This window comes from Pantoea sp. JGM49 (genome assembly GCF_018257655.1).
Taxonomy (GTDB): domain Bacteria; phylum Pseudomonadota; class Gammaproteobacteria; order Enterobacterales; family Enterobacteriaceae; genus Pantoea; species Pantoea communis.
In genome coordinates this window covers 1-111,770 of record NZ_JAERJM010000005.1, presented here as the reverse complement: position 1 = coordinate 111,770, position 111,770 = coordinate 1, and the positions used below count along the sequence as shown (strand labels likewise).

The 111,770-nt window shown below is 54.8% G+C and carries 116 protein-coding genes, 1 tRNA gene, 1 other RNA gene and 1 pseudogene; 52 read left to right on the top strand and 67 right to left on the bottom strand.

Features of this window, described 5'->3' with window-relative positions; genetic code table 11:
• Nucleotides 1-191 precede the first annotated feature (191 nt).
• From JK231_RS10725 to JK231_RS10715, 3 genes are all read left to right on the top strand, one after another.
• Nucleotides 192-497 carry a hypothetical protein gene (locus JK231_RS10725; RefSeq protein WP_176505757.1) on the top strand — a complete coding sequence of 102 codons (306 nt, stop codon included), beginning with the start codon at nucleotides 192-194 and terminating at the stop codon, nucleotides 495-497.
• A gap of 144 nt (nucleotides 498-641) precedes the next feature.
• Nucleotides 642-902: a hypothetical protein gene (locus tag JK231_RS10720; RefSeq protein WP_097118165.1), complete on the top strand. Its 261-nt coding sequence runs from the start codon at nucleotides 642-644 to the stop codon at nucleotides 900-902.
• Between the two features lie 81 nt (nucleotides 903-983).
• A complete protein-coding gene (locus JK231_RS10715) occupies nucleotides 984-1,181 on the top strand; it encodes a hypothetical protein (protein WP_097118166.1) in 198 nt (65 codons plus the stop codon).
• Between the two features lie 218 nt (nucleotides 1,182-1,399).
• On the opposite strand, the gene JK231_RS10710 is transcribed toward JK231_RS10715, so the two are convergent.
• The 6 genes from JK231_RS10710 to JK231_RS10685 all read right to left on the bottom strand — a co-directional run bounded on the left by JK231_RS10710 (nucleotide 1,400) and on the right by JK231_RS10685 (nucleotide 4,493).
• On the bottom strand, nucleotides 1,400-1,666 hold the full coding sequence (locus JK231_RS10710) for a biofilm/acid-resistance regulator YmgB/AriR (RefSeq protein WP_097118167.1): 267 nt from the start codon (nucleotides 1,664-1,666) through the stop codon (nucleotides 1,400-1,402).
• Nucleotides 1,667-1,799: 133 nt separating this feature from the next.
• Complete coding sequence (locus JK231_RS10705) at nucleotides 1,800-2,072, bottom strand: hypothetical protein (RefSeq protein WP_097118168.1); 273 nt, start codon at nucleotides 2,070-2,072, stop codon at nucleotides 1,800-1,802.
• Between the two features lie 103 nt (nucleotides 2,073-2,175).
• Complete coding sequence (gene ycgZ / locus JK231_RS10700) at nucleotides 2,176-2,418, bottom strand: regulatory protein YcgZ (protein WP_039337534.1); 243 nt, start codon at nucleotides 2,416-2,418, stop codon at nucleotides 2,176-2,178.
• Nucleotides 2,419-2,697: 279 nt separating this feature from the next.
• Nucleotides 2,698-2,952: a hypothetical protein gene (locus tag JK231_RS10695; RefSeq protein ID WP_097118169.1), complete on the bottom strand. Its 255-nt coding sequence runs from the start codon at nucleotides 2,950-2,952 to the stop codon at nucleotides 2,698-2,700.
• A gap of 476 nt (nucleotides 2,953-3,428) precedes the next feature.
• On the bottom strand, nucleotides 3,429-3,611 hold the full coding sequence (locus JK231_RS10690) for a general stress protein (protein WP_097118170.1): 183 nt from the start codon (nucleotides 3,609-3,611) through the stop codon (nucleotides 3,429-3,431).
• 264 nt (nucleotides 3,612-3,875) lie between these two features.
• Nucleotides 3,876-4,493, bottom strand: coding sequence for a hypothetical protein (locus tag JK231_RS10685; RefSeq protein WP_097118171.1), 618 nt, complete (start codon nucleotides 4,491-4,493; stop codon nucleotides 3,876-3,878).
• A 191-nt stretch (nucleotides 4,494-4,684) separates the two neighbouring features.
• On the opposite strand from JK231_RS10685, the gene JK231_RS10680 reads away from it, so the two are divergent.
• A complete protein-coding gene (locus JK231_RS10680) occupies nucleotides 4,685-4,924 on the top strand; it encodes a hypothetical protein (RefSeq protein WP_097118172.1) in 240 nt (79 codons plus the stop codon).
• On the opposite strand, the gene JK231_RS10675 is transcribed toward JK231_RS10680, so the two are convergent.
• Nucleotides 4,914-5,228 carry a hypothetical protein gene (locus tag JK231_RS10675; protein ID WP_160833705.1) on the bottom strand — a complete coding sequence of 105 codons (315 nt, stop codon included), beginning with the start codon at nucleotides 5,226-5,228 and terminating at the stop codon, nucleotides 4,914-4,916. The two genes, JK231_RS10680 and JK231_RS10675, sit on opposite strands and share 11 nt — an antisense overlap.
• Before the next feature lie 1,265 nt (nucleotides 5,229-6,493).
• Between JK231_RS10675 and JK231_RS10670 the strand changes: the two genes are divergently transcribed.
• From JK231_RS10670 to JK231_RS10660, 3 genes are all read left to right on the top strand, one after another.
• Entirely contained in the window at nucleotides 6,494-7,000 is a 507-nt protein-coding gene (locus tag JK231_RS10670) for a DinB family protein (RefSeq protein ID WP_211728503.1), read from the top strand.
• Nucleotides 7,001-7,453: 453 nt separating this feature from the next.
• Nucleotides 7,454-7,630, top strand: coding sequence for a DUF3606 domain-containing protein (locus JK231_RS10665; RefSeq protein ID WP_072050593.1), 177 nt, complete (start codon nucleotides 7,454-7,456; stop codon nucleotides 7,628-7,630).
• Between the two features lie 906 nt (nucleotides 7,631-8,536).
• The gene (locus JK231_RS10660; RefSeq protein WP_211728502.1) at nucleotides 8,537-8,794 is read left to right on the top strand and encodes an XRE family transcriptional regulator; all 258 of its coding nucleotides are present in this window, start codon (nucleotides 8,537-8,539) and stop codon (nucleotides 8,792-8,794) included.
• Nucleotides 8,795-9,132: 338 nt separating this feature from the next.
• On the opposite strand, the gene JK231_RS10655 is transcribed toward JK231_RS10660, so the two are convergent.
• On the bottom strand, nucleotides 9,133-9,393 hold the full coding sequence (locus JK231_RS10655; protein WP_160869563.1) for an XRE family transcriptional regulator: 261 nt from the start codon (nucleotides 9,391-9,393) through the stop codon (nucleotides 9,133-9,135).
• Nucleotides 9,394-10,172: 779 nt separating this feature from the next.
• On the opposite strand from JK231_RS10655, the gene JK231_RS10650 reads away from it, so the two are divergent.
• The 9 genes and pseudogenes from JK231_RS10650 (at nucleotide 10,173) to JK231_RS25745 (ending at nucleotide 14,482) form a co-directional block, all read left to right on the top strand.
• Nucleotides 10,173-10,409, top strand: a complete 237-nt coding sequence (locus JK231_RS10650; protein WP_045816885.1) for a DUF2171 domain-containing protein — start codon at nucleotides 10,173-10,175, stop codon at nucleotides 10,407-10,409.
• Between the two features lie 248 nt (nucleotides 10,410-10,657).
• The gene (locus JK231_RS10645) at nucleotides 10,658-10,915 is read left to right on the top strand and encodes a hypothetical protein (protein ID WP_160833709.1); all 258 of its coding nucleotides are present in this window, start codon (nucleotides 10,658-10,660) and stop codon (nucleotides 10,913-10,915) included.
• A 294-nt stretch (nucleotides 10,916-11,209) separates the two neighbouring features.
• On the top strand, nucleotides 11,210-11,461 hold the full coding sequence (gene ycgZ / locus JK231_RS10640; protein WP_160833710.1) for a regulatory protein YcgZ: 252 nt from the start codon (nucleotides 11,210-11,212) through the stop codon (nucleotides 11,459-11,461).
• 143 nt (nucleotides 11,462-11,604) lie between these two features.
• Nucleotides 11,605-11,877: a hypothetical protein gene (locus JK231_RS10635; protein ID WP_097118180.1), complete on the top strand. Its 273-nt coding sequence runs from the start codon at nucleotides 11,605-11,607 to the stop codon at nucleotides 11,875-11,877.
• Nucleotides 11,878-11,975: 98 nt separating this feature from the next.
• On the top strand, nucleotides 11,976-12,230 hold the full coding sequence (locus tag JK231_RS10630) for a biofilm development regulator YmgB/AriR family protein (protein ID WP_160833711.1): 255 nt from the start codon (nucleotides 11,976-11,978) through the stop codon (nucleotides 12,228-12,230).
• Between the two features lie 539 nt (nucleotides 12,231-12,769).
• On the top strand, nucleotides 12,770-13,219 hold the full coding sequence (umuD, locus tag JK231_RS10625) for a translesion error-prone DNA polymerase V autoproteolytic subunit (RefSeq protein WP_211728501.1): 450 nt from the start codon (nucleotides 12,770-12,772) through the stop codon (nucleotides 13,217-13,219).
• 117 nt (nucleotides 13,220-13,336) lie between these two features.
• A complete protein-coding gene (locus JK231_RS25755) occupies nucleotides 13,337-13,615 on the top strand; it encodes a transposase (protein WP_349291517.1) in 279 nt (92 codons plus the stop codon).
• Nucleotides 13,612-14,212 (top strand): annotated as a pseudogene (locus JK231_RS25750) (IS3 family transposase); the annotation flags it as partial. The gene JK231_RS25755 and the pseudogene JK231_RS25750, both read left to right, overlap by 4 nt.
• A gap of 12 nt (nucleotides 14,213-14,224) precedes the next feature.
• Nucleotides 14,225-14,482 carry an IS3 family transposase gene (locus tag JK231_RS25745; RefSeq protein ID WP_349291519.1) on the top strand — a complete coding sequence of 86 codons (258 nt, stop codon included), beginning with the start codon at nucleotides 14,225-14,227 and terminating at the stop codon, nucleotides 14,480-14,482.
• 295 nt (nucleotides 14,483-14,777) lie between these two features.
• Here the strand turns inward: JK231_RS25745 and JK231_RS10615 are convergent, their stop codons facing one another.
• The gene (locus tag JK231_RS10615; RefSeq protein ID WP_211728622.1) at nucleotides 14,778-15,482 is read right to left on the bottom strand and encodes an MgtC/SapB family protein; all 705 of its coding nucleotides are present in this window, start codon (nucleotides 15,480-15,482) and stop codon (nucleotides 14,778-14,780) included.
• Nucleotides 15,483-15,882: 400 nt separating this feature from the next.
• Between JK231_RS10615 and ddlA the strand changes: the two genes are divergently transcribed.
• On the top strand, nucleotides 15,883-16,977 hold the full coding sequence (ddlA, locus tag JK231_RS10610; protein ID WP_160833713.1) for a D-alanine--D-alanine ligase: 1,095 nt from the start codon (nucleotides 15,883-15,885) through the stop codon (nucleotides 16,975-16,977).
• A gap of 223 nt (nucleotides 16,978-17,200) precedes the next feature.
• On the opposite strand, the gene JK231_RS10605 is transcribed toward ddlA, so the two are convergent.
• The 4 genes from JK231_RS10605 to JK231_RS10590 all read right to left on the bottom strand — a co-directional run bounded on the left by JK231_RS10605 (nucleotide 17,201) and on the right by JK231_RS10590 (nucleotide 22,420).
• Nucleotides 17,201-18,625 (bottom strand): GGDEF domain-containing protein, encoded by a 1,425-nt coding sequence (locus tag JK231_RS10605; RefSeq protein WP_211728500.1) that lies wholly within the window; start codon nucleotides 18,623-18,625, stop codon nucleotides 17,201-17,203.
• A gap of 294 nt (nucleotides 18,626-18,919) precedes the next feature.
• Entirely contained in the window at nucleotides 18,920-20,395 is a 1,476-nt protein-coding gene (locus JK231_RS10600) for a SulP family inorganic anion transporter (RefSeq protein WP_211728499.1), read from the bottom strand.
• Nucleotides 20,392-21,030 (bottom strand): carbonic anhydrase, encoded by a 639-nt coding sequence (locus JK231_RS10595; RefSeq protein ID WP_211728621.1) that lies wholly within the window; start codon nucleotides 21,028-21,030, stop codon nucleotides 20,392-20,394. Before JK231_RS10595 ends, JK231_RS10600 begins: the two co-directional genes overlap by 4 nt.
• Before the next feature lie 580 nt (nucleotides 21,031-21,610).
• Nucleotides 21,611-22,420, bottom strand: coding sequence for a 5'-nucleotidase, lipoprotein e(P4) family (locus JK231_RS10590; protein ID WP_211728498.1), 810 nt, complete (start codon nucleotides 22,418-22,420; stop codon nucleotides 21,611-21,613).
• Nucleotides 22,421-22,529: 109 nt separating this feature from the next.
• On the opposite strand from JK231_RS10590, the gene JK231_RS10585 reads away from it, so the two are divergent.
• Nucleotides 22,530-23,240 (top strand): polyphenol oxidase family protein, encoded by a 711-nt coding sequence (locus JK231_RS10585; protein WP_097119547.1) that lies wholly within the window; start codon nucleotides 22,530-22,532, stop codon nucleotides 23,238-23,240.
• 31 nt (nucleotides 23,241-23,271) lie between these two features.
• On the opposite strand, the gene JK231_RS10580 is transcribed toward JK231_RS10585, so the two are convergent.
• The 3 genes from JK231_RS10580 to idnD all read right to left on the bottom strand — a co-directional run bounded on the left by JK231_RS10580 (nucleotide 23,272) and on the right by idnD (nucleotide 26,476).
• Complete coding sequence (locus JK231_RS10580; RefSeq protein WP_045831845.1) at nucleotides 23,272-24,591, bottom strand: gluconate:H+ symporter; 1,320 nt, start codon at nucleotides 24,589-24,591, stop codon at nucleotides 23,272-23,274.
• A gap of 79 nt (nucleotides 24,592-24,670) precedes the next feature.
• Entirely contained in the window at nucleotides 24,671-25,435 is a 765-nt protein-coding gene (idnO, locus tag JK231_RS10575) for a gluconate 5-dehydrogenase (protein ID WP_211728497.1), read from the bottom strand.
• Nucleotides 25,436-25,444: 9 nt separating this feature from the next.
• On the bottom strand, nucleotides 25,445-26,476 hold the full coding sequence (idnD, locus tag JK231_RS10570) for an L-idonate 5-dehydrogenase (protein ID WP_211728496.1): 1,032 nt from the start codon (nucleotides 26,474-26,476) through the stop codon (nucleotides 25,445-25,447).
• A 472-nt stretch (nucleotides 26,477-26,948) separates the two neighbouring features.
• Between idnD and JK231_RS10565 the strand changes: the two genes are divergently transcribed.
• The gene (locus JK231_RS10565) at nucleotides 26,949-28,952 is read left to right on the top strand and encodes an NADPH-dependent 2,4-dienoyl-CoA reductase (RefSeq protein WP_211728495.1); all 2,004 of its coding nucleotides are present in this window, start codon (nucleotides 26,949-26,951) and stop codon (nucleotides 28,950-28,952) included.
• On the opposite strand, the gene rlmG is transcribed toward JK231_RS10565, so the two are convergent.
• Nucleotides 28,953-30,071, bottom strand: coding sequence for a 23S rRNA (guanine(1835)-N(2))-methyltransferase RlmG (gene rlmG / locus JK231_RS10560; RefSeq protein WP_038644545.1), 1,119 nt, complete (start codon nucleotides 30,069-30,071; stop codon nucleotides 28,953-28,955). It abuts the gene before it with no gap.
• A gap of 81 nt (nucleotides 30,072-30,152) precedes the next feature.
• On the opposite strand from rlmG, the gene JK231_RS10555 reads away from it, so the two are divergent.
• Complete coding sequence (locus tag JK231_RS10555) at nucleotides 30,153-30,653, top strand: M48 family metallopeptidase (RefSeq protein WP_034830993.1); 501 nt, start codon at nucleotides 30,153-30,155, stop codon at nucleotides 30,651-30,653.
• On the opposite strand, the gene JK231_RS10550 is transcribed toward JK231_RS10555, so the two are convergent.
• Nucleotides 30,650-32,329 carry a chloride channel protein gene (locus JK231_RS10550; RefSeq protein WP_211728494.1) on the bottom strand — a complete coding sequence of 560 codons (1,680 nt, stop codon included), beginning with the start codon at nucleotides 32,327-32,329 and terminating at the stop codon, nucleotides 30,650-30,652. The two genes, JK231_RS10555 and JK231_RS10550, sit on opposite strands and share 4 nt — an antisense overlap.
• A 139-nt stretch (nucleotides 32,330-32,468) precedes the next feature.
• Here JK231_RS10550 and JK231_RS10545 point away from each other — a divergent pair, with 139 nt between their 5' ends.
• The 3 genes from JK231_RS10545 to sstT all read left to right on the top strand — a co-directional run bounded on the left by JK231_RS10545 (nucleotide 32,469) and on the right by sstT (nucleotide 36,157).
• Complete coding sequence (locus JK231_RS10545) at nucleotides 32,469-33,455, top strand: Gfo/Idh/MocA family oxidoreductase (RefSeq protein ID WP_211728493.1); 987 nt, start codon at nucleotides 32,469-32,471, stop codon at nucleotides 33,453-33,455.
• 257 nt (nucleotides 33,456-33,712) lie between these two features.
• The gene (locus tag JK231_RS10540; protein ID WP_182056892.1) at nucleotides 33,713-34,684 is read left to right on the top strand and encodes a TerC family protein; all 972 of its coding nucleotides are present in this window, start codon (nucleotides 33,713-33,715) and stop codon (nucleotides 34,682-34,684) included.
• Between the two features lie 228 nt (nucleotides 34,685-34,912).
• Nucleotides 34,913-36,157: a serine/threonine transporter SstT gene (gene sstT, locus JK231_RS10535; RefSeq protein ID WP_058959524.1), complete on the top strand. Its 1,245-nt coding sequence runs from the start codon at nucleotides 34,913-34,915 to the stop codon at nucleotides 36,155-36,157.
• A gap of 87 nt (nucleotides 36,158-36,244) precedes the next feature.
• Here the strand turns inward: sstT and JK231_RS10530 are convergent, their stop codons facing one another.
• The 3 genes from JK231_RS10530 to uxaC are packed head-to-tail and all read right to left on the bottom strand — an operon-like array spanning nucleotide 36,245 to nucleotide 40,606.
• On the bottom strand, nucleotides 36,245-37,735 hold the full coding sequence (locus JK231_RS10530; protein WP_097119535.1) for an altronate dehydratase family protein: 1,491 nt from the start codon (nucleotides 37,733-37,735) through the stop codon (nucleotides 36,245-36,247).
• Nucleotides 37,736-37,739: 4 nt separating this feature from the next.
• Entirely contained in the window at nucleotides 37,740-39,188 is a 1,449-nt protein-coding gene (locus JK231_RS10525) for a tagaturonate reductase (RefSeq protein WP_211728620.1), read from the bottom strand.
• Between the two features lie 2 nt (nucleotides 39,189-39,190).
• Nucleotides 39,191-40,606, bottom strand: coding sequence for a glucuronate isomerase (gene uxaC, locus JK231_RS10520; protein WP_097119533.1), 1,416 nt, complete (start codon nucleotides 40,604-40,606; stop codon nucleotides 39,191-39,193).
• Nucleotides 40,607-40,995: 389 nt separating this feature from the next.
• Between uxaC and JK231_RS10515 the strand changes: the two genes are divergently transcribed.
• The 10 genes from JK231_RS10515 (at nucleotide 40,996) to JK231_RS10470 (ending at nucleotide 47,763) form a co-directional block, all read left to right on the top strand.
• Entirely contained in the window at nucleotides 40,996-42,297 is a 1,302-nt protein-coding gene (locus JK231_RS10515) for an MFS transporter (protein ID WP_097119559.1), read from the top strand.
• 95 nt (nucleotides 42,298-42,392) lie between these two features.
• Complete coding sequence (exuR, locus tag JK231_RS10510; protein WP_034829188.1) at nucleotides 42,393-43,166, top strand: transcriptional regulator ExuR; 774 nt, start codon at nucleotides 42,393-42,395, stop codon at nucleotides 43,164-43,166.
• Between the two features lie 320 nt (nucleotides 43,167-43,486).
• Nucleotides 43,487-44,164 (top strand): DedA family protein, encoded by a 678-nt coding sequence (locus JK231_RS10505; RefSeq protein ID WP_034829190.1) that lies wholly within the window; start codon nucleotides 43,487-43,489, stop codon nucleotides 44,162-44,164.
• Nucleotides 44,161-44,529 carry an EnvZ/OmpR regulon moderator MzrA gene (gene mzrA / locus JK231_RS10500; protein ID WP_211728492.1) on the top strand — a complete coding sequence of 123 codons (369 nt, stop codon included), beginning with the start codon at nucleotides 44,161-44,163 and terminating at the stop codon, nucleotides 44,527-44,529. Before JK231_RS10505 ends, mzrA begins: the two co-directional genes overlap by 4 nt.
• A gap of 172 nt (nucleotides 44,530-44,701) precedes the next feature.
• A complete protein-coding gene (locus tag JK231_RS10495; RefSeq protein WP_097119530.1) occupies nucleotides 44,702-45,073 on the top strand; it encodes a DUF1090 domain-containing protein in 372 nt (123 codons plus the stop codon).
• Between the two features lie 34 nt (nucleotides 45,074-45,107).
• Nucleotides 45,108-45,413 carry a YqjD family protein gene (locus tag JK231_RS10490; RefSeq protein WP_034829194.1) on the top strand — a complete coding sequence of 102 codons (306 nt, stop codon included), beginning with the start codon at nucleotides 45,108-45,110 and terminating at the stop codon, nucleotides 45,411-45,413.
• A 1-nt stretch (nucleotide 45,414) separates the two neighbouring features.
• The gene (locus JK231_RS10485; protein ID WP_045814842.1) at nucleotides 45,415-45,810 is read left to right on the top strand and encodes a phage holin family protein; all 396 of its coding nucleotides are present in this window, start codon (nucleotides 45,415-45,417) and stop codon (nucleotides 45,808-45,810) included.
• Nucleotides 45,807-46,091 (top strand): YqjK-like family protein, encoded by a 285-nt coding sequence (locus JK231_RS10480; protein ID WP_038644523.1) that lies wholly within the window; start codon nucleotides 45,807-45,809, stop codon nucleotides 46,089-46,091. The genes JK231_RS10485 and JK231_RS10480 overlap by 4 nt, the downstream gene beginning before the upstream one ends.
• A 206-nt stretch (nucleotides 46,092-46,297) precedes the next feature.
• Nucleotides 46,298-46,708 (top strand): DoxX family protein, encoded by a 411-nt coding sequence (locus JK231_RS10475; protein WP_034829198.1) that lies wholly within the window; start codon nucleotides 46,298-46,300, stop codon nucleotides 46,706-46,708.
• A gap of 80 nt (nucleotides 46,709-46,788) precedes the next feature.
• On the top strand, nucleotides 46,789-47,763 hold the full coding sequence (locus tag JK231_RS10470; RefSeq protein ID WP_097119528.1) for a glutathione S-transferase family protein: 975 nt from the start codon (nucleotides 46,789-46,791) through the stop codon (nucleotides 47,761-47,763).
• Nucleotides 47,764-47,910: 147 nt separating this feature from the next.
• Here JK231_RS10470 and mdtI read toward each other — a convergent pair whose 3' ends face one another.
• From mdtI to rsmI, 4 genes are all read right to left on the bottom strand, one after another.
• Nucleotides 47,911-48,240, bottom strand: a complete 330-nt coding sequence (mdtI, locus tag JK231_RS10465; protein WP_097119526.1) for a multidrug/spermidine efflux SMR transporter subunit MdtI — start codon at nucleotides 48,238-48,240, stop codon at nucleotides 47,911-47,913.
• A complete protein-coding gene (mdtJ, locus tag JK231_RS10460; protein ID WP_034829204.1) occupies nucleotides 48,227-48,577 on the bottom strand; it encodes a multidrug/spermidine efflux SMR transporter subunit MdtJ in 351 nt (116 codons plus the stop codon). Before mdtJ ends, mdtI begins: the two co-directional genes overlap by 14 nt.
• A gap of 586 nt (nucleotides 48,578-49,163) precedes the next feature.
• Nucleotides 49,164-49,540, bottom strand: an RNA gene (gene rnpB, locus JK231_RS10455) — RNase P RNA component class A.
• Nucleotides 49,541-49,573: 33 nt separating this feature from the next.
• Nucleotides 49,574-50,437 (bottom strand): 16S rRNA (cytidine(1402)-2'-O)-methyltransferase, encoded by an 864-nt coding sequence (gene rsmI / locus JK231_RS10450; protein ID WP_097119524.1) that lies wholly within the window; start codon nucleotides 50,435-50,437, stop codon nucleotides 49,574-49,576.
• Nucleotides 50,438-50,499: 62 nt separating this feature from the next.
• Here rsmI and JK231_RS10445 point away from each other — a divergent pair, with 62 nt between their 5' ends.
• From JK231_RS10445 to dolP, 4 genes are read left to right on the top strand one after another with little or no spacing between them, the layout of a single operon-like run.
• Nucleotides 50,500-52,575 (top strand): penicillin-binding protein activator, encoded by a 2,076-nt coding sequence (locus JK231_RS10445; protein WP_211728491.1) that lies wholly within the window; start codon nucleotides 50,500-50,502, stop codon nucleotides 52,573-52,575.
• Nucleotides 52,533-52,928: a YraN family protein gene (locus JK231_RS10440; RefSeq protein ID WP_097119518.1), complete on the top strand. Its 396-nt coding sequence runs from the start codon at nucleotides 52,533-52,535 to the stop codon at nucleotides 52,926-52,928. The genes JK231_RS10445 and JK231_RS10440 overlap by 43 nt, the downstream gene beginning before the upstream one ends.
• A gap of 14 nt (nucleotides 52,929-52,942) precedes the next feature.
• The gene (diaA, locus tag JK231_RS10435) at nucleotides 52,943-53,530 is read left to right on the top strand and encodes a DnaA initiator-associating protein DiaA (protein ID WP_034829211.1); all 588 of its coding nucleotides are present in this window, start codon (nucleotides 52,943-52,945) and stop codon (nucleotides 53,528-53,530) included.
• A 14-nt stretch (nucleotides 53,531-53,544) separates the two neighbouring features.
• Entirely contained in the window at nucleotides 53,545-54,117 is a 573-nt protein-coding gene (gene dolP / locus JK231_RS10430) for a division/outer membrane stress-associated lipid-binding lipoprotein (protein WP_034829213.1), read from the top strand.
• A 71-nt stretch (nucleotides 54,118-54,188) separates the two neighbouring features.
• On the opposite strand, the gene JK231_RS10425 is transcribed toward dolP, so the two are convergent.
• Complete coding sequence (locus JK231_RS10425; RefSeq protein ID WP_160833726.1) at nucleotides 54,189-54,890, bottom strand: pirin family protein; 702 nt, start codon at nucleotides 54,888-54,890, stop codon at nucleotides 54,189-54,191.
• A gap of 129 nt (nucleotides 54,891-55,019) precedes the next feature.
• Between JK231_RS10425 and JK231_RS10420 the strand changes: the two genes are divergently transcribed.
• Nucleotides 55,020-55,922: a LysR family transcriptional regulator gene (locus tag JK231_RS10420; RefSeq protein WP_038644506.1), complete on the top strand. Its 903-nt coding sequence runs from the start codon at nucleotides 55,020-55,022 to the stop codon at nucleotides 55,920-55,922.
• A gap of 127 nt (nucleotides 55,923-56,049) precedes the next feature.
• Here the strand turns inward: JK231_RS10420 and JK231_RS10415 are convergent, their stop codons facing one another.
• The 11 genes from JK231_RS10415 to pmbA form a co-directional block, all read right to left on the bottom strand.
• The gene (locus JK231_RS10415; RefSeq protein ID WP_211728490.1) at nucleotides 56,050-57,960 is read right to left on the bottom strand and encodes a PRD domain-containing protein; all 1,911 of its coding nucleotides are present in this window, start codon (nucleotides 57,958-57,960) and stop codon (nucleotides 56,050-56,052) included.
• A gap of 24 nt (nucleotides 57,961-57,984) precedes the next feature.
• A complete protein-coding gene (locus tag JK231_RS10410; RefSeq protein WP_211728489.1) occupies nucleotides 57,985-58,722 on the bottom strand; it encodes a KDGP aldolase family protein in 738 nt (245 codons plus the stop codon).
• A complete protein-coding gene (locus tag JK231_RS10405; protein WP_097119512.1) occupies nucleotides 58,719-59,840 on the bottom strand; it encodes a DgaE family pyridoxal phosphate-dependent ammonia lyase in 1,122 nt (373 codons plus the stop codon). Before JK231_RS10405 ends, JK231_RS10410 begins: the two co-directional genes overlap by 4 nt.
• Nucleotides 59,824-60,957, bottom strand: a complete 1,134-nt coding sequence (locus JK231_RS10400; RefSeq protein ID WP_211728488.1) for an amidohydrolase/deacetylase family metallohydrolase — start codon at nucleotides 60,955-60,957, stop codon at nucleotides 59,824-59,826. Before JK231_RS10400 ends, JK231_RS10405 begins: the two co-directional genes overlap by 17 nt.
• Before the next feature lie 160 nt (nucleotides 60,958-61,117).
• A complete protein-coding gene (locus JK231_RS10395) occupies nucleotides 61,118-61,765 on the bottom strand; it encodes a DUF4310 family protein (protein WP_034829224.1) in 648 nt (215 codons plus the stop codon).
• 12 nt (nucleotides 61,766-61,777) lie between these two features.
• Nucleotides 61,778-62,554, bottom strand: coding sequence for a DUF4311 domain-containing protein (locus JK231_RS10390; protein ID WP_097119509.1), 777 nt, complete (start codon nucleotides 62,552-62,554; stop codon nucleotides 61,778-61,780).
• A 25-nt stretch (nucleotides 62,555-62,579) separates the two neighbouring features.
• Nucleotides 62,580-62,879, bottom strand: a complete 300-nt coding sequence (locus JK231_RS10385; protein ID WP_097119508.1) for a DUF4312 family protein — start codon at nucleotides 62,877-62,879, stop codon at nucleotides 62,580-62,582.
• A 2-nt stretch (nucleotides 62,880-62,881) separates the two neighbouring features.
• Nucleotides 62,882-63,238 carry an SFCGS family glycine-rich protein gene (locus JK231_RS10380; RefSeq protein WP_009087404.1) on the bottom strand — a complete coding sequence of 119 codons (357 nt, stop codon included), beginning with the start codon at nucleotides 63,236-63,238 and terminating at the stop codon, nucleotides 62,882-62,884.
• 17 nt (nucleotides 63,239-63,255) lie between these two features.
• A complete protein-coding gene (locus tag JK231_RS10375) occupies nucleotides 63,256-63,594 on the bottom strand; it encodes a glycine dehydrogenase (protein ID WP_034829231.1) in 339 nt (112 codons plus the stop codon).
• A 254-nt stretch (nucleotides 63,595-63,848) separates the two neighbouring features.
• Nucleotides 63,849-64,235, bottom strand: a complete 387-nt coding sequence (gene cybC / locus JK231_RS10370) for a cytochrome b562 (protein ID WP_038644492.1) — start codon at nucleotides 64,233-64,235, stop codon at nucleotides 63,849-63,851.
• Nucleotides 64,236-64,429: 194 nt separating this feature from the next.
• Nucleotides 64,430-65,770 (bottom strand): metalloprotease PmbA, encoded by a 1,341-nt coding sequence (pmbA, locus tag JK231_RS10365; RefSeq protein WP_097119507.1) that lies wholly within the window; start codon nucleotides 65,768-65,770, stop codon nucleotides 64,430-64,432.
• 116 nt (nucleotides 65,771-65,886) lie between these two features.
• Here pmbA and yjgA point away from each other — a divergent pair, with 116 nt between their 5' ends.
• Nucleotides 65,887-66,435, top strand: a complete 549-nt coding sequence (yjgA, locus tag JK231_RS10360) for a ribosome biogenesis factor YjgA (RefSeq protein WP_034829237.1) — start codon at nucleotides 65,887-65,889, stop codon at nucleotides 66,433-66,435.
• Between the two features lie 111 nt (nucleotides 66,436-66,546).
• On the opposite strand, the gene mpl is transcribed toward yjgA, so the two are convergent.
• Nucleotides 66,547-67,902, bottom strand: a complete 1,356-nt coding sequence (gene mpl, locus JK231_RS10355) for a UDP-N-acetylmuramate:L-alanyl-gamma-D-glutamyl-meso-diaminopimelate ligase (protein WP_045832883.1) — start codon at nucleotides 67,900-67,902, stop codon at nucleotides 66,547-66,549.
• 166 nt (nucleotides 67,903-68,068) lie between these two features.
• On the opposite strand from mpl, the gene fbp reads away from it, so the two are divergent.
• Nucleotides 68,069-69,073, top strand: a complete 1,005-nt coding sequence (fbp, locus tag JK231_RS10350; protein ID WP_034829242.1) for a class 1 fructose-bisphosphatase — start codon at nucleotides 68,069-68,071, stop codon at nucleotides 69,071-69,073.
• A 51-nt stretch (nucleotides 69,074-69,124) separates the two neighbouring features.
• Here fbp and JK231_RS10345 read toward each other — a convergent pair whose 3' ends face one another.
• Nucleotides 69,125-69,382, bottom strand: coding sequence for a helix-turn-helix transcriptional regulator (locus JK231_RS10345; protein ID WP_097119506.1), 258 nt, complete (start codon nucleotides 69,380-69,382; stop codon nucleotides 69,125-69,127).
• 92 nt (nucleotides 69,383-69,474) lie between these two features.
• On the opposite strand from JK231_RS10345, the gene JK231_RS10340 reads away from it, so the two are divergent.
• Entirely contained in the window at nucleotides 69,475-69,765 is a 291-nt protein-coding gene (locus JK231_RS10340) for a helix-turn-helix transcriptional regulator (protein WP_097119505.1), read from the top strand.
• A gap of 17 nt (nucleotides 69,766-69,782) precedes the next feature.
• Here the strand turns inward: JK231_RS10340 and JK231_RS10335 are convergent, their stop codons facing one another.
• The gene (locus JK231_RS10335; RefSeq protein WP_058959570.1) at nucleotides 69,783-71,342 is read right to left on the bottom strand and encodes a methyl-accepting chemotaxis protein; all 1,560 of its coding nucleotides are present in this window, start codon (nucleotides 71,340-71,342) and stop codon (nucleotides 69,783-69,785) included.
• A gap of 171 nt (nucleotides 71,343-71,513) precedes the next feature.
• On the opposite strand from JK231_RS10335, the gene JK231_RS10330 reads away from it, so the two are divergent.
• From JK231_RS10330 to ppa, 3 genes are all read left to right on the top strand, one after another.
• On the top strand, nucleotides 71,514-71,927 hold the full coding sequence (locus JK231_RS10330) for a lysozyme inhibitor LprI family protein (RefSeq protein WP_097119504.1): 414 nt from the start codon (nucleotides 71,514-71,516) through the stop codon (nucleotides 71,925-71,927).
• A 71-nt stretch (nucleotides 71,928-71,998) separates the two neighbouring features.
• Nucleotides 71,999-72,448 carry a DUF441 domain-containing protein gene (locus JK231_RS10325; RefSeq protein WP_038644476.1) on the top strand — a complete coding sequence of 150 codons (450 nt, stop codon included), beginning with the start codon at nucleotides 71,999-72,001 and terminating at the stop codon, nucleotides 72,446-72,448.
• Between the two features lie 100 nt (nucleotides 72,449-72,548).
• A complete protein-coding gene (ppa, locus tag JK231_RS10320) occupies nucleotides 72,549-73,079 on the top strand; it encodes an inorganic diphosphatase (RefSeq protein WP_034829250.1) in 531 nt (176 codons plus the stop codon).
• Between the two features lie 54 nt (nucleotides 73,080-73,133).
• Here ppa and JK231_RS10315 read toward each other — a convergent pair whose 3' ends face one another.
• From JK231_RS10315 to JK231_RS10305, 3 genes are read right to left on the bottom strand one after another with little or no spacing between them, the layout of a single operon-like run.
• Entirely contained in the window at nucleotides 73,134-73,487 is a 354-nt protein-coding gene (locus JK231_RS10315) for a gamma-glutamylcyclotransferase (protein ID WP_034829253.1), read from the bottom strand.
• Between the two features lie 2 nt (nucleotides 73,488-73,489).
• Nucleotides 73,490-77,260 carry a translocation/assembly module TamB domain-containing protein gene (locus JK231_RS10310; RefSeq protein ID WP_211728487.1) on the bottom strand — a complete coding sequence of 1,257 codons (3,771 nt, stop codon included), beginning with the start codon at nucleotides 77,258-77,260 and terminating at the stop codon, nucleotides 73,490-73,492.
• Complete coding sequence (locus JK231_RS10305; RefSeq protein WP_211728486.1) at nucleotides 77,257-78,996, bottom strand: autotransporter assembly complex family protein; 1,740 nt, start codon at nucleotides 78,994-78,996, stop codon at nucleotides 77,257-77,259. The genes JK231_RS10310 and JK231_RS10305 overlap by 4 nt, the downstream gene beginning before the upstream one ends.
• 449 nt (nucleotides 78,997-79,445) lie before the next feature.
• Between JK231_RS10305 and JK231_RS10300 the strand changes: the two genes are divergently transcribed.
• Nucleotides 79,446-80,783, top strand: coding sequence for a hemolysin family protein (locus tag JK231_RS10300; RefSeq protein ID WP_034829259.1), 1,338 nt, complete (start codon nucleotides 79,446-79,448; stop codon nucleotides 80,781-80,783).
• Nucleotides 80,784-80,870: 87 nt separating this feature from the next.
• On the opposite strand, the gene JK231_RS10295 is transcribed toward JK231_RS10300, so the two are convergent.
• A complete protein-coding gene (locus tag JK231_RS10295; RefSeq protein ID WP_031280153.1) occupies nucleotides 80,871-81,077 on the bottom strand; it encodes a DUF1107 domain-containing protein in 207 nt (68 codons plus the stop codon).
• A gap of 313 nt (nucleotides 81,078-81,390) precedes the next feature.
• Between JK231_RS10295 and JK231_RS10290 the strand changes: the two genes are divergently transcribed.
• Nucleotides 81,391-81,945 (top strand): YtfJ family protein, encoded by a 555-nt coding sequence (locus tag JK231_RS10290; RefSeq protein ID WP_211728485.1) that lies wholly within the window; start codon nucleotides 81,391-81,393, stop codon nucleotides 81,943-81,945.
• Nucleotides 81,946-82,056: 111 nt separating this feature from the next.
• Here the strand turns inward: JK231_RS10290 and cysQ are convergent, their stop codons facing one another.
• Nucleotides 82,057-82,803 (bottom strand): 3'(2'),5'-bisphosphate nucleotidase CysQ, encoded by a 747-nt coding sequence (gene cysQ / locus JK231_RS10285; RefSeq protein ID WP_160834420.1) that lies wholly within the window; start codon nucleotides 82,801-82,803, stop codon nucleotides 82,057-82,059.
• A 293-nt stretch (nucleotides 82,804-83,096) separates the two neighbouring features.
• Here cysQ and JK231_RS10280 point away from each other — a divergent pair, with 293 nt between their 5' ends.
• Complete coding sequence (locus JK231_RS10280) at nucleotides 83,097-85,043, top strand: bifunctional 2',3'-cyclic-nucleotide 2'-phosphodiesterase/3'-nucleotidase (protein WP_211728484.1); 1,947 nt, start codon at nucleotides 83,097-83,099, stop codon at nucleotides 85,041-85,043.
• Between the two features lie 58 nt (nucleotides 85,044-85,101).
• Here JK231_RS10280 and fklB read toward each other — a convergent pair whose 3' ends face one another.
• Nucleotides 85,102-85,722 carry an FKBP-type peptidyl-prolyl cis-trans isomerase gene (gene fklB / locus JK231_RS10275; RefSeq protein WP_038644441.1) on the bottom strand — a complete coding sequence of 207 codons (621 nt, stop codon included), beginning with the start codon at nucleotides 85,720-85,722 and terminating at the stop codon, nucleotides 85,102-85,104.
• Nucleotides 85,723-85,936: 214 nt separating this feature from the next.
• Here fklB and JK231_RS10270 point away from each other — a divergent pair, with 214 nt between their 5' ends.
• Nucleotides 85,937-86,593, top strand: coding sequence for a LysM-like peptidoglycan-binding domain-containing protein (locus JK231_RS10270; protein ID WP_211728483.1), 657 nt, complete (start codon nucleotides 85,937-85,939; stop codon nucleotides 86,591-86,593).
• 58 nt (nucleotides 86,594-86,651) lie between these two features.
• Here JK231_RS10270 and rplI read toward each other — a convergent pair whose 3' ends face one another.
• Genes rplI through rpsF form a run of 4 tightly spaced genes read right to left on the bottom strand, consistent with a single transcriptional unit; the run spans nucleotide 86,652 to nucleotide 88,092 of the window.
• On the bottom strand, nucleotides 86,652-87,101 hold the full coding sequence (rplI, locus tag JK231_RS10265; protein ID WP_034829315.1) for a 50S ribosomal protein L9: 450 nt from the start codon (nucleotides 87,099-87,101) through the stop codon (nucleotides 86,652-86,654).
• Nucleotides 87,102-87,140: 39 nt separating this feature from the next.
• Complete coding sequence (gene rpsR, locus JK231_RS10260; protein WP_002210155.1) at nucleotides 87,141-87,368, bottom strand: 30S ribosomal protein S18; 228 nt, start codon at nucleotides 87,366-87,368, stop codon at nucleotides 87,141-87,143.
• A gap of 4 nt (nucleotides 87,369-87,372) precedes the next feature.
• A complete protein-coding gene (priB, locus tag JK231_RS10255) occupies nucleotides 87,373-87,690 on the bottom strand; it encodes a primosomal replication protein N (RefSeq protein ID WP_034829319.1) in 318 nt (105 codons plus the stop codon).
• 6 nt (nucleotides 87,691-87,696) lie between these two features.
• Complete coding sequence (rpsF, locus tag JK231_RS10250) at nucleotides 87,697-88,092, bottom strand: 30S ribosomal protein S6 (protein ID WP_034829324.1); 396 nt, start codon at nucleotides 88,090-88,092, stop codon at nucleotides 87,697-87,699.
• 383 nt (nucleotides 88,093-88,475) lie between these two features.
• Between rpsF and JK231_RS10245 the strand changes: the two genes are divergently transcribed.
• Nucleotides 88,476-88,682 (top strand): hypothetical protein, encoded by a 207-nt coding sequence (locus tag JK231_RS10245; protein WP_034829327.1) that lies wholly within the window; start codon nucleotides 88,476-88,478, stop codon nucleotides 88,680-88,682.
• Between the two features lie 47 nt (nucleotides 88,683-88,729).
• Here the strand turns inward: JK231_RS10245 and yjfP are convergent, their stop codons facing one another.
• Nucleotides 88,730-89,479, bottom strand: a complete 750-nt coding sequence (gene yjfP, locus JK231_RS10240; protein ID WP_211728482.1) for an esterase — start codon at nucleotides 89,477-89,479, stop codon at nucleotides 88,730-88,732.
• Between the two features lie 160 nt (nucleotides 89,480-89,639).
• On the opposite strand from yjfP, the gene JK231_RS10235 reads away from it, so the two are divergent.
• Nucleotides 89,640-91,571 carry a methyl-accepting chemotaxis protein gene (locus JK231_RS10235; RefSeq protein ID WP_211728481.1) on the top strand — a complete coding sequence of 644 codons (1,932 nt, stop codon included), beginning with the start codon at nucleotides 89,640-89,642 and terminating at the stop codon, nucleotides 91,569-91,571.
• A gap of 55 nt (nucleotides 91,572-91,626) precedes the next feature.
• Nucleotides 91,627-91,953: a biofilm peroxide resistance protein BsmA gene (gene bsmA, locus JK231_RS10230; RefSeq protein WP_211728480.1), complete on the top strand. Its 327-nt coding sequence runs from the start codon at nucleotides 91,627-91,629 to the stop codon at nucleotides 91,951-91,953.
• Here the strand turns inward: bsmA and JK231_RS10225 are convergent.
• The 15 genes from JK231_RS10225 to nnr all read right to left on the bottom strand — a co-directional run bounded on the left by JK231_RS10225 (nucleotide 91,927) and on the right by nnr (nucleotide 110,120).
• On the bottom strand, nucleotides 91,927-93,555 hold the full coding sequence (locus JK231_RS10225; protein ID WP_097119490.1) for an isovaleryl-CoA dehydrogenase: 1,629 nt from the start codon (nucleotides 93,553-93,555) through the stop codon (nucleotides 91,927-91,929). The two genes, bsmA and JK231_RS10225, sit on opposite strands and share 27 nt — an antisense overlap.
• A gap of 89 nt (nucleotides 93,556-93,644) precedes the next feature.
• Nucleotides 93,645-94,379, bottom strand: a complete 735-nt coding sequence (gene rlmB, locus JK231_RS10220) for a 23S rRNA (guanosine(2251)-2'-O)-methyltransferase RlmB (protein WP_211728479.1) — start codon at nucleotides 94,377-94,379, stop codon at nucleotides 93,645-93,647.
• Between the two features lie 266 nt (nucleotides 94,380-94,645).
• Nucleotides 94,646-97,096, bottom strand: a complete 2,451-nt coding sequence (rnr, locus tag JK231_RS10215) for a ribonuclease R (protein WP_211728478.1) — start codon at nucleotides 97,094-97,096, stop codon at nucleotides 94,646-94,648.
• A gap of 16 nt (nucleotides 97,097-97,112) precedes the next feature.
• Nucleotides 97,113-97,556, bottom strand: coding sequence for a nitric oxide-sensing transcriptional repressor NsrR (gene nsrR / locus JK231_RS10210; RefSeq protein WP_034829346.1), 444 nt, complete (start codon nucleotides 97,554-97,556; stop codon nucleotides 97,113-97,115).
• A gap of 192 nt (nucleotides 97,557-97,748) precedes the next feature.
• A complete protein-coding gene (locus tag JK231_RS10205) occupies nucleotides 97,749-99,047 on the bottom strand; it encodes an adenylosuccinate synthase (protein ID WP_034829348.1) in 1,299 nt (432 codons plus the stop codon).
• Between the two features lie 176 nt (nucleotides 99,048-99,223).
• The gene (locus tag JK231_RS10200; protein WP_034829350.1) at nucleotides 99,224-99,424 is read right to left on the bottom strand and encodes a DUF2065 family protein; all 201 of its coding nucleotides are present in this window, start codon (nucleotides 99,422-99,424) and stop codon (nucleotides 99,224-99,226) included.
• Between the two features lie 58 nt (nucleotides 99,425-99,482).
• Nucleotides 99,483-100,487 (bottom strand): protease modulator HflC, encoded by a 1,005-nt coding sequence (gene hflC, locus JK231_RS10195; protein ID WP_211728477.1) that lies wholly within the window; start codon nucleotides 100,485-100,487, stop codon nucleotides 99,483-99,485.
• 3 nt (nucleotides 100,488-100,490) lie between these two features.
• A complete protein-coding gene (gene hflK / locus JK231_RS10190) occupies nucleotides 100,491-101,729 on the bottom strand; it encodes an FtsH protease activity modulator HflK (RefSeq protein ID WP_034829354.1) in 1,239 nt (412 codons plus the stop codon).
• 113 nt (nucleotides 101,730-101,842) lie between these two features.
• On the bottom strand, nucleotides 101,843-103,123 hold the full coding sequence (gene hflX, locus JK231_RS10185; RefSeq protein WP_097119487.1) for a ribosome rescue GTPase HflX: 1,281 nt from the start codon (nucleotides 103,121-103,123) through the stop codon (nucleotides 101,843-101,845).
• An 80-nt stretch (nucleotides 103,124-103,203) separates the two neighbouring features.
• Nucleotides 103,204-103,521 carry an RNA chaperone Hfq gene (gene hfq / locus JK231_RS10180; RefSeq protein WP_034829366.1) on the bottom strand — a complete coding sequence of 106 codons (318 nt, stop codon included), beginning with the start codon at nucleotides 103,519-103,521 and terminating at the stop codon, nucleotides 103,204-103,206.
• Nucleotides 103,522-103,631: 110 nt separating this feature from the next.
• On the bottom strand, nucleotides 103,632-104,573 hold the full coding sequence (gene miaA, locus JK231_RS10175; protein WP_211728476.1) for a tRNA (adenosine(37)-N6)-dimethylallyltransferase MiaA: 942 nt from the start codon (nucleotides 104,571-104,573) through the stop codon (nucleotides 103,632-103,634).
• On the bottom strand, nucleotides 104,566-106,434 hold the full coding sequence (mutL, locus tag JK231_RS10170; RefSeq protein WP_211728475.1) for a DNA mismatch repair endonuclease MutL: 1,869 nt from the start codon (nucleotides 106,432-106,434) through the stop codon (nucleotides 104,566-104,568). The genes miaA and mutL overlap by 8 nt, the downstream gene beginning before the upstream one ends.
• A gap of 42 nt (nucleotides 106,435-106,476) precedes the next feature.
• Nucleotides 106,477-108,126, bottom strand: coding sequence for an N-acetylmuramoyl-L-alanine amidase AmiB (gene amiB, locus JK231_RS10165; protein WP_160834428.1), 1,650 nt, complete (start codon nucleotides 108,124-108,126; stop codon nucleotides 106,477-106,479).
• Nucleotides 108,123-108,599, bottom strand: a complete 477-nt coding sequence (gene tsaE, locus JK231_RS10160) for a tRNA (adenosine(37)-N6)-threonylcarbamoyltransferase complex ATPase subunit type 1 TsaE (RefSeq protein ID WP_034829377.1) — start codon at nucleotides 108,597-108,599, stop codon at nucleotides 108,123-108,125. Before tsaE ends, amiB begins: the two co-directional genes overlap by 4 nt.
• Before the next feature lie 3 nt (nucleotides 108,600-108,602).
• Nucleotides 108,603-110,120, bottom strand: a complete 1,518-nt coding sequence (nnr, locus tag JK231_RS10155; protein ID WP_097119484.1) for a bifunctional ADP-dependent NAD(P)H-hydrate dehydratase/NAD(P)H-hydrate epimerase — start codon at nucleotides 110,118-110,120, stop codon at nucleotides 108,603-108,605.
• Here nnr and queG point away from each other — a divergent pair.
• Nucleotides 110,119-111,258, top strand: a complete 1,140-nt coding sequence (gene queG, locus JK231_RS10150) for a tRNA epoxyqueuosine(34) reductase QueG (protein ID WP_097119483.1) — start codon at nucleotides 110,119-110,121, stop codon at nucleotides 111,256-111,258. The two genes, nnr and queG, sit on opposite strands and share 2 nt — an antisense overlap.
• 435 nt (nucleotides 111,259-111,693) lie before the next feature.
• Here the strand turns inward: queG and JK231_RS10145 are convergent.
• Nucleotides 111,694-111,769 (bottom strand) — tRNA-Gly (locus tag JK231_RS10145).
• Nucleotide 111,770 lies beyond the last annotated feature (1 nt).

Below are 111,770 nucleotides of genomic sequence, written 5' to 3'. Positions count from 1 at the left end.
TTCACTGGTTCGCCCAGTGTAGAATGGGTTGCGGACTCTGCAAGCCGTCAGCGAGTTATTAAGCGTAAAGGTTTCGTAATCTCCCTGTTTTCAGCACCGGAGATAACTGCAGCATGCGCCAGCAGGAGATATCCGGCAATCTGCCGGTGGGCTATCAGTGCAACAGGCAATAACACACAGGAGAGGCAACCATGCTCAGCGAAAACAGGCTCCGTCACATCGCCGGCGATCCGGACAGCCATGACGCGGAGGCCGTCGCGATGGCGCAGGAGATCCTGCAGCTGCGCCGCACGCTGGGCGCGCCCTGGGCCGTGGTACAGCCGCTGGGCGAGCTGTATGTGGAGGACGGGAACGCGGCCATGATCTGGCCGGCGAGTCTGGCGGAGCGCGGCGACGTCTGCCTGTACCGCCTGGAGAAGCCTTCTCCGGTGGCGGAAACCGCCCCGCCCGCAGCAAAGCAGCGCGGCCGCAGAAAGAAATTACCGGCGCCGGAGTAAGGTATTTTCAGGACAGCATGCCTCTGCCGGACAGCGCTGACGCTGCAGCGCAAAAGTTTTCTACAGGTTCTTCTCCCCCGTTAATGTCCGGACCCGCTGCGCTGTGGTAAGCTCTGCGCCCGAAACCTGCCGCCGGAAAACCCCATGAAAAATGACTTTGAAGAAAAAATGGCCGACATCATGATTGGCGAGGCCGTCACCGCGCTGCTGGAAGAGGACATCGCCATCAGCTGGGCCGTCCTGACGGACCGCCTGCGGGCGGCGATTGAGCATGAAACGGATGAAGACCGCGTTCGCGCAGGGCTGCGTGCCATTGAAGAGGTGCGGCGGGAAATGCAGATTCGCGCCGCTGAAAAGACCGGGGTGCACGGCACTGAAGGTATGTCAGCGCAGAAGCTTCACTGAAGTCACCCGGGGCGCTGCCGTATCCCCGGGGTCGCCTTTCTGATATACTGTATACTTATCCACCTTACGGACGGAGGTCATATGAACGATGACACCACCGCCGAAGATATCTACGCCGTTATCGGAACGGTCGTGGCGCGCCTTCTTAAGCCGGACCAGTACCTCACCCTTCACGAAATCACCAGCGCCCTGCACAGCATGGGCGAAGCGGCAGGCACTGCCGGGATGCGCGAAAGCTGCGAACGCGCCGTCAGGCTGCTGGCTCAGCAGATGCACTGACCTTCAGATTACTCCCGTTCTGACGATCACTCCTCGCGCAATGACGGTGAGGTGCCACACTGATAAGTGTGAAATTGTTTAAACCGGGAGATGCCTGTGAAAGTCTGGATTGCCGTTACCCTCGCCGCCGCCGTGAGCTGCTCCGTATGGGCCTCAAAAGGGGGATTTGACTCTCCGGCTGCTGTGGCATCTGCGCATACTGCGCAGCAGAATTAATATCAGAAGCCTTCGTCGTCAGGCGTTTTGCCCACCACGATTTCCAGGGCGCTGCGCAGCACGTCAAGCTCGACCACGTCTGAAGTGCTCTCCAGCTCGGCGATAAGATAAAGAATGATCGCTTTGCTGGTGACCTTTTTGCCGTGAATAACGATGTCGCGGATGACGGCGTCTAGCACGGCGGTCTCGGCGGCCAGCGCGTCGCCGCCGCTGCGGAAGTGCTGGATGATATCGGCTTCGGTGGTGGTGTGATGTTCGTTAAGCTGCATAGTGTTATCCGTCAGGCCCTGCGGGCAAAAGTGGCCAGGCTCAGTGCCTGAAATAAAAACGGCCACCCTCCGGTAGCCGCATCCTGCGGGCGTCCTGCCACTTTCCGTCTGAAACGGAAATCTGTGCTGAGGTTCAGTGCTTGCGACCATTGTCAGGTGCGGGCTCAGCATTAAAAGCCAGAATTGCTGCATCACGGCTGCTGCTTACTTGAGGAAGAGTAGCTTCAACTTCATGAATAGCCATCATAATTGCTTCCAGTCGTTCGGCGTTCTGCTCGATCTTTGTCATGGACTTAAGCACGCCAATCAGCCTGACGGCGCCAATGTCATCGCCGCTGTCAAGCATAGTTATGACAGCATCACCCAAAACTATATCGACCAGTCTTTCTGATTTACTTCTTTGCATACCCGCGCCTTATGGTGCCTGTCATCCGGACAAAGTGCCGGTCGCCCAGTCCGGACGGCCCTTGTATGCATGCTGCGGGGCGTTTTTACATGGAAACTGAAACTTAACGCTCGAACAACATACCGATAAGCGTCTGGTAATGACGCTCTTCTTCCAGGCTGGATGCCACTTCAAGGCGACGTAACAGCTTGGTGCAGATGGCCTTACGGTTAAGGTTCTTGCCTGCGCGCAGGATTTCAACGACAATCTGCCCCAGCGTTTCCTGCTGGGTCGGCGCCGATGCCTTGCTGAAGTAATGCGCAATGTCGCTGGCGGAATCCGGGAATCTCGTATTGCTCTGACGCATGGTGAACCTCTCAGTGGTTAAAATGTAGTCGGCTCTGTCTGACCGTAAAGTTATACAACTAAATCAAACTTGTACAGCAATTGTGTTGTTGTACAGCTTATATTTTTGTGCAAAAAGTGCTAGATGTTACTAAACAGTAACTTAGGTGAGTATCAGCGCGCGAATGATGAGCGGGTTAACGAAAGGGTTGTACAACAGTCAGAACAGCATGCTCAGCTCAGGGGCCGGGGTACAGGGAAGAAGCCTGCCCGGTATCATCCGAACAGGCGGGAGATGCCTTCAGTGCGTTGAGCCGCGGCCTGAGGCGGTAATCCATCTCAGCTCGTCCCGGTTGCCCGGTAATGACTCAAACCTGCGGAGCCAGCGTTTCGCCCCTCTTATCTGCACGCAGCGCGCTGGATTTTCCTCTACGTCGGCCATCTCAGCCAGCTCGCGGATAAGCGAGCCAACGGTAATGTCCGCATTATTCATCGCCAGATGAACTGCCGCTTCGCCAATAATCATTTGGTTCTGGTCATGGTCATTATCAGGCATGCTTTGCTCTCCCTCCGCTTTATTACGGTATTTCAGTGTAGTCACTTAACGGACTGAAAACCGGTTCCGTTTAAATACTTTCCGCGCATTATCCCGTCAGTCAGAATTACGCTCAGCCGCACAGCAATAAAAAACACCCTGAATTCAGATGCATGACAGATTATCAGAGGTAAATATCGGAAAATACTGAATAAAACTTATGTGTAGTCTGAAATCGTTTTCATCCTGAGATGCAGCCTGAGCATGTGAATGTTTCGGGATTTAATCTCAGAAGAGGACTTAACATGGCCTGATAAATATGGATGATAAGCCAGCAGGTTACTGGCTATTAATATGCGCCATATATCAGAAAAATCAGGGGGGTAAGCTCGGTTGATTATTCTACTTCAACCTCAGATATAATTTGGAAATGCATATTTCCTAATTAAGCGCGCCGGGATTTAATTTACTTCCGGCGCGCGTCCGTGTGGTTTTATTTAAACTTCAGGTTTTGGGCTCCGCCGGCTGATAAGTCCGCCTTTACGACCGGCCTCGCGCGCGCGATCGGGACAGTTTTTGAAGTTACCGCCGCTGACGGCGCCGCCTTTGCTGCCCGCTTCAGAGGCGCGTGCCGGGTCGGCCGCGAAGTTTCCGGCTCCCCCGCGTCTTGCTGTTGTCATGATGTCTTCCTCAGTTAAAAGATGTCCTGTATTTCATGAAGTTATATTGTGGCACGTCTGTACAGGGCTGCCCGCCTTCAGGAAACTTTTTTTCAGGACCATGATGGCGGACACGCAATACTGGGTGGCTGAACCTGAAATGCGGGCCCGCTGGACCCTCACGCTTGCGACTTCAGCGATATGCGCCAGGCTGTGTGTGCGGAACGGCGCGTGACATCCCTCCGGTGGAGAGTTGTTCTGCAGGCGTGCCGTGCCGCATTCGTATTACTTCTGCGCAGCGTTCAGGGGGTGCGTGCTGATGACAACCCGTCGCCGCAGATGGCTTTCAGGCTCCGCGCCCCAGCAGAAGGCGGCCCAGTGACCGCAGAACGCCAGCCAGCTGCGCACCGGGTGCAGACAGCCCGATTCACCTGTGCCGTCCCACACGTATACGTAGTGCTCCGGGTCGCGCAGCGCCCAGGCCACCATCCCCTCCCACATCACTTTTGCCGCGTTGGTCTGCGCGCTGTCGGTAATGATGATCGACCAGCGATGCAGAAAATGGCAGAAAAAACGCCGCGCCAGGCCGTGCACCGCCCCCTCATGCTGAGGCTGGCGGGTGCGCCATACCATAACCTGTATGCAGGCGCGCTCCGGCGAGGTGAAGTCTTCGGTTTCCTCCAGCCGCACCGCATAAACGGTCTCCGGATCACGCTCCTGCGTGACCAGCCTGAACTGTCGCTCTGCTCTGTTCTGCCAGAGGGTGTAGCCAAACGGCGTCACAAACCCGGGCAGCGTAAAAGGCTCTGCGTCGCGGGCAAGAAAGGCGCGGGTATCGGCCCGGTTGGTGTCTTCCGGATTCAGCACCTGGCTGAAGCTGGTGTCGGGCAGGGTAATGGGCATGCTGTCGTCCGCCGTTACTTTTCTATTCACTTAGCCTCCCTGATAACCGGAGCGTTAATTTATACCGCTGAATTGTCTGCAATAATGGGTGGTGCTGTTTAAAAGATAGAGCACCGCAGGATTACTGCTGTACACGCGCCTGTGCATCGGTTACTTTGCGCCCGACCTCATTCACTACGCACGGGTATTTGATGCGACAGGACGGACTACCACCGGAAAAAGAAGCCGGATTGACCGGCTATTTCAGCCAGGTCACTCACCCCTGCCAGATTGAGCTGCTGGGCCGCATCACCGTTGAAATCCTGCGTCAGGAACGGCGGCTGACGCGCACCGCCTTGTGCCTGAAACTAATAGGGTGCCTCGACGGTGCCGACGATGAGGCCGAGAGAGAACACCTGAAGGTTCTTCTCAGAATGCTGTTTAATCGCTGAGCCTGAGGGGTAACACCGGGAGTTCACCGGTCACGAAACGTTCGTCCAGGGAAGAGAGCGGCAAACGGAATGCCGTGCAGTCATGGCGCATAACAACGGTTCGCAGATGCCGGTTACAGATAAACCAGACCTCGTCGCGGTCGTTGGAAAGAATGAAATACGCGTCAGACGTTTCCGAAGGATTAAAGCATCCCAGCGCCCTGTAGGCCGTCGTGAGGCTGAACCCGCTCAGCAGCGGCAGCGGCCGCGGCCCGCCGGGCAGTTCTTCCACCCTGAGATACAGCCCCTGTTCCATCCAGAGCATGGCCACCTCCGTAGCGCCTCTTCATTCTTCAGTAAAAGTTACGGTGCCGGGTGCCTCCCGGTGATTCAGAAAGGCTACCACCTGAATCGCGCTTTTGTTCCTGCTGTACCTGTGTAGCCTGGCCCCGTCGCATAGAGGGATTCACCGTGTTCAGAGCATATCAGCCAGTCGGCTTTGTTTTCTGACATCACAAAAAATAGTGAAGCAGGACGTTATCTACTGCTGCACCCATTGAATCAAAAAACATGAATTTATTTTTCATAAAACTACCGGATACATTTGGGAGAATGTGATTCTGGTTAACAATGCTCGCCAATTGACTGACAAAGAGAAGGAATTAACTGAAATGATTATGCTGAGAAAAAGCCCGATGGCGGCCAGGTTGTTCTGATTAGTCAGGTCAATAGGGGGGAAGCGGAAAAACCAGCCCATTTCGGACCAGTAAGCACTTGTTCTGAAGCCAGATAATATCACCTCGGCACTACCAGTGTTCCGCACTGGCCCCTGCTTCCGGACAGCTGCGAAGCGAAAAATCAGGACAAATCGCCAGGTCTGGAAAAAAATCCCGGGACGGTACCCGGGAAAAAGATTCAGTTTCCATTACACCCAAATCCGGAGGAGTTCCGGACCGGGAATAACTATAGACAGAATAGAAGGCGTGTCAAAATTTTTCGATAAATCATGTTCTTGGCAAATGCGCATGGAATATTTTCTTTCAACATGCAGCAGGCTTACCCGGCCTTATAAATGTATGCAATACATTCTTTTTTAAAACTTCGAACCCTATACGCAATATCCTGAACGAATAGCACCGAGAGCCAACCACAATAAGTAGCCCCGCCCGGCAGACTTTGTGCGCAGATTTCATGACTCACCGTCACAAGGAGCTGTTTTATTCACATCCGTACAATCAGGCAGTACGTTACTCGTGGTCGGACCTTAGCTGTGAATACCTGACCCTGGCAGATTTTTTTTCACCGGGCTGTCGAGATCCCCTCAGGCGACTACACTCTGATGCGCCTCAACGCCCTAACTCACCTGCAGGCACTTACCGGAGGCATCACCCTTCCCCGCCGCCGGTATGGAAGGTATATCCGGTGCATTGCATTAAGGTGTGAATGTGAATTCTCAGCCTGTAACCCTTCTGCCGCAGAAAAGACTGGCAGCGATAAGCTCCGGATTGTCAGTCTCAGTCCACACCGGATTAATTAAATGCGTACTTAACGATACCGCTATGCCGGACGTGCTGACGCTCTGGAAAAATTATGCAAAGAGTTACCGCCCTGACGTTACTGAGATATAAGCACTGGATGGATGCCGGGATGCTCAGCGCCATTGCCGAAACGGACGCGCGCCGTTTCCGCGCTGAACACCGGGAAATGCTCAGGCTCATGTACCACATGCACGCCACTGGCATGCTCATTCGTGCCAACCTGAAGGGGGAAGCGCCATCCCGGCCGAATATCAGACCGCGCAGGCCGCCTGAGCAGGCAGTCCTGGTGCCGTGCATGCTGGCCTGCTCCGGCTGGTTCATTGAATATGCGGCCGGCATGACGGCGGAAGCCTGGGATCGCCCCATCATTTATCAGCGCAGAGAAGAAAAGATGGCGCAGACAAGCCCCCTCAGCCTTATCGAGCAGGTGATACTGCATGGTACGCGACACCGCGGCGCGGTGAGCTGGCTTATCAAAGCGTGTGGCATTCAGCCCCCTCAGGACGTGGTGTCACATTTTCTGCGTAAACAGCTGACGTCTTTCGACACAAGGGGCTGAAGGAATGGCGATAATCCCAAAGTTTTGCCGCAAATCCGGCCGTATCGACAAAATCGGGCGAAATAAGGCATGAGGCCTGCTAATCAATTGCTGATGAAATTTCAGCAGAAAAGTTATCGGACTTACATCCGGGGGTTTCCGGATGAGAACATTCCGAAGGAAAGTGGCCTAATCTTAAATAACAATCTTTGTAAATTATAGGGTTACGGATTAGGCAATGCGATGTTAGATTGGTGTGCGACATTAGCAGTGCTTAACCCCACCTCTGCGAGAGAGCGTTGTTCCGCGGTGAACAAAACAGGCCCACTGATACTCATTAAGTGGGCTTTTTTTTGATAAAAATTTTTGCTCATTACGGTCAGTCATTTCAATTTTAATCCCCTCAGTTTCAGTGCCATTCTTCGTCTGCGTCACACAGCAAATAAGCCGTTTTGTCCTTAATCCGGGGTTTTGATGAGTTATATTTTTCACCGCCGCGAGCCGGAAGATAAAAAGATCATTGTGATAAATGAACAATGGCAGATTACATACTGGATGCTCACTTTACAGACTACGCAGGATAAGCTGGTGAAAGCACTTAAAACGGTGGGCACAGACCCGGAAACCGTTAAGCGCTATCTCCTACACTGAGCTTTCTGACTTACCCACCTCCCGGTGGGTTTTTTATTTATATCGGGCTGCCTGTGAGTGCAGCGTGACTGTACCCGGACAGTTCCGATGACACGCTCTTCGTATTAAGTCAGGCTGGCTGTAAGGGCATTAGTCGGAAGTTGGATCAGAAACAGAGAACTCTGAAATAACAGTTAACCACAACGCTACTTCCTCTTTGTGCTCAACCCTGCAGGCCAGAATGGTGGGCACCCTCAACTCAGGTTTCAGTCGACTCTGTAATTTCTTGCGGCCATCCTGCCGCTTTTTCACTCACGGCCTTATGTTCACAACGAAAGCCTTTTTATTCCCGCCTGGCATGTCATACGTCGAAATCAGCATTCTTCCGAAAGCAAATGCATTTCTAAGGATTCAAAGTACACCGCCAGGACAACCATACCTGCAGACATGGCAGCTAACTGTAATTAATTACGTTTCGATAAAAGCAATCTCAATCGTCAGCCTGATTCAGGTCTTTTCGGGCAGGCTGGCAGCCGTCGTATCAATGGGTGGAACCGGGACACTATGTCAGCTATTTTTGCGGAAAAAATACCCCTAACGACTGTGATGATGAAAGAAGCCACAGGTGCAGCAATGAGTGAATACGTCCGCGTCGCATATCATGCGTGAACATACCCCCTGTCTCTGAGTTCGGGTAACGCGGTTATTTTATTCGGGCTAAGAAGAATCCCCCCTGCTGCTGAAAGCGCTCTGCCTGAGTGCCGTCATAGCGGGAATGTCCGGCACGCTGCTCCCACGCATACTTCGCACATGACAGTTCATACAGGGTTTTCCGGACGGTCATCGGGACAGTGAAACACTATAGTTGGGGGATAATAGAAAAGTGCAGTAATTGCACTTTTTCAGGTTTTTTCAAGAGGAGAGCACATGACAGGATGGCATCTGAGGCTGTGGCGCAGGAGTATGCTCTGGAGCCGGGAGCGCGCGGCGGCAGAGCTCGGCGTGAGCCTGCGTACGTACAAAAGCTATGAAAATGCACAAGAGATTAAACGCTCGGTGGCACTGGCAACGGTGACGCTTTCGCTTACCGGTATGATGCCCGCACTCAGAACTCAGCAGCTGAGCGCAGAACGTCTGCTACAGCTCCTCGGCGAGATGACGGAAAGCGTCAGTAGGGAAATCTGACCGGGCCAGCGTGAACTGACCGTGAACGAAGAACAGGAAACAGCGAATAAAAAAATCCCGGGCGGCTGGCCCGGGAGCAACAGGAGTAAGCACTTCCGGTCTGAGGCCGGTGATGTTGGATCCTGAGAGCATGTCAGCTATTGCAATACGTCACACTGGTGTTGGCACGAGGAATAACACACGAGATAAGAATAGCGCCAGACGCGTTTTTATTTGCCAGGAAGCGTCTGATTTAACAGGGCGAGGTGCCGGTACGGTTACAGTTTATTAATCGCCCTGGTGAAATCGGGGTGAGAAATTCCGTACCGGCACTGGAAAATTTAGCATACTCACCGCGTTCAGGTATCGCGGTCTCCGGGTAGCGAAACGCCTTCCCGCCACAGCTGCCACATCGCCTGCCTGATGCTCCAGAATCCGGGCGAGTAAAACACGCGCCCGAGTTTCTCTGCGATGGCCGGCGTCACCGGCTTACTATCGCACAGCAGTGACCAGACATCCCGCTGTGCCAGACCGGATTTCAGACAAAGTGATTTTACCGTCATGTCATGTTCAGCGAGCAGGTAAGCCAGAAAGCGGCCGGGCGAGGTGCGGCCATCCATAGAGCCCAGGGGTCCGTGAGGGTGATAGCCCGAGCATAAGAGGACATCGGCAGCTGCACAAGATCTGTACCACAGATTGTGAGAAATCCGCTGCAAAACTCACACCGGGGGACAGAGGTGAGATTAAGGTGTGGCGAAAGTGGGATAGCAGGCTGCACAAACAGAAAGGCCCGGAATAAATCCGGGCCATCTGGAACCAGTGTGGCGTCATCCTGACACCGAGCTTGCCGTGTCATTATAGCGGGCTTTAACAGAGTAATATGTCAGGACAGAGAAAAGTTTGTCTTCCGGTAAGATTTTAGAATGTCTTATACGCTTACCCGGGCAGATTTGTACCGCGTTATTCAGGCAAGGCCTGCCGTCTCAATGGTTCTTCCTGACCGGGAAAATGCCGGTTGAAACTCTGTTACTGGCATGGAGGTAAAGGGGATGAGTACGGGATATGTTTTTGAAAAAGCCCGGGGCGGACCCGGGAATAATTCAACGATTCACCTAACCATTACTGGATCTAAAGACACAGTGCAATAATCATGGTCTGTACGTACCGGCTGTCAAATAAATCCGCAAAATAAATCCGACATTTCATCCCTTAATGACCGTTACTCTGCGCTTTTACACCCCGCGTTTTCCATGCAAAAAAGTCCCTTCAGATGCCCGGCCGGATGTTTCAATTTGTTAGTTTTAAAAATAATGCAGATAAATAACCTACAGTTTGTAGTGTGTATCCGTCAGGTTGGCGGGTAAAACTCACTAAGAGCAGACCAAACTAAGGATTAACTATGGTTGATAAATCAGAAGTTCTGGACCATGCCCAGGTAGTGGACGTTAACGGTGAGCATGTGGGTATCGTTGACCATTTTGAAGGCGATGACAAAATCAAACTGGCAAAAAGTGACCCGGAAGCCGGTGGCCAGCACCACATCATTCCTTTCAGCTGGGTGAAGGAAGTGGATGACAATAAAGTGATTCTTTCCAAATCCAAGGATGAAGTCGAGAGCGAGTGGCAGGCCGTCTAAGCAAACCGCCGCGGCAGAACGCCGCGGCAAACTTTTAACGCTTTATAGTTATTACTGCAAAATCCCCTGGTACTGAACACATCATTTTTTCTCACGCATTTATATTCTGATGTACTCCCGTAAAATCCGCCATCTGAAACCAATATTTTATTTTTTGTCCATATGACAGATTTTTCTTCTGGTGAATGCACCAGTTGCGTCTACAGTGAATCCTGAGGTTGTTATTTTCCCGAAAAGGAGGATTTGCTGTGTTTTATCACGACGATGAGAAAGGCCATATCATTATCGGAGAGGCAGCGGTCAGCCTGGCGGTCGCCGGCCAGGACATTTCGGTGGAGTCCCTTATAAAGGAGCTCTCCGTAATGGCTGAAGGTGACGTCAGCGACGCGAAGCTTGCGGAAATCTTTGACGCCAGACGCTGGCTCCAGGGTTTTCGAAAGTACAGCAGTCGTGAGCAGGCCGAGCTGCACTGGATGACGATGACGGGCCAGGAAAACGACGGATAACACAACCAGGAACGTAGACCGGCTCCGGCCGTGACACGACGATGAAAGACCAGCCTCGTATCGGGCGCGCTCTGCGCGTGCCGGCCGGAGAAACTGTCAGGGACGACACCTCCGCACCACTTCAGCTACGCATCCCGTCCTATACCCCTCTGTTTTATAAGCATAAGCATTTTTTGCAAAAAAAAAGCATCACATCCTGCAACATATATCTGTACAGCTTTTATTTTTTTGTATAACTTTCCGCGCATCAGCACCCGAACACATTTTAACCGTCCCTTTTACGAGAGAATAATCATGCGCCAGAACAGCCTTAAACCTGAAACTGCAGGAGACATTGCCCGTTACTTTACCGAAGCAAAGCTTCCCTCGCAGCAGGAAACGCTGGGGCAGATTGTGGTTGAAATTCTTCGCAGCGGCGCCGCCCTGAACCGGCCGGCCATCTGCGCGAAACTGGTTCGCCGGCTGGAGCTGGCGGGCGGAGCGGAAGAAGAGCAGCACTACCGTACGCTAATCGGCCTGCTTTTTGGCCGCGAGCAGGCGGTCTGAAGCCCATCTGCTGCAGTGACCGCAGGTTTCATTTCATTGTGGATATCAAATCCGGTGCGGCCTGACCGGATTGAACATCAGCCAGCCGCGTAAGCGGCGGCCGGTACAGGAAGGTGCCCCTCTACTGACACCCGGAAAGCGGTATGTACAGAAATAAAAGCGAAAAAATAATGGATATTGCTATTGGTGAGGCTGTGGCCGGATTGCTCAGCGAGAACGCGCCGGTGTCCGGTACAACGCTGGCGGTCAGGCTGATGGAGATGGCGGCCGGCGAGACCCGCCCGGAAAGGGCTGAAGCACTCCGGATGGCGCTGGATGAAGTTATTGCCGCATTGCCGGCGACGCGCCTGCTGCTGAATCCCGAACTGCTGTTCCTGACCGAAGACAGGCCGCCTCCGGGCACCCGTCAGCACTGAATACCAGCATTCTCCGTCAGGCCGCGGAGGCAGGATGGAGCCTGCAGAAACGGGTCGTCACTGGCGACCTCAACCTTGTTTATCCCGGACGATGGGTTATGCAACAGAACACAACAGAACAAGACATCCTGCGGGCGCTCAGTGAACGTGGCGACCAGCTGGCCCCTGAAACAGAAGTTATCTGCGCCGTACTCGAAGGCCTCAGAGCCCGGGGTGGACGCGTGCTGCGAAAAGACATCATCCTAGCCCTTATAGCGGAGCTGGAGATTACTTCAGACGTAGTCAGGCTTGACGTCCTGCGCGGTGCGCTTGAGATCGTGGTGGGCTATCCGCACGACATTGATGATGAATAGTTAACCCTGCCGCATTTAACGCCCGAAACGCCTCAACCGTCTGACAACAGCCTGCTCTGCAGGCTTTTTTTCGTCTGGTGCCAGAGTGCTCAGGCGAACGTGAGCAGAATGAACGGGGTGAATGCGAAGCGCACTGCTTCGTACCAGGCCGGGCCCGAACGATCCCCCTTCATCACCGAGGCTTAAATCAGTGGATTCAGCCGCTGTGGGAGGCTGGCGATGAACTTAAACCGGCAGTGCGGCAGAATGAAGCCCGGCGGCGGAACGCCGGGCTGTCTGTGTACAGTCAGGAGGCGCCTCCCCGCGGCACCTGACCCGATATCATCATAAGCCCTGTGAAGGAATCCTGCCTGAAATAAAATTTTTGCTGCCGCCTCAGCCAGATAAACGCTATTCCCTGACAGCGCGTCAGGCTTTCTCTTGCCAGATAAATGCCGCTCAATAACACTGTACATAAACACAGTATTAAGAGGAGGATTTATGCGTTATTTACATACAGCACACACCCTTAACCCCGCAAAGTCTGCTAGGAGTTTCCAGTGAAACCGGCAGTGTACAGCTCTGGCCTGACGCTGCTCTGGCTCCCCGTTTTCACACCGCGCGTGCGCGTGCCACTCTATGCCGAGCCGTGTGCGGCAGGGTTCCCCTCCCCCGCCGCAGATTATGTCGAAAAAGAGCTGGACCTGAACGAGCTCTGCATCCGCCGGCGCGCCTCCACGTTCTTCGTGCGCGCCAGCGGCAGCAGCATGGAGGGCCTTGGGCTTTATGACGGCGACGTCATGGTGGTTGACCGGGCCGAGGAGGCGTCGCACGGTGACATTGTTATCGCTGAGGTGGAAGGTGAATTTACGGTTAAACGCCTGCAGCTTCAGCCCCGGCTCGCGCTGCTACCGATGAATCCGGCCTACCAGGTGATTTATCCGGAAGAGTTGCAGCTGCTCGGCGTGGTCACCTGGTGGTTCAACAGCACGCGTGCGCGTCGGAGGTAACGATGCCAATGTTTGGCCTGGCAGACGTGAACTCGTTTTACGCCAGCTGTGAGGTGAATCGCCACGGATTTAACAGACACCTCAGAGTCATTTAAGATGACTTAAAGAGAGGTGCCCATGAGCGGTAAGCGTTATCCTGAAGAGTTTAAAATTGAAGCAGTCAAACAGGTTGTTGATCGTGGTCATTCTGTTTCCAGTGTTGCAACACGTCTCGATATCACCACCCACAGCCTTTACGCCTGGATAAAGAAGTATGCTCCTGATTCTTCCACTCATTACGCACAGTCAGATGCTCAGGACGAGATCCGCCGTCTTCAGAAAGAGCTGAAGCGGGTGACCGACGAACGGGATATATTAAAAAAAGCCGCGGCGTACTTCGCAAAGCTGTCCGATTGAGGTACGCCTTTATCCGCGACAACAGCCGTTGCTGGCCTGTTCGTTTGCTGTGTCGGGTTCTGGATGTCCATCCGAGTGGATTTTATTTCTGGCTTCAGCAGCCACATTCACAACGTTACCAGGCAGACCAGATGCTGGCCGGGCAGATCAAACAGTTCTGGCTTGAATCTGGCTGCGTCTATGGTTATCGCAAGATCCATCTCGATCTGCGTGATAACGGGCAGCAGTGCGGAGTGAACCGAGTCTGGCGGCTGATGAAGCGTGCCGGAATAAAAGCTCAGGTTGGGTACCGTAGCCCACGGGCACGTAAAGGCGAAGCCAGCATCGTGGTACCCAATAGGCTTCAGCGACAGTTCAATCCGGACTCACCGGATGAGCGTTGGGTGACGGACATAACATACATCCGAACCCACGAAGGCTGGCTGTATCTGGCCGTGGTGGTTGACCTGTTTTCCCGAAAAGTTATCGGCTGGTCAATGCAACCCCGCATGACAAGAGATTGTCCTGAACGCGTTACTTATGGCGGTGTGGAGGCGTAATCCTCAAAAACAGGTATTGGTTCATTCTGATCAGGGCAGTCAGTACACGAGCCATGAGTGGCAGTCGTTCCTGAAATCACACGGTCTGGAAGGCAGCATGAGTCGTCGCGGTAACTGCCACGACAACGCGGTTGCGGAAAGCTTTTTCCAGCTACTGAAACGCGAACGGATTAAGAAAAAGATCTACGGAACGAGAGACGAAGCCAGAAGCGATATTTTTGATTACATCGAAATGTTTTATAACAGTAAACGTCGGCATGGTTCGAGCGAGCAGATGCCACCGGCTGAATATGAAAACCTATATTATCAACGGCTCAGAAGTGTCTAGATTATCTGTGGCGATTCAGAGAGCACTTCTATGGTTACTTCAGTCACTTATCTACCTCATTCCCCTCGCAGCTGTTGTAGCAGGGATCTACATTTTTGTCCGCTTTATGCCAAATTACGCAGCCTTCCTTAGCATATCCTTGGTGATCGTTGTTTCCTTCATCTACATCAAATACAACAGATGGTATTGAATGTTTCCAACACCATCTGTCAGCACTCGCTTTTAACATCCAACCCAAATCATTAATGATAGCGCCACTCAACTTGATAAGGCCTGAAAGTCGTAACCTAATCCATCACTCCCCTTCCAACCCGCAAACCTGCCACCGCACCGAACTCACGCCCTTCTCCAGACTAATCCTTCCCACCAAACTCTCCAGCTGATCCGACATGCTCGGTTTGCCCAGCACTTCCGCATTCACTTCCATACGATGCGGCGGGTTCATATCCTCGCTGTGCAATGATTGCAGGCGTAATCCGCTGCCGCCAAGGCTGTGCAGCATCAGGCTGCGCACCTGCACTTCATCTTGCGCCAGACAGATGATCTGCACTTTGTAGTGCTGCACCACTTCTTCCGCAGGCACCAGGCTCTGGCGATTAATCCCCTGCGCCAAATCGCGCAGCAGAATATTGGCGCAAAGAATCACCATGCAGCCAATCGCCGCTTCCAGCAGCAATCCCATGCTGCACAAAACGCCCACGGCGGCAGTGCACCACAGCGTTGCGGCGGTATTCAGGCCGCGCACGTTAAGGCCGTCGCGCATGATCACCCCACCGCCGAGAAAGCCGATGCCAGAGACCACATAGGCCGCTACGCGTGAGGCATCGGTGGCGATGCCGGGTACGCTTTGCGTCATCAAAACAAATAAACAGGCGCCAGTGCTGACCAGCGCATTAGTGCGCAAACCGGTCATACGTTGGCGAAGCTGGCGCTCGCTGCCAATCAGCGCGCCCAGAACCAGCGCGACAGTGACGCGCAGTAAAAAGATTTTCCAATCCATCATAAACCTCACTCCGCTGCTTCAGGCAGGCGGAACTTCAGGGGGTAATAAATGGATTACAGCCGGTGCCGCTACCGCTAAAACTCAGCAGCATCACGCAAAAAAACAGGGGGAGATTCTGGAAGGAAATCCACCGTCTTAACGCACGGTTAAGACAGCGTTGAGGGCTATCTTACCGCAGGGACCTTTTGTAATCGTTCGGGACAGGTGTCCAATGCAGTTATCCTCTTGGGTAAAAATTCGCCGGGATTCTAAACCTCGTATCCTGTTATGGCTACTCCAAATAGCGCTTTCGTTTAGGTTGGGTTAAAGACTTCGCTATCGGAATCCCCAACCTGTTGATGCCTTTTATCACCGTGCTATCTTACCCACTCGCTATACCGCAATCGGATCAAGACCAATGGCAAAACAACGTGTAGGAATCGTGTTTGGTGGCAAATCGGCCGAGCATGAAGTGTCGTTACAATCAGCGAAAAACATCCTCGAAGCCATCGATAAGAGCAAATACGAGGTGGTGCTGCTGGGCATCGATAAACAGGGTGAATGGCATCTGAATGATGCTTCCGGTTTCCTGCTCAATGCCGATAATCCGGCGTTGATTGCCCTGAATCGCTCCGGCGAAAACGTCGCGCTGGTGCCAGGCAGTGCTTCACAGCAGTTGATCACTCGTCAGCAGGCACAGCCGTTGTCACAGCTGGATGTGATCTTCCCGATCGTGCACGGCACCCTGGGTGAAGATGGATCGCTGCAGGGCTTGTTGCGCATGGCGAACCTGCCGTTTGTCGGATCGGATGTGCTGGGCTCAGCGGTGAGCATGGACAAAGATTTCACCAAGCGTTTGCTGCGCGATGCAGGCTTAAAAGTCGCGCCGTGGATCAGCGTGACGCAGGCACAGCGTGCGCGTTTGGATGCGCAAGCCGTGATCGATCAGTTCGGATTACCGCTGTTTATCAAGCCCGCCAATCAGGGATCGTCTGTCGGTGTCAGCAAAGTGGATCATATTGACGATCTGGCGGCGGCGCTGGATCTGGCCTTTACCTTTGATCGCAAAGTGCTGATCGAGCAAGGCATCAAAGGCCGCGAGATTGAGTGTGCGGTGCTGGGCAACGATGAACCCGAAGCCAGCCCGTGTGGCGAAGTGGTGGTGCATGATGCCTTCTACTCGTACGACACCAAATACATCAGCGCCGACGGTGCACAAGTAGTGGTGCCCGCCGCCATCAGCGAGCAAGCCAGCGAAGCAATTCGGGCCGTGGCGATTCGCGCGTTCCAGGCGCTGGAGTGCTTTGGTATGGCACGCGTTGATGTGTTCCTGACCGAGAGCGGCGAGATCGTGGTGAACGAGGTGAATACTCTGCCGGGCTTTACCAATATCAGCATGTATCCGAAGTTGTGGCAGGCGGCAGGATTAAGCTACAGCGATTTGATTACGCGCTTGATTGAGCTGGCGCAGCAACGCCATCAGCAGAGCAGCAAGCTAAAAAGCAGCGTTTAATCTTCACGTTCCGGGTGCCCATGAATGCGCACCCTACAACGGTTAAACAGGTTTGTCATTGATGGCGATCGAAACAAATTAGCGTCAGGCAGTTGAGAGGTTGTCATCAATGGCGACCGAAAAAACCAGCACCAAGCCATCGTAAGGTCGCCATTCACGGCGACCAAAACAACCCAGCATCAAGCCATCCTATGGTCGCCACTCATGGCGACCATCACGCACTTCACGCCACGTCATTCACCATGCTGCGCGGCTCCATCGCTGGAGAAGTTTGGTTACGGCCATTGCGTTTCGAGAGGTAGAGATTTTTATCCGCTGCCGACACCAGACGGTTAATCACGCCCGGCCATTCCCGCTCACTCTGCGCACTGCCGCGCGCCAGGCCTAAACTGGCGGTGACCGTCACCGTGTTGCCCTGAATCCAGAACTTCTCTTTGACCATCGCCTGACGAATCGCTTCGGCCAGCTGGTAAAGTTGCAGATGGCTGTAGTCGAACACCACCACCACAAACTCTTCGCCACCAAAGCGACACACCATGCCGCGATTGCCCACCACGCGTTGCATGCGGCGCGCAATCTCTTCCAGCACGCCATCACCGGCATCGTGGCCAAAGTTGTCGTTAATCGCTTTGAAATAGTCGACATCCAGCATCACCACGCCCGCTTCGCGCTGTAAGGAGAACGGCTCCTGCTTCAGGCTTTCATACAGGCCGGAACGCGACAGCAGCTGAGTGAGGAAATCGAAATTCGCCCGCAACGCCAGGCGATGATTGAGCTGGCGGATCGCATCCATACTCACTGCCACCAGCAGCGGGCTGAGTGCCACCGTTGCCACACCCAGTCGCGCCGAGGTGAGATGGCTGATAGGCAGCAGTGCGTCATCGCCCTGAATATTCATTACGCCGTGGGAAACGAGAACGATCTCAGTGATGCCGGTAATCAGGATCACCAGGCTTGTAACAGGAATCGGTAACACGATGGCGCACCAGATCAGCGCCGGCACCGGGAAGGTTAAGCTACCTGCCCCGCCAATCATCGCCCCCATGGTCAGTGACAGCACCACTGCCGCCAGCGGTAACAGCTTGCCCGGATGCAATAAGGTGCGCGGTGAGACGTTGCGCAAGGAGCGCGCCAGCATCACCGGCAACAGCATCAGGGAAGTCGAGAATTGCTCGCTAAACCAGTCGCCCCACGCCACCGCAAAGCGCGCGTTGAAATCGATATCCTGCGCCCACGCGCCCCAGGTGGCACAGGCGGCGGCACCGAGGAAACAGGCCGGGAAGATGCGCATGGCGTTGAACACCTGGCTGTTGGCCGAAGGCGGCTGCAGGTGCTTGATCAACATGCTGACCGAAACGAGGATAAACAGGATATTGGCGAAATTCACGGTCACCGCAGGCAGCGCCCAGCCGGAGAACACTGTGTCGTTAAATATCATCGCGGCAAAGCACACCAGATAGCTGGACGTGGTATGCAGGAAAGGATTTCGCACCATTAAACCGGCAATCAGCGCGTTCACCGGCCAAAACAGGGAGAACTCCTCCGGAATGCGCAGATGACTGCCAATAAAGCAGAAGAAAAGCGTAATCAGGAACAGCGAGAGTGCATTCTTTTTTAAATTATTCTCAGCAAACAGCTTAACGCGCATACGTCTGAACCCTGTAACCTGGAAATCGCTGCCTCTTGCCCACGGGCATCAGCAAGCATTTAACCTGAAATAACTGTGCGATGATTCGGCAATTAAGCGAGTGTTCGTCATCCTACTCTGCGACTGGGCGGCACTCAATGCGCCGGATCGGCGAGATGCGAGCGCGCGAGCAGGGTTGAAACCCGAGAAACAAGGATGAGAGCTGCTGCAATTATGCCCTGCAAATAAAAAAATCGGATATCCGAGATATCCGATTTTTACGCGAAAAACCAGTTTTTCAGCAAAGCGTTATTGCTAATTAACCGCAACGGGCCACTGACTCAGACGAATACCACGATCGCGCGCGTTTTCGCCGAAATCCTGTAGTACCGCTTTGACGTCCGGATCCAGGTACTCGGCGTTATCGTGATCAACAATCACCGTGCTGTTTTCCGGGATCTCCGCCAGCAATCCCTGCAGTTTTGGGTTGTGCATAAAGGTGAGGTTTTGTTGGAAGCGCAGCACGTAGTGATCGTCATAGCGGGTAAGCTGCAGCGCGTTGCGGTGGCTTTTGTAGATGCTATAGAGAATCTGCGTGGCGATACCGATACCAATCCCGGCCAGCATGCCGAATACAATAATGCCGCCGATGGTGGCGAGGAACGGCACGTACTGCTGAGCGCCCATGCGGAACTGTTCAACGAACAGGCGCGGCGTTGCCAGCTTATAGCCGGTATACAGCAAGACAGCGGCAAGGCTGGCTAAAGGGATGGCGTTGAGCAGATCGCTGAACCACAAGCCGCAGATCAGCAATAGCGCGCCGTGGATCAAAATCGACAGTTTAGTCTGCGCCCCGACACTGACGTTCACCGAACTGCGCACAATCACCGCCGTAATCGGCATCGCACCAAGGAAACCAGCAGTCAGGTTGCCGATGCCCTGTGCGAACATCTCTTTATTTGGCGAAGGTGCCGGATGCTGCGGACGCAGTTTTTTCAGCGCCTCCTGACTCAGCAGCGTTTCCAGGCTTGCCACCAGCGCCAGCGTCACGGCAACCACCCAGACTGAAGGATTTTGCCACGCCAGCCAGTCCGGGGTTTCCAGTTCCGCCGCCAGCGCTGACAGGCTATCAAAGGCTGGCAACGCAATACGCGGTAGCCCTTCCGCCAGGCTCGGGAACAGGCGATCGCCAAATACCGTCGCCATGCAGCCGAACAACACGGCCACCAGTGGGCCCGGAATCCAACCAAGCAGCTTGACCGATTTCACTATCGGCGTGGTCCACAGACAGAGAATCAGCAGACCGATGCCCGCCACCAGCATCGCGCTTAGCGAAAACTGAAATTCGCCATTCACCAGCGACACCAGCTCAGCATCACCTGCGGCACCGAAGGCCACCGGGATCTGCTGCATAATCAGCAAAATACCGATCGCCGCCAGCATCCCTTTGATCACACTGCCCGGCACCAGCGAAATGAAGCGACCGGCTCGCAGCAAACCAAGCAGGCACTGCAACACGCCCGCCAGAATCAGCGCGGTGAGGAAAGCGGAGAAGCTGCCAAGCGTCTGGATCGAGGCCACCACAATAGTCACCAAACCTGCCGCCGGGCCGCTGACGGCAAAACGCGAGGGACTCAGTGAAGTGACCAGCAGGCCGCCGATCACCCCGGTGAGCAATCCGGCAAACGGCGGTAAACCGCTGGCCTGCGCGATGCCAAGGCACAGCGGCAGCGCCACCAAAAACACCACCAGACCGGCGGGAATATCCTGACGCAGCGTGTTCAGATTCATGGCACCGATTCCTCTGCAGATTGCTGAGTAAGCTCTTTCAGATGACCCGACTGCAGGTCATACACACAGCCAAACACTTCCAGCGATTGCCCGGCTTGCCAGGCCTGTCGCACTGGCTCACACGCCACTAACTGAGCAAACTGGGCGATGACGTTGGCTTCGACTAAGCGGTTGAGCTTACTGCTCTCCTCTTCCTCAGCACTGGCGTGATGTTCCACCAATCCTTGCTGCAGACTACTGCGCAACGCGGCGATGCGTCTTGCCAGCGCCGAATCCTCTTTTGCCAGCGGGCTAGCGGGCAACCCCAGCGCAGCCTGCACGCCGCCGCAGCCGTAATGGCCGCACAGGACAATGCGCTCCACGCCGAGGTAGAAAATCGCGTATTGCAGCACGCTCATCAGGTTATCGTCATCGGGCGCCACCATATTGGCGATATTGCGATGCACAAACAGTTCGCCGGGATGCGAGCCAGTCAGCACTTCGGCAGGTACACGGCTATCGGAACAGCCGATCCACAGCGAATGCGGTTTTTGTTGATGCAGATATTGTTCGAAATAATCTGGATTACGCTCACGGCGCTGTAATGCCCAACTGCGATTTTTCGCTAATAAGGGTTTAAGTGTCGTCACAATTATCTTCTCTCTACGTGCAGAAATATCGTTTTCAGGCTAAGTCACAGGGTTTTAAACGCCGCTAAGACGATCGATGGAGGATGAAAGCCGAGCTTCCTCACATAAATTGTTTATAGCTGCTAATGCTTGTGGTTGCACAATCAATATTTCCGCACACGACAAAATCGTACTCCCTGTAAAATAAACGTCAGGAAGTGTCGATTAAAAGTAATTTAATGCAAGCCGAGAGAATTGATTAAAAAAAAATATTTGTTATGTTAATCATGCATTTAATTTGATAATTAAATTATACATCTGGAATGAATCGACAAAAATATACACGCAGTCTTATCATGCCTTTGCACTAGTATGGTGAATTGAATGATTTGAGTTGAGAAAAATCTTAATTATAAAATTTATGATTGGAGTCATTCACTGGGTAAAAAGCAAAATGGCGATATTTTCCGCCAATCACTTACCTGTAATTAAGCAAGAGATCAGGAAAATAATAAGGAGAATAATAATGACGATGAAAAGTAAATATCACTGGCCCTGAATTAAAATCACCGCGCCTGCCGCAACAGGCGCTAATTCGCTTGACGAATTATTTACCGTTCCACACTTTCATACGCGCTTCACGTACCTGCAGCTGCTGTTCCGGCGTCAGTTTGTTGTAGTTCTCCGCCATGCCGCTTTCCCAATCGCCGTACAGCGGATTAGGCAGCACGATAAATTGCGTACCAAAGTGCTGATGATTGAGGTTAACGAACTGCTGACGCTGTGCATTACCCTGATGCCAGGTCGCGCCGCCAAAGTCATTCAGGTTATCGCCGACGTACAGCACCACGTTGTAGCCCGCGTTTTTAATCGCATCGAAGCGCGCCTGTTTATTGGAGTTTCCGGTGCTGAGACGCACGGTTTTGTCACTCACGCCGCTGAAGCCCAGCTTGTTGAGGTTGTCCACCGTCGCGGCGTAATCCTTCTGGTCGCGGTTCGAGACGTAGAACAGGGTGCCGCCGTGGCTGTTGACGTAGTTCGCGAACTCCACCGCGCCCGGCACGGCGGTGGCCTGACGCGCCTGAGTCCAGGCTGACCAGGTTTTGCCAGAGAACGGCTGGCCGTTTTTCGCCTGCCATGCGCTATAGGCACTGTTATCGATCATGGTTTCATCGAGATCGACGATCACCGCTTTCGGCTTGCCCGCCAGCGATGGCGCAGCATCAAACGCCATACGCGCAGTGTTAAATGCCTGCCAGCTTAATGCCTGATACTCACCGGACTGCTGGAACCAGTTCACTGCCAATACCGATTGCTGGCCGAGCTGCTGCTGTGCCTGCTGTTTGGCCGGTTGCGCGCACCCGGTCAGCAGCAGCGCAAGAATGCCGGACGCTGCCAGCAAAGAGGTGTTTTTCATCAGATCATCCTTAAGTGATTATGGTCAGTTTGTGTAAAGCTTTAAAAATGTAGCAGTTAACGTAAGCTGTGGGCAGAAGAAAGCTGCCGCCCTGTCAAAGGAGACACTTATGTCACATGCCGGACCGCGTTCAACGCTGCTTGATGCCCTGCCGTGGCTCGACTATGCCTTTCAGCCTGCGGGCCAACCGGTGCCCACGGACGCCGCCTATGGCCAGCAGCGCCACAGCGCCCAGGTGGTGCTGGCAACCCAAAACCTGCCGCCGAAAAGCTGCGAGTCCGATGGCGTGATTGGGGAAAACCAGCTGCCGGTGGCGGTGTATACCGCTGACTGTTTGCCGGTACTGTTCGCTGATAGCGCGCAGCATCAGGTGGCGGCAGTGCACGCCGGATTAAAAGGCACGCTGAGTGGAGTGCTGAACAGTGCCATTGACGGCTTGCTTAATCTTGGCGCCCGCACTGAAACGCTGCATGTCGCCATCGGACCGGCGATTGGTCCGTGCTGTTATGAGCTGGGCAAAGATTTGGTGACGCAGATGCAGCAACGTGCAGATTTACCTGCGCTGCAGTGGGCAAGCGAGCAACCACGCAATAGCGCGGCGATCCGTCCGCAGGCGCGGGCGCATCATCAGGGCGTGTGGTTTGATTTGCCGCATCTGGCGCGAGGGTTGCTGTTACAGCGTGGCATTCCTGCCGAGCAGATCGAGGTGTTAAACGTCTGCACTTATTGCATGGCGGAGTCGGGATCGAGCTATCGCTACAACACCCATTTTGACAGCGGCTATCAATCGCGATTTTCGTGGATTCGTCGTCGCGACTGAGTGGCTGCACATCCTTGTGCAGCCCATTGCATCAGTGAATGATGGCGTTGAGTGCCAGCACACCGGCCAGGCCGAGGATCGAGATCAGCGTCTCCATCACCGTCCAGGTTTTCAGGGTCTCCACCACGCTCAGGTTGAAGTAGCCCTTAAACAGCCAGAAGCCCGGATCGTTGACGTGTGAGGCGATCACGCTGCCCGAACCTACCGCCAGCACCATCAATGCCGGATCGGCATGGGTCACCGCGATGATCGGCGTGACGATCCCAGCGGTGGTGATCGCCGCAACCGTGGCCGATCCCAGCGCGATACGCAGCATCGCTGCCACCGTCCAGCACATCAGCAACGGAGAGAGCGACGATCCTTTCATCATGTCCGCGATATAGTTGCCCACGCCGCTGTCCACCAGCACCTGCTTGAACGCACCACCACCGGCAATAATGAAGACGATCATGGCGATGGCGGCAATCGACTCACCGCACATATCCATCACTTCTTCCATCTTGCGACCGTTGCGCAGACCCAGCGTCAGCACCGCTATCACCACGGCAATAAACAGCGCCACGGCCGGGTTACCGATGAACTCGAAGAACTGACGCAGCGGGTTTTCTTTTGGCGTGGTCAGCTCAAATACCGCTGCAATCGCCATCAGCACCACCGGGATGATGGCGGCGAAGATACTGATACCGAAGCCCGGCATCTCTTCTTCGGTGAAGATTTTCGGGTTATACAAGCCTTCCGGCGGCGACTTCTCAAAGCTTTTAAGGAATTTCGAGAAGATCGGACCGGCCACAATCACCGTCGGGATGGTGATGATCATGCCGTACAGCAGCGTGGTACCGAGGTTAGCGCCAAAGATGGTGGCGATAGCGGTTGGGCCAGGATGCGGCGGCAGGAAGCAGTGCGTCACGGAGAGCGCAGCCACCATCGGCACGCCGACGTACAGCAGCGGCAAACCGGCAGCAGCCACGATGGTGAACACCAGCGGCAGCAGCAGCACGAAGCCCACTTCATAGAACATCGCCAGACCGACGATCAATCCGGTGACCACCAGCGCCCATTGCAGGCGTTCTTTACCAAAAGCGGCAATCAGCGTAGTAGCGACGCGTTGTGCCGCACCGGTGTCCGAGACTAATCGCCCGAGCATGGCACCGAAGCCGAGGATCATCGCTAATCCACCGAGCGTCGAACCGATACCTTTCTGGATCGAGGCCATCACGTTGAGCGGCGTCATCCCTTCGGCAATACCCACCACCGCCGAGACAAACACCAACGCAATAAAGCCGTTGACCTTAAATACAATCATCAATACCAGCAGCAGTATCACACCCAGCACAATAATGGTTATTGGCATTTTTTATTATCCTTAGGAATACAGAGGGGTGATTAAGGTTTAGGCGCGGCCCGGCGAAAATGCCAGCCGCGCCATGACATTACACGGCGACGCGCATACCGCCATCAACGAACAGCAAGTGACCATTGACGAAATCAGACGCGCCCGAGGCGAGGAACACCGCAGCACCGATCAGCTCTTCCGGTTTACCCCAGCGGGCGGCTGGCGTGCGTTTGGTGAGCCAACCGGTAAAGGCCGGATCGTCGGCCAGCGCCTGCGTCATCTCCGTGACGAAGTAGCCCGGTGCAATGGCGTTCACCTGGATGTTATGGCGCGCCAGCTCGACGCACATACCGCGCGTCAGCATGGTGACGGCACCTTTGGATGCCGCGTAAGGCGTGATGGTGTCGCGGCCCAGTTCGCTTTGCATCGAACCGATATTGATGATTTTACCGCGCTGGCGATCGACCATTTTTTTCGCCACGGATTGAGAGACCAGGAACACGGCGGTCTGGTTAACGGCAATCACGTCATTCCAGTCCTGCTCCGGGAATTCGAGGAACGGACGGCGGCGCTGGATCCCGGCGTTGTTCACCAGAATATCAATCGGTCCCCATTCGGCTTCAATCTCATCCACCGCCTGCTGCACCTGCGCAGACTGCGTCACATCAAAGGCTTTGGCATGGGCGCGCAGGCCCAGCTCGCGCAGTTTCGCCGCACCCTGCTCTGCCCCCTCTTTGGTGGTGGCGTTGACGATCACTTCCGCGCCGGCTTCACCCAGGCCCCGCGCCAGCAGAAAACCAATACCGCGCGCCGAACCGGTGAGTAATACACGCTTGCCTTCGAGGGAAAATAACTGACTCATCACTGCTCCTTAAAAGGTTAACTGGACTTTCGCCGCACGGGTTTTATCGCCGGCAAACTGCAAAGCCGCGTCGATGTCCTGCAAATCGTATTCACCGCTGAACAGCGGCAGCGGATTGACCACACCGTTCGCCAGCCACTCAACGGCGGTGTTGAATTCATGGATAAAGCGGAAAGAACCGACCAGCTGAATCTCTTTGGCAATCAGCGCCATGATCGGGAAGTTCGGGATAGTGCCACCCATGCCGACCTGCACCAGCGTACCTTTGGCGCACACCACATCGAGGCAGCGCTGTAACGAGGAAGGATGGCCAGAAGCCTCAAACGCCACATCGAAATAGCCTTTGTCGGCCAGATAAGGCGTGAAATCGCCCTCGGCGGCATGGATCACATCGGTCGCGCCCATCTGCTGCGCCATCTCCAGCGAACGCTCGCTAATGTCGCTGCACACCACAGAGGCGGCACCGCGCGCTTTCGCTGCCGCCGCAATTAAGCAGCCAATCGGACCGACGCCGGAAATGAACACGTGCTTGCCGGTAAGATCGCCCGCCTGATGCGTGGCGTGAATACACACCGCCAGCGGCTCGGCAAACACCATCACGGTTTCATCAGCATCCTGTGGGAAAGGCACGCACTGTTTGCTGTCCACCACTTTGTACTGGGTGAAACCGCCGTCGACATGCGGCACATACATCGCACTGCCGAAGAAGCGCATCGAGGTGCACTGGTTTTCCTGATCGCGCTGGCAGTATTTGCACTCGCCGCACGGTTTGGAGGGATTGACCGCCACTTTCTGATTCGGCTTCAGGTCCGGGTTGTCGCTTTCCACCACATGACCAATCACTTCATGACCGAGGATCATCGGCATTTTGACTTCGAAGCTGCCGACTTTGCCTTCCTGATAGTAATGCAGGTCAGATCCACAAATGCCGCCGCGCGTAATACGCACCAGCGTGCCTGTGCCGTCCCAATTCACCTGTTGCGGTGCGACGCTGACCTGCTTTTTCCCGGTAATCACGCAGGATTGCGTTTCGATATTCATGGTTTCCCCATTTGTTGCTGTTGCAATGGGGGCTATCAAAGCGGGATCAGAGGCTGAAAACTGTGAACCAGATCACTCTAAATCATGTTACGAAATAGCTGTTACCTGGAACGTGAACTGCTCGTACAGAAGATGGAAGCGGGATCACTTTTTGCTGGGGAAAACCAAGACTCGTCTTGGGGATTAACCACAGTGAGCTATGTCATTATCGCCGCACCCTCACCCGGGAAAGTCGTCTGGATTGAGTCTGACAGGAGTCATAACTATAGAGCTAAATCATTAGCCCTCATCTTCAAGCTGTTTCAGGGTGCACAGGTCTCTTCCCGTGCCGGGCGAAGGAGTCCGAACCTTTCGCCTGCGACCTGTCGCCCTGCTTTTTTTGAGGTTTCTCACAGCCTGAACACCGCGAATTTCCATCCCAATCAATTCCCGCTAAAGTTGACTCATCCGACCACTTTCCGAGACTGTGTTCATGACTGAGCATTACGCCCACCTGTTTGCCCCGCTGGATCTGGGATTTACCCAACTAAAGAATCGTTTTCTGATGGGCTCCATGCACACCGGGCTGGAAGAACACACTGATGGCGCCACACGATTAGCCGCGTTTTATGCGGAGCGCGCGCGGGGAGGCGTGGCACTGATTGTGACCGGCGGCATCGCACCCAACCCACAGGGCGTGGTGGCACACGGCGGCGCCATCCTCAATCAGGAGAGCCAGTGCGACTGGCATCGCACCCTCACCGATGCGGTGCATGCCGAGGGCGGCAAAATCGCGCTGCAAATTCTGCATGCCGGGCGTTACAGCTATCAACGCGATTTGGTTGCGCCTTCAGCGTTGCAGGCACCGATTAACCCTTTCACGCCGCGCGAACTGAGCGATGGCGAGATTCGTCAGACCATTGCGGACTTTGCCCGGTGCGCCAGGTTGGCCCAGCAGGCCGGTTATGACGGCGTCGAGATCATGGGCTCCGAAGGTTATCTGATTAATCAGTTCCTGGTGGCGCACACCAACCATCGTGACGATGAGTGGGGCGGCGATGTGCAGCGCCGTCGGCGCTTTGCACTGGAGGTTACGCAGGCGGTGCGCGAGGCGGTCGGCCCGGCGTTTATCATCATCTTCCGCCTGTCGATGCTCGATCTGGTAAATAACGGCAGTTCGCTGGAAGAGACGCTGACGCTGGCAAAGGCGCTGGAGCAGCGCGGTGTAACGCTGTTTAACAGCGGTATTGGCTGGCACGAAGCGCGCATCCCGACCATCGCCACCTGCGTACCGCGTGCCGGCTTTGCGTGGGTGACGCAGCATCTGCGTGAAGCGGTATCCGTCCCCGTTATTGCCACTAACCGTATCAACCATCCGCAGGTGGCGGAATCGCTGCTGCGCGATGGCATTGCCGATATGGTGTCGATGGCACGTCCGTTTCTTGCCGATGCGGCCTTTGTGCGCAAAGCACAGGCCGGGCAGCCAGATGCCATCAACACCTGCATCGCCTGCAATCAGGCCTGTCTCGATCAAATCTTTGTCGGCAAGGTCACTTCCTGTCTGGTCAATCCCCGCGCCTGCCATGAAACCCTGATGCCGGTGATCCCTGCTGAACAGCCTAAACAGATTGCGGTGGTCGGTGCCGGCCCGGCGGGTATGGCGTTCGCGCTACAGGCAGCCGAGCGCGGCCATCAGGTCACGCTGTATGAAGCCGATGCGCAGATTGGCGGCCAGTTTAATATCGCCCGCCAAATCCCCGGTAAAGAGGAGTTTAGCGAGACACTGCGCTACTTCCGCCATCAGCTGGAGACACAGGGCGTGGCGATTCGCACCGAGCATCGCGTGAGCGCTGATGAGCTGGAAAGTGTGGATGAAGTGGTGATCGCCACCGGTATTGCGCCGCGTCAGTTGTCGATTCCCGGCATCGACCATGCCAGCGTACTCAGCTACCTCGATGTGATTCGCGATAAAAAGCCGGTCGGCCAGCGCGTCGCCATTATTGGTGCGGGCGGTATTGGCTTTGATACCGCCGAGTTTTTGCTGCATCAAAACGCGCACGAAGATTTCTATCAGAGCTGGGGCATCGATCACAGCTTACAGGCGCGCGGCGGGTTAGCCCGTCCGCAGCCGCTGGCAGCGGATCGGCAAATCTGGCTGTTACAGCGTAAATCCGGCAAGCCCGGCGCCGGGCTGGCGAAAACCACCGGTTGGATCCATCGCGCCAGTTTGCAGGCGCACGGCGTGCAGATGTGGGGCGACGTGGAGTATCTGAAGATTGATGATGCCGGATTGCACTTGCGCCATCAGGGCGAGCCGATCACGCTGGCGGTGGATAACGTGGTGATTTGTGCCGGGCAGGAACCGTTGCGTCAGCTGGCGGATGAGCTGGCCGCACGCGGTAAAGCGTTAAAGCTGATTGGTGGAGCCGATGTGGCGCAGGAGCTGGATGCTCGCCGCGCCATCGCACAGGCCACTGAGCTGGCGCTCAGCGTGTGATTAACGCAGTTTGACCGAACGCAGCACCACGAACTTGGCGTTAGACGCCACCAGCTCACAGTTGCCAAACAGCTTTTTCATTTTGACGTGATAACCGAGGTGGCGGTTGCCGACAATACGCAACTCGCCGCCGTACTGCAGGCAACGTTTGGCATCACGCAGCATTTGCCAGGCCAGATGATCGGTCACCGCGTGCTGCTGATGGAACGGCGGGTTGCACAGTACCGCGTGCAGACGATCCGACGGGAAGCCACTCAGCACGTTGTTGACGCGGAACTGACAGCGCGCCAGATCCTGCGGGCGGTTCACTTCCACGTTGAGCTTACTGGACGCCACGGCCATGTAAGATTCGTCATAGAACAGCACGTCCGCCTGCGGGTTCTGCTCCAGCGCCAATAAACCAATCACGCCGTTGCCGCAGCCAAGATCGAGGATTTCCCCTTCAATATCTGACGGCAGATGCTGCATAAAGAAACGCGCACCCACGTCCAGCGATCCGCGAGAGAACACGTTAGCGTGGTTGTGAATCTGGTAAGAGGAATCGTCCAGCGGCCACACCGTGGTCTCTGACACCTCCGGCAGCTGAGGTGCACTGTATGTGCAGTAGATCAGACGAGATTTTTTCCACGCCAGCGAAGTTTTGCTCTCACCGAGAATGCGATCGAACAGCTGCTGCGTGGAGTTGTGGATGTCTTTGGCTTTGGCCGCGCCAAGGATCAGCGTGTCTGGCGTCACCACTTTACGCAGCGCGCGCAGTTGGTGCTCCAGCAGAGCCAGCGCTTTCGGGATTTTAATCAGTACGACAGCAGGCGCAGCTGGTAGCGGCGCCAGGCTATCGATAAAGTGCACCTGATCTTCGTCCATCTCATTAAGACGCAGGTTCTGTTTCGCCGCCTGCTCGCTCAGCAGCGAGTCGCTGACGTGCCACACTTCACGGCCGTTCAGTCCGCAGGTCAGCGCACCAAAGCTGTCGTTGAACACCAGCACCGGTCCTTCTGGCAGTTCTTGCTGCAACAGATATTCATCGGCGGAATCCCACGCCTGTAACGGGCTTTCTTCACGCATCGGCGGGAAGCGCTGCAAGGTCAGCGTGCGATTGGTCAGTTCAAGTTGGCTCATGGAATCTCCGGCGTGGTACACTTTGCGCGATTTTCGCCCTAAAAAGGGGGCGCAGTATACTGTCTTTCGTCGGGAATCCCAATGTCATTAATCTATCTGCAGGGTTATCCTGAAAACATCCTCGAACAGGTGCAGTTGCTGATTGATAATCAGCGATTGGGCAGCTTTTTGCAGGAACGCTATCCTGACACGCACAATATTGTCAGTGACCGTGCGCTGTATGATTACACCCAGGCAATGAAAAATCGTTATATGCGCAGCGCGCCGCCAGTGAGCAAAGTGATCTGGGATAACAAAATCAAGGTGATGAAACATGCGCTTGGCCTGCACACCGCCATCTCGCGTGTGCAGGGCGGCAACCTGAAAGCCAAAGCCGAGATTCGTATCTCCACCTTCTTCCGTCTGGCACCGGAACCGTTCCTGCGCATGATCGTGGTGCACGAACTGGCGCACCTGAAAGAGAAGGATCACGACAAAGCGTTCTACCAACTCTGCTGCCATATGGAACCGGATTACCACCAGCTGGAGTTCGATGCGCGCCTGTGGATGACGGATCAGGCGATGCGCGGTAACGCGGCTTAAAGAAACTCCTGCGCCTTCTGAATCAAACTGGTTTTGGTCAAGGCACCCATAAAGCGGCGCTCTTGTGGATTGTTGAGCACCGGTAAACGCTCCAGCGTCACGCGAGCAAAGGCCTCCCAGCCTTCACGCATACTCTGGTTCTGATAAATGCACGGGAAGTTATCGTCCATCACGCTGCTGACCGGTGAATCGAGGGTGATCTCCTGTGACAGCACCTTGCGCGAGATATCATGGATTGATACTACCCCCAGGAATTGCCCCGCACTGTTGATCACATACACATAGCGTTCGCGCTTCAGCGAACTGACTGCCAGCGCCTGCCCCACAGACTCTTCCGGCTGGAGCGCCGCACCAGGAATGATCAGCTGATCTACGCGCATATTATCGAAATCGAATTTGGCTTCTGAGCGGCTAAAGTGGTTGCTCACCACCGGGTAGGTGCTGGCCGATTGCAGCCGATACACCACCATGGAAGAGAGCACCGAGGCGATCATGATCGGGAATAACAGGCTGCTGTTGAGCGTCATCTCCAGCACCATCAGCATCGCCATTAACGGCGCCTGACTCACGGCCGCTAATACCGCCGCCATACCAATCGCCGCGTAAAGCAGGCTATCGCCAACCGGCAGATGAAGTGCCACGCCCATCTGCGCCAGCGCCACGCCGAGCAGCGCACCAATCAGTAGCGAAGGGGTAAACAGACCGCCCACCGCGTTCGATCCCACCGACAGCGTGGTGGCCAGGGTTTTGAGCACCAGCAGGCCAATCAATCCAGCCAGCACATAGTGACCATCGATAATCTTCACGATCACTTCGTAGCCGTTGCCCAGAATATCGGTGGATATAAGCGCCAGAAAGCCCACCGCTAAGCCACCAAGCCCCAGACGTGCTGGCAATGATTTAATACGACCAAATAGCGTTTTGCTGCGGGCAATCAACTTTATCAGCAACCAACCGGCAAAACCGGCCACCACGCCAATCAGAATGGTCATCAACAAACTGCTGATATCCATCTGGAACAAGGCTTCGGAGAGCGGATAGAGCGCACTGCGAAAGCCAAGTGACCACATGGTCATCACCGCCACCGCCGAGGCGACAATCAGCGGGATCAGCCGCTGCAGCGCCGAGATACCAAAGGCAATTTCAGCGACAAATATCGCTGAGGCCAGCGGCGCGTGGTACACCGAAGAGAGCCCTGCCGCTGCCGCCATCGCCACAATATCGCTGTTACGCATCTGCGGGAACCAGCGGCCCATCAGGCTGCCACTCAGCGCGGAGAGCTGCACCATCGGCCCCTCTTTACCAATCGAAGCACCGCTGCCGATACTGGCAATCGAGGAGAGTGCACGAAACAGCGAGGTTTTGGTCGGCACCGCATCCAGGCGCGCGTTGATCACTTCGAGATAGTCGGTTTTAACCGTTTCCTGTTTCTCAATCGCCACCGCATAGCGCAGGAAGAACCCCGCCAGCACACCGCCCGCGCCCACCAGCAGCGGCCAGAAGATCCATGGCCAGACATGCATCGCCACGGTGATTTCGCTATCGCTGTTAAACAGCAGGCGGTTAATCAAATCAATGACGCCGCGAAATGCTAAGGTCACCAGCGACGCGACGAATCCCACGGGGATAGCAATCAGCAGTGTGGTCCAGTTCAATGCATGTTTACTTCCACTCACCCGCGCGTCCCCGCTAGCTGGTTAAAAAAATGTGCCGCATCATCATATTGGAATGCGGATCGCATGATCAAATTTCGTCTGACGAACGATCCGCTGAACATGCTACTCTGCCGCTTTACTGTTGCAGGAGTACAAAGCCGTGATTCGTTTTGCCATTGTGGGAACCAACTGGATAACCCGCCAGTTTATCGACGCCGCGCATGAGACCGGCAAAATGAAGTTAAGCGGTGTCTATTCGCGCCAGCAGTCACAGGCGGATGCCTTTATCGCTGACTATCCCTGCAAACTTACCTTCACTTCCCTCGAAGATTTGGCGGCCAGCCCGGAAATCGATGCGGTATATATCGCCAGCCCGAATGCGTTACACGCTGAGCAAGCGATGTTGTTTATGTCGCACGGCAAACATGTGATTTGCGAAAAACCGATGGCATCGAATCTGCGTGAGGCCGAGGCGATGATCGCCTGCGCGCGCCAGCATCAGGTAGTGCTGTTTGAAGCATTTAAAACCGCCAGCCTGCCGACCTTCCTGCAACTGCAGAACACCCTGCCGCAACTTGGCAAGCTGCGTAAAGCGTTGATTAACTACTGCCAGTACTCCTCACGCTATCAGCGTTATATCGACGGCGAAAATCCCAATACTTTTAATCCGCGCTGGTCGAACGGTTCGATTATGGACATTGGCTTTTACTGCCTGGCCGCTGCCGTCACATTGTGGGGCGAACCGCAGCAGGTGAAAGCGCAGGCTTCGCTGTTGGAGAGTGGCGTCGATGCGCACGGTGCAGTGGTGCTGAGCTACGGCGATTTTGATGTCACGCTGCTGCACTCCAAGGTGAGCGATTCACTGATCCCGAGCGAAATTCAGGGCGAAGCCGGCTCACTGGTGATTGAGAAAATCTCGGAATGCCAGCAGTTGCGCTTTATCCCACGCGGTGGCGAGAGCCAGAATCTGACGCAACCGCAGCATATCAACACCATGCTGTATGAAGCCGAGGCCTTTGCCCAACGGGTTGAGCAGCGCCAGGTCGAGCATCCGGCACTGGAAGCCTCGCGCATCACAGCAAAACTGCTGACGGAAATCCGCCGCCAGACTGGCGTGGTGTTCCCGGCAGACCAGGCTCAAGTGTAAATATTGCAGAATATTTCAAACTCCCCATTGAATCCTTGCGCGGTTGGACGTATCTTGACCGCTGCAAAGGGGAGTAACTTGTAAGCTGATTGATCGTCATTACGATGCTAAACGCATCCGGTCGTCAGGCAACCCGGAATCTATTCTGAGTTGTAAGTGAGACCTTGCCGGAAGGCGAGGTTTGCTTGCAGCTTGATCAAAGCGGCTAACGTCTTCTGACTTAGCCGCTTTTTTATTTTCCGGACAGGAATACAACTATGCACACTGTAGGCACACCGTTACTCTGGGGCAGCTTCGCTGTTGTTGTGCTCATCATGCTGGCGATCGATCTCTTCTTACAGGGACGTCGCGGCGCACAAACCATGTCATTCAAGCAGGCCGCCGTTTGGTCGCTGGTATGGATCTCCGTTTCTCTGCTGTTCAGCGCTGCGTTCTGGTGGTACCTCGAAGGCACCGCCGGCCGTGAAGTGGCGACCGCACAAACCCTTGCCTTCCTTACCGGCTACGTGCTGGAAAAAGCACTGGCGGTGGATAACGTCTTCGTCTGGCTGATGCTGTTCAGCTACTTCGCTATTCCGGCAAACCTGCAACGCCGCGTGCTGGTGTATGGCGTGCTGGGCGCGATCGTATTGCGTACCATCATGATCTTCGCCGGCAGCTATCTGGTGACGCAGTTCAGCTGGATCCTCTACGTGTTCGGCGCTTTCCTGCTGTTCACCGGCCTGAAAATGGCGTTTGCCAAAGAAGGCGATGACGCGGCAGTGGGCGACAAACCGGTGGTGCGCTGGCTGCGTAAACATCTGCGCATGACGGATAATCTCGAAGGCGAGAAGTTCTTCACCCGCAAAAATGGCGTGCTGTTTGCCACCCCGCTACTGCTGGTGCTGATCATGGTGGAGCTAAGCGATGTGATTTTCGCGGTTGATAGTATTCCGGCGATCTTCGCAGTGACGACCGATCCCTTTATCGTCCTGACCTCGAACCTGTTCGCGATTCTCGGTCTGCGCGCCATGTACTTCCTGCTGGCGAACGTGGCTGAGCGCTTCTCGATGCTGAAATATGGCCTGGCGATTGTGCTGGTGTTTATCGGCATCAAGATGCTGATCGTCGAGTTCTACCATATCCCGGTGGGCATCTCACTGTCGGTTGTGGGCGTGATTTTGGGCGGTACTCTGCTGATTAACGCCTGGGTTAACCACAGAAACGACCAGAAACGCATCTCATCATAATCTTCTGCAGGGGCGGTAATCGCCCCTGCTTTGTTTCGCCAGCTGCAAATTTCACCTTTCATAGCTCTGTCACATTTCACATCGTCAGCAGATCAAAAAACCGATCTGCGCCGCACGTCCAGAATTATCTCTTCCCTCACCAGGACTTTTCCTTATACTCCGCCGGGCAAACCGTTTGGCGCGGAGCAACCGCGCACAACACTCATACCGCTATAAAAAGACCGAACTATGCTAAATAACTTTATTGGACGTCTGGGCGCGCTGTTCGCAGGAAGCCTGGTAAAACAAATCATGATTGGCCTGATTGCCGGCGTAGCGCTGGCGTGGTTCTCACGTGATGCCGCTCTGGCCGTAGGTCTGCTGGGTGAACTGTTCGTTCGCGCCCTGAAGGCGGTGGCCCCGCTGCTGGTGTTGGTTTTGGTGATTTCTTCGATTGCTAATCATCAACAAGGGCAGAAAACCAACATCCGTCCCATCATCATGCTCTATCTGTTGAGCACCTTCTTTGCCGCTGTGGTCGCAGTCACCTTGAGCCATCTGTTCCCGCAAACTCTGTCAATGAACGTGGGCGCAACCGAAATTTCACCGCCGTCTGGCATTACCGAAGTGCTGCACGGTCTGTTGATGAGCATGGTGGCTAATCCGATTGACGCGTTACTCAACGCCAACTATATCGGCATTCTGGTGTGGGCCATCGGCCTCGGTCTGGCCTTCCGCCATGCCAGCCCAAGCAGCAAGGCGTTTCTTACCGATGCTTCGCATGCGGCGACGTGGGTGGTGCGTTGCGTGATTCGCTGTGCGCCGCTGGGGATTTTTGGTCTGGTGGCCTCGATTCTGGCCTCAACCGGCTTTGGTGCACTTGAGGAGTACGCAACGCTGCTGGCGCTGCTGCTGGGATGCATGGCCATCATGGCATTGGTGGTGAATCCGATTCTGGTGTTCCAAAAGATTCGTCGTAACCCTTATCCGCTGGTGTTTACCTGCATCCGTGAAAGTGGCGTGACCGCCTTCTTTACCCGCAGCTCTGCCGCAAATATTCCAGTAAATATGGCGATCGCCAAACGCCTGAATCTTGATGAAGATACTTATTCTGTGTCTATTCCGCTTGGCGCGACGATCAGTATGGCGGGCGCGTCGACCACCATCACGGTGCTGACACTGGCGGCAGTACACACGCTGGGCATTTCCGTGGATGTGCCGACGGCAATCCTGCTGAGTTTTGTGGCCTCGATTTGTGCCTGTGGCGCCTCGGGTGTGGCCGGCGGTTCGCTGCTGTTGATTCCGGTTGCCTGTAATATGTTCGGGATTCCGAATGACCTGGCGATGCAGGTAGTGGCCATCGGCTTTATCATCAGCGTATTGCAGGATTCCGCCGAGACAGCGCTGAACTCTTCAACCGACATTCTGTTTACGGCAGCGGTGTGCCAGGCGGAAGCCGAGCGCGAACCGCGCACGGTGTCTGAAGCAGAATAGATTGGCATTGCACAGGGCGGCACAGATGCCGCCCTTAAGATAAGCAGGTGTGATTGATGTCAGATGCACATCGATCGCACCTGATGTTTACAGCGTGACACCGCTCTTAAATATCGCTAACTCGCGGAAATCATTGGCTTCGTTACGCGCCGGTTGACCGTTGGCAATCGCCACAATCATATCGACGAAATCCTCCAGCATCTCCGGCATGCTCATGCCCTCAATCAAACGCCCGGCATTAAAATCGATCCAGTGCGGCTTCTTCTCTGCCAGCTGCGAGTTGGTGGCAATCTTCACGGTAGGCACGAATCCGCCATAGGGCGTGCCGCGTCCGGTGGTGAACAACACCATATGACAACCTGCGCCCGCCAGCGCGCTGGTGGCCACCGCATCGTTTCCTGGCGCGCTCAGCAGATTGAGGCCAGGCGTGACCAGACGCTCGCCATATTTCAGTACATCCACCACCTGGCTCTGCCCGGCTTTCTGCGTGCAGCCAAGGGATTTCTCCTCCAGCGTGGTGATACCGCCCGCCTTGTTACCCGGCGATGGGTTCTCATAGATCGGCTGCTGATGGTCGATAAAGTAACGCTTGAAGTCGTTGATCATCGCCACGGTTTTATCGAAGGTAGCTTCGTCACGGCAGCGGCTCATCAAAATGCGCTCTGCACCAAACATTTCCGGCACTTCGGTCAGCACTGTAGTGCCGCCGTTAGCGATCATTTGATCGGAGAAGCAGCCCAGCATCGGGTTGGCGGTGATGCCAGAGAAACCGTCAGAACCGCCGCACTCCAGTCCGAACTTCAGTTCGCTGAGCTTACCCGGCTGGCGCTGATCGCCACGCATCACATTGTACAGCGCATGTAGCTGCTCCAACCCCGCTTCGACTTCGTCGTCCTGCTTCTGACACTCCATAAAGTGCACGCGGTCACTGTCGAAGCCGCCCAGCGTTTCGCGGAACACATCCACCTGATTGTTCTCACAGCCCAGACCAATCACCAGCACCGCACCAGCATTGGGATGGCGTACCATGTTTTGCAGCATGGTGCGGGTGTTTTCATGATCCTGACCGAGCTGAGAACAGCCAAACGGGTGGCTGAACAGGTGCACCCCATCGATCCCTTCTGCCTCGTTGGTCTCCTTGAGGAAGCGCGACAGAATCTGCCGGGCGATGCCGTTCACACAGCCCACCGTTGGCAGAATCCACAGCTCATTACGAATACCGACTTCACCACTGGCGCGGCGGTAAATCTGCACCTCGCGATCGCCGGCCTGAGCGGGGATATCGAGAAACTCCGGCTGGTAGTCGTACTCATCCACATCGCTCAGATTGGTGCGGGCGTTGCTGGAGTGAATGATTTCGCCAATGGCGATCGGGCGCGTGGCATGGGCAATCGGCAAGCCGTATTTGATCACCAGCGCATCCGTTGCCAGCGGCGTCAGCGCGAATTTGTGACCGCGCCCAACCTCTTGCTGCAAGGTAATGAACTGGCGATCAATCTCGACTTTGGTATCGGCAGGTAAATCGCGCAGCGCTACCGCCACGTTGTCGCGCGAATGGATTCTTATCGCATCTTGCATAGCGTTATCTCAGTTGTACCAGCGCCGTCCGCATCCCGTGGACAACGATGTTTTGCAGGTGTTGGCTGACTGCGGCCACTAATCCGGGCCGCTGAGTGAGATCTTCGCCCCAGTGTGAGCGGTTGCTGAGTACCGCCTGCACCAGCTGTTCCGGGGTCAATGTGTCCTGGTTTACCGCTGGCCACAGCTCCGCGAACTGCTGCAACCAGTGGTCGTCGTCTTGTAAAGTCCACTGCTGGTCGCCCTGCTTGCCGCGATAAAACGCCAGTAGCGCGGCAAAGGCGAAGGTCAGGCGCGGTGGCCATTGGCCGGTTTGCTGCTGAGACAACAACAGCTGTGGCAGCAAACGGGTACGGAATTTGGTCATGCCGTTGAGTGCAATCGAAAGCAGCGCATGGCGGATAAACGGATTGCGGAAGCGACGCTGTACTGCATCGGCAAAGGCGTGCAGTTCATCGCACGGCAGATCCAGCGTCGGAATCACTTCCTCACGCAGCAGCGCATTAACATAGTTCGCAATGGCGGCGTCATCCATCGCCTCGCCGACGCTCTCCAGTCCGGCCTGAAACGCCACCGGCACCATCGCGGTGTGCGCACCGTTGAGGATCGCCACCTTCTGCGCTTTGTAGGGCGTGATGTCATCGACGAACTTCACTTCCGGCGCCAGCGCGGCGAGTTTCAGTTCTTGCGCCAGCGCATCGGGCCCCTGAATCACAGACTGGTAATAAACTTCGCCAGCCACCAGATAGCGATCTTCGTAACCCAGTTGTGCAGCGATATTGGTGCCATCGGCTGGATAGCCAGTAACGATGCGATCCACCAGCGTGTTATAGAACGCACAATGATCCAGCACCCAGCGGGCAAATTCCGGCGGCAGCTGCCAGTGCTTGATATAGCGCAGCACCAGATCACGCAGTGCATCGCCGTTGTGATCGATTAACTCGCACGGCACGATCAACCAGCCTTTCTCTGCCGCACCGCCAAAGTGGCGGAAGCGCGCCCACAGCAGTTGTGTCAACTTGCCTGGGAAGGAAGAGGCTGGCGCATCCTCCAGCCGATCCTGCTCAACAAAGGCAATGCCTGCTTCGGTGGTATTAGAGAACACAAAGCGCATCTGCGGCGCACGGGCCAGTGCGAGAAAACCCTCAAACTGCTGATAGGGCTGGATCTCGCGATTGAGGCTGCGGATTAGGCGGGTTTCACTTACCTGCTCGCCCTGCGTGTTCAATCCACGGATCAGCGTGGTGTACAAACCGTCCTGCTGATTCAGTGAGTCTTCCACCACGCGATTGCGCGGCCGCACCACCACCACGCCCGCATCGGTGCCCTGATGCTCATTGAGCCAGTCGAGCTGCCAGTCAATAAACGCCCGCAGGAAGTTGCCTTCCCCAAACTGGATCACGCGCTCGCTATAGCTTGCGCCGGGGAAATCGTGACGGTTTAGCCGCTGCATCATCAGGCTCCCAACTCAATGCCGAAGTAATCGCGCGCATTGTTAAAGCAGATGTTTTGCACCATCTGCCCCAACAGCGCTTCGTCGGCTGGCGCTTCCCCGCGTTCAACCCAATTGCCGATCATCTGGCACAGCAGGCGACGGAAGTATTCGTGGCGGGTGTAGGAGAGGAAACTGCGGCTGTCGGTGAGCATGCCGACGAAGCGACTCAACAGGCCGATTTGCGCCAGCTGCGTCATCTGACGATGCATGCCATCAAGCTGATCGTTAAACCACCATGCGGAACCAAACTGCATCTTGCCGGGTTCACCTTCGCCCTGGAAATTGCCCGCCATGGTCGCCAGCACTTCGTTGTCGCGTGGGTTAACGCAGTAAAGAATGGTTTTCGGCAGTGCATTGTTGCGGTTCTGCGCATCCAGTAAACGGCCCAGCGGGATCGCCATCGGCGCGTCATTGATGGAGTCAAAGCCTACATCCGGGCCGAGAATATCGAACTGCCGACGATTAGCATTACGCAGCGCGCCAATGTGATATTGCTGCGCCCAGCCGCGACGCGCATATTCGCTGCCAAGCCACACCAGCACCGCTGTTTTGAACTGCGCCACTTCTTCTTGCGTCGGTGCAGCACCTTGCAGGCGACGCGCCAGGATACTATCCAGCGTGCTTTCATCGGCCTCGGCAAACAGCACTACGTCCAGCGCATGGTCGGAGATTTTACAGCCGTGTGCGGCAAAATGATCGAGACGCAGGCTCAACGCGCGGCGCAGATCATCAAAACGTTGCACGCTGACATCGGCGACCTGTTCCAGGCGCTGAATCCACGGCAGGAAGGTATCCAGCTCAATGTTGAAGGCTTTATCCGGACGCCAGCTTGGCAGCACTTTAACGCTAAAGCTGGCATCGTCCGACAGCGTGCGATGGTGCTGCAGATCGTCAAGTGGATCGTCAGTGGTACCGACCATTTTCACCTTCATCTGCTGCATGATGCCGCGTGCGCTAAAGGCATCCTGCGCCAGCAGCTCATTGCACTGCTGCCAGATGCGATCCGCGCTCTGCTCATTCAGCAATACATCGGTAATGCCAAACGGACGGCGCAGCTCAAGGTGCGTCCAGTGATACAGCGGATTGCCAATAGTGTGCGGCACCGTGCGTGCCCAGGCGTTGAATTTCTCGCGATCGCTGGCGTCGCCGGTGCACAGCGCTTCGGGTACGCCATTAGCACGCATCGCTCGCCATTTGTAATGATCGCCTTTCAGCCAAATGTCATAGAGATTGGTGAAGCGGTAATTTTCGGCAATCTGCTGCGGCGGTAAATGGCAGTGATAGTCGAAAATCGGCTGGTCTTTGGCGTAGTCATGGTACAGACGACGGGCGAACTCGCTATCGAGTAGAAAATCCTCACTCATAAAACGCGACATACCTGCTTCCTCATGTTTGGGGCCAATTGGCTTCTGATTCAAAGTTATCATACCAATTTTGACGATCGGCAAAATTGTTTGCGATAGACCTCACAATAATGACAGTTTCCCTGTGGATATATGGACAAAATAGGCAGCCACATTGCACTAACTTGCTGTTATAACGCCTGTTTAGCGGATCACACAGCACATGCAGGGTTTTTGTGATGGCATTCAACTTTTAAAGTTGTATAACAAGTTAATCTCTCGCCTCGTTGATGCCGAACCTCATGGCACATCTCATAACAACAAGGCGGCAGGTCTAATTCGTCAACGCCGCCAGCGGGAGTGCTCAAGTACTCCCCCTACCTTTAATGGCAAGTGTTACGACAGACTGGAAGAGGTTAATGATGCGTAAGATCAAAGGGCTACGCTGGTACATGATTGGGCTGGTGACAGTGGGCACCATACTCGGTTACCTGACACGTAATACCATTGCCGTGGCCGCGCCGACGCTGGAAACGCAGCTGGGTATTACCACCCAACAATATTCCTATATCGTCGCCGCCTATTCGGCGTGCTACACCGTGATGCAACCTGTGGCAGGTTATGTGCTGGATTTGCTGGGCACCAAAATTGGCTACGCGGTGTTTGCCATCCTCTGGGCGATCTTCTGTGCTGCCACCGCCATGGCAGGCAGCTGGGGCGGTTTTGCGCTGGCACGCGGCGCGGTGGGCGCGGCCGAAGCGGCGATGATTCCTGCAGGCCTGAAAGCCAGTAGCGAATGGTTCCCGGCCAAAGAGCGTTCCGTCGCGGTAGGCTACTTCAACGTTGGTTCATCGATTGGTGCGATGCTGGCGCCACCGCTGGTGGTATGGGCGATTCTGGCGCACAGCTGGCAGCTGGCCTTTATCATTACTGGCGTGCTAAGCATGGCGTGGGCGTTGTGCTGGTTAATATTTTATAAACATCCTAAACAGCAAACCAAGCTCAGCGATGAAGAGCGTCACTACATTATTTCCGGTCAGGAAGTACAGCATCAGACCGGCAATAACAGCAAAATGTCAGCCCGTCAGATTCTGCGTAATCGTCAGTTCTGGGGTATTGCCCTGCCACGTTTCCTCGCGGAACCGGCATGGGGAACCTTTAACGCGTGGATCCCGCTGTTTATGTTTAAGGTCTACGGCTTCAACCTGAAAGAGATCGCCATGTTCGCCTGGATGCCGATGCTGTTTGCCGACCTCGGCTGTATCGTCGGTGGTTACCTGCCACCGCTGTTCCAGCGCTGGTTTGGCGTGAACCTGATTGTGTCGCGCAAACTGGTGGTGACCATGGGCGCGGTGCTGATGATTGCACCGGGCACCATTGGTTTGTTTACCAGCCCTTACGTGGCGATTGGTTTGCTGTGCGTCGGTGGCTTCGCCCATCAGGCACTGTCCGGTGCATTGATCACCCTCTCCTCGGATGTGTTTGGCCGTAATGAAGTGGCCACGGCAAATGGCCTGACCGGCATGGCCGCGTGGACAGCCAGCACCCTGTTTGCGCTGGTGGTGGGTGCATTGGCTGATACGCTGGGCTTCAGTCCGCTGTTTGCCGCGCTGGCAGTATTTGACCTGCTCGGTGCCTGTGTAATCTGGACCGTGCTGAAAAATCAGCCGGTATCGGAGCTGGACGTTCAGCACGTGGCACAACCGGCAACAGCTCGCACTTAATCTCCACGCTTTGGGCTGGCGCACGTCAGCCCATTTCCTCCACCCGGTCAAAGTGGTATAACAACTCATCCTTCCCTGCCACAGCGAACCGCGCAATGGATCTGAACGAATCCCGTCGTCTTTACCAACAACTCGCCAGTGAACTCAAACGTCGTATCGAGGCGGATGATTATCGCGTGGGCGATAAGCTGCCTGCTGAACGCCTGATCGCTGAAGAGATGGAAGTCAGCCGCACTGTGGTTCGCGAAGCCATCATTATGCTGGAAGTGGAAGGGTATGTTGAAGTACGTAAAGGCTCAGGCATCCACGTCATCAGCAATCAACAGCAAAACCGCGAGACCACCCCCAGCCAGCTGGAATTTGCCAGCTTCGGCCCCTTTGAGCTGTTACAGGCGCGCCAGCTAATTGAAAGTAACGTGGCCGAGTTTGCCGCCACCCAGGTCACGCGTCAGGACATCATGGCGTTGATGGCGATTCAGGAAAAAGCCCGCCAGGAAGACCATTCACGTGATTCAGAATGGGATATGCATTTCCACGTCCGCATCGCGCAATCCACGCAAAACAGCGCGCTCGCCGCGATTGTCGAGAAGATGTGGTTGCATCGCCTGCACAACCCTTATTGGCTCAAGCTGCACGAACATATTGATGCGCGCAACATCACCAGCTGGTGCGACGATCATGACCAGATTCTGAAAGCACTCATGCGCAAAGATCCCGCCGCCAGTAAGCTGGCAATGTGGCAGCACCTGGAAAATACTAAACAGATGCTGTTTAACGCCACCGCCGACGATTTTGAATTTAATGTCGACCGTTACATGTTTGCGGAAAATCCTGTCATCCTGCCGGAAGGTAATGACAATTCTTATTGATTCTGCTGCATTTCCAGGCGAATAAGTCAGTTAATCTGCAATAGTGTCAGCTCATGTAAAGCTCCTTTTGAGCATCTGCGTCAAAAGGTAAAACTCCTGTGCGAGCGCCACTTTACACTGTCTGACCTGCGTGATTTTTGTTACAGTTATCGCCCTTTTCTTACCCTTTGCGACAGGGCTTTAAAAAGTCGCTGATTTAACAATCAATTCTGGATGGATCCGGAAACCCGCAACGGCTGCATACCAAAAATGTATAACCAAGCCAGCCTGCGCCTCAGCCCCTTACGGGCACGTTTAACAATGATGTTCAGGAATGATTGATGGATATTTTGAAAGCATTGCTGCATGCCTTGTGGCAGCAGGATTACGAAATGCTCTCCGACCCGACACTGGTTTGGGCCATTTATGGCGTGCTGTTCTTGATCCTGTTTCTCGAGAATGGCCTGCTACCCGCCGCGTTTCTGCCCGGCGATAGTCTATTGATTTTAGTCGGTGTTTTGATTGCCAAAGGCACCATGGGTTTCCCGCTGACCATCCTGATTTTGACCACCGGCGCCAGTCTGGGCTGTTGGGTAAGTTACATTCAGGGCCGATGGCTAGGGAATACGCCAACGGTACAGAAGTGGCTCTCGCACCTTCCGGCGCAATATCATCAACGCGCGCACAGCTTATTCCATCGCCATGGTCTTTCGGCCTTGCTGATCGGTCGGTTCATTGCCTTTGTGCGCACCCTACTGCCGACCATAGCGGGGCTTTCTGGCCTGAGTAATGCACGCTTTCAGTTCTTCAACTGGATGAGCGGCTTCCTGTGGGTGCTGATTCTGACGGTACTGGGCTTCGCGCTGGGTAAAACGCCGATTTTCCGCCGCTATGAAGATGAACTGATGTTCTGCCTGATGCTGTTACCGCTGGTATTGCTGGTGATTGGTCTGGTGGGCTCTCTGGTGGTGCTGTGGCGTAAACGTCAGTCTTCACGCAACGGGAATTCACAGCCATGATCAGATTCCGTGGATTCCCAAGGCGCTTCGTGCCCTGGGCACTTGGCGCTGCGCTGGCGCTGCTGGCGGTGATCTTTGTACCTTCGATGTTGCAGCACGATACCGTGGTACAGATTCGCGTCGCACACAATGGCACCAATTTGCCGGATGGCTTTTATCTGTATCAGCAGCTGAGTGCGCAAGGTGTGCGTATCAAAAGCATTACACCTGCGGGCGATGCGCTGCTGATTCATTTCGAAAATGAAGAACAAAGCCTTGCCGCCCAAAAAGTGCTGAAACGCTTGCTACCACAGGGCTTTGTCGTTGCAAGCGGACCGCAGGCTTCGCAGCAAGTACCTGACAGTAACCGCCCAACTTATAGCTGATTTCCACCGTCTGATGACAAGCCAGACGGTGAATCAATCCTCGCTATCCCCGCGTCTTCGTTGAATTTTTTCGTCTGCTGTCTATGCTTAAAGGTAGCGCGAGTTAAGATAAGCTGGGACGCTTCTCCTGCCCGGTTTGCGGCAGGTCATCAACAATGGAAGGTAAAACCTGATGAAACATCAATTACTGCTGGGTGCTATTCTGTTCTCTCTCTCGGGATCTCTGATGGCAGCTGAAACGCTGTGTCAGCAGAAAGAACACGATATTCAGCGTGAAATCGACATGGCTAAACAGCACGATAACCAGCGCCGTGTGACCGGGCTGGAGCGCGCGCTCACTGAAGTACGTGCGAATTGTACTGATGAAAGACTGAAGTCAGCCCACAGCGAACGCATTGCAGAGCAAAAACACAAAATTGCGGAACGTGAGCGTGAGTTGAAGGAAGAGCGTCAGGATGGCGACAAAGATAAGATTGAGAAGCGCGAACGTAAGCTGGAAGAGGCACAGCACGAGCTGAAAAAGCTTGAAGCTGAGCCTTACTAATCGGACTTAAATAAATGATGTAATGGAGAACTTCATGTCTAAAGACACCACATCTGAACATCTGCGTGCGGAACTGAAAAACCTTGCTGACACCCTGGAAGAAGTACTGAGCAGCTCGGCGGATAAATCGAAAACCGAGCTGGACAAACTGCGCAGCAAAGCGCGCGGCGCGATTGAAAGTTCGCGTGAGCGCCTGGGCGATTCCGGTGAGCGCATCGCGCAATCCACGCGTGAAGCGGCAGAGAAGGCCGACGAGTATGTGCGCGATAATCCGTGGCACGGCGTAGGCATCGGTGCAGCTGTCGGTGTACTGATCGGCATCCTGATCTCACGTCGTTGATATGAGCGATAGTCAGAGCCACGGCCCAGGCAAAGGGGTCTTCAACATCGGTCAGCGCGTCGTCACTACCTTAGTGAGTATGGTGGAAACGCGCGTCCGTCTGGCGATTGTTGAGCTAGAGGAGGAGAAAGCCAATCTGATTCAAATGCTGATGATGGTTGGGTTGACGATGCTGTTTACCGCTTTTGGTTTAATGAGCCTGATGGTGCTGATCATCTGGGCGGTGGATGCGCAGTATCGGCTGATGGCGATTGCCATTACCACCGCCGTGCTGTTTGCGCTGGCGCTGATATTTGGTGTGTGGACACTGTATAAGTCACGCCAGTCAACGTTGCTGCGGCATACCCGCAAGGAGCTGGAAACCGATCGCAGCTTGCTGGAGGAGCATCGCTCATGAGCCGTCGTGAACGTGAAGCACGCATTCATGAATTGTTGAATCAGGTTCAGCAGCAGCGATTGGATCTCAGTGCTGCACGCCGTGACTGGCTGGATGGCACCGCTCACTACGATCGCGGCTGGCTAACGTTTCTCAGCTTACGCCGCTATCTGGCAATTGGCAGCAGCGCGCTGGCCATCTGGTCAATCCGCAGTCCTAACCGTATTTTGCGCTGGGCAAAACGCGGTTTTGGTCTTTGGAGTACCTGGCGCATGATTAAATCCACGCTCGAACCTCGCTAACGCCTTCATTTGAAACCGGATCTAAAAAATCCGGTTTTTCTTTATCAAAATCCCTGAACAACATTGACAGTTTAACTCGCTTACAACTGTTGCAACCTGCGACTATCATCTTCCTCCATCAGCCCAACGAATTGCGACCTGCGATTCAGCGGGATCAAAACCTTGCAGGCCAACAACCTGCTTCTTAATTCTTGTTGGAGTAAATGATGAAAAAATTCGAAGACTCAGGCCTGCTGCTGGCACGTGTATTAATGACCATTCTGTTCATCACTGCGGGCTGGGGCAAAATCACCGGTTATGCCGGTACCGCGCAATACATGCAGGCGATGGGCGTCCCGGGCTTCTTATTGCCGCTGGTTATTCTGCTGGAGTTCGGCGGCGGTCTGGCAATTCTGTTCGGTTTCCTGACGCGTTTCACCGCACTGTTCACTGCGGGCTTCACTCTGCTGACTGCGTTCCTGTTCCACAGCAACTTTGCTGAAGGCGTTAACCAGCTGATGTTCATGAAAAACCTGTCCATCGCCGGTGGTTTCCTGGTGCTGGGTCTGGTAGGTCCAGGTGCTTACAGCATCGACCGTCTGATTCGTGCTCGTTTCGCACCAGCAGCCGCACGCTAAGCACACAAGCGCTGCCAGAACACATATACTGATTTGCAGGGGCGGGGATTTTCCCCGCCCTTTTTCTTTATGGAGGGCTTATGGGACAACTGATTGACGGTGTATGGCATGACACCTGGTACGATACGAAGTCAACCGGTGGCCGCTTCAAACGCACAGAAGCAGTCTGGCGCAACTGGATCACCGCAGATGGCAGTGCTGGCCCCACCGGCAAGGCGGGTTTCGCTGCCGAGCGCGATCGCTATCATCTTTATGTTTCTCTTGCCTGTCCGTGGGCACACCGCACGCTGCTGATGCGCCAGCTTAAAGGGCTGGAAGAGATGATTTCCGTCTCAGTGGTGCATCCATTGATGCTGGAAAACGGCTGGACCTTCGACGACGATTTCCCGGACGCAACCGGCGACTCTCTGTATCAAAACGAATTCCTCTATCAGCTCTACCTGCACGCCGACCCGCAATATACAGGCCGCGTGACCGTTCCGGTGCTGTGGGATAAAACTCAGCACACCATCGTCAGCAATGAATCGGCTGATATCATCCGTATGCTCAACACGGCCTTCGATGCACAAGGTGCCCGCGCCGGAGATTATTATCCGCCGACGTTGCGCGATAAGATCGATGAGCTGAACGGTTGGATTTACGACACGGTGAACAATGGCGTGTATAAGAGCGGATTCGCGACCTCGCAGGCGGCCTATGATGAATCAGTCACCGCGCTGTTCCATTCGCTGGCGCGACTTGAGCAGATCCTCGGCCAGCATCGCTATCTGGCTGGTGATCGCCTGACGGAAGCGGATTTGCGTTTATGGACCACCTTAGTCCGCTTCGACCCGGTGTATGTCACGCATTTCAAGTGCGACCGTCACCGCATCAGTGATTACCGCAATTTGAGCGGCTTTCTGCGTGATATCTACCAGATGCCGGGCATCGCCGATACAGTGAATCTGCCGCATATTCGCCATCACTATTACTGTAGCCACAAGACCATCAACCCGAGCGGCGTAATTTCGCTGGGCCCGGCGTTTGACTGGGATGAGCCACACGGCCGCGGTTGAGGTTAGTGGGGATCATTGCGTTCAACACACTCCTTTTTTAAGGAGTGTGTTGTGCAGGTTTTAAAAGGTGGAATACGAGGTGAACCGCCTGACACTCCATTTCTTCATGCGCGTTAGCCGCTAAGTGTCAGGCCGATGTGCCCACTTTTAAGCAAACTTAATCAGCACCATCCCAGCAATCAGCAATCCCACCCCTAACCAGCCGATGCGATTCAGACGTTGACCAAACAGTACCCAACCAGCCGCTACCGTTGCCACCAGACCAAAACCACCCCACAGTGCATAAGCCACTGAGAGATCGATCCCTTTCACCGCTTGTGACAACGCACTGAATGCCCCCAGCACCGCGACCAGTGAGAGCAGGCCGTAAATGACACGGCGGAAACCATCGGAGTATTTGAGAAAGATATTCGCGACGATCTCCAGCCCAATCGCCAGTGCAAGCCAGGTAACGTGCGCCGCATTAAACGTGGCCATGTTGCAGCTCCTTGCGTGTCAGCGTGCCAGATTTGATTAGCGCAATTCCCGCCACCAGCGTGATTAAGCCCGCCACCTTCATCAGCGATAAGGGTTCATCGAACAGCGTGACGCTGAACAGGGTGATAAACAGAATGCCGATACCTTCCCACATCGCATAGGCCACGCCTAAAGCGATACGTTTTACGGCGAAAGACAGGAAAATATAAGAGAGCGCAATCATCACCAGCATAAAAATAAAACCCGCGTTGTCGTCATTGACGCTGGCCCATTTCATAGAGAGCGTGCCGGTTATTTCAGCCAGGATAGCTAAAACCAATAAAAGCCAATAGCGCATACTTTCTCTCCTTAAGAGAAATAAAGAACTATCACGCGAAATAAACGCATGTGAAATTTTAAGAATATTTTTAAATAAGGAGAGTGTGGCGCTAAAGCGCGAAGCGCCAGTGCTGGTCGCAGATCGAGCAGTGGAAGAGTGCAGGAAGGTCAGTAGAAATAGCCATCATTGGGGCGAATATTTTGTCCATAATTTTACAACTTATCCACGTTGTTGCTTTTCGTCGATGTGGATGAATAATTGTCCTCGGTAGTGAAACACGCGCCTATTCTGGCATAAGGTTTATTTTGTTATGCGGGATTTTCATTTCTTTACGCTTTGGCATTTTTTATTCTCTGCGAACGAGAATTTATTTTAATTATTGTTATGCCGCGTTCTTTTCATAGAGAGTGGAGTGGACAGTCATTCATCTTGCCGCCGTACGCCAGATAGCAAAAACCCCGCCGAAGCGGGGTTTTCACATGAAAAAGTCGAAACTGACTGATAAGCCGCGTTCTTTTCATAGAGAGTGGAGTGGACAGTCATTCATCTTGCGCCGTACGCCAGATAGCAAAAACCCCGCCGGGGCGGGGTTTTTCCATCAAGAAGTCGAAACTGACCGATAAGCCGGGTTCTGTCGTGGACAGTCATTCATCTAGGCCAGCAATCGCTCACTGGCTCAAGCAGCCTACCCGGGTTCAGTACGGGCCGTACCTTGTGAACCCCTATTTGGCCTTGCTCCGGGTGGAGTTTACCGTGCCACGAACTGTTGCCAGCCGCGCGGTGCGCTCTTACCGCACCCTTTCACCCTTACCTGATCCCATTACTGGGCCATCGGCGGTTTGCTCTCTGTTGCACTGGTCGTAGGCTTGCGCCCCCCAGGCGTTACCTGGCACCCTGCCCTATGGAGCCCGGACTTTCCTCCCCTCTGCCCGTCTCCCCCGAAAGGGACGACGACAAAGCGGCGACTGTCTGGTCAGCTTCGGCGCGGGATAATAGGCGATCCGCCCGCATTTGTCACGCCTCTTGCTGCTCCAGCGCGTACTTATACAGGGCGTTCTTCTTAACGCCATGAATTTCCGCCGTTAACGCAGCGGCTTTTTTCAGCGGCAGCTCAGTTTGCAGCAACGCCAGGGTTCGCAACGCTTCGGCAGGCAGCGCTTCTTCATCGGCCTTGTGCCCTTCAACAATCAGCACCATCTCGCCTTTGCGACGGTTTTCGTCTTCCAGTACCCAGGCCAGCAGTTCGCCCACCGGCGCGCCCTGGATGGTTTCCCAGGTTTTGGTGATTTCACGCGCCAGCACCACATAGCGATCGGCACCCCATACGCTCACCATATCTTGCAGGCTATCGATCAAACGGTGAGTAGATTCATAAAAAATGAGGGTACGTGGCTCATTCTCAAGGGAGCGCAGCACATCGCAGCGGCCTTTGCTCTTGGCGGGCAGAAATCCTTCGTAACAGAAACGATCTGACGGTAACCCCGCCGCGCTTAATGCTGTGATAGCCGCGCAGGCACCCGGCAACGGAACCACGCGCACACCTGCTTCACGGCAGCAACGCACCAGATGATAGCCCGGATCGTTGATTAACGGCGTGCCCGCATCAGAGACCAGCGCTATGCTCTGGCCTTCTTGCAGCTTGGCTAACAACACTTCTGCTTTCTGTTGTTCGTTGTGGTCGTGAAGTGCGAACAGTCGCGCATTGATGGCGAAATGTTGTAGCAACAGCCCGGTATGACGTGTATCTTCCGCTGCGACCAGATCGACGCTCGCAAGCACCGTCAGCGCACGCTGCGTGATATCACCCAGGTTACCGATCGGGGTAGGAACGATATAGAGCGTGCTGGCAGAAATCTCTGCCCGATCGAGTTGTTTCATTGTTTCATCCGAATTGCCGATTTAATATTGAGCATCTAGAAAAAAACATCACTGGATACAGTATGCTTCCTTCAAAAGTCGTACGTCATAAAGCAGGACGCTTTGTACCTGTTCTTCTCGCTGGACTGATTTTAGCCGCCTGTAGCGGCCAGGGACCGCAGCAAACCTCCAACGTCAATATTCAGGGGCCTGCTACTGGCCGGTCTGACTATTATCTGCAGCAGGTGCAGCAAAGCAGCGATGATAGCAAGACCGACTGGCAATTACTTGCCATCCGTGCCCTGTTGAAGGAAGGAAAGTATCCGCAGGCTAACGATCAGATCTCGCAACTGCCACAGCAACTCTCTGCAGTGCAGCAGCAGGAGCTGCAATTACTGCGCGCGCAGATGCAGATTGGTCAGCAGGATTTCGGCGGCGCTCAGCAGACGCTGGGTCAGGTGAAGACTGATGGCCTGTCTCAGGATCAGCAGGTGCGCTACTACGCACTGCAAATCGCTGCGGCGCAAAATCGCCCTTCACTCGCGCTCTTACGCGCCTATATTGCTCAGGAGCCGTTGCTGCAAGGCGCCGACCACCAGAGCAATATTGACGCCACCTGGCAAGCTCTGACGCAAATGACGCAGGATCAGCTGAACAGCCTGGTGATTAACGCCAATGAGAACACCCTGCAAGGCTGGCTGGATCTGCTCAACACCTGGCATACCAACAGCCAGGATCCGCAGATGCTGAAAGCGGCGATCAAAGACTGGCAGACACGTTATCCGCAAAACCCGGGTGCGAAAACATTACCAACTCAGCTTAGCCAGGTGCAAAACTTCACCAAAGCCTCGACCAGCACCATCGCGCTGCTGCTGCCGCTGAATGGCCAGGCACAGGTTTTTGCCAATGCGATTCAGAAAGGTTTTAACGATGCTAAAAATGGCGTGTTAACTGCACCAGCCCCGCAACCCGCCCCTGCTGCTACCGCGGCAACCGATGCCAATGGCCAGCCGTCAGCACAACAGCCTGGCGACGCGAACGCACAACAGCCTGCCGATGCTAACGCTGCCGCTAACACGGTTGTCAGCCCGGCCATGGCGGGCAATATGCCACCGCAGACCGAACAGCCGCAGGCTGCCGCACAACCGGCGACAACGGCGGCTCAACCGGACAGCAGCGCGCAAGTGAAAGTCTATGACACCAGCAGCCAGCCGATTGCTCAGGTAATGCAGCAGGCGCAGCAGGATGGCGCGACCATCGTGGTAGGCCCACTGTTGAAAAACGAGGTGGAATCGGTGGTGAACAGCCAGACGCCACTCAACGTGCTGGCGCTGAACGAGCCAGAACAGATCCAGAACCATCCGAATATTTGTTATTTTGCGCTTTCTCCTGAAGACGAAGCGCGCGATGCCGCGCACCATATCTACGAGCAAGGCAAACGCCAGCCATTACTGCTGGTACCGCGTAGCAGCTATGGCGATCGCGTCAGCAAGGCGTTCGCACAGGAGTGGCAGAAACTTGGCGGTTCCACCGTACTGCAACAGCGTTTCGGTGGCGTTTCTGAGCTGAAACAAGGTATTAATAGCGGAGCGGGTATCGCATTGAGTGGCACGCCGCTGACGGTTGAACAGCCGCAGTCTGCCGCCGTGGCTGTTGCGGGCCTGACCATTCCAGCGCCGCAAACCACCCCGCCAGCGCCAACGACCGATGCCAGCGGCGGCAGTGTGGATGCAGTGTACATCGTGGCCAGCCAGGACGAGCTGCAACTGATCAAGCCGATGATTGCGATGCGCACCAGCAGCCGCAACAACATCGCACTGTATGCAAGCTCACGCAGTGCGCAGGCGGGTGCCGGTCCAGACTTCCGTCTGGAAATGGATGGCCTGCAGTTCAGTGATATTCCGCTGCTCTCCGGTAACAATCCGGGTCTGATGCAGCAGGCGGCGAAGTCGTTTAACAACGATTATTCGCTGGTTCGCCTCTACGCGATGGGCATTGATGCCTGGACGCTGGCGAATCACTTTAACCAGATGCGCCAGGTGCCTGGTTTTGCCATTGATGGCAACACTGGCAAACTGAGCGCCGACACGGATTGCGTGATCAACAGGAAGTTGGCATGGAACCAGTATCGTCAGGGACAAATCGTTCCAGTGCAGTAAACCGCCAGCGCATTGGCGCTGAGCAGGAGCAGCAGGCGCGTGGCTATCTGGAGCGCGCCGGGCTGCGATGGGTTGCCAGCAACGTGCGTTGCCGCAGTGGGGAAATTGATCTCATTATGCGAGACGCCGATTGCTGGGTGTTTGTCGAAGTGCGCTATCGACGCGATGCGCGCTACGGCGGTGCCGCCGCCAGCGTGACGCGCCAGAAACAACAAAAGCTGCTGCGTACCGCTGCATGGTGGTTGCTGGCACGCGGCGGCAGTTTTGATACGGTGAATTGCCGTTTTGACATCATTGCCATTACCGGGCGTGAGCTGGAATGGCTGCCCGATGCCTTTAATGCCGATGGATAGAACCAGGTGGTCTTGTGCAGGACAGAATTAAAGCGTGTTTTACCGAAAGTATTCAGACTCAAATCGCCGCTGCGGAGGCACTGCCGGATGCGATTTCTCGCGCCGCTATGACGCTGGTGCAGTCGCTGCTGAACGGTAACAAAATCCTGAGTTGTGGTAACGGTGCTTCATCGGCCAATGCTCAGCATTTTGCCGCCAGTATGATTAACCGTTTTGAGACCGAGCGCCCCAGCCTGCCTGCGCTGGCACTTAGCGCCGACAATGTCATGCTGACGGCGATCGGCAACGATCGTCTCCACGATGAAGTTTATGCCAAGCAGGTTCGCGCGCTTGGTCAGGCCGGTGATGTGCTGCTGGCTATTTCAACCCGTGGCAACACCCGCGATATTGTTAAAGCGGTTGAAGCTGCGGTGACTCGCGATATGACTATCGTCGCGTTGACCGGCCATGATGGCGGTGAGCTGGCGGGCCTGTTGGGTCCGCACGATGTGGAAATTCGCATTCCGTCACATCGCAGCGCACGCATTCAGGAGATGCATATGCTGACGCTGAACTGCCTGTGTGATTTGATTGATAACACTTTGTTCCCACACCAGGAATGACTGAAGGAGCTCAAATGAAAGCATTGAACGCTGTCGCCATTCTTTTAACCGCCATGATGCTGCAAGGCTGTGTTGCCGTTGTGGCAGGCGGCGCCGCTGTGGCGACCAAAACCGCAACGGACCCGCGCACCGTCGGTACGCAAGTGGATGATGGTACGCTGGAACTGCGTGTCAGTAACGCACTGGCTAAAGATGAACAAATCAAAAACCAGGCGCGCGTCGTGGTCACCGCTTATCAGGGCAAAGTGCTGCTGACCGGTCAATCGCCATCGGCTGATTTGGCGAGCCGCGCCAAGCAGATTGCCATGGGCGTGGATGGTGCCACCGAGGTGTATAACGAAATCCGCACTGGCCAGAAAGTGAGCCTCGGCACGTCATCATCCGATACCTGGATCACCACCAAAATCCGCTCACAGCTGCTGGGTAGCGATCAGGTGAAATCATCGAACGTGAAAGTGACCACGGAAAACGGTGAAGTGTTCCTGCTCGGTCTGGTGACACAACAGGAAGCCACTGCGGCGGCCGATGTGGCCAGTCGTGTAAGCGGTGTGAAACACGTAACGACCGCGTTCACCATCCTGAAGTAATCTGCATCTGACGGGCGCAGTCAGCTGCGCCCCGACCACAGACAAGGGCAGCCTCAGCGGGCTGCCTTTTTTTATGCCGGTAAATCGATGACGAGAGCACGTAGCGGCGTTTTCGCCTGCAACGTAATCTGCTGTTCTTCACTCAAGAACGCGCCGTCACCGCAGCTCAGTAACTCCTGATTGGCGCTACTTGCCTGCAGATCCAACGAACCGTGGATAGATTGCAGATAGGCACGAGGGCCGTTCAGTTTCACCATATGCTGCTCACCGGGTGCGAGTATCACCTGATGGACCCAAACTTGCTGACGCAGTTGCAGGCTGCCATCCACGCCGTCTGGCGAGGCCAGCAAGAAACGGGTCTGCTGCGGCACAGCGATTTTCTGCAGCAGCGGATTCTCTCGATCCGGGCAGGCCGCCAGCCACAGCTGCATGCGTGTTAGCGGGTGATCTTTGCTGATGTTGATTTCGCTGTAGTTCACACCCTGACGTGCCGACAGCAGCATGGCCTCGCCTTCCCGCGCGACCAGGTGGTTACCTTCGCTGTCGCGGTATTCTGCTTCGCCCTGCAACACCAGGTTCAGCACATCCACCTGCGGATAGCTGCGTGGCTGGAACGCCGCACCGGGTGCCAGCACTTCCTGATTAAGCACACGCAATGAGGCGTAGCCCATTAATTTCGGGTCAAAATAGTGGCCAAAAGAGAAGCTGTATCGCGCCTGCAACCAACCGAAATCGGCCTGGCCACATGCTGACGCGCAGCGGGTTGTCATCATGATTTACCTCCGACGCACTGCGGTGAGATTCGACCACAGGCTTTATACGTTAATGGTAAAAGGCTGGACGCCGGATTGTTAGCCAGTTAATCTGCCTGGCATATTCAAATTTACTGACAGAGAACCGGCATGGCAAAAGACCGCGCGTTAACCCTCGAAGCTTTACGTGTGATGGATGCTATCGACCGTCGTGGTAGCTTTGCTGCGGCAGCCGATGAACTGGGCCGCGTTCCCTCTGCATTGAGCTATACCATGCAGAAACTGGAAGAAGAGCTGGACGTGGTGCTGTTTGACCGCTCCGGCCATCGCACCAAGTTCACCAATGTCGGGCGTATGCTACTGGAGCGTGGGCGCGTGCTGCTGGAAGCGGCCGATAAACTCACCACCGATGCCGAAGCGCTGGCTCGCGGTTGGGAAACCCATCTCACCATTGTGGCCGAAGCACTGATCCCCACCAATCTGCTGTTTCCTGTCGTTGAAAAGCTGGCTGAGAAAGCCAACACGCAGATTTCGCTGGTGACGGAAGTGCTGGCCGGTGCCTGGGAGCGTCTTGAACAGGGCCGCGCGGACATCGTGATAGCGCCTGATATGCATTTCCGTGCATCAACCGAGATCAACACCCGTAAGCTCTACAGCATTATGAGCGTCTACGTGGCCAGTCCGGATCACCCGATTCATCAGGAAGCCGAGCCGCTGTCTGAAGTGACGCGCGTGAAGTATCGCGGCATCGCGGTGGCGGATACCGCGCGCGAACGCCCGGTGTTAACGGTGCAGCTGCTGGATAAACAGCAACGCCTGACGGTGAGTAGCATGGACGATAAACGCCGAGCGCTGCTGGCAGGATTGGGTGTCGCCACCATGCCTTATCCGATGGTGGAACAGGATATCGCCGAAGGCCGTCTGCGTGTGGTGAGTGCCGAATACACCCGTGAGGTGGATATCATTATGGCATGGCGTCGCGATAGCATGGGTGAAGCCAAAGCGTGGTGCCTGCGTGAAATCCCGCGGTTGCTGGCGAAGCAGCGTAGCTGATTAAGACCAGGCCGGCATAAATACTGACTCTATCCCAACAGTGTAGCGGGATATTCATCGCAAACATCATGAGCCGGGATGCGTGCCGGACGTTGTAGTGCTGGCTTCATCCGGCCCTGGTTTACCATCACATCCGGCTCAGACAATCGATCGCCACCGCTTTAAAGCTGACGAAATCCGCGCAATCGCGCAATCGGGTCATCGCCCGCTCGCGCAGGAAAGTAACGAACAGATCGTAAATCGCCATCGCCTCTTCGTATTCGCTTTTGCTGATCGCCAGCAGGAAAATCACCGAAGCGGTTTCATCACCCCAGCTCACGCCATGCGGCGCCAGCACGGTATACACCACGGTTTTCTTCGCCAGCAATCCCAGTGAGTGTGGCAGCGCAATGCCTTCGCCGAGCAGGGTGCTGACAATCGCTTCTCGCTCTTCGACGGAGGGATAAAAGTCCGCATCCACACAGCCTTCTGACTCCAGCTGATCGCACAACACGCGGAACAGCGCGGATTGCGTCATCGGCTTATCCAGCACCATAAAGTGCTGTGCATCGAAGTATTTTTCCAGCATGTAAGGCCGTGTGCGATCCACCAGCACCAGCTTACCCAACTGCTCCAGCTGGAACTCGGTCGGGAACGGCGACATCACCGCAATCGGTTTATTCTTCTCACTCAAACGCACGGTGGAAATCACGAAATCTTCGTCAATGTGTTCGCGCATCTCGTAATCACGCTGCGACAAACGCGCCGTGACCACCAACTGCGGGTATTTACGCAGCAGCAGCGCTTCAATCATGCGCAGTGTGGAGTTGCCGCTGTCGCACACCAGCAGCACCTGCGGATGGCGTTGATAGCCGACATCGTAATGCCGCTCTAGCCCGACACCGATGTGCAGCACCAGAAAACCGATTTCGTTCTCGCTGATGCTGTACGGCGTGTACTTTCCCCAGCTGGTGACCGCCGCCAGCGTCACGTCATACGCCATCGGATAGTGCTGTTTGATGTTACTCAGCAGCGGGTTGGGGATGTGAATCTGGTAGCGCACCCGGGTAATCATAGTTTTGATATGGGTGAGCAGATCGGCCCGCAGCTGCTCATCCTGCTGCAAGCGGTAGTTGTAATGGGTGTTGATGTAGTTCAGCAGGTAATCGACTAACGCATCGGCGTCATCAGCATTAATGGTGCTGGGCGACAGCGCCTGAATCTGCCGGGCGGCGATATTGACGCGCAGCCAGTTCTCTTCCGCCTGCGAGATCGGTTTGCCGACCAGCGGATGCATCAGATTCACCAGATGATGCGCGGCTTCGCGCACCTCATCACCGACATCTTCTGCGCCGGGATCGTTGAGCGGGAAACCTTCGCTGATGCGTCGCACCGCCACCGCACAGTAAATTTGCAGATAGCGCTCGCCCTCATCGCTAAGGCGAATCGCGTGCTGATTAAAGCAGTGCTGCAGCAGCGGCTCCAGCTGCGCCAGGATGCCGCTGTGCAGCGCTTCCACCGTCAACAGCGGGCTGTCGGGCATCTCCTGATCAATTTGCCACAGCAAATCCGTCAGGCAGGTGCGGATCGCCGCTTCGCTGCCGAACAACTTCATGCCGTAATGCGGCTTGGTTTCGATATTCAGATGATAGCGGCCAAGCCATTCCCGCACCTCCGCCATGTCGCTTTGCAGGGTGGCACGGCTGACAAACCACTCTTCCGACAGGTCTTCAAGCTTGAGTGAATAGGCGGCGGTGAGAAAACGCGTGAGCAAATAGCGTACGCGATCCTGAGAAGTGCGCGGCACGCGCAGCGGCGCGGCGCTCTCTTCCTGCAGACGGTCAAAAAGCGCCACATCGTCGATCTTCAGCTGATATCCCGCGCCGCGCGCCAGTACGAACTGTGCGCCGTGTTGCTCCAGCAGCGCATTCAGCGCGGTGATATCGGTGCGCACCGTGCGCGTTGAAACTGAAAAGCGGCGCGCCAGTTCATCCTGTGGCAGCGTTTCGTTTTGCAGCGCAGCGAAAAGTTGGGCCAGACGCTGATTGGGAAATCTCACGGAGCTTCACCTGTGACTCGTTTGTTACAGCAGTTTCTTGCACGTTGCCAGAAGCTGACGCACATCGTCAATGCGCGTGTCGCCAGTGGCACTGTCGATGATCGAACTATAGACGTGTGGAATCACTTTGCTGACGCCCGCATCGAGTGCAATCTGCACAATGGCTTCGAAGTTATTGAGATCGATGCCGCCGGTCGGTTCCAGCCAGAAGTCGTGACGCGCACAGGCTTCAGCAACGGCACGGTACTCATTCACCGCTTTTAAGCCGCCCATCGGGAAGTATTTCACCGAACTGCCCCCCATGTCCTGCAGCATGGCGATGGCGCTGTCGATCGGCACAATCGCATCTTCCAGTTGCGAGCTGCGCGGTCCGGTGGAGATTTTCACCAGGCCCGGCGTGCCGGTTGGTGAAATCAAACCGTTGACCACGGTGTGATGCTGCCCGAGCAGTGCGCGGCTGGTGGCGACACCGGTAAACACCTGGTTCACGTGCTGCGGTTGCAGCACCGCTGAGATCTTACTCACCATCGCCGACTGATTCGGATCGCCCGCGCCCAGTCCGACGGACAGCGCGTTGTCGATCAGTGCCGCGTACTCACGCATATCGGCAATCGCTTCTTCATTGCTCGCGTAATTTTTTGATAAGACGCCCACCAGCACGTGGCCTTCTGCGGCCTGCCAGATCTCTTTGGCGTTCTGCTTAGAACCGGCCAGCACGTTGAGGCACAGACGGCCCTGATAGAAATTCGGGTTCAGACTCATGCGCGTTTTCCTCCACTGAGTAACGCCTGGATACGGCTAAAGATAATATGCAGCTGATCGGTGCTGACGCTGCGCACATCCGCTTCGATAATGCCTTCGTTGGCTTTGTAGCCACGGAAGTAGATGGCGATGTCGCCGGTTTTCAGCGCCTGCACCAGCTCACCGGTTGGCCATTGAGTGACGGCCTCATCGAACTTGATCTCGGCACGGGCGATATCGCGGCCCGCCGCATCCCATACCACGCGTGCAGACACACCATTGATTGTGTTGAGGTTATCGATAAACGGCGTCATGTTGGCTACCATCTCAGCGCCGGTGGTTTTCGGCTGCACCAGATAGTTTTCAATCGCCTGCGTCAGACCAAGAATGCCCTCTTTACCGACTTTCATCGCGCGGCCAATACCGTTGCTTTGACGTTTTACCCACTCAACGTACTGGGTGCGGCCAATCACCAGACCGCTGGTCGGCCCTTCAATCGCCTTGGCACCGCTGTAGATCACCAGGTCCGCGCCCATCTGGTAGTAGCACTGCAGATCTTCTTCTGCCGCCGCATCCACGATTAACGGGATACCGTGTTTACGCGCGACTACCGCCGCCTGCTCCACACTCAGGTGGCTCTTCTGCACGCAGTGGTGTGATTTGATGTAAAGCAGCGCCGCCGTGGTTGGCGTGATGGCCGCAGCCAGCTGTTCTGGCGAACATTCGTTGCTGTAGCCGGCTTCCACCAGACGTCCGCCGCCCAGCGCCACCATCGCACCCACCGGCGCACCGAAGTTCACGTTATGGCCTTTCGGCACCACGATATCGTGCGGCACGGTCAGCGGCGCGGCATGCAGGTTGTCCAGCAGCCAGTCGTTATCTTTAACGATCACCGCCGCCACGCTCTGTGCGATGCCCGCAGAGGCGCAGGAGACCACCACCGCGCTCTCGACATCCAGCAGTTTAGCGATATACGCGCCGGTTTTATTGACCAGATCTTTGATCTCGAAATAGTGATTCAAACCGTAGCTGACGGTCTCGACCACATCGGCAGAAGGCGTTGAAACACCAAGAATGGTCATACGACCGGAGGCATTGATGACCTGTTTCAGGTCATATTTTTCATAAATCGAAGACATGATTAGCTTTCCCTTCATCAGTCAGATGCCACTTACCCGCGATAACCACGGCCAGCGGCAGCAAATGTTGCTCACCCAAAACCCGTTCGCCTTCAGCATCAACGAACGGGCGGGCTTCCTCTTTGACGGTAAAAATGGTCAGGTCGGCGTCATAACCTTCGGTTAAGCGCCCTTTGCCCGCTAAGCGCAGGCCAGCCGCGGCATTACCGGTGACGCAGTCGATAACCTGCGGCAGCGTCATGCCAATGCTGAAGAATTTCGACATCACATGCGCCAGGCTGTGTACCGGGCCGTTGATGCGGTTGCGACAGTAAATGTCCGAGCTAATGGTGTCGGGCAGAATTCCCTGCGCGATGGCCTGACGGGCCACTTCAAAGCTGAAGCTGGCGCTGCCGTGACCGATATCCAGCTTCACGCCGCGCGCGATGGCATTTTTCACCGCGGCTTTCAGTTCGCCCTGCGGCGACAGAATGCGGTTGGGTTTGCCGTTGAAGCAGTGAGTGATGATGTCACCGGAGGTGAGCAAATCGGCGATCTCTTCCAGCACCGGCGGGTTGTTGCCGATGTGCACCATCAGCGGCAGATTTCCCGCCGCCTGTTGAATGGCTTTGGCGCGAATCAGCGGCTGAATGCCATTTTCACCCACCACGCTGCTGCTCATGCGCGCTTTTAATCCCACGATAAAGTCCGGGCGACGTTTCACCGCCTGCACCACCGCATCACCGTCGATCTGCGTCATATCGGCCAGCTCATTCTGGGTGATGATGCCGGTACGTGAAATGTTGATCAGCGCGCGCACTTCGGTGGTGGCGGAACGGGTGAGCTGATAGAAATCGTCGATATGATCCGCGCCGGTGCTGCCTGCATCAATCACGGTAGTGACGCCCTGCGCCATCCCAATCGCATCGGCTTCATCGTGATAAATCGGGGATTTGGGATAGCAGTGCACGTGGCTGTCGATCCAGCCGGCGCTGACGTAATAGCGCCCCTCTAAATCGCGCTCCTGCTGAGCTGAACCGTTGACATCGCCGACCGCAGCAATCTTGCCGTGCTGGATGGCGATATCCACCAGCTGTTCGTCGCACAAACGCGCGCGGCGCAGAATCAGATCAAACATATTTACTCCTTAACAACCTGCATTCAGCCCGGTGCGCATCAATACGCACCCTACGGAATTTGCATCACATCTGTGTGGGGTCATCAATGCGCCTCCACACAGAATGCACTGTTCAATCGTAGGGTCGCCGTGAAGGGCGACCGTTAAATCGGAAACAGCTTTACAGCGAAACCGGGAACATTGCGCCTAACGCCATGGCACCTAAAATCGCGCCACCGGTGATCGGTTTGTTCCACAGATAAAACAACAACGCACCCACCAGCGAACCGATGCCAATCGGAATCGACGCGGCCATCGCAGACAGGATGATCAACGGCCCAAGGAAGCGACCCGATGCATTACCTGCGCCCATCATCACGTCCGCACCGTAGGTGGAATCGCTCTGATTGATGGTGAACTTACGCGCCAGGATAATCAGATAACCGATCGCTAAACCCACCACCAGGCCCGTGGCCAGTGATGCGGCAAAGTTTGCCACCGGGAACACAATGCCCGCGCCCAGCAGCAAAGCCGGAACGCCCAGCCCGACACCGGTTTGAATCGCACCGCCGATATCCAGAATCCCGACCAGCGAACCCTCGATGATGCGGGCAAACAGGAAGCTGGCACCAAACGCCGCCACGGCGCCATACACGCCGGTTTCCATGCCGGAACGCAGCATCGAAACAAACGCCACTTCGTTAAATGCACCGATGCCGTACAGGTAGTACATGTGCGTACCGGCAAACACCCCGGCGGACAGCAGGCCAACAAAGATCGGGAACGACCAGTCGGCATACCAGAACCCTTTGTTTTCAGTCTCGTTCATGCTCGAGGCTCCTTATTTGCCGCTCAGGCTGTTGTGAATCATGTCCAGCCAGCCTGGGACACCCAGCTGGAAGGATTGCAGCAGTTTCATGTCGAAGCCACGGAAGAAGCCACTCAGAGCGAACAGCAGCACAATCGCGAACATCATCACTTTGGTGACTTTGTTCCAGCCGCTCTCTTCCACGCCTTTACCAATCAGGATACCCAGCACCAGACCCGGTACGGCATTGCCCATGATCAACTGCGCCAGACCACCAAAGATGGTCGCCCAGAAACCGGATTTCTTACCGGCATCAATCGCTGCCAGCCAGAAGATCACCGGCATCACGGTGTTGACCAACAGGTTGGCCGCCGGCACCAGTACTTTAACCGCCGTAACCTGCAACGCTGCAGGCACCGCAGAAGCGGTACTGTTAAGGAACGCCACCACGATCATGCCGATGATGCCGCAGGCAATCGCCATGCGTTTCGGGTTGTGCAGGGTTTCCGCGACGTTACGATTTTTCACCATCAACGCAGCCGCGCCCCAGTTGGGCAGAATGCGGTGGTCAACGTCCTGTGTGAAGGAGCCTGCCGCCACAGACGATGCCCAGGCGTTAAAGAAGAAGCCAAGACCAAAGGAAAAGTGCGATGCAGGATCGCCTTCACAGGAATTGAGTTCACCCAAGGTACGAAACGCGCCCATACCCTGGGTGGTCGGTGCGTGGAACATGCGCGCTGCGCCCGCTCCTACTCCAACGCCAACCAATCCACCAATGATCAACGACTTAAACAAAATGATTAAAAACATGTTGTTGTACCCTTTGTTGTCGTTTTTATTTCGTCGCGATGAAATCCACCTTGTCGGTGTCGATCACGGTGACGCTGACGGTAATCTCCAGCTCGACGCTGTAATTCCGTCGTTCGCGCGCCAGAAAGAAGAACAAGAACTTCTCTGTGCGTACGCTCTCCTGCGCGCGCAGCACCCGCACATCTATGGGTTCAATGCGCAACAGAATCTTTTGGCTGGTGCGCAGCACTTGCTGCTGCACCTTGCTCAGTGCATCGGAAAAGGCTTTCGCTTTGCTGTCGCCTTTGCCCTGCACCGTTATCTGCGTCTCGTATTGCTGTTTCATGCTTAGCTGCCGTGTTTTTTATTCCAGGCCTGCACCAGACGTTCACCCAGCTCTTCTTTATCCATAAAGCCAAAGCCCAGTACGGTGGCGCCTTCGTTGATGGCGGTCACGCCTTCATCAATCGAACGCATACCGTGTTTGGCTTTGTAGCCATATTTGTTCTGTGCAGTGATGGCACCCGCGCCGCCGCTGCCGCAGAAGGAGATGCCGAAATCGGCGTTTTCCGCTTTCATCACATCGCCCAGCTTCATATCCGCTGCGACGCCCGGCACCACCACGGCACGGCCGCCTGCTTTCTCAATACCGGCTGCGACTTTCTGACCTTTACCCAGACGATCACCAATCACGACTGTTACCATGTTCAATTCCTCTCGATTTATGCTTCGTTGGATTTCGCCACTTCGATATGCACCGATAACAACCAGGCTTCTTCTTTGGGCAGATTGCCAAACAGATCGACCACCTGCTGTGCCAGCGCCATGGTTTCTGGCGAGATATCTTCAAACAGTTCGGCTTCCACTTCCGGCAAGGCTTCTCCCGTGAGGGAACGCGCTGCCATCGCCCGTACATGCGAGGCCAGCATTTGCTGCTGCACGGCATTGGCTTCGATGTGGTGCGCGGCGTAGATCGCCGCAATCTGCTTCAACGTGTTATCCGCCAACGCCTGAATGGCTTCTGGCGTACTCGGTTTCAGCGGGACAGCTTCACTCCTCACCTTGCTACTCCTGTTTACTGCGGATAATTAGAGATAATTCGCGTTAGAAAGAAATTACGCTTTCCGCTTCAGGCTGTGGAGACGCATCTTTTCCACCTCAAAGTGGAAATCCCACGGGCGTGTGTGCGCCAGATCGCACTACGCATGAAGTGTGCGAAACAGGTCACAAAAATGCGGGTTATGCCGGAAATCGATGCGTTTAAACGGAGGGAATGCGAGAGGAGATAAGGCCAGCCACAGGGCTGGCCGGGTTATCAGCGGAATTTCTTATGGTTGGCGTTACGAATATCTTCCAACTTCTTCGCTTCAGTTTTGGCTTCGTCGAGCTTGTTGGCTTTCGCCAACTGATCAACGACATCAATCTGCGCAATCAGAGAATCGAGACCGGCGTGATAATCCTTAATCTGGGCGCTATCGGCAGCCTGACCTTCCAGTTTTTCCGGCGTGGATTTTTTAGCATCCTCCGCCGCCTGGCGCATCTTGCCGAGCGCGGTTTGCATTTCCTGAGCATCAGAGGTTTTCTTCACCACGCTCAGGCCATCTTTCAGGGTATCCATATCACTCTTCAGGTCAGCGGCGAATACGCTAGCCGAGGAGAACAACAGCGAGAGAGACAACATTGCAATCACATGCTTACGCATAAATATTCCTTATTTCCCGTCATATTTCAGGTTCCAGACACGTTGGCTACGCTCACTCACCTTAGTCACTTACTGATGTAATGTCCTGAGGATTCATTCACTTGCCGCCTTTCTGTCACGCGAATTATTAAGGGGTATCATTGTCGGGCTAAAAAAAAAGCAGCCTTGCGGGCTGCTTTCATGAAGCGATGTCTTTATTGTCCGGCGATTTTCATCTCCGGCAGCAGCACCGAACCGCATTGTATATTGCTGCGCGTTTCAATGTCGTTACCGAGCGTTACCATATTGAGCCACATATCCTTGAGGTTGCCCGCAATTGTGATCTCGCTCACAGGATATTGGATTTCACCGTTTTCAACCCAGAAGCCTGATGCACCGCGTGAGTAATCACCGGTCATGGCGCTGACACTGGAGCCCATCATTTCGGTAACCACTAAACCACGGCCCATCTGCTTCAGCATATCTTCAAAGCTATGCCCCTGCCCCGCAATGCGCCAGTTGTGAATGCCGCCCGCATGACCGGTGCTCTGCAAGCCAAGCTTACGTGCCGAATAGCTGGTCAGCAGCCAGTTTTGCAGCACGCCATTTTTGATGATGTCACGCGCCTGAGTGCGGACACCTTCGCTGTCGAACGGCGTAGACGCCAGGCCTTTCAGCAGGTGCGGCTTCTCTTCAATCGTCAGCCACTCAGGCAAAATCTGTTTGCCGAGTGAATCCAGCAGGAAGGTCGCTTTGCGATAGACGCTACCGCCGCTGATCATGCCGACCAGATGGCCAAACAGACCCGTCGCCACTTCCGGCGCGAAGATCACCGGCGCTTTCATGGTTGGCAGTTTGCGCGGCGCCAGGCGTGACAACACGCGACGTGCGCACTCTTGTCCCACCCAATCCGCAGTTTGCAGATCGTTAATGGAACGGCCGATGGTGTAGGCGTAATCGCGCTCCATGTTGCCATCCTGCTCGGCAATCACACAGCTGGAGAGCGAATGGCGGCTGGAGCAGTAGCTCTGCAACATGCCGTGGCTGTTACCGAACACTTTGATGCCGACGTGGCTGTTGAAGCTGCCGCCTTCGGTATTGGTAATGCGCTTGTCAGCCTGCAGCGACGCCTGTTCGGCCTGTGCAGCCCATTCGATAGCGCGATCGGCATCGATCTCCCACGGATGGTAAAGATCGAGATCCGGCGCTTCAAATGCCAGCAGATCGGGATCGGCCGGGGCACCAAAAGGATCAACCGAGGTGTAACGCGCAATGTCGATCGCCGCCTGCACGGTACGTTTGATGGCATCCGGGCTGAGGTCGGTTGAAGAAGCACTGCCTTTGCGGTTCTGATGATAGACGGTGATGCCAAGTGCACCATCGCTGTTGAATTCGACGTTTTCCACTTCGCCATAGCGGGTACTGACGCCGATGCCGGTGGTTTTGGTCACCGCGACTTCTGCTCCATCGGTGCTGGCTTTCGCCAGTTCCAGCGCCTGCGCGACAGCCTGTTCTAACACTTTACGTTGTTCTGCAACCTGAGTAGATACGTTCATCGACCTGCCGTCTAATCTTAAGTATGAATTTATTGAGTCTATCAGACTCAGAGAACAATTTCGCAGTCGCCCGATAAACTGGTAGGATTAGCCTCTTTTTTTTAGGGAGCCAAGAGATGACCAAGCAGCCCGATGACTGGCTCGACGATGTGCCAGATAATCAAAACGAAGAAGATGAAGACGAAGAGATTATCTGGGTCAGCAAAAGCGAAATTAAACGCGACGCCGAAGAGCTGAAACGCCTGGGTGCCGAGTTAGTTGATCTGGGGAAAAACTCCCTCGACAAAATTCCACTCGACGATGATCTGCGTGCCGCCATTGAGCTGGCACAACGTATTAAAAAGGAAGGCCGTCGCCGCCAGTTGCAGCTGATCGGTAAGATGTTGCGCGCGCGCGATGAAGATCCGATTCGTCAGGCACTGGATAAGCTGAAGAACCGCCATAACCAACAGGTTGCGCTGTTCCATAAACTCGAGCAACTGCGCGATCGCATGATCGAGAAAGGCGATGATGCGATCGCAGAAGTGATTAACCTCTATCCGCAGGCCGATCGCCAGCAACTGCGTACCATGATCCGTAATGCGCAGAAAGAGAAAGCCGCTAACAAACCACCGAAAGCCACCCGTCAGATCTTCCAGTATCTGCGTGAGCTGGCAGAGGCGTAAGTTTGCCGCGTGCATAAAAAGGGTCGCCAGTGGGCGACCCTTTTTAGTTTGGGCAAATAACAGAGCGTCATCAAACCCAGTGGCAACCCCGATTAAAGGGTCGCCACGCCATCAACGTCCCAATCTCTCCAGCAGTTTCTGGTGAATGCCACCAAACCCGCCGTTACTCATCACCAGAATGGAATCACCTGGCTGGGCTTCTTTTGCCACCATTTCCACCAGCGTATCGATATCCGCGCTCCACTTCGCCGGCTGGATGCAGGCTTCCGCGACATCAGACACCTGCCATGGAATGTGGTGCGGCTGGAACAGGAACACGTTATCGGCGCGACCCAGAGACGGGGCCAGCTCGTTTTTGCTCACGCCCATCTTCATGGTGTTGGATCGCGGCTCCAGTACCGCCAGAATACGCGCGGTACCACCGACTTTGCTGCGCAGCGCCGCCAGCGTGGCCAGAATCGCGGTGGGGTGATGGGCAAAATCGTCATACACTTTGATGGCATTCACTTCACCACGCAGCTCAAGACGACGGCGCGCATTGATAAAGCTGCTCAACGCTTCACCGGCATCCACCGGTTTCACCCCGACGTGACGCGCGGCCGCAATCGCCATCAGGCCATTGTGCATGTTGTGCTCGCCGACCAGCGCCCAGTTCACTTCACCGACTTTCTCGCCGTCCAGCCAGATCTCCCAGTGCGAAGAGTCCGGCGTCAGTTTTTTCGCCTGCCAGTGGCCGTTGTCGCCGACGGTTTCCTGCTCGCTCCAGCAGCCCATCGCCATCACTTGCTTAAGATTGTTATCGTGCTCCGGCAGCAGGATTTTGCCCTGGCCCGGCACGATGCGAATCAGATGGTGGAACTGCTTCTGAATCGCGCGCAAGTCATCAAAGATATCGGCGTGATCGAATTCGAGATTGTTAAGGATCAGCGTGCGCGGGCAGTAATGGACAAATTTGGAACGCTTGTCGAAGAACGCGCTGTCGTATTCATCCGCCTCAATCACGAAGAATGGACTTTTTCCTAATTTTGCCGAAACCTCGAAGTTTCCTGGCACTCCACCAATGATAAAGCCCGGTTCAAGGCCACAGGCCTCCAGAATCCACGCTGCCATGCCTGCGGTAGTGGTTTTGCCATGGGTTCCGGCCACGGCCAGTACCCAACGGTCACGCAGCACGAAATCATGCAGCCACTGCGGGCCAGAGAGGTAAGGAATGTTACGTTCCAGTACCGCTTCCACACACGGATTGCCGCGCGTCATGGCGTTGCCAATGATCACCAGATCCGGCTGCGGATCGAGCTGACTGGCATCATAACCTTCTGTCAATTCAATGCCTTGCTGTTCCAGCAAGGTGCTCATCGGCGGGTAGACATTGGCGTCAGAGCCGGTCACTTCATGCCCTAGCGAACGGGCCAGCATTGCCAGTCCGCCCATGAAAGTGCCACAAATCCCAAGGATGTGAATACGCATAAAGAGATCCATTACTCAAAAGTTCGGCGCACAGTGTAACCCCGAGCAGAGTGGGAAGAAACGGATTAGGACTATGGTTTTTAAAGTTCAATCGGCTAAACTGCGCTCATACGTTGGTAGCGTGTTAAAGCTGCTGCCACTCCATCGTAGATTCAGGGAATGTGTTATGAAAACGTTAGGCGAATTCATCGTCGAGAAGCAACACGACTTTCCACACGCCACAGGTGAACTGACGGCGCTGATTTCCTCCATTAAGCTCGGAGCCAAGATTATCCACCGCGACATCAACAAAGCGGGTCTGGTGGATATCCTCGGTGCCAGCGGCGTGGAAAACGTGCAGGGCGAACAGCAGATGAAGCTGGACCTCTTCGCGAATGAAAAACTGAAAGCTGCCCTGAAAGCGCGTGGTGTGGTTGCCGGTATCGCTTCCGAAGAAGAAGATGAGTTCGTCATCTTTGAAGGCTCAGAAGACGGTAAATACGTGGTGTTGATGGATCCGCTGGACGGCTCTTCCAACATCGACGTGAACGTTTCCGTCGGCACCATCTTCTCCATCTACCACCGCATCAGTGAGCCGGGTACGCCGATCACCGAAGCTGACTTTATGCAGCCGGGCAACAAGCAGGTTGCGGCCGGTTACGTGGTTTACGGTTCTTCCACCATGATGGTTTACACCACCGGTGTGGGCGTGCATGCGTTTACATACGATCCGTCACTGGGCGTGTTCTGTCTGAGCCATGAGCGCATGACCTTCCCGGAGAAAGGCTACACCTACTCCATCAACGAAGGTAACTACATTCGCTTCCCGCAGGGCGTGAAGAAATACCTGAAGTTCTGTCAGGAAGAAGATATCGCCACCAAGCGCCCATACACCTCGCGCTACATCGGTTCACTGGTGGCAGACTTCCACCGTAACCTGCTGAAAGGCGGTATTTACCTCTATCCAAGCACCGCCAGCCACCCGAAAGGTAAGCTGCGTCTGCTGTATGAGTGCAACCCAATGGCATTCCTGGCGGAACAAGCCGGTGGTAAAGCCAGCGATGGTGCCAACCGTATCCTCGACATCCAGCCTGAAACCCTGCACCAACGTTGCCCGTTCTTCTGCGGTAACGATGCGATGGTGGATGACGTTGAGCGCTTTATGCGTGAGTTCCCGGACAGCCACGAATAAGCTGATGTGATTTGAAAAAGCCCGCCAATAATGAGCGGGCTTTTTATTGGGTTATTTTCGTCGCTTTGCTTGCCGATCAATCAATTCACCCTGCGCGGAGTAGTAGCGGCTGGGCCAGATTTCATCCGGTGCGATGCCAATCGCTTCGGCAATCAGCCATTCGCCCTTGGGCCAGGGTCGGATTAAGGCATTGCCCAAAGTGGTCGAACACAACCCCGCTTCACGTGATACGGCGGCTAATGAAGTCCCTCTCTTGCGTAAGGCGGCTATAATATCGGCCTGATGCCAGTCCTGCTTGCTTTCACCCACGTCACTCTCCTTAGTTCTCGTTATAGGTTGCCATAACGATACTACGTTACTCGTAGTATCTGACAAGCAGCAAATCTACGATTCTCGTAGGCATGAAACCGACCTCTTCCCTGCAAAAAACCTTCTGTAGACGCCTGAAACAGGTGCGTCTGGTGAAGGGTTTTTCGCAAAAAGGGTTAGGGATTGCCGCTGGCATTGAAGAGTTTTCCGCCAGTGCGCGCATCAATCGTTATGAAGTCGGTGTGCATCAGCCCGATTTACTGACGCTGCAACTGCTGGCGAAAGCGCTGGAGATCCCCGCCGCCTATTTTCTGGCAGAAGATGACCAATTAGCAGACATGATCCTGCGCTTTGCTGAAGAGATAAGTAGCAACGCGCCATAAGCACGTTGCACCTGTTTTTACGCGGCGACCACGCGGAACTGCGCCATTGATTCCTGCAACTGCTGTGACTGCGCTTCCAGCGACTGCGTGGCGGCACTGGCTTCTTCCACCAGCGCGGCGTTTTGCTGCGCGGCTTCATCCATTTGCGTCACCGCCTGATTCACCTGCTCAATCCCACGGCTCTGCTCTTCTGAAGCAATCGAGATCTCTTTCATCAGTGATGTGACACGCATCACTTCGCTGGAGATTTCATCCATGGTTTCACCGGCGCGTGTCGCCATGTCGCTGCCCTCTTTAACACGCGTTTGTGATTCGCTGATCAACTCACGAATCTCTTTAGCGGCGGTCGCACTACGGCCAGCCAGCGTACGCACTTCGTTGGCGACCACGGCGAAGCCACGGCCCTGCTCGCCAGCACGCGCGGCTTCCACCGAGGCGTTCAGCGCGAGGATATTGGTCTGGAAGGCGATACCATCAATCACGCTGAGGATGTCGCCGATGCGGTTAGAGCTTTGGGTGATCTCCTGCATCTTCTCCATCACGTAACCCACCACCTCTGCGCCACGATCGGCGCTGGTCGACACATTGCTGGCCAATTGATTGGCCTGCTGAGCGTTACTGGCGTTAAGACGGACGGTGGCGGTCAGCTGCTCCATGCTGGCGGCCGTTTGCTCCAGCGAAGCAGCGGACTCTTCGGTGCGCTGCGACAGATGCACAGTGCCCGCCGCCAGTTCACGGCTGCCCACATCAATCTGCATGCTGGCTTCACGCACCTGACTCACCGAATCACGCAGCGCCAGCTGCATATCGGAAAGGGCCTGATTCAGGCGACCAATTTCATTTTTGCCTGCGGCAGGTAAAGGCTGCGAGAGATCGCCCGCCGCAATCTGTTCCAGATGTAGGATTGCGTTGTCCAGAGGACGCAGCAGCGAGCGACGCAACAACTGCCAGGCCAGTACGATTAGCAGCAGTGTCAGTACCATCACCACGCCAATCATCACCTTCATCCGGACTTCGTTGTCAGCCGCCTGCTTGAGGCGTGCCGCAGAGACTTCATCGGCGTAAATACTGAAATCATTCACCGCCTTCGAATAGTTTGCTGCCAGCTGTGATTGTTTGCCTTCCAGCACCTGATAGTACTCATCGGTATACTGTTTTTTTAAGGCATCCATCATGGGCGTGATGCCTTCTTTATCGTAGACGTTGTAGGTCGCCACAATCGCATCGGCCAGAGTTTTACCATGCGCTGTTACGGTGCCTGCATCGACAAATGCTTTGAGGAACTGGTGAGAACTGTCCACTGCGGCTTGCGCCTGCTGCGTGACTTTGGCGCCGTCATCCAACAGACCAATTTCGATCTTACGAACGGCCAGCGCCGCATTGGCGCGGGCGCGCATTAAATCTGAACGGCTTTGGTAGAGCTTGTTGAGTTCAATCCCCTGAATGCGGTTCAGCGCATCCAGAGATTGATTTCCAGCATTAATGGCATAGATGCCCATGGCGCTGACGGCTAACAGCATCACCGTCATGATGGCCAACAACGCAAGTAAAGCGGTACGTATTGATAGTTGTCTGATCATGATCATTCCCGTGTGTATGAAAAGGCAGAACTCCACTGGCCCTAAAACGGAGAGATTATCGGCAGCTGGTCGCAGAAACTTTATCCAATGTTGATGGTCAATCTGCCGACGTTCGCTTACCCTTCAGCTTTTCTGAAGTCCGCTGCGCAAAAATGAAGGAATGAAATGATGAAAAAGTGGCTCCCGATTGCCTGTCTGTTCGCCAGTAGTATGGTTATGGCGCAGACGCATCCGCTCGACCAGCAGCTACAGCAGTGTCTGGACAAGGAATCCAGCACCGCGGGCATGTCCCAGTGCTACGGCAGCGCCAATAAGGCCTGGGATAAAGAGATGAATATGCAGTACAACCAGATGATGAAAAAATTAACTGGCGAACCTAAAGACAAATTACGTGCTGCCCAACGCGCGTGGCTGGCCTATCGCGATAGCTGGATGGAGGCCAGCCGCAGCTATTTTATGAGTCGCCAGGGCAGCATGGCAGCCCTTTCCATCGGGGCTCAGGGCGTTAATCTGGTGCGGAATCAGGCTTTAATGTTGCAATCAATGAACAAAGGCAGTTGCGCCAATCCCGATGATTGTTGATAAATGGTGGCGTTAAAAAAACGTCAGCGCAGGCACTGACCTGCGCATCCATCCATCTTCAGGGAGAAAACATGGCTGCTTATGCCTCTACCATCATTCTGGTCTGCCTCGCCGTCCTGAGCTATTTCGTTCATAACAGTGCCGTTACCATTTCCATTCTGATCCTGCTCGCCATCAAGCTGACACCGCTGTCGCAGTTCTTCCCGTATGTGGAAAAACAGGGCATTCAGATCGGCATTATTATTCTAACTGTCGCAGTGATGGCGCCACTGGCAAGTGGGACGTTGCCCGCTTCATCCTTGCTGAAGTCATTTGCTAACTGGCAATCGATCGTGGCGATCATTGTCGGGGTGTTTGTTGCCTGGCTGGGCGGGCGCGGCGTCAGTTTTATGAGCGTGCAGCCATCAGTGATTGGTGGATTGTTAATCGGCACCGTGATTGGCGTGGCGTTTTTCCGTGGTGTGCCGGTCGGACCACTGATTGCTGCAGGGATTGTCTCGCTGTTTGTCACCGCGAAGTAGGCCGTTGGAGCATTCCGAAACGCCAAAAAGGGGGCATACTTTCAGAGTCAGTTGGCTATAATAGCCGTCACTCAACATACGACCAATGAAGGAAAGCCAGATGAGTTTGAACCAGGTGCCTGCAGGTAAAGAACTGCCAGAAGATATCTATGTCGTTATCGAGATCCCAGCGAATGCCGATCCGATCAAATATGAAGTGGACAAAGAGTCTGGCGCCCTGTTTGTAGACCGTTTCATGTCTACCGCCATGTTCTATCCGTGCAACTACGGTTACATCAACCACACCCTGTCTCTGGATGGTGATCCGGTTGACGTGCTGGTACCAACCCCGTATCCGCTGGTGCCGGGCTCAGTGATTCGCTGCCGTCCAGTTGGCGTGCTGAAAATGACCGACGAGTCTGGCGAAGATGCCAAACTGGTTGCGGTTCCGCACACCAAACTGAGCAAAGAATACGATCACATCAAAGATGTGAACGACCTGCCAGAACTGCTGAAAGCGCAGATCACCCACTTCTTCGAGCACTACAAAGATCTGGAAAAAGGCAAATGGGTAAAAGTTGACGGCTGGGACAACGCTGAAGCGGCCAAAGCTGAAATCATCTCTTCTTACGAGCGCGCACAGAAGAAATAATCTTCTCTGCCTCGCAAGCATAAAAAAACACCGTCCAATGGACGGTGTTTTTATTTATGCCTCGGGTGCGTCGTCGCGCTTTAGCCAGTCACCGCTCGCAATGCGGGTGCGACCCGCAATCGAACGCTGATAGACATACAGCCAGGCACTGCCGTAAGGCGTCTGGATGAGTTGGCGTTTGTATTCGCCATTCTTGGTGCGCAAGGCATCGAGTTCGCCAAGCGTGCTGGCGTCGATGCGATACACTTCGCAGAAGACGGTTCCCTCATCTTCAACGACGCCCGGATAGTGACCCAGATTGTAGAGCGCAAACCCTTCAATCTGATGGTCGCCGAGCCATTGCGCATTCGTCATCCAGTGACTGTTTCCCTGTTTGCGCCGTAAACTGCCGTAGACAATTATTCGCATTGCTAAAACTCAAACTGATAGAGCAAATCCAGTGCCTGATCGAGACCGGACACGGCTTCCAAATAGAGTTTGGGCATCAGGCGGTAACGCAAGGTTAACGTCGCCAGTGAATCAAATATGCCAACACCGTATTTTACTTGTAGACCCGGCAGTACATAACCGCTCACCTGCACCTGCTGGCTGTCGCCTACACCGGTGGTATCAAGCGCGAGGTTACTGACGCCGAATGTCTCGCCGATTTTACCCATAACCTGACCACTTTGTGCAACCCCTAACCCCACAAGTGCTGAAGTTAATGCATTACTGTCGCCATCACTGCTGAGTCCCTGACCGCGTAATAAGTAAGAAAGCGCTTCCTGCTGCGACATGGCGGGGTCAGAGAACACCTCGACTTTCGGCTCATCGGCCAGGCCGGTGACGCGAATACCGGCGGTGACATCATCTTCGGTGGCTTCCGGGTTACGTATCGCTTCAAGGTTAACGTACGGCTGATCTGGCGGCCCGGCAAACTGCAACTCGCCTTTACGCACAATCAGATCCTGCCCGTAAGCGTGGAAGCGGCCATCAGGAATATTGATCTGTCCGTTTAAGCCCAGACCGGTTTTATCCTGCACCAGTTTAAGATCGCCATTCAGCTTGGCTTTTAGACCAAAGGCTGACAGCCGCACATCGTTACCGACATGGATCACCAGGTTGCTGTTGATCGGAATGGCGGCGGTCTTCGGTTGAATCGGCTTGAGATCTTTATCCAGCATCACCTCATCCGAGGAGACGCCAGTGGCGCTTTCCGGCACTTCCTGCACCGTGATGCGCGCCCACGGAATATCCACTTTGCCATCAAGATTAAACGCGGCTGGCGTGGCTTCAAACACCAGGTCTGGCGAGACATCCATACGCACCATCGGTGGCACGGTGACACGAATACGGTTGCCCTGCGCGGTGATGCGCGCACGCCAGTTATCCAGCTGGCTCCAGTCGGCATTGCCGCCCAGATTGAGGTTGCCCTGCGTCGTCTGTAACAGGCCGTTAAGCGTCGAACTCATGCCATTGAACACCATGTTCAGATTGGCGGAGGTGAGTGTGACCGGCATAAAGCTGGCCTGCACGTTGACATCGCTCAACCCCAACTGGCCAAACACCTGCGGCTGTTGCAGTGTGCCGCCCAGACGCAAGTTGCTGTTGAGGTTGCCTTTAATCTTTTCACCCTGCATCAACGCCGGATTGAACATCGCCAGCGACAGATTGCTGATACCAATATTACCTGACAGCTGGCGACGGGTTTGCGGATCGGCAATCTGCACATTACCGCTCAGCTGGCCGTTGTTGACGATGTGAATCAGCCAATCGAGTTGGGCACGACCGTTGCGCATCGCGGCATTCAGGTTAAGCGTGTCAAAGGCGATCGGCAGCGTGTTGCCCTGCACGTCTTGTTCGACTTTCACGCCGTTACCTTTCAGCGAGACCGTACCGGTTGGCAGCGCGCCGTCGGCGGTCCAGTTCACACGCGCATCCCCACTGAACACACCGTTCAGTTTGGTGGCATCGGTGAGGAACGGTTTGATCATCGCCAGATCAAAGCGGTTCAGCACCACATGGGCGTGACCGCTGGCCCCGGCTTCAATCGGCTCGGGTACGCACAGCTGCGCGTTCGGGTTCTGCCAGCAGTGTGGCCCGATAGAGGCGGTCTGCTTAGTGTTGAGGTAATCAATCGCCATCGCACGCGTCAGACGCCATTCGCCCACCGGGGTATCAAAGTGGGTGTTGTTGAGATTGCCCTGCCAGCGTTCAGTTTTGCGATCAAAGCTGCCGTTGAGCGCCAACTGGCCGGAGACCGGCTCGCCCTGCACGTTCAGCTTGAGCTGATGCTGCTTCTCGTTGCCGTCCGCATTCAGCGTCAACAGATTGATCTTCAGCGCGTCCTGTTGCAGTTGCTCAACGCGCAGCTGCAGCTTACCGGCGATCTGATCGCTGGATTTCACATCTCCTTCCAGCGCCACACGACGAATCTGCAGTTGCTGCCAGCGCAAGCCGGTTGCAGTGAGATCGGCCAGCAGCTGCGGTGCCTGCAAGGTGCCGCGTGCTTTTACCGTGCCTTTCGCCACGCCGCCGAGTCCCGGCAGTGCGTTATCCAGATGCGGTGCATCGATATTGGCATCCAGGTTGAGCGTGTCGCCCAGTTCACCTTTCACGTCCAGATGGTTGCGGCCCAGTGCGATATTAATGCCCGGGATTTTCCACTGGTTATAGCTGTTGCCGGTGAGTGAGCCATTGGCGCTGACGGCGTTCTGCTTCACGTTCCCTTTCAGCTCCAGCTGCGGCACGCTCAGCTGCCAGCTTCCGCCGTACAGGCTGCCACGCGTGGCGATTTTGCCGTCGAGTTTGGCAGGCCAGTCCGGGTACTGTTTGGCGGTGTTGATGCCGGATAGCGTCAGTTCGCTGCGCCAGCTGATGGCTTTGCTCCAGTCCACCAGCGCGGTTAAATCAACGTTACCCTGCAGTGCCGCCACGCGCAGCTTGTCCAGACTGAACTGCTGCACGTTGCCTTTGCCATCAAGCGCAATGGTCGCCGGCGGCACGGCTTCGCCTTTCACAGCGGTGCGCAGTGACATCACATAATCAGTGGCTTTGCCTTTGAACTGATAATCGAGGTTATCCGCCTGATACTGCACCGGGTCGGTAAGCGGCCAGCGCAACTCCGGGCTGGTGAGTTTCAGTGACAGTGGCAGACCCGCCACCGCCGGTTGCGCTGCGGCATCCAACTGTGCGCGGACCGGGCCAGAGAGATTCAGCCCCAGCTTAAGCTCTTCACGCATCGCCCCGCTGAGGTTCATTTTGATCTTCTCGCCCTTGATCGGATCGAGATTCAGCGATCCATTCAGCGCGAAATTCACTGGCCAGTTATCCGCCAGCTGCGCATCACCGCTGGCATTCACCTGCCCTTGCGGTGAATCGATGTCAAAGGTTTCTAACTGAAGATGGCGGTCAGCGGTTTTGGCTTTCAGCAACAGACGGGTAATCGACACATCGCTATCGCCGGTCAGGCGCAGCTGTTCGCCGAGCAGCTCCTGAACGGTAATATCCAGCGGCAGCTGGAAGTCAGGCAGTTCGGGTAACAGCGGTTTGGCAAACATCTCTTGCAGCGTTTCACCCAAGGGTTTCTCATCCGGCTGCGGCTGTTGCACTTTCGGCTGCACCACTTGCTCATCAACCACTTTCGCCGCCTTCGTCAGCGCTATCAGCAGGCTTTGAATATGCGTTGGGGTTAACGTCAGCGCGCGACCCTGCCAGTTGAGGCCGGTGGTGAAGTCCAGCAGCGAGATGGATGTGTCATCCACTTTGACGTTGATGTTGTGCAGCCCGACCTTGCTGAGCGTTATCGGATACGGCGTGGTCAGGTTGGTGCTACCGCTCTCTTCCTGCGGCGGTGGTGCAGCGGCCGGGGCCATTTTCTTGCTGTCGACCACCACGCTGACATCCTGCAAGCCAATGTCATTCACGCACACCGACGAGTGCAGCAGGCAGTTCAGGTTGAGCGCCAAATGGAAGCGTCCAGCATCCACGCTGACGCCCGGCATCTCATACTTCACACCACTCAGCGTCAGATCGCGCCAGCCACCTTCGACTTTGTTGATCGATAAACCGGGCACCCAGCGATCGGCACCTTTCAGCACCAGATGCAATCCGGGTGTGGTGCCAATCAGAAATGCCACACTGCCAAACAGCACCACCAAAAAAATACCGAATCCAATCAGGACCTTTTTCCACAGCTTCATAGTTCAGGCCCCAGTCCTACATAGAATTGCAAACCATGTTCCTTGTCATCGCCAATCGGCCGTGCGATATCAAATTTGATTGGTCCGACCGGAGAAGCCCAGCGCACGCCAACACCAGCACCGGTTTTAAAATCACTCTGTTTGATGTCGTTTACCGCTTCACCGGAATCGACAAACACCGCGCCCCACCACTTGCCGGTCACGTTGTATTGATACTCCAGCGAGCCGGTGGCCATTTTGGAGGCACCGGTCAGCTTGCCGTCACTGTCGCGTGGCGAGACATCTTTGTATTTATAGCCGCGAATACTGCGGTCGCCCCCGGCGAAGAAGCGCAGATCCGGCGGAACTTTGTCGAAGTCGTTGGTCTCGATCCAGCCCAGGTTACCGCGTACCACAAAGCGATTTTTCTCGCCCAGCATACGGATCCAGACGTTTTGCGCCTGCAGGATCAGGAAGTCGACATCCGATCCCCAGGTGGTATCGGAGACATCGACGGAATAACGCTGCGAATCGCCCCAGGTCGGCATCAAGCCACCGCGTGAACGCGTGCGGCTCAAACTCACGCCCGGATAGAGCAGCATGGTGGTGTTGGTGACACTGCCTTGGGTGAAGTGATCAAGACTCCACTTCAGGTTAACCGCGCGCTGCCAGCCGGAGCTGCTGTCCCAGTTACGCGACACGCCCAGCGTGGTGGTATCGGCTTTGGTGTCGTTGAGATCGGTACGCTTCAGGCCACCTGAGAAGGTGTAATACTGCTCCAGCGGGCTCTTCAGCAGCGGCACTTTATAGCTGAGATCGAGTTGCTGCTCGGGAGCTGAAATATAGGAGCTGGCGGTGAGGCTGTGGCCGCTGCTGTTGATCCACGGCTTTTTCCACGTCCCTTTCAGACGCGGGCCGACATCGGTGGAATAACCGACACCGGCTTCGATGGTGTTTTCAACGCGTGGCGAAACGACGGCATTCAGCGGCAGCACTTTGGTCTGGCGACCTTTGTCGAATTCCGGGGCAACGACCACCGAGTTAAACCAGCCCGTGGCTGACAAGCGGCGGTTTAATTCCGCTAAATCGCGCGAGCTGTAAGGGTCGCCCTTTTTGAACGGCACAAGATTCCGCAGATAGGCTTCGTTGATTTGCGAGCCCTGGAAGCTGACATCGCCAAAACGGTAGCGCGGGCCACTGTCGTAATCGATATCCCAGAATGCTTCGCGTCTTTCGACCGAAACGCCAAGCTGGCTTTGCTTAAAGTCACCGTCGAAGTAACCATTACGCAGTGCCAGGCTGGAGAAGCCATTTTTAAATTTGTCGTATTCGCCGTGATTGAGCTGGGTGCCGATTTTCGGCGTGCCCTGCTTCACCCAGGCTTTATAGTCATCATCGTTTTTCGCCGCACCTTCGACCACGATGTGGCTGCCACCGATTTTCACCGGTTCGCCCGGCTTAACGTGGGCGATCAGCACCGGTCGACCGCCCTGCGGCGGCGCGGGACGTGATTCGAAATCGATTTCGGGTTCGTAATAACCGAGTGCCCGCAAGCCTTCTTTAATCGCCTGCGAGACACGCGCCTGGAAGCGCCCATCACTCGACACTTCGTCAGTTCCAATGGTGGACAAGCGCGCCCTGACGTTCTTCTGTAAATCCCCGGTTAGCCCTTCCAGCTGCAAGCGCACTTTCGCTGCCTCAACGGCAGGTGCAGCAAGCAACAGGCTGGCCAAACAATAAATATGCAATCGCGGCACGCTTACTCCTGTTAATAATGCCTGCCCCTTATTCCGCAGGGGCGTTATTTCTCATCGGAGGCTATCACCACCACTCGCTTACCCATCAGCATAGCCGCTCTTTTTGGCGGATGGCTGAGGAAAAATGGTCACTAAGCCAAATCATTTCCTATTGTCGGTAAATGGGGGGAGCGATACAACACCGAAGCCGCACTTCTGCGACTGAGGGGAGCGCACTCGGATTATTCCGACCTCCTTGTGCGCGCCTCTGGCGGCGGCATAAGCGCTGCTGCTATAATCAGCACCCAGCAGGCATGACCTGCTTTCCTTTCTGCCCCGACGTTAACGTTCCTTGTCGAAATGGCGCAGACATTTTTGGCACGGATAGCCCTGTATGACAGGCGAATACTGGATGTTCTCCTGCGCTGCCCAGGCCAAAAATGACAAGTGATTAACCCAACGGATCTTTTATGCTCGATAGCTTACTTGTCATTCTTTTACTGATTGTGATCAGTTCATTCTTTTCTCTTTCTGAGATCTCGCTGGCGGCTGCCCGTAAGATCAAACTCAAACTGCTGGCCGATGAAGGCAACATCAATGCGCAGCGCGTGCTGAAAATGCAGGAACAGCCTGGCATGTTCTTCACCGTGGTGCAGATTGGCCTCAATGCCGTGGCCATCCTCGGTGGTATTGTCGGCGATGCCGCGTTTTCCCCCGCCTTCAGCAGTTTATTTAGCCGCTTTATGGCCCCTGAACTGGCCGATCAGCTCAGCTTTATCTGTTCCTTTACCGTGGTCACCAGCCTGTTTATTTTGTTTGCCGATTTAACGCCGAAGCGTGTGGGGATGATCGCGCCGGAAGCGGTGGCGCTGCGCATAATCAACCCGATGCGCTTCTGCTTGCTGGTGATGCGTCCGCTGGTGTGGCTGTTTAACGGGCTGGCCAACGTGTTTTTCCGCATCTTCAAGCTGCCGATGGTGCGTAAAGACGACATCACCTCCGACGATATTTACGCGGTGGTGGAAGCCGGTGCACTGGCTGGGGTGCTGCGTAAGCAGGAACACGAACTGATCGAAAACGTCTTTGAGCTGGAATCGCGTACCGTCCCGTCTTCGATGACGTCACGCGAGAACGTGGTGTGGTTTGATCTGCACGAAGATGAAAACAGCCTCAAAACCAAAATCGCCCAGCATCCGCACTCAAAATTTCTGGTATGTGATGGCGACATCGATCATATCGTCGGTTATGTCGATTCCAAAGAGCTGCTGCTGCGCGTGCTGGGCAATCAGAGCCTGACCCTGAGCAGCGGCGTGCAGATTCGCTCTGCGCTGATTGTGCCGGACACATTAACGCTCTCTGAAGCGCTGGAAAGCTTTAAAACTGCTGGCGAAGACTTCGCGGTAATCATGAACGAATACGCGCTGGTGGTGGGGATCATTACCCTCAACGACGTGATGACCACGCTGATGGGTGATTTGGTCGGCCAGGGTCAGGAAGAGCAGATTGTGGCACGTGATGAGAACTCATGGCTGGTTGAAGGCGGCACACCGATTGATGACGTGATGCGCGTGCTGGATATCGATGATTTCCCACAGTCCGGCAACTATGAAACCATTGGTGGTTTTATGATGTACATGCTGCGCAAAATCCCGAAACGCACCGATTTCGTCAAGTTCTCAGGTTACAAGTTTGAAGTGGTAGATATCGACAGTTATCGCATCGATCAGCTGCTGGTGACGCGTATTGACGATCGTCCACCGGTGCTGAGTGTGACGAAGAGCGCCACTGATGAGCTGGAGTCGCCGTAGTACCGGGCGGCAGAAAAAAACAAGGCGCGATTTCTCGCGCCGCTACTGAGGGCGCCTGATTGCATGGCGCCCTTTCTTTTTTACTGCTTAGTTGTACTCGGCTTGCAAACGCAGGACCTGGCGGTTGATCTCGGACATCACGCTAAGGTGCTGTTTATCTTTGACGCGGGGCAACATCACTTTGCCTTTATCGAACTCAAACGCGCCAACATCCTTGATATACAACCTTCCTTTAAAAAGCGTTTTTACGTATTTCGCAATTTGCAGCGGATTATAGCGCTGGAAGATTTTCATACTGTCTAACTCCTGAACAGATGTACTACGCTTCGTCGTTGCCAAATCCGGTACGAACCCATGAAGCGCAAATGAGGCATAACTATAGAACACCAATCGTTACGTATGTTCCGAAAAGGTGAATTTTTTACTGAATTGACACATTATTACAGAACACTCTGTTATGCCGTTCACAAAACCCAGTATAAACCTTCACTCATTAAGGAATTGTGGCGTGGGTTGCAAAGCTGTTAACTCATCGCGACAGGCGCATCATCCACACCTAATATTGCAAAAACATGAATAACTGGTCGGATCACTAAGGAGTATCACCATGCGTTTGGCACACTCTGTGTTAGCCCTGGCACTGCTGGTTCCCAGCCTTGTCTCAGCCCATGCTTTTAAGATCGGCGATCGTGTTCCGCCAGTGGGCGTGAGCGACAGAGGCGAACTGCTTTATCAACAAGATAAGTTTAGCTACCAACCGTGGAATAGCGCGCAGCTGAGTGGAAAAGTGCGTGTCATCTTACATATTGCCGGGCGTTCTTCGGCCAAAGAACAGAATGCCGCGCTGATTGAGGCGATCAAAGCGGCGAAATTCCCGCATGACCGTTACCAGACTACCACCATTGTGAACACCGACGATGCGATTCCCGGCACGGGGATGTTTGTGCGCAGCAGTATTGAGAGCAACAAGCAGCAATATCCGTGGTCGCAATTTATCGTCGACAGCAACGGCAACGTGCGTAAGGTCTGGCAGTTGGAGAAAGGGGGTTCGGCAATTGTGGTACTGGATAAGACCGGGCATGTGCGATATGCCAAAGAGGGTGCACTTACGCAGGATGAAGTGCAGCAGGCGATGAAACTCATCCGTGAGCTGTTGCAGTAAAAACGAAGGTCGCCATTAATGGCGACCCTGTGTTGCCCGGCTTGTGTTCTATATTCATCCCGGAATGAATAGCGAAAACACAGGCTTCTTTCGCAAAGTGCGCGTCAGGAACTAAAACAGCGAGACGCGGAAACCCGGATTCAGGAAGGATTCGCGTGGTGTGTAGTCGAGAGTTTTACCCTGCCAGTCATGCACGTGGGCTCCCGCCGCAATCGCCACCGCGTGACCTGCTCCGGTATCCCAAATGTTGGTTGGCCCAAAACGCGGATAGAGCTGCGCTTTACCTTCCGCCACCAGACAGAATTTCAGTGAAGAGCCAATTGCCGTGGTTTGATGTTCGCCTAACTGCGTCAGATACTCTTTCAGCTCTTCATCTTTATCTGCATGCGAACGGCTGACAACCACCAGCAGTGGACGCGCCTCGCGCACCTGAATCTGCGTTTTATGGCCGCCCTCTTCTTTCCAGGCTTTGCCATCAGCGGCCGAATACATCACACCCAACGCGGGCGCATAGACCACACCTAACACCGGTTTGCCGTTTTCAATCAGGGCAATATTGACGGTGAATTCACCGTTGCGCTTGATGAACTCTTTGGTGCCATCCAGCGGATCCACCAGCCAATATTTTTTCCAGTTCTGACGCACCGCCCAGCTCGGCGGATCTTCCTCTGATAACACCGGCACTTCTGGGGAGAGCGCGGCCAACCCTTCCACGATGACTTTGTGCGCCGCGAGATCGGCAGCCGTGACCGGCGAATCATCTGACTTGCGCGTCACATCCATCGGCTGCTCACCCGCATAGACATGCATAATCGCATCGCCTGCTTCACGCGCCAATTGGCTAATTTTATCTAACATTCTTCACCTCTTTTCCGCTGATTCTGCCTGTCAGACATCAACAGCTCACCTCTACACATTTTAGCAGTTGTGTTCCCATGCTTAGCGGCTGAACTGTCTGAAACGGCAATCTATATGATTATCAATACCATAGTTCAAGGTTGGCGGCTATGGCGTGATACTGAATCCCTTTTTAGCGGACAGCGAAGCCTGCTGATGCGTGAAAGTCTGAGACACATCACAAATTGAAATGATAATTCGTCATTGTTTTACATTATTTTGAGAGGCCCATTAGATCAGACAAGGAGCAAATCATGTTCAAAGCGAGCATGTCGTTACTGGCGCTGTGTGTGACGGCGGCCACGGTGCAAGCCGCTACAGTGGATCTGCGCATTTTGGAAACCACCGATCTACACAGTAATATGATGGATTTCGATTACTACAAAGACACACCAACTGAGAAATTTGGCCTGGTGCGCACCGCCACGCTGATTCAACAGGCACGCGCAGAAGCAAAAAACAGTGTGCTGGTCGATAACGGCGACATCATTCAGGGCAGCCCGCTGGGCGATTACATGGCCGCTAAGGGGCTGAAAAAAGGCGATGTGCATCCGGTATATAAAGCGATGAACACGCTGGATTACGCAGTAGGCAACTTAGGCAATCACGAATTCAATTACGGCTTACCCTATCTGCAGAAAGCGATTGCCGGGGCACGCTTTCCCTATGTGAATGCCAACATTATCGATGAAAAAAGCGGAAAACCGCTGTTAACCCCCTATCTCATCAAAGAAACCACCGTTACCGACCGCAGCGGTAACCCGCATCGCTTAAAAATTGGCTACATCGGCTTCGTTCCACCACAGATTATGGTGTGGGATCGCAACAATCTGCAGGGCAAAGTGCGCGTTGATGACATCACGGAAACAGCGAAGCGCTATGTGCCGGAAATGCGCGCAAAAGGTGCTGAAATAATCATCGCCATTCCGCACTCAGGTTTAAGCAGTGAGCCTTATCACGCCATGGCAGAGAATTCCGTCTACTACCTCAGCCAGGTGCCAGGGATTAACGCCATTATGTTTGGTCACGCGCATGCGGTGTTCCCCAGCAAAGAGTTCGCAGCCATTAAAGGCGCTGACATTGCTCAAGGCACGCTGAACGGTGTTCCGGCAGTGATGCCCGGCATGTGGGGCGATCATCTCGGCGTGGTCGATTTGGTGCTGAATAACGAAGGCGGCAAGTGGCAGGTCATGCAGGGCAAGGCTGAAGCGCGGCCCATTTACGATCCGGTTGCTAAAAAATCACTGGCCGCAGAAGACAGCGGTCTGGTGAAAGTGCTGGAGCAGGATCACCGTGCCACGCGTGAGTTTGTTGCTAAGCCTATCGGTAAATCCGCCGATGTAATGTACAGCTATCTGTCGCTGGTGCAGGACGATCCCACTGTGCAGATCGTGAATAATGCCCAGCGCGCCTATGTTGAGCACTTTATTCAGGGCGATCCCGATCTCGGCCGCTTGCCAGTGCTTTCGGCTGCCGCACCGTTTAAAGCCGGTGGGCGTAAAAACGATCCCGCCAGCTATACCGAAGTAGAGAAAGGTGAACTGACCTTCCGCAATGCCGCCGACCTGTATCTTTATCCGAATACCCTGGTGGTGATGAAAGTCACCGGTGCACAGGTGAGAGAGTGGCTGGAATGCTCAGCCGCGCAGTTTAATCAGATCGATCCGCACAGCAGTAAACCGCAGGCACTGATTAACTGGGATTTCCGCACCTACAACTTCGACGTGATTGATGGCGTCGATTACCAAATCGATGTGACGCAGCCTGCACGCTATGACGGCGAATGTACGTTGATTAACAAAGACGCTTCACGCATTAAGGATCTGACATGGCAGGGTAAGCCCATCGACCCTAATGCGGTATTCCTCGTCGCCACTAACAACTATCGTGCTTACGGCGGGAAGTTTGCCGGCACCGGCGATAAATACGTGGCGTTTGCTTCACCAGATGAGAACCGTTCAGTGGTCGCGGCTTATATCAGCAGCGAAACCAAAGTACACGGCGAAGTGAAACCGCAGGCCGATCATAACTGGCGTTTAGCGCCGATTCACAGTGATACGCCGCTGGATATTCGCTTTGAAACCGCACCGGGCGAGAAAGCCACGCAGTTTATTGAGAAGTACGCTGATTATCCGATGAAAGCCGTGGGCAGTGACGAGATCGGTTTTGCGATTTGGCAGGTAGATTTGCAGAAGCAGTAAGATTGGCAAAAAAATGGCCAGTCATTCACGACTGGCCATCCACTACGAAAAATTCAGATTACAGAATTTCCAGCAGCTCGACTTCGAATACCAGGGTGCTGAATGGCGGGATGGATGCGCCAGCACCGCGTTCGCCGTAGGCAAGGTTTTGTGGAATCACTAATTCCCACTTAGAACCCACTGGCATCAGGGTCAGCGCTTCAATCCAGCCCGCGATCACGCCGCTTACCGGGAATTCAGCCGGTTCGCCACGTGCCACTGAGCTATCAAATACCGTACCGTCGATCAGTTTGCCTGTGTAGTGTACACGGACACGATCCTGACGTGATGGAATCGGGCCATCACCTTGAGCGATTACGCTGAACTGCAGACCAGATTCCGTGCTGCTCACGCCTTCACGCTGCGCATTCTGCTCCAGGAATTTATGGCCCTCAGCCGCCATGGCTTCCACACGCTCACGGCGCACGCCTTCTGCACGTTCGTGCACTTCACGCAGCGCGCGATGTACCACGTCAACAGGCACAGCCGGTGAGTTCCCTTCCAGCGCGTCGCGCAGACCCGCGAGCAGTGCTTCTGGCTGCAGGCCCTGCAGTCCAGATTCCTGCAGCTGCTGGCCGACCTGTAAACCGATACCGTAACTTGCTTGTGATTCGACGCTGTCGAATGAAGGGGTGGTCATCTTGATTCCTTAATCCCGGAGAAAATAGAAACGGCAGCATAACAGCGCAGGCGGCTGGCGTAAAATCTGCAGCGCCGCAGATGACATTTACCAGGGAAAGAGAAACAATACGCAGGTCAAATTTTTCAATGCTGGCAGGCACTTCGCGCCCGCATTGCCCATACTATAGCTGTGGCAACGTTTTCGTCGTACAGCGCTAAGAAAGAGAGAATACATGGGCCAGATCGCCCCACGACGCCGCAGGACGCGCGCACCGCGTGCTTTTACTTTATCGAGGTTGCAACGTTGGCTGCCGCAATTTTCGCGCAAGGCCGCCAGCGAGGAGGATTCACGAATGGCTTCTGATACCCCTTCCCGCGTTCCCGCCGTGCTGCTGCGCGTCTGGCATCTGCTGGATGATGTGCGCTGGATGAACCCGCTACCGGCCTTCCATCGCCGTGGCATTGTGATTGCCTTACTGGTTCTGCTATTAGCGTTTCTCTGGCCGAGCAGTACGCCGCAATATCCGATTGAGCGCCCGGCAGATAACAGCAGCAAAGAGGTGCCGTTACAGGCAGAGATTTACGATAACAAGCAGCCGCAGAACACCCAACCGAAAACCGATTCTCAGGGCGAATGGCATAACTACACGGTGGCATCAGGTCAGACGCTGGCACAGTTGTTCCGCGACAATAATCTGCCGGTGAATGATGTGTTCGCGATGGCACGCGTCGAGGGTGACGATCGGCCGCTTAGCGCATTGAAGAATGGCCAGCAGGTGAAGGTTCGTCAGAACGCGCAAGGCGTGGTGACAGGATTAACGGTGGATGGCAGCAACGGCCCGGTGTTATTTACTCGCCAGCCCGACGGCAGCTTTATCCGCGCTCAGTAAATCGCAGATACAAAAACGCCGGCACATGGCCGGCGTTTTCGCGTTACCGAGTAAAAAATTACTCAGCCACTACATTCACAACCAGTTTAGCGAACACTTCGCTATGAACCTGGAAGTCAACTTCGTGCTCACCGGTAGAACGCAGAACGCCGTTTGGCAGACGCACTTCGCTCTTAGCCACTTCAACGCCAGCTGCAGTTACTGCATCAGCGATGTCGCGGGTACCGATTGAACCGAACAGTTTACCTTCGTCGCCTGATTTAGACGCGATGGTAACGGTGCCCAGTGCATTGATTTTCTCTGCACGTGCGTTAGCAGCAGCCAGAACGTCAGCCAGTTTGGCTTCCAGTTCAGCGCGACGCGCTTCGAAGAACTCAACGTTTTTCTTGGTAGCAGGAACAGCTTTGCCCTGTGGAACCAGGAAGTTACGAGCGTAGCCCGCTTTAACGTTAACCTGATCACCCAGGCTGCCCAGGTTTGCTACTTTATCAAGCAGAATAACTTGCATTACCTTATCCTCTTAAAGTCGTTAATGGACAACTACCAATTACTGATGACGATCAGTGTATGGCAGCAGGGACAGGTAGCGAGCGCGCTTGATGCAACGAGCGAGCTGACGCTGGTATTTTGCACGAGTACCGGTGATACGGCTCGGGACAATTTTACCGCTTTCGGTAATGTAGTTTTTCAGTGTAGCGATATCTTTGTAATCAATCTCTACAACGCCTTCCGCGGTGAAACGGCAGAATTTGCGACGACGGAAATAACGTGCCATTTGGCTAGTCTCCAGAATCTATCAATTCAATCTGCTCGGCATGTAACACCATTCTGCTCTGACCATTGCGTGCCTGATGGCAGCTAATGAAACCTTCGAGAACGAGTTGCGTACCGACCGTTATATGTTGAGTAATCACCTGATGGGTGCTGCCGCTGATAATCACCGGCATCTGACACCAGGCTTGCCGGTGAAAACCGGCCTCCTCCTGCACAGAACGGTGCTCAAGCACGAACTGGCAGTGAGGAATCCCTGACGGACTGACTTTTCGAACTGGCGTCTTGCACACAGTGCCTGACAGGCGCAGTCGATTTGCCGTCATGTCGGATTACTCTTCAGAATCCCCAGCATCTGAGTCATCTGATGATTCGTTAGCGAAGTCTTCGCGACGATCACGACGCTCATCTTTCGCTTTAACCATCGGAGATGCTTCAGTTACCGCGTGCTTAACGCGCATAACCATGCTGCGGATAACGGCGTCGTTGAAGCGGAAGTTAGTTTCCAGCTCGTCAATCACTTCCTGCGGTGCTTCTACGTTCAGCAGAACATAGTGAGCTTTGTGCAGTTTGTTGATTGGGTAAGCCAGCTGACGGCGGCCCCAGTCTTCCAGACGGTGAATCGTGCCCTGTGCACCGGTGATAGCACCAGTGTAACGCTCGATCATACCTGGAACCTGTTCGCTCTGGTCAGGATGGACCATAAATACGATTTCGTAATGACGCATCGATAGCTCCTTACGGATTATTCAGCCTCCTGTCGGGGTCAGCTGCGGCCCATGGAAGCAAGGAACGTTATAGGTTGTGAATCATTTAAATGAAACACACCTCTGAATGCAGCTGAAAAATTGACGCGTAATCATACTGGCGTCCCCCTGGAAACTCAAGCGCACAATTCATCAAATCGCGTGGGTCGTGCCAGTTAAGCGCACCTTTTGTGCTAAGGATTAAGATTCAGCGGGTTAGCGAGGGTTTATTCAAAATTGCTGATGGAGGCGTTCAACAGGGCGATCTGGCATCAATGTGGCGAAGAACTAAACTATTTACAGGCGCAACGGTTTGGCTTATTCGCGGCGTCTGAGAGTGTAATCCCTGGAGTGAGGAGTCGAATATGAAAACCATCATTTTCGCCACTTTACTGGGTCTCTTCCTGTCTCCACCCGCTTTCGCCAGCTCCGCTGACTACGCGCAGCAGATGAGAAGTAACAGCAGCAATGCGGCTTCAGGCTATGTCTATGTCAACCGGCTGGATGCGCCTGGCAGTAACCCAGTCAGTGCGAATACCAGTGCAGCAGATCGTCTGTCTTCACAACTGTAAATCGGATGACGTAACGGGCTGGCTCACTTTGCCAGCCCGAGTTGTTTCTACAGCTGATGTTTGAAAAAACTCACCAGTGCAGTCAGGGCTGAAGGCGTGATTTTGTGGCCGATGTGCTTTTCCGACAGGTAAGTCATTTTTTCATTCAACGCGGCTTCACGCAGCCCTTTCTCCAGCCGGACGGTTTCAGCGAACGGCACCACTTCATCGGCTTCACCGTGCCACAACAGCAGCGGGCGATTGGCCAGCTTATCCAGTTGCTGGCTGGGATCGTAAGGTGCCAGCGGCGCGAGGCGAGCAGCGAAGGCCTCTTTCTGTTCTGGCGTGCGCGCCACCAGCGGTGGGAACAGCGTGTGGCTGAGCTGCATAAAGTAACCGGAGCCCATCATACAAGCGACGCTATGAATCTGCGGATAGCGCACCATCGCGCCCAACGCCGTCATGCCGCCCATCGAAGCACCAGCCACTGCAAAGCGCTCATCGGCAATCAAATCTTTCTCACGCAGCGCCGCTTCTAACTGTGGTACTTCGTCGATGTTCTGTTTGAGGATCTCCCAAAAGTGCGTCATACGCGCTTCAGTATCCCCGTTGTAGCGCGCGCCGTGCATGTCGGCATCCGGCATCACGACGCGGAACCCAGCCTGCGCCAGCGCCACCGCGAAGTAGCTGTACACTTCTTTGGATGAGGTAAAGCCGTGATAAAACAGGATGGTGGGTAACCGTGCCTGCCGCTGTCCTGCGGGAGCCGCATGGATACACTCAATACCTGCCAGGTTTTCCGTTGCCAACTCAATCATACCGCCTCCGTTGAGAATGATTATCACCCGTCACAGTGTAAGCGCTGAGCGACAAAACGCGAGCGACTTCACATTTAATCAGAATAATTTCTGTACTAAACCTTTTGCCGCATTTGCCGTTGATCTTGTACCCCTCCAATAGTCTTGAAATAGGTACTTTATGAAGCGTCTCTCTCTCAGCGCCATGGGTCTCGGCATTAAACTGTCTGTATTGACGTCTTTAAGCGTGGCGATTGTGCTGTTTACCCTGACCCTAACACTGAGTCATAACGCGGCCCGTCAACTGGAGCAGCTGGCGACTGACGATATGCAAAATCAGGTGCTGGGCATTAATGAAATGGCCACCATGTTTAACGCCACGTTGTCTGAAGAAGTGGCGAACTACACCAAACTTTTCCAGAGCTTCCTGCCCAAGCGCTTTAGTCGTGATGAGAACGATCGCATTCAGGTCGGCGAATTCAGCACGCCTACGCTGCGCGCCGGGCTGAAAACCCTCAACCTCGATCAAATCGCGGTGGATGATTTTCTCGATCGCACCGGTGCGGTGTCGACCATCTTTGTGCGTGACGGTGAAGACTATGTCCGTATTGCTACCTCGCTGAAAAAACAGGACGGTAACCGCGCCATCGGCACCAAACTGGATCGCAGCAGCGCGGCATGGCGCAACGTCAATCAGGGCGAAGTTTATCGCGGACTGGCCACGCTGTTTGGCCATCGTTATATCACCCAGTATCAGCCGGTGCAGGATGAGAGCGGCGCGGTGATCGCTATTCTGTTCGTTGGCGTACAGATCGATACGCAATACGCCCTGATGCGCGACAAAGTGCTGGCGCGCCATCTCGGCGACAGTGGCAACTTCTTTGTGTTGAACGGTGCCACCGGCAGCACGCAGGGACAGTATCTGTTTGATCGTCAATCAGAAGGCAAATTGCCGCGTTGGGATCAGACCGTCCAGCAGCAACTGTTAACCCAGCCAAAAGGGTTAATGAGTATTGAGCTCGATGGCGAGACTAAGTTATTGGCGTGGCAGCAACTGCCGGGCTGGAACTGGATTATTGCCGGAGAAGTGAGTCGTGCCAGCCTGCTGGCCCCGATAACCCAGAGCCGTAACCTGTTTATCGTCATTGGGCTTGCCCTGGTCATCGCTTTTGCCGTGGGCTTTATCTGGTACAGCCGACGCGCCATTACGCTCCCGTTGCAGCAGGTGATTCATCTGGCAGAGCAGTATGCGGCCGGTAATTTGCAGGCGCATCTGGATTCCACCCGCCGTGACGAAATCGGTCAACTGGTCGCGGCCATAAACGGTATCGGCGATGGGCTGGAAAAAGTGGTGAGTCAGGTTCGCTATGCGGCACGCGATATCAGTCGTGGCACTGACACTATCGCCGCCAGCAGCTCCAGCATTAGCGAACAGATCAATCGTCAGGCGAGTAGCGTGGAAGAGACCTCTGCCAGCATGGAGCAGTTTGGCGCGACGGTGGCGCAAACCGCGGCCAACGTCCGCCAGGCGATGGCGCTGGTCGGTGAAGCGGCCAGCACCGTCAATCATGGCGGCAGTACGGTGGCACGCTCGGTCGAAACTATGGCGGAGATCCGCGTGGCTTCACAGAGCATTGCTGATATCACCCATGTGATTGAATCGATCGCTTTCCAAACCAATATTCTGGCACTTAACGCGGCGGTGGAAGCGGCGCGTGCCGGTGAGCACGGCAAAGGCTTTGCCGTGGTGGCAGCGGAAGTCCGTGCGCTGGCGCAGCGCAGTGCCAATGCGGCTAAAGAGATCGATAACTTGATCGCCACCTCCATCGATAAAGTGGCGGCTGGGCATACGCTGTCGGAGCAAACGCGTGATGCGATGCAGCATATCGTCAGCCATATTGAGCAGGTGAAAACGCTGATGGGCGAGATCAATATCGCCGCACAAGAGCAGGCAGCGGGCATTGGTCAGGTTAATCTGGCAATGAATCACATTGGCCAGGCAACGCATCAAAGCAGCGATATGATCACCCAATCGGAAACCACCGCGCAGACGCTAAGCCAGCAAGGTCATCATTTGACGCAGCTAGTGAGTGTTTTTCATTTGAAAGACTAATGTGAACGGGGAAGATGGCCTAAACTGGAGCCATCTTCCTTTTCAGGAGCGTGTTATGCATCGCTTTTTACTGGTGTTGAGCCTATTACTAACCGGATGTGCTGCGTTTAAAACCACGCCGGAAGCCCCACCGCCGCCCACCAGCCACGCGCAGGAGATTAGTCGTGCGCAAAGTTATGGCTTGCGCAAGCTGGGCAATATTACGATCTCTACCCGTGGTTCACCGGATGATGCCGAGCGCGCACTGGCCGCACGCGCGAATCAGGCGGGCGCGGTTTACTACCAAATCCTGATGCTGGATGAAACCACGCTGCCCGGTTTTTGGTACGGTACTGCGATTCTCTATGGTGCGCCTTCAACCAGCGCTGGCGCGCAACAGTAAGCGCGTGCAGAGGTCGTCACTCAACGAACGCCGCCCCCGCATATCCAGGTGTTGATCGCACCAGCCATCAGCCAACGGCGGTTCTGCCACTTTTAACAGAATCGCCGCGCTCGCCAGTTGTAACAGTTCCTGCGTCACCTCACGTGCCATACCTTCCCGCACATGGTTGAGCTGCAGCCTTAACTGGCGCCAGCGACGATCAAAGTGGCGATTGCTGCCTTTTACCGCTTCAAATTCATCGTTGAGCATGGTCATGACGTCCGCCTGGCGACCCAGCACGCGCAGCACGTCGAGGCACATCACGTTGCCAGAACCCTCCCAGATGCTATTAACCGGCATCTCACGGTACAGACGCGGCAGTTCACTCTCTTCGCAATAGCCGATGCCGCCCAGCACTTCCATCGATTCTGCCACAAACGGCATGCCCGCTTTGCAGATGCCAAACTTGGCGGCGGGGGTGAACAGTCGCGCATATAAACGTTCGTGCTCGCTGGCGGGGGTGGACCATGCACGCGCTAATCGCATTAGCAGCGCGGTTTGCCCCTCTAACTGCAATGCCTGCTGCGCCAGCACGGTGCGCATTAATGGCTGATCGCTAAGGTTTTTGCCCATCACCTGACGCTGCTGCGCGTGATGCAGGGCAATCGATAAGGCGCGGCGCATTAAGCCATGGCTGCCCAATGCGCAATCAAAGCGTGTCATGCCGCCCATTTTCAGGATCAGCCGCACGCCATCGCCCTCTTCGCCCATCAGCCAGCCAATCGCATCCTGAAATTCCACCTCGGCGCTGGCGTTGGAGCGGTTGCCTAGCTTGTCCTTCAGGCGCTCGATGCGAATGGCGTTGCGCGTGCCATCAGGCAGCAGACGCGGCAGAAAGAAACAGCTCAGCCCTTGCGAAGTCTGGGCCAGAATCAAATGCGCATCGCTTTGCGGCACAGAGAAAAACCATTTGTGACCGGTGATCCTAAATGGTTCGCCCGTGCCGCGTGCCCCAATGGGTTCCGCGCGCGTACTGTTGCTGAGCACATCGGTTCCGCCCTGTTTCTCGGTCATGCCCATGCCAATCAACAGGCCGCGCTTTTTGTTGCCCGGCTGGTGATGCGCATCGTAGCGATCGCTCAGCAGCGCCTCGCGCCAATCCGCGTAGGCTTCCGGCAGATGATTTTGCAGTAGCGGAATGGCGGCGTGAGTCATGGTCACCGGACAGAGCGAACCCGCTTCGACCTGAGCATGCAGCATAAATCGCGCTGCACGCGCCACCATCGCATTGGGCTGCACATCGGGCTGCCAGCTGAGGTTGTGCAAGCGGCTGGCGCATAGTCCCTGCATTAGCAGATGCCAGGCCGGGTGAAAGCGCACTTCGTCCAGCCGTTCACCGCGTGCGTCATAGCGCTGCAGCTCAGGCGGTTGGGTATTCGCCAGCCGACCTAATTCCAGCGATTCCGCGCTGCCGAGTTGCAGTCCGACAGAGGCCAGCCATTCGCGGTCCCAGCCAGCACCCTCACGTGCCACTGCCTCGCACAAAGCGATATCGCGGGTGAATAAATTGCTGTTACTGAGAGGATGGGGCTGATTGAAAACGCTGTGGGTTGTCCAGGTCATAATGTGGCATCTCCCTCATAAAACGCATGGTTCAAGTATGAGGGGGATGTGCAGTTATGCCTGGCTCAGAAACACTTTTGTGGTGGGGATCACGCCAAACGCTGGCGTACCGCTTCGAACAGGCAGACGCCGGTGGCGACAGAGACGTTCAGTGAAGAGACGCTGCCCGCCATTGGGATGCTGATCAGCTCATCGCAGTGTTCACGGGTCAGACGACGCATGCCTTCGCCTTCCGCACCCATCACCAACGCCATCGGGCCAGTCATGTTGCTCTGGTACACGGTGTGATCGGCTTCACCTGCGGTGCCAACCACCCAGATGTTGTACTCCTGCAGTAAACGCAGGGTACGTGCCAGGTTGGTGACGCGAATCAATGGCACGTTCTCTGCTGCACCACTGGCGACTTTTTTCGCCGTGGCATTCAGCGGGGCGGCACGATCTTTCGGCACGATGACGGCATGCACGCCCGCCGCATCGGCGCTACGCAGGCAGGCACCGAGGTTATGCGGATCGGTAACGCCATCCAGTACCAGTAGAAACGGTTTTTCCAGGCTTTGCAGCAGATCCGGCAGATCGCCTTCCTGATAGTTTTTACCCTGCTTGACGCGTGCCACGATACCTTGATGCACACCGCCTTCCACCTGGCTGTCGAGCCATTGGCGATTAGCCACCTGAACCACAATTCCCTGAGCTTCCAGTGCGGCAATCAGCGGCTGCAGGCGACGATCGTCACGGCCTTTGAGAATAAAGACTTCCTGGAAACGCTGAGGATCACGTTCCAGCAGCGCCTGCACGGCATGAATACCAAAAATTATTTCACTCATTTGTTTGCTCAAGGTTGGATGTATCGATTTGAAAATTTGAGTATTAATTTCGGTGCACATAACTGCGCACCCTACAAAACGTGCTGATTTAACGTACGCTCGTCGTCACAACACGCTGAACTAACTTAAAGTCGCCATCACTACGCACTTATCCATGATCTGTCGAGCGGGCGCCATCAAAGCACGCTAGCCTAACTTTGGGGCGCCGTTTAAGGCGACCCCACCTTCAAAGTGCGATCAGGTCTTCAGGCTTCGCGAGCCAACCCTCAAGCTTCGTTAGGTTTCTTCTTCGACCCGCGCTTGGCCTTGGTGGCGGCGGCGATTTTACGGGTTTTCTCAGAGACTTTTTTGCCTTTTTTCTCAGTTTTAGCCGATTTTTCAGCAGGCGCATGCTGCTTCTTCTCGCTGCGGAACGCTGAATCTGGCTCGAAGGTGCCCTTTTTACCCGCATCGCGACGACGTCTTGCCGGCGGCTTGCCGCCGCGCTTCTCACGTTCGCGCTCGGTTTTACCCTCGCCGCGCGGTACGCGCTTGCTGGAGATGAGCGCAAAGTCGATTTTGCGCTCATCCATGTGCACCGCTTCCACACGCACTTCCACCGTATCGCCTAAACGATAAGTACGGCCACCAGATTCGCCAATCAGACGCTGACCAATTGGATCGAAACGGTAGTAATCGTTATCCAGCGAAGAGACGTGCACCAGGCCATCGATAAACAGATCGTTGAGACGCACGAAGAAGCCAAATCCGGTCACGCTGGAGATCACGCCGCTAAACACGTTGCCAACCTGATCCTGCATAAAGTCACATTTCAGCCAGTCCGCGACATCACGCGTGGCTTCATCAGCACGGCGTTCGGTCATCGAACAGTGCTGACCGAGCTGCAACATCTGCTGCATATCGTAGTGATAACCGCCGTTTGGCGTAGTGTTGCCTTTCAGCGTGCCCTGCTCTTTCGCCAGCAGGTATTTAATCGCACGGTGCAGCAGCAGATCAGGATAACGACGAATTGGCGAAGTGAAGTGTGCATAGGACTGCAACGCCAGGCCAAAGTGACCACGGTTTTCAGGATCGTACACCGCTTGCTTCATTGAGCGCAGCAACATGGTTTGCAGCATTTCTGCATCCGGGCGATCGGCCACTTGCTTGAGCAATTCGGCATAGTCGACAGGCTGCGGTTTCGCGCCTCCTGGCAGGCTCAAGCCCAGCTCGTTCAATACGGTGCGGAAGCTTTTGATGCTATCTTCGGTTGGACGATCGTGATCGCGGAACAGTGACGGTTCCTGATGCTTCTCAACATAACGCGCCGAGGCGATGTTGGCGAGAATCATGCACTCTTCGATCAGCTTGTGCGCATCGTTACGCACGGTACGTTCAACGCGATCAATACGACGCTCCGCATTGAAGATAAATTTGGCCTCTTCCGTTTCGAAGGAGATGCCGCCACGCTGCTCACGTGCGGTTTCCAGCTCCTGATACATGTGATGCAGCTCTTCAAGGTGTTTAACCTGCGCGGCATACTGCTCACGCAGCTCGGAATCGCCCTGCAGAATGTTCCACACCTTGGTGTAGGTCAGACGCGCGTGGGAGTTCATCACCGCTTCGTAGTGCTTATAGCCGGTGAGCTTGCCGCTGGAAGAGATGGTCATCTCGCACACCATGCACAGACGATCCACCTGCGGGTTCAGCGAGCACAAACCGTTGGAGAGGATCTCCGGCAGCATCGGCACCACTTGTGACGGGAAGTAAACCGACGTGCCGCGCTGATGCGCTTCGTCATCTAACGCCGTGCCTGGACGCACGTAATAGCTGACATCCGCAATCGCCACCCACAGACGCCAGCCACCACCGCGTTTTTTCTCGCAGTAAACGGCATCATCGAAGTCACGCGCATCTTCACCATCGATGGTGACGAGCGGTAACTCACGCAGATCGACGCGGCCTTTTTTTGCCTCCTCTGGCACCTGCTCTTTCAGTTTCGAAATCTCTTTCTCAACTTCTTCCGGCCAGGTATGTGGGATCTCGTGGGTGCGCAGCGCCATATCGACCGCAAGACCGGTGCCCATGTTATCGCCGAGAATCTCGGTGACCTTACCGATGGCTTTGGTGCGACGGGTTGAGCGCTGGACGATCTCTACAACCACCACCGAGCCCATGCGCGCGCCCTGGGTTTCTTCCTGCGGAATCAGGATGTCGAAGCTCAGGCGGCTGTCATCCGGCACCACAAAACCGGTGCCGGCATCGGTAAAGTAACGGCCAACAATCTGGCTGTTGCGTGGTTCCAGCACGCGCACCACGCGCGCTTCACGGCGACCTTTACGGTCTGCACTACCCGGCTGTGCCAGAATCACATCACCGTGCAGGCAGAATTTCATCTGCTCAGCAGACAGATAGAAATCATCTTTCTGGCCTTCGACGCGCAGGAAGCCATAGCCATCACGGTGACCAATCACTTTACCGCGCAGTAAGTCGAGGCGTTCTGGCAGGGCGTAACATTGACGACGGGTAAACACCAGCTGACCGTCACGCTCCATGGCGCGCAGACGACGGCGCAGCGCTTCAAGCTGCTCTTCGCTGGTGATATTCAATTCCTGGGCAATTTCATCACGATTGATGGGTTTCTCACGCTTTTCTAACAGCGCCAGAATAAATTCGCGGCTTGGAATGGGGTTGTCGTACTTTTCTGCTTCTCTATCCTGATAAGGATCTTTTGACATTACGGTTCCTCCGATGTCATTTAATTTGGATTGCCACCGGCGGTTCGGACAATAAAATTTGGTACAGTGAATCGTTATCTTTGACCAGATCGGCCAATGTATAGTTATCCAGCTCTTTGAGGAATAACTGGACCGCATCGTGCAGCGCCTTGCGCAGACGACAGGCCGGTGTGATGGCACACTCCTCACAGTTCACCAGCTGCAAAGGCTCCATTTTTCTCACTACCTGACCAATGACGATTTTTTCCGGGTCCATGCCTAAACGAATTCCGCCGTTTTTACCGCGTGTCGCGGCGACAAAGCCAGCCCGGCTGAGTTGGTTGATGATTTTAACCATATGGTTACGCGACACCCCGTAGGTATCGGTGACTTCGGTAATGTTGGTCTGCTTACCTTCCGGCAACGTCGCCATGTAAATCAGCGCACGCAGACCATAATCGGTGAAACTCGTTAGCTGCACATATACCTCGGTGAATCATCGGGCGTTAGGGTTATGCGCCGGTCGGCGTGGTGTTTAAGTATGATGATAAACCAGAGCGTGGAAGCCGGTGCGTTTTTTCTTAAGCAAGTATCGATAATTGCAAGAAAAAAGAGAGTGAGCGGAGTCAAAGAGCGGATAAACAAAGGCCGGACAGTGTCCGGCCATGTAAGATTATGCGTCGAACGGGTCGCGCAGAATCATGGTCTCACTACGGTCCGGGCCAGTTGAAATAATATCAATCGGCACACCGGTCACTTCTTCTACACGCTTGATGTAGTCACGCGCGGCCTGTGGCAGACCTTCCAGCGTTTTCACACCAAAGGTGGTTTCGCTCCAGCCAGGCATGGTTTCGTAGATTGGCTCAATACCTTCCCAACCTTCCGCAGCCAGTGGCGTGGTGGTCATCTCGCGGCCATCCGGCATGCGATAAGCCACACAGATTTTCACTTCTTTCAGGCCATCCAGCACGTCCAGTTTGGTCATGCAGAAACCTGACAGGGAGTTGATCTGTACTGCGCGACGAACGGCAACCGCATCCAGCCAGCCGGTACGACGACGACGACCGGTGGTCGCGCCAAATTCGTGGCCCTGTGCACACAGGAACTCGCCAGTTTCGTCAAACAGTTCGGTAGGGAATGGACCCGCACCAACACGCGTTGAGTAAGCTTTAACGATACCCAGCACGTAATCAACATAACGTGGGCCAATACCGGAGCCCGTCGCCACGCCACCTGCGGTGGTGTTAGACGAGGTCACATACGGATAAGTACCGTGGTCGATATCCAGCAGCGTACCCTGTGCGCCTTCGAACATGATCAGATCGCCACGCTTGCGCGCACCGTCCAACAGGTCAGAAACGTCAACCACCATGCTGGTCAGAATGTCAGCCACAGCCAACGTATCGCTCAGCACTTTTTCATAGTCAACCGCATCAGTTTTGTAGTAGTTAACCAGCTGGAAGTTGTAGAAATCGACGATTTCTTTCAGCTTAACGGCGAAGGTTTCTTTATTGAAGAGGTCGCTCACGCGCAGACCGCGACGTGCAACTTTATCTTCGTAAGCTGGACCGATACCACGACCGGTGGTACCAATCGCTTTGGCGCCACGCGCTTTTTCGCGCGCCACGTCCATCGCGACGTGATATTGCAGAATCAGTGGACATGCTTCGGAGATCAGCAGACGTTCACGTACCGGCACACCGCGCTCTTCCAGGCCTTTCATCTCTTTCATCAGCGCTTCAGGTGACAGCACAACACCATTACCAATGATGCTGGTCACGTTATCACGCAGGATGCCAGATGGAATTAAGTGGAGGACGGTTTTTTCACCGTTGATGACAAGTGTATGGCCTGCATTGTGGCCACCCTGGTAACGCACAACGAAATTCGCGCGTTCAGTCAGAAGGTCTACGATCTTACCTTTACCTTCGTCACCCCATTGGGTGCCCAGTACGACGACGTTCTTACCCATTTTTTCAAAATCACCGATTGCTTAAAAATGGATTCTACCATCGGTTTTGCTCACTTTCAGCACTTTTAGCATACGATTGCGCGGTTTTTTGCCCGCGTTTTGATCAATACAACATGTTGGGGGAAACATCGACTGCAAGACACAATTTAGCCGTGCGTTATCGCTCAAATTTAACGCTATGCGCTCGCGTGCACGCTCAGCATGTAATAAATCACCACGCCCGCTACCACTAATCCACCACCAAAACGATGCAGGATGCGATCGGGCAACTGCGCCATAGACAGAATCATGCGGCGCCAGATGCGCGGCAGAAACATCGGACCCAGCCCTTCCAGCACCAGAACCAATGCCAGCGCCATCCAGATGGTTGTGTTCATGCTATTTTTCCCAAAAAAAAGGCCGACAACATTGTCGGCCTCAAGGTTATATCAGTTCTTAACGCGCGGCGTTAGTCGGCGCCTTCATAAAGCGGAAGAAATCGCTATCCGGGCTCAACACCATCACGTCCTGATTGTCAGAGAAGCTGTTCTCGTAAGCACGCAGGCTGCGGATAAAGGCATAGAAATCAGGATCCTGACCGAAAGCATCAGCAAACAGTTTTGCTGCCTGCGCATCACCTTCACCACGTGAAATCAATGCCTGACGCTGGGCTTCAGCCAAAGTTCGAGTGACCTGGTAATCCGCCTGAGCACGCAGTTTTTCAGCCTCTTCCTGACCTTGTGAACGCTGGCTACGGGCAACCGCTTCACGCTCAGCGCGCATACGGTTGTAGATAGCATCAGACACTTCCGCTGGCAGGTTGATCTGCTTGATGCGTACGTCAACCACCTGAATACCCAGTGCAGCCATACTGTTCGGGTTTGGTGCTGGCTCGCTGCTGTTGGTTTCACGCTCAACGCGGGCTGCCGCGCTGGCAATCGCATCATCTGCAGCTGGCGTCTGCACTTCGTCATCACTGCCTGCAGTACCGGTGTTCAGCGCATCACGCACGTCGGTGGTCAAACGGCCACGTGAATCCGTGACGATGTCTTTCACATCCAGACGACCCATCTCAGAACGCAGACGGTCACTGAACTTACGTTTCAGCAGCACTTCAGCCTGAGAAACATCACCACCGCCCGTAGCCAGGTAGTAACGGCTGAAATCACTGATGCGCCACTTGATGTAGGAATCAACGATCAGGTCTTTCTTCTCTTTGGTAACAAAGCGATCGGCCTGGTTGTCCATGGTCTGGATACGCGCATCCAGCGACTTCACAGTTTCAATAAACGGGATCTTGAAGTGCAGACCCGGTGCATAAACCTGCGGCTTGTTCTCGCTATCGCGCAGAACTTTACCGAAGCGCAGCACGATACCGCGCTCACCTTCCTGCACCACGAACAGTGATGCGTACAGCGCCACCAGGACGACAATAATTACGGCAATAATTGGCTTACGCATCGATTACTCCCTCCCTGCGCGCTGGGTATCGTTGCGTAACGCATTGGCGCGACGCTGGTCCATGATGCTGCTCGGACTATAAGACGAAGAGTCATCATTGCTGGCACTGCTGCCAGACGAAGGCAGCTTCATCAAATTAGTGTTTTTCTGGCCAGCCTGGCTGCCAGAAATCTGACCACCACGCATCAGTTGATCCAGTGGCAGCACCATCAGGCTGTTACCACGGTCGTTAACCAGGACTTTACGTGTATGGCTCAGCACGCGTTCCATGCTTTCGATATACAGACGCTCTTTGGTGATTTGCGGTGCGGCTTTGTATTCCGGCAGCAGTAAAGCAAAGCGTGCCACTTCACCCTGCGCTTCTAACACCGTACGCTCTTTGTAAGCGCGGGCTTCTTCCAGAATACGTTGCGCCTGACCGTTCGCACGCGGCTGCACTTCATTCGAATAGGCTTCTGCTTCACGCACGTACTGCTCGCGGTTTTCACGTGCGGCGATGGCATCGTCAAACGAGGCCTTCACTTCTTCCGGTGGACGTGCCGCCTGGAAGTTAACGTCAAGCAGGGTAATCCCCATGTTGTAAGGACGGATGGTTTCATCCAGCTCACGTTGCGTCTCGCTACGCACCACGGTACGGCCTTCAGTGAGGATACGATCCATGGTAGAACGACCAATCACACCGCGCAGCGCACTGTCGGTGGCCTGACGCAAACTGTCGTCAGCGCTGGTGACCGCATACAAATACTGCTCAGGATTGGTTACGCGGTACTGCACGTTCATTTCCACGCGCACCACGTTTTCGTCCGACGTCAGCATCACGCCAGAGGCGGCCAGTTCACGCACGGCTTCAACGTTAACGGCACGCACCTGATCGATAAAGGTTGGCTTCCAGTTCAGGCCCGGCTCAACCAGATGGCTGAACTTACCAAAACGGGTCACAACGCCACGTTCTGCTTCTTTGATGGTGTAGAAACCGCTGGCAGCCCAGATGACCACTGCGGCTACGGCAACGATGCCAACCAGTTTGCCACCGCTACCGCCGCCGCGCTGGCCATTGTTGTCACTCTGTTTGCCACCGCCCAGTCCGCCGAGTTTTTTACTCAGCTTACGGAAGATATCATCCAGATCAGGAGGCCCCTGATCGCGCCCTCCCTTATTTCCCCCAGAGTTGCCGCCTTGATTATTGCTGCTTCCCCACGGGTCGCGGTCCTGTCCGTTATTTCCGGGCTGATTCCACGCCATGTTTCTACTCCATTTATTGTATTTACGTTTTTTACCCTTCCTCTTTCGAATTGCGGCCCAGAGAAATAATTGCAGCAATTTTCAACAAGTTAGGTAAAGGCGTTAGGGCAATATCAAACAATATAACTGGCTAATGACGGTTCCTGTTTGCACAAACGACGCCAGTCAACGATTGGCATTCGCACGTGCATACCTACAGAACCATCATCTTCATTCCATTCTTTCTCAATCGCCTGCAGTTGGTAGAAGCGGCTGCGCAAACGGCCCGCTTCTGGCGGCAGACGTAAATCATACTGCGCAATTTCACCGGCTAAGCGTTCAGACAGCGCCTGCCAAAGTAAGGGTAGACCTTCACCGCTCTGAGCAGAAAGCCAGACGCGTGTCGGCTTATTCTCTTCATCACGATCAATACGCGGCACAAAACCGTCCAGCATGTCGATTTTATTCATAATCAACAGCATGGGAATTTCATCCGATTCGATTTCTGCCAATACTTCATTAACGGCGTCGATGTTGTCGTTGACGCGCAAATCGGCAGCGTCAATCACGTGCAGCAAGAGCGTCGCCTGACGTGTTTCCTGCAGTGTGGCTTTAAAGGCCGCCACTAAGTCATGCGGTAAGTGGCGAATAAACCCAACGGTATCCGCTAAAACCACCTCACCCACGTCTGCCACATTCAGGCGACGCAGTGTCGGATCGAGGGTCGCAAACAGCTGATCGGCCGCATATACATTGGCTGACGTCACCGCATTGAACAGGGTAGATTTGCCGGCGTTGGTGTATCCCACCAGCGAAACGGTGGGCACATCGGCTTTGGCGCGTGCTTGTCGGCCCTGTTCGCGCTGCTTCTCCACACGCTCAAGGCGGGAAAGGATGAGACTAATGCGATTACGCAGTAAGCGGCGGTCCGTTTCCAGCTGCGTTTCACCGGGACCACGCAAACCAATACCGCCTTTTTGGCGCTCAAGGTGCGTCCATCCACGCACCAAACGGGTTGCCATGTGGCGCAATTGTGCCAGCTCGACCTGTAATTTACCCTCATGGGTACGGGCGCGCTGAGCAAAAATATCGAGAATTAAGCCAGTGCGGTCGACAACGCGACATTCACACACTCGCTCGAGATTACGTTCCTGGGCAGGCGATAAGGCATGATCGAATAATACGACCGATGCTCCACTCGCTTTCACCGCATCGGCAATTTCAACTGCCTTTCCTTCACCGACAAAATATTTGGGATGTGGCGCTTTACGGCTGCCAGTAATCACATGCAGCGCTTCGACGCCCGCAGAAGAGACAAGAGTTTCGAACTCCTGCAAATCTTCCAGCTCTTTGTCTTGGGAGAACCAGATGTGTACCAGTACGGCCTGCTCACCGGCATCATAACGGTCAAACAAGCTATAACCTCGCTAAAATAAAATAACCAGGACGGGAAAACGCTTTCGCTCCCCAGCCCTGGCTTTACGGCAGCGCAAAATTATTCTGCGTTATCGCCGTCTTGTTGTGGCTGCGACTGAGCGCCCTGGTTGCTTCCGCTATGGTGGTAATTGCTGCTGCCACCGCTACCGCCCGGGTTGTTGCTATGGTGCGAAACCGGACGAGAAGGAACCACTGTAGAGATGGCGTGCTTGTACACCATCTGGCTAACCGTGTTTTTCAACAGAATGACGAACTGATCAAAGGATTCAATTTGTCCTTGCAGCTTAATACCATTCACCAAATAGATCGAAACCGGTACACGTTCACGACGCAATGCGTTCAAAAACGGGTCTTGTAATGATTGCCCCTTAGCCATTCTATCTTTTCCTTATATGCTTGTTGTTTGTTACTTTAAGAACCGTGGTTCAGAAAAACTGCGTAAAAATTTGCGCACGATAACGGACCAATTGTACACAATCATCCCTGCTACGCACTAACTACCTGAAGCACCGCATTACGGGCTAATTCTGGCTCGTCACTGTCTAACCAATGGACGTTTGGCCAGCCACGTAACCAGGTCATCTGGCGTTTAGCGAGCTGCCGGGTGGCGCAAATTCCCCGATAAACCATTTCGTCGTAATCGATTTCACCAGAGAGATAAGACCACATCTGGCGATAACCTACACAACGAATGGAAGGCATATCCGTATGCAAATCACCTCGTGCAAACAGTTCACGAGCCTCCGCTTCAAATCCTGACGCTAGCATCTGGTCGTAACGCAACGCAATGCGTTGATGTATCAGTTCACGATTCGCCGGAGCGATAGCAAACTGGTACACGTCGTAGGGTAACGCTTCGCCGGGTGTTTTTGTCAGTTCCGTTAAAGTTTTACCCGAAATAAAAAAAACTTCCAGTGCTCGCGAAAGTCTCTGCGGATCATTCGGATGAATACGACTACTGGCGACCGGATCGATTTCACACAGCTGGCGGTGTAGGGCTTCCCACCCTTTCTCCGCCGCCATTTGCTCTATCCGCTGACGCACCTCGGGATCGGCCGAGGGCAACGGCGACAATCCTTCAAGCAACGCCTTGAAGTAGAGCATGGTTCCACCAACAAGCAACGGAATCTTACCCTTTTGGGTAATCTCCGCCATTTCTGCCAGCGCATCGCGACGAAACTCAGCGGCGGAATACGCTTCCGCCGGATCGCGAATGTCCAGCAAACGATGGGGCGCCAGTGCTAACTCTTCTGCCGAAGGTTTCGCCGTGCCAATATCCATCCCGCGATAGATTAAGGCAGAGTCAACGCTGATAAGTTCCACCGGAAGTTGCTGACGCAGCGAAATCGCTAATGCCGTCTTACCGGAGGCGGTAGGCCCCATCAAAAAAATTGCCTTTGGCCGGCTAGCCTGGTTTAGTTCACTCATGCTTCAACGCGTTAATCGCGCTCTCAATCTCAATGGTCTGTAACAGACCTGAAGGCGGCGACTTGAGCAGATGCGGGCATAGCCTTTCCAGCTCTGCCAGCAGTGCAATCGCCTGCGAGTGATTCCAGTGAGCGTGTTCTGCATCATCACGACGTGCCAGCCATTGGGCCAACGCAGATGCAGAAACCTCTTGCTGCCGGGCCAAGTAGCCTAACAGTTCTGGAATCAAGATTTGTAAATTTTGTGTGCGTAACGGTAAAGGGACGGCGCGTAAGGTGACGTGCTGACCTTCTCGTTGTAAATCAATGCCCATCAGCCTCAATAACGCGCCCTGAACATCGATCACATTCAACTCTTCTTTGGCAATTTTCAGCCGGACCGGGATCAGTAAAGGTTGAGGTTTCAAGCCCTCTTCTCCCGGTTGTAACTGGGCCTGTTTCAGCCAGCGTGAGGCCACATTCAGTGACAACAACTGTAATTGATGACCCCGTTCCAGCAGCGCATATTGCTCATGCATCACGCTCAGCACACGACCAAAACTTTGCGCATGTGCAGCCAACGGCGCTTCGCGTGCTTCAGGCTGACGCACGGGAGCCGGTTGCGGCGCGGCGGCGCGAGGGGCTTCGGCCACAGGCGTTTTCATTAACTGCTGGTAGGCGGCACCTTCACGTGCTCGATACACCGGCTCTTTATTCTGCCAACCCGCGTGCGTTACCGCTGCCGCACCGCCGCTGCGGGAGCTGGTGCTATTGCGTGTTGTGTTCGCCGGTTGCGCAAAATGATTCGCGCCTGCGGCCTGTCGGTTCTCTGGCTGCCACTTTGGCGCGGGCTCTTCCGCATGCGTGATGGGCAACTCTGCGGCACGGCTCGCCTGCAACGCACTCATGACGCCCTGCCAGATGAAATCATGCACCAGCCGTGACTGGTGAAAACGGACTTCGTGCTTCGCGGGATGAACATTGACATCCACCTGATGGGGATCGATCTCCAGATACAGCACATAAGCGGGTTGTTGATCTTCCCCCAACTGCGTCTGATACGCCTGCCGAATCGCATGGTTGATCAGCTTGTCACGCATCATGCGGCCATTGACGTAACAATATTGCAGATCCGTCACCTGACGTGACCCGGCGGGATCGGCCACCCATCCACGCAACGCCAAATCGTCATGCTGCCAGTCAATGCGCAGAGCATGTTGCATAAAGGGGGTGCCACAGATAGCGCCAAGACGGCGTTCACGCTGCGCTTCCTGATCCACCGCACGATACTGGCGAATCATCTTGCCGTTGTGGGTCAGCGAAATTGCCACGTCAAAGCGCGCCAGCGCGATACGGCGAATCACTTCATCAATATGGGTAAATTCGGTCTTCTCGGTGCGCATAAACTTGCGGCGCGCCGGGGTGTTGTAAAACAGATCGAGCACTTCCAGCGACGTCCCGACAGGATGTGCTGCAGGTTTCACCGTGACATCCATATCACGTCCTTCCGCATAGGCTTGCCAGGCTTCGTGTTGATCCGCGGTGCGAGAGGTTAGCGTGAGGCGTGAAACCGAACTGATACTGGCGAGGGCTTCGCCGCGAAAACCGAGGCTCATAATCGCCTCAAGATCATCCAGCGAAGCAATTTTACTGGTAGCATGGCGAGCCAATGCCATGGCCAGTTCGGCTTTGGCGATGCCACAACCGTTATCGCGGATGCGAATCAACTTCGCGCCGCCTTTTTCGATATCAACGTCAATGCGCGTCGCGCCGGCATCAAGACTGTTTTCCACCAGCTCTTTTACGACCGATGCCGGGCGCTCAACCACTTCGCCGGCGGCAATCTGGTTCGCCAGCTGCGGCGGTAAAATCTGTATTGGCATGGTGGTGATCCTTTAAGCAGACTGGCGCCGCAGCGCCAGCAATCAGGATTGTGGAATCTTTAAGTTTTGCCCCAGCATCACGTTGCTCGACTTCATATTATTCGCCTGCATGATGGCTTTGGGGCTGACACCATAATGAGCGGCGATCCCAGTGAGTGAATCACCGCGTACCACTTTGTGTCGGGTAGGACGACTCGCAGCGGTCACGCTCACGCCCGATTTTGCCGGGACTTTCAAGTGTTGCCCGACCCACACCACATCGCGTTTCAGGCTATTGAGGTCACGCAGAGTTGCCATGCTGACACCGTATTTGGCGGCAATACCTGACAACGTCTCACCGCGCGTCACCGTATGGCGCTGCGTCGCGCCAGTGTATTGCACGGTACCGGTTGCCGGGTTGCTGGCAACGCTAACCGCTGGTGCGCTGTCCAGCGGCCGGTTTTCCTCCTTTGGGATGGATTGCAGCGGATGCGCGAGGAAATAGTTGCGCAGTCCTTTATAGATCGACTGAGCAATTTTCTCCTGATACGCGCTGCTGCCAAGCAGCCGCTCCTCCGCCGCGTTACTGATAAAGCCAGTCTCAACCAGTAAAGAAGGGATATCCGGTGAACGCAACACGCCTAAGCTGGCATGCTCCGGTAAACGTTTGTGCAACGGCGTCACTCCGCGCAGTTGCTGCAGCACTTTCACCGCGACATCATAACCAACGCGCTGTGAATGCCCGAATTGCAGATCCAGTACCGCCTGGCTTAAGTAAGGATCAGCCTGGCTGTTTGCCAGTAAATCACCAGCACCGCCCAGCAATTCGGACTGCTTCTCTTTCTGTTCCAGCCAGTTCGCCATTTCGTTATTGGCGCGGCGGTTTGATAACACCCAAACGGATGCGCCGGTCGCCGAATGGTTGGGCGCGGCGTCGGCGTGAATCGATACCAGTAAATTGGCATTCTCTTTTCGCGCCACCTCGGATCGCCCCATCACCGAGATAAAGTAATCGCCGTTTCGCGTCAGCACGGGCTTAAACATCGGGTCCTGATCCATCAGCGCTTTCAGTTTGCGCGCAATGGCAATGGTGACGTTCTTCTCGTGCAGGCCATGCTGGCCCGATGCGCCGGGATCCTGACCACCGTGGCCGGCATCAATCGCCACAATCACCGTGTCATTGCGTGAAACGGCGCCACCCGGACGTACCGTGGTGTTGCTGTTGGTGACGGTGGTCACCGGATTGGCATTAAAGGGATTCGCCGCACTCTCGCTCTGGCGAGCGGTGGTCACCGGTGCGGCAGCAGTGCTGCGTTTTGCCGGTTGCGTACCGCGAATGGTAAACACCACGCGATACTGATTGCCGTCACGTTGGGTGCTGGCACGCGTGTGTGCCGCCTGCGTCAGTTCGAACACCAAACGAATACTCTGTTTATCTTTCGGCTGGCTATTGCGAATGCGTTGTACGATGTTTTCGCCGCTAAAGTTCAGCGGCAAGCCCTTAATCGCGCCACTTTGCCGAATATCCAGCACCACACGATTGGGGTTATGCAGCGGGAAGAAACCATACACGGGTTGACCATTAAAACTCAGCGTGACGGTTGCCTGACTGTCGCCGTTTTCGACTTTGATATCTGACAAGGTGGCAGATAACGCAGAAGCAGAAACGATACAGAGCGCAGCCAGCAGAATCCCTTTCATCCATGCGGTCATGCCGACTCCCTGCCTTGCTGGAACTGGGCCAGCAGCGTTTCACCCACTGCAGAAACCGCGCTGATCTCCGCTTCTCGCGCCGCGTCCACGTAGCGCAGCGTCAATGCCAGATCGGGCTCGGGTAATACGCCAGCGCCCTGCTGCGGCCATTCGACCAGGCACAATGCATCCCCGCTGAAGTAATCGCGGATACCCATAAACTCCAGCTCTTCAGGATCGGCCAGGCGATAAAGATCGAAGTGATACAGCGTGCGTGAGCCGAGTTCGTAGGGCTCCACCAGCGTATAGGTTGGGCTTTTCACATTACCCTGATGGCCAAGCGCCTGCAAAAAGCCGCGGCTAAACGTGGTTTTACCGGCGCCGAGATCGCCATAAAGATAGATCACCAACGCGCTGCTGCAAACGCGGGCAAGTTGCGCACCCAGATTTAGGGTTGCCGCCTCATCGGGCAAAGGGATAACACAGGTTTTCATGCTTTATTGTTGGATCATCTCTGGATTAACAAACTGCCACAGCAGTTCGAACAAATCAGTGGCTAACATGCCGCGCGTACCGCGCTGCCGGGCAACCGCATCTGCCGCTGCACCGTGTGCGACACAGCCCGCGCAGGCTGCCTCAAGTAAAGTCAGTTTCTGGCCCAGCATGGCCGCAATGATACCGCTCAGGACATCGCCCATGCCGCCGGATGCCATCCCTGCATTGCCTACATCCGCAATCGCGATGTCACCTGCCGCGCTGGCCACGATCGTGCCTGCGCCTTTCAGCACCACCACACCGCCGTAGCGTTTAGCGAGCGTTTGCGCCGCCTGTAAGCGGTCGCGCTCGACCTCACTGGTCTTCACGCCTAACAGCCGTGCGGCCTCGCCAGGATGCGGAGTAATGATGCGATTCTGACGGTAATCCGGCTTGATTGCCAGCAGGTTAAGCGCATCAGCATCCCAAAGCATCGGCTTTTCACTAGACGCGACTTTTTTCAGTGCCTTCTGAGCCCACTCACGTTGTCCCAGTCCGGGCCCGATAGCGATCACGTCTGCCCATTGCAGGGCCTGTTCCAGCGTTTCATCATTTAGCGCATCGACCATAAGCTCCGGTCGCGCGGTCAGAATCGGGCCGATATTATCTTCATGCGTGAGCACGCGCACAAGCCCAGCACCACTGCGCAGCGCCGCTTCCGCCGTCATTCGAATCGCCCCGGCGGTGCCAGTATCCCCTCCCACTACCACTAAACGTCCATGGTCACCTTTGTGCGAAGTGGCTTTTCGTGGTTTCAGCCAGTGCACCAGATCAGCCGCATCGTAGCGTTGAATGGGATCCGTCTCGCCCGCGAGGAATGCATTCAGGCCTAGCGCATCACAATGTAATCGACCCACGTGATCGCGAGCTTTACCAGTCAACAATCCCGGTTTCAACACAATCATACTCAGGGTGACATCCGCGTTGATGGCATTGCCCGGCGTGGTGCCAGTGGCAGCATTCAACCCCGATGGAATATCTATCGCGAAGATGGGCGCGGCATGTGCATTGGCCAGATCAATCAATTCAGCGTAAGGCGCGGCTGGTGCACGATTGATGCCGGTACCGAGCAATGCATCGATGATCACATCAATGTTTTGCGGCCATGACGCATCCGGGGCATGTATCACCCCGCCCGCCGCCAGCCAGGCTTCTTGCGCCTGCTGCGCTTCTTCCGGCAGCGGCTTATTACCGGTACATGCCAGCAGTGTCACCTCTAGCCCCGCAGCCTGTGCCAACCGCGCCACCACATAGCCATCGCCCCCGTTATTACCCTGTCCGCACAGAATCAGCCAATGCTGCGCCTGCGGCCATTGCGCCCGCACCCGTTCGTAGCTCGCCTGTCCGGCGCGCAGCATCAATTCATACAAGGTTAAACCCAGGCTATCCGCCGCATCGCGCTCCAGTTGCCCTATCGCCTGCGCAGGCCAGACAGAGTGTGGTAAACTGCGCGGGTTTGCTTCAATTGCCTGGTTTCTCATGTCATACCCTCTCGATCTTCAACAGCTTGCCCACCAAATTAAACAGTGGGGGCGCGAACTCGGCTTTCAGCAGGTTGGTATTTGCGATACCGATCTTAGCGCTGAAGAGCCCAAATTACAGGATTGGCTGGAGAAGCAGTATCACGGAGAGATGGACTGGATGGCGCGCCACGGCATGATGCGTGCGCGTCCGCATGAACTCCTGCCCGGCACACTGCGCGTGATCAGCGTGCGCATGAACTACCTTCCGGCCAAAGCGGCGTTTGCCAGCACCTTAAAAAATCCTCAGCTGGGCTATGTCAGCCGCTATGCGCTGGGCCGCGATTATCACAAAGTATTGCGCAATCGCCTGAAAAAGCTTGGAGAAATGATTCAGGCGCATTGTGGCGAACTCAACTTTCGCCCATTTGTCGATTCCGCCCCCATCCTTGAACGGCCGATTGCCGCCAAAGCAGGCTTGGGCTGGACCGGTAAACACTCGCTCATTCTCAATCGCGAAGCCGGTTCCTGGTTCTTTCTCGGCGAGTTGCTGATTGATTTGCCGTTGCCCGTCGATCAGCCACAGGAAGAACAGTGCGGTCGCTGCGTCGCCTGCATCACTATTTGCCCGACTTCCGCTATCGTTGAGCCTTATGTGGTTGACGCGCGGCGCTGTATTTCCTATCTCACTATTGAGCTGGAAGGTGCGATACCGGAAGAATTCCGTCCGCTGATTGGTAACCGCATCTATGGATGTGACGATTGCCAGCTTATCTGTCCGTGGAATCGTTATGGTCAGTTGACCGATGAAGATGATTTCTCGCCGCGCGCGGTGCTGCACGCGCCGCCGTTGGTGGATCTCTTCAAGTGGGATGAAGCGAAATTCTTGCGAGTCACTGAAGGCTCTGCGATCCGCCGCATCGGCCACTTACGCTGGCTGAGGAATATCGCAGTAGCATTGGGCAATGCGCCCTGGGCAGAAGAAAATCTGGCGGCGTTGCAAATGCGTAGCGGTGAAAACGCCATGCTGGATGAGCATATTGACTGGGCCATCACGCAGCAATTACAGAGGCGTGCGGCACAGAGCGTGGATGTTCAGCCCGCGAAGAAACAGCGCTTAGTGCGCGCCGTCGAGAAAGGCCTGGTCCGTGATGCGTGATTAACCAATCGCGCAGGATAAAATCCTTTTCCACATGCTGTGAATAAAATTATAAAGCCGAATAGTGACGAGGATCATTATATCGTCTACCAAGACTATTCACAGACTGAAATACCTTTAATTCATTAACAATCAATGAGTTAAATGATTATTGTAAACATTTAAGTAGAATATTGCGCGCAGGGGCTTGTCCAGAGCTTGTGGATAACTCTGTTCAAAACAGTTTTGCAGATAGGGTAAAACGCCGTCGGTACGTTGCAGGCGCATTGTGGATAACCTGTAAGATAACTGCAACAGACTACAGGCATCGTTGGTGCTAATGCGGTACGTAAAATTTCCAGAAAGAAAACCAGGCCGCATGAGATCGATAAAGACTGCAGCAGTTTTAAGTCTGATTACGCCCGAGAGCAAATAACATTAGTGAATATGAAAATCTGGAGCGGGAAACGAGACTCGAACTCGCGACCCCGACCTTGGCAAGGTCGTGCTCTACCAACTGAGCTATTCCCGCA

Bases quoted from the DNA above. Each gene is read 5' to 3' on its own strand.
- JK231_RS10440 (WP_097119518.1), top strand. From the start codon at position 52,533: ATGGAACCAGTATCGTCAGGGACAAATCGTTCCAGTGCAGTAAACCGC.
- amiB (WP_160834428.1), bottom strand. From the start codon at position 108,126: ATGACCGCATGGATGAAAGGGATTCTGCTGGCTGCGCTCTGTATCGTT.
- hflC (WP_211728477.1), bottom strand. From the start codon at position 100,487: ATGCGTAAGCCAATTATTGCCGTAATTATTGTCGTCCTGGTGGCGCTG.
- cysQ (WP_160834420.1), bottom strand. From the start codon at position 82,803: ATGTTAGATAAAATTAGCCAATTGGCGCGTGAAGCAGGCGATGCGATT.
- JK231_RS10525 (WP_211728620.1), bottom strand. From the start codon at position 39,188: ATGCAGCGGCTAAACCGTCACGATTTCCCCGGCGCAAGCTATAGCGAG.
- rplI (WP_034829315.1), bottom strand. From the start codon at position 87,101: ATGCAAGTTATTCTGCTTGATAAAGTAGCAAACCTGGGCAGCCTGGGT.
- miaA (WP_211728476.1), bottom strand. From the start codon at position 104,573: ATGAGTGAACTAAACCAGGCTAGCCGGCCAAAGGCAATTTTTTTGATG.
- hfq (WP_034829366.1), bottom strand. From the start codon at position 103,521: ATGGCTAAGGGGCAATCATTACAAGACCCGTTTTTGAACGCATTGCGT.
- JK231_RS10585 (WP_097119547.1), top strand. From the start codon at position 22,530: ATGTCACATGCCGGACCGCGTTCAACGCTGCTTGATGCCCTGCCGTGG.
- JK231_RS10400 (WP_211728488.1), bottom strand. From the start codon at position 60,957: ATGTTTGATCTGATTCTGCGCCGCGCGCGTTTGTGCGACGAACAGCTG.
- JK231_RS10580 (WP_045831845.1), bottom strand. From the start codon at position 24,591: ATGCCAATAACCATTATTGTGCTGGGTGTGATACTGCTGCTGGTATTG.
- JK231_RS10630 (WP_160833711.1), top strand. From the start codon at position 11,976: ATGCAACAGAACACAACAGAACAAGACATCCTGCGGGCGCTCAGTGAA.
- mzrA (WP_211728492.1), top strand. From the start codon at position 44,161: ATGATCAGATTCCGTGGATTCCCAAGGCGCTTCGTGCCCTGGGCACTT.
- rnr (WP_211728478.1), bottom strand. From the start codon at position 97,096: ATGTCAAAAGATCCTTATCAGGATAGAGAAGCAGAAAAGTACGACAAC.
- JK231_RS10540 (WP_182056892.1), top strand. From the start codon at position 33,713: ATGCACACTGTAGGCACACCGTTACTCTGGGGCAGCTTCGCTGTTGTT.
- JK231_RS10225 (WP_097119490.1), bottom strand. From the start codon at position 93,555: ATGACCTGGACAACCCACAGCGTTTTCAATCAGCCCCATCCTCTCAGT.
- rsmI (WP_097119524.1), bottom strand. From the start codon at position 50,437: ATGAAACAACTCGATCGGGCAGAGATTTCTGCCAGCACGCTCTATATC.
- rlmB (WP_211728479.1), bottom strand. From the start codon at position 94,379: ATGAGTGAAATAATTTTTGGTATTCATGCCGTGCAGGCGCTGCTGGAA.
- JK231_RS10720 (WP_097118165.1), top strand. From the start codon at position 642: ATGAAAAATGACTTTGAAGAAAAAATGGCCGACATCATGATTGGCGAG.
- cybC (WP_038644492.1), bottom strand. From the start codon at position 64,235: ATGCGTAAGCATGTGATTGCAATGTTGTCTCTCTCGCTGTTGTTCTCC.
- JK231_RS10505 (WP_034829190.1), top strand. From the start codon at position 43,487: ATGGATATTTTGAAAGCATTGCTGCATGCCTTGTGGCAGCAGGATTAC.
- JK231_RS10200 (WP_034829350.1), bottom strand. From the start codon at position 99,424: ATGAACACAACCATCTGGATGGCGCTGGCATTGGTTCTGGTGCTGGAA.
- JK231_RS10405 (WP_097119512.1), bottom strand. From the start codon at position 59,840: ATGTCTTCGATTTATGAAAAATATGACCTGAAACAGGTCATCAATGCC.
- JK231_RS10410 (WP_211728489.1), bottom strand. From the start codon at position 58,722: ATGAGTCTGAACCCGAATTTCTATCAGGGCCGTCTGTGCCTCAACGTG.
- JK231_RS10380 (WP_009087404.1), bottom strand. From the start codon at position 63,238: ATGGTAACAGTCGTGATTGGTGATCGTCTGGGTAAAGGTCAGAAAGTC.
- JK231_RS10690 (WP_097118170.1), bottom strand. From the start codon at position 3,611: ATGACAACAGCAAGACGCGGGGGAGCCGGAAACTTCGCGGCCGACCCG.
- JK231_RS10315 (WP_034829253.1), bottom strand. From the start codon at position 73,487: ATGCGAATAATTGTCTACGGCAGTTTACGGCGCAAACAGGGAAACAGT.
- mpl (WP_045832883.1), bottom strand. From the start codon at position 67,902: ATGCGTATTCACATCCTTGGGATTTGTGGCACTTTCATGGGCGGACTG.
- JK231_RS10590 (WP_211728498.1), bottom strand. From the start codon at position 22,420: ATGAAAAACACCTCTTTGCTGGCAGCGTCCGGCATTCTTGCGCTGCTG.
- JK231_RS10725 (WP_176505757.1), top strand. From the start codon at position 192: ATGCTCAGCGAAAACAGGCTCCGTCACATCGCCGGCGATCCGGACAGC.
- bsmA (WP_211728480.1), top strand. From the start codon at position 91,627: ATGCATCGCTTTTTACTGGTGTTGAGCCTATTACTAACCGGATGTGCT.
- JK231_RS10245 (WP_034829327.1), top strand. From the start codon at position 88,476: ATGAAAACCATCATTTTCGCCACTTTACTGGGTCTCTTCCTGTCTCCA.
- JK231_RS10635 (WP_097118180.1), top strand. From the start codon at position 11,605: ATGTACAGAAATAAAAGCGAAAAAATAATGGATATTGCTATTGGTGAG.
- JK231_RS10660 (WP_211728502.1), top strand. From the start codon at position 8,537: ATGACAGGATGGCATCTGAGGCTGTGGCGCAGGAGTATGCTCTGGAGC.
- JK231_RS10655 (WP_160869563.1), bottom strand. From the start codon at position 9,393: ATGGATGGCCGCACCTCGCCCGGCCGCTTTCTGGCTTACCTGCTCGCT.
- JK231_RS10555 (WP_034830993.1), top strand. From the start codon at position 30,153: ATGTCATTAATCTATCTGCAGGGTTATCCTGAAAACATCCTCGAACAG.
- JK231_RS10705 (WP_097118168.1), bottom strand. From the start codon at position 2,072: ATGCAAAGAAGTAAATCAGAAAGACTGGTCGATATAGTTTTGGGTGAT.
- nnr (WP_097119484.1), bottom strand. From the start codon at position 110,120: ATGAGAAACCAGGCAATTGAAGCAAACCCGCGCAGTTTACCACACTCT.
- JK231_RS10425 (WP_160833726.1), bottom strand. From the start codon at position 54,890: ATGATGACAACCCGCTGCGCGTCAGCATGTGGCCAGGCCGATTTCGGT.
- dolP (WP_034829213.1), top strand. From the start codon at position 53,545: ATGAAAGCATTGAACGCTGTCGCCATTCTTTTAACCGCCATGATGCTG.
- uxaC (WP_097119533.1), bottom strand. From the start codon at position 40,606: ATGTCGCGTTTTATGAGTGAGGATTTTCTACTCGATAGCGAGTTCGCC.
- JK231_RS25755 (WP_349291517.1), top strand. From the start codon at position 13,337: ATGAGCGGTAAGCGTTATCCTGAAGAGTTTAAAATTGAAGCAGTCAAA.
- pmbA (WP_097119507.1), bottom strand. From the start codon at position 65,770: ATGAACGTATCTACTCAGGTTGCAGAACAACGTAAAGTGTTAGAACAG.
- JK231_RS10565 (WP_211728495.1), top strand. From the start codon at position 26,949: ATGACTGAGCATTACGCCCACCTGTTTGCCCCGCTGGATCTGGGATTT.
- JK231_RS10695 (WP_097118169.1), bottom strand. From the start codon at position 2,952: ATGCCTGATAATGACCATGACCAGAACCAAATGATTATTGGCGAAGCG.
- JK231_RS10515 (WP_097119559.1), top strand. From the start codon at position 40,996: ATGCGTAAGATCAAAGGGCTACGCTGGTACATGATTGGGCTGGTGACA.
- JK231_RS10445 (WP_211728491.1), top strand. From the start codon at position 50,500: ATGCTTCCTTCAAAAGTCGTACGTCATAAAGCAGGACGCTTTGTACCT.
- JK231_RS10235 (WP_211728481.1), top strand. From the start codon at position 89,640: ATGAAGCGTCTCTCTCTCAGCGCCATGGGTCTCGGCATTAAACTGTCT.
- tsaE (WP_034829377.1), bottom strand. From the start codon at position 108,599: ATGAAAACCTGTGTTATCCCTTTGCCCGATGAGGCGGCAACCCTAAAT.
- yjfP (WP_211728482.1), bottom strand. From the start codon at position 89,479: ATGATTGAGTTGGCAACGGAAAACCTGGCAGGTATTGAGTGTATCCAT.
- JK231_RS10290 (WP_211728485.1), top strand. From the start codon at position 81,391: ATGCGTTTGGCACACTCTGTGTTAGCCCTGGCACTGCTGGTTCCCAGC.
- JK231_RS10485 (WP_045814842.1), top strand. From the start codon at position 45,415: ATGAGCGATAGTCAGAGCCACGGCCCAGGCAAAGGGGTCTTCAACATC.
- JK231_RS10340 (WP_097119505.1), top strand. From the start codon at position 69,475: ATGAAACCGACCTCTTCCCTGCAAAAAACCTTCTGTAGACGCCTGAAA.
- JK231_RS10530 (WP_097119535.1), bottom strand. From the start codon at position 37,735: ATGCAAGATGCGATAAGAATCCATTCGCGCGACAACGTGGCGGTAGCG.
- mdtI (WP_097119526.1), bottom strand. From the start codon at position 48,240: ATGGCCACGTTTAATGCGGCGCACGTTACCTGGCTTGCACTGGCGATT.
- idnD (WP_211728496.1), bottom strand. From the start codon at position 26,476: ATGAATATCGAAACGCAATCCTGCGTGATTACCGGGAAAAAGCAGGTC.
- sstT (WP_058959524.1), top strand. From the start codon at position 34,913: ATGCTAAATAACTTTATTGGACGTCTGGGCGCGCTGTTCGCAGGAAGC.
- JK231_RS10710 (WP_097118167.1), bottom strand. From the start codon at position 1,666: ATGCAGCTTAACGAACATCACACCACCACCGAAGCCGATATCATCCAG.
- JK231_RS10475 (WP_034829198.1), top strand. From the start codon at position 46,298: ATGAAAAAATTCGAAGACTCAGGCCTGCTGCTGGCACGTGTATTAATG.
- JK231_RS10605 (WP_211728500.1), bottom strand. From the start codon at position 18,625: ATGCGCGTTAAGCTGTTTGCTGAGAATAATTTAAAAAAGAATGCACTC.
- yjgA (WP_034829237.1), top strand. From the start codon at position 65,887: ATGACCAAGCAGCCCGATGACTGGCTCGACGATGTGCCAGATAATCAA.
- JK231_RS10680 (WP_097118172.1), top strand. From the start codon at position 4,685: ATGCGACAGGACGGACTACCACCGGAAAAAGAAGCCGGATTGACCGGC.
- ycgZ (WP_039337534.1), bottom strand. From the start codon at position 2,418: ATGCGTCAGAGCAATACGAGATTCCCGGATTCCGCCAGCGACATTGCG.
- JK231_RS10325 (WP_038644476.1), top strand. From the start codon at position 71,999: ATGGCTGCTTATGCCTCTACCATCATTCTGGTCTGCCTCGCCGTCCTG.
- JK231_RS10670 (WP_211728503.1), top strand. From the start codon at position 6,494: ATGCAAAGAGTTACCGCCCTGACGTTACTGAGATATAAGCACTGGATG.
- JK231_RS10650 (WP_045816885.1), top strand. From the start codon at position 10,173: ATGGTTGATAAATCAGAAGTTCTGGACCATGCCCAGGTAGTGGACGTT.
- fbp (WP_034829242.1), top strand. From the start codon at position 68,069: ATGAAAACGTTAGGCGAATTCATCGTCGAGAAGCAACACGACTTTCCA.
- idnO (WP_211728497.1), bottom strand. From the start codon at position 25,435: ATGAGTCAGTTATTTTCCCTCGAAGGCAAGCGTGTATTACTCACCGGT.
- mdtJ (WP_034829204.1), bottom strand. From the start codon at position 48,577: ATGCGCTATTGGCTTTTATTGGTTTTAGCTATCCTGGCTGAAATAACC.
- JK231_RS10490 (WP_034829194.1), top strand. From the start codon at position 45,108: ATGTCTAAAGACACCACATCTGAACATCTGCGTGCGGAACTGAAAAAC.
- JK231_RS10390 (WP_097119509.1), bottom strand. From the start codon at position 62,554: ATGTTTTTAATCATTTTGTTTAAGTCGTTGATCATTGGTGGATTGGTT.
- hflK (WP_034829354.1), bottom strand. From the start codon at position 101,729: ATGGCGTGGAATCAGCCCGGAAATAACGGACAGGACCGCGACCCGTGG.
- JK231_RS10420 (WP_038644506.1), top strand. From the start codon at position 55,020: ATGGCAAAAGACCGCGCGTTAACCCTCGAAGCTTTACGTGTGATGGAT.
- JK231_RS10310 (WP_211728487.1), bottom strand. From the start codon at position 77,260: ATGAAGCTGTGGAAAAAGGTCCTGATTGGATTCGGTATTTTTTTGGTG.
- JK231_RS10295 (WP_031280153.1), bottom strand. From the start codon at position 81,077: ATGAAAATCTTCCAGCGCTATAATCCGCTGCAAATTGCGAAATACGTA.
- JK231_RS10385 (WP_097119508.1), bottom strand. From the start codon at position 62,879: ATGAAACAGCAATACGAGACGCAGATAACGGTGCAGGGCAAAGGCGAC.
- JK231_RS10270 (WP_211728483.1), top strand. From the start codon at position 85,937: ATGGGCCAGATCGCCCCACGACGCCGCAGGACGCGCGCACCGCGTGCT.
- JK231_RS10600 (WP_211728499.1), bottom strand. From the start codon at position 20,395: ATGAATCTGAACACGCTGCGTCAGGATATTCCCGCCGGTCTGGTGGTG.
- JK231_RS10480 (WP_038644523.1), top strand. From the start codon at position 45,807: ATGAGCCGTCGTGAACGTGAAGCACGCATTCATGAATTGTTGAATCAG.
- JK231_RS10675 (WP_160833705.1), bottom strand. From the start codon at position 5,228: ATGCTCTGGATGGAACAGGGGCTGTATCTCAGGGTGGAAGAACTGCCC.
- JK231_RS10615 (WP_211728622.1), bottom strand. From the start codon at position 15,482: ATGGATTGGAAAATCTTTTTACTGCGCGTCACTGTCGCGCTGGTTCTG.
- exuR (WP_034829188.1), top strand. From the start codon at position 42,393: ATGGATCTGAACGAATCCCGTCGTCTTTACCAACAACTCGCCAGTGAA.
- fklB (WP_038644441.1), bottom strand. From the start codon at position 85,722: ATGACCACCCCTTCATTCGACAGCGTCGAATCACAAGCAAGTTACGGT.
- JK231_RS10300 (WP_034829259.1), top strand. From the start codon at position 79,446: ATGCTCGATAGCTTACTTGTCATTCTTTTACTGATTGTGATCAGTTCA.
- JK231_RS10395 (WP_034829224.1), bottom strand. From the start codon at position 61,765: ATGAACGAGACTGAAAACAAAGGGTTCTGGTATGCCGACTGGTCGTTC.
- JK231_RS10330 (WP_097119504.1), top strand. From the start codon at position 71,514: ATGAAAAAGTGGCTCCCGATTGCCTGTCTGTTCGCCAGTAGTATGGTT.
- JK231_RS10665 (WP_072050593.1), top strand. From the start codon at position 7,454: ATGAGTTATATTTTTCACCGCCGCGAGCCGGAAGATAAAAAGATCATT.
- rlmG (WP_038644545.1), bottom strand. From the start codon at position 30,071: ATGAGCCAACTTGAACTGACCAATCGCACGCTGACCTTGCAGCGCTTC.
- rpsR (WP_002210155.1), bottom strand. From the start codon at position 87,368: ATGGCACGTTATTTCCGTCGTCGCAAATTCTGCCGTTTCACCGCGGAA.
- mutL (WP_211728475.1), bottom strand. From the start codon at position 106,434: ATGCCAATACAGATTTTACCGCCGCAGCTGGCGAACCAGATTGCCGCC.
- JK231_RS10470 (WP_097119528.1), top strand. From the start codon at position 46,789: ATGGGACAACTGATTGACGGTGTATGGCATGACACCTGGTACGATACG.
- ycgZ (WP_160833710.1), top strand. From the start codon at position 11,210: ATGCGCCAGAACAGCCTTAAACCTGAAACTGCAGGAGACATTGCCCGT.
- rpsF (WP_034829324.1), bottom strand. From the start codon at position 88,092: ATGCGTCATTACGAAATCGTATTTATGGTCCATCCTGACCAGAGCGAA.
- ddlA (WP_160833713.1), top strand. From the start codon at position 15,883: ATGGCAAAACAACGTGTAGGAATCGTGTTTGGTGGCAAATCGGCCGAG.
- ppa (WP_034829250.1), top strand. From the start codon at position 72,549: ATGAGTTTGAACCAGGTGCCTGCAGGTAAAGAACTGCCAGAAGATATC.
- JK231_RS10205 (WP_034829348.1), bottom strand. From the start codon at position 99,047: ATGGGTAAGAACGTCGTCGTACTGGGCACCCAATGGGGTGACGAAGGT.
- JK231_RS10715 (WP_097118166.1), top strand. From the start codon at position 984: ATGAACGATGACACCACCGCCGAAGATATCTACGCCGTTATCGGAACG.
- JK231_RS10685 (WP_097118171.1), bottom strand. From the start codon at position 4,493: ATGCCCATTACCCTGCCCGACACCAGCTTCAGCCAGGTGCTGAATCCG.
- priB (WP_034829319.1), bottom strand. From the start codon at position 87,690: ATGACGGCAAATCGACTGCGCCTGTCAGGCACTGTGTGCAAGACGCCA.
- JK231_RS10280 (WP_211728484.1), top strand. From the start codon at position 83,097: ATGTTCAAAGCGAGCATGTCGTTACTGGCGCTGTGTGTGACGGCGGCC.
- JK231_RS10495 (WP_097119530.1), top strand. From the start codon at position 44,702: ATGAAACATCAATTACTGCTGGGTGCTATTCTGTTCTCTCTCTCGGGA.
- queG (WP_097119483.1), top strand. From the start codon at position 110,119: ATGTCATACCCTCTCGATCTTCAACAGCTTGCCCACCAAATTAAACAG.